General features: G+C 68.4%; 80 protein-coding genes and 4 pseudogenes (1 of these 84 running past the window's edge). 48 read left to right on the top strand and 36 right to left on the bottom strand.

Features of this window, described 5'->3' with window-relative positions:
* The 3 genes and pseudogenes from obgE to proB form a co-directional block, all read left to right on the top strand.
* A protein-coding gene (gene obgE / locus AC5Y4S_RS08885) for a GTPase ObgE (RefSeq protein ID WP_500032268.1) crosses the window boundary here: on the top strand, positions 1–475 show its final stretch. 968 nt of this gene lie to the left of the window's left edge; 475 of the gene's 1,443 nt are visible here — the last part of the coding sequence; its start codon lies beyond the left edge, outside the window; the stop codon is at positions 473–475.
* A gap of 2 nt (positions 476–477) precedes the next feature.
* A pseudogene (locus AC5Y4S_RS08880) lies at positions 478–549 on the top strand (16S rRNA (guanine(966)-N(2))-methyltransferase RsmD); the annotation flags it as partial.
* The gene (gene proB, locus AC5Y4S_RS08875; RefSeq protein ID WP_500032267.1) at positions 546–1,649 is read left to right on the top strand and encodes a glutamate 5-kinase; all 1,104 of its coding nucleotides are present in this window, start codon (positions 546–548) and stop codon (positions 1,647–1,649) included. The pseudogene AC5Y4S_RS08880 and the gene proB, both read left to right, overlap by 4 nt.
* Before the next feature lie 4 nt (positions 1,650–1,653).
* On the opposite strand, the gene AC5Y4S_RS08870 is transcribed toward proB, so the two are convergent.
* Together AC5Y4S_RS08870 and AC5Y4S_RS08865 are read right to left on the bottom strand one after the other, a co-directional pair.
* On the bottom strand, positions 1,654–2,073 hold the full coding sequence (locus AC5Y4S_RS08870; protein ID WP_500032266.1) for a DUF5313 domain-containing protein: 420 nt from the start codon (positions 2,071–2,073) through the stop codon (positions 1,654–1,656).
* Between the two features lie 14 nt (positions 2,074–2,087).
* Complete coding sequence (locus AC5Y4S_RS08865; protein WP_500032265.1) at positions 2,088–2,573, bottom strand: MarR family winged helix-turn-helix transcriptional regulator; 486 nt, start codon at positions 2,571–2,573, stop codon at positions 2,088–2,090.
* Positions 2,574–2,719: 146 nt separating this feature from the next.
* Here AC5Y4S_RS08865 and AC5Y4S_RS08860 point away from each other — a divergent pair, with 146 nt between their 5' ends.
* Positions 2,720–4,603 carry an AMP-binding protein gene (locus AC5Y4S_RS08860; RefSeq protein ID WP_500032264.1) on the top strand — a complete coding sequence of 628 codons (1,884 nt, stop codon included), beginning with the start codon at positions 2,720–2,722 and terminating at the stop codon, positions 4,601–4,603.
* A gap of 4 nt (positions 4,604–4,607) precedes the next feature.
* Here AC5Y4S_RS08860 and AC5Y4S_RS08855 read toward each other — a convergent pair whose 3' ends face one another.
* A complete protein-coding gene (locus AC5Y4S_RS08855; RefSeq protein WP_500032263.1) occupies positions 4,608–5,258 on the bottom strand; it encodes a TetR/AcrR family transcriptional regulator in 651 nt (216 codons plus the stop codon).
* A 101-nt stretch (positions 5,259–5,359) separates the two neighbouring features.
* Here AC5Y4S_RS08855 and AC5Y4S_RS08850 point away from each other — a divergent pair, with 101 nt between their 5' ends.
* Positions 5,360–6,625 (top strand): cytochrome P450, encoded by a 1,266-nt coding sequence (locus AC5Y4S_RS08850; protein ID WP_500032262.1) that lies wholly within the window; start codon positions 5,360–5,362, stop codon positions 6,623–6,625.
* On the opposite strand, the gene AC5Y4S_RS08845 is transcribed toward AC5Y4S_RS08850, so the two are convergent.
* Both AC5Y4S_RS08845 and AC5Y4S_RS08840 read right to left on the bottom strand, forming a co-directional pair.
* Complete coding sequence (locus tag AC5Y4S_RS08845; protein ID WP_500032261.1) at positions 6,622–7,470, bottom strand: SIR2 family NAD-dependent protein deacylase; 849 nt, start codon at positions 7,468–7,470, stop codon at positions 6,622–6,624. The two genes, AC5Y4S_RS08850 and AC5Y4S_RS08845, sit on opposite strands and share 4 nt — an antisense overlap.
* A 20-nt stretch (positions 7,471–7,490) precedes the next feature.
* Complete coding sequence (locus tag AC5Y4S_RS08840) at positions 7,491–8,036, bottom strand: cysteine hydrolase family protein (RefSeq protein WP_500032260.1); 546 nt, start codon at positions 8,034–8,036, stop codon at positions 7,491–7,493.
* 59 nt (positions 8,037–8,095) lie between these two features.
* Here AC5Y4S_RS08840 and AC5Y4S_RS08835 point away from each other — a divergent pair, with 59 nt between their 5' ends.
* A complete protein-coding gene (locus tag AC5Y4S_RS08835; protein WP_500032259.1) occupies positions 8,096–10,138 on the top strand; it encodes an NAD(+) synthase in 2,043 nt (680 codons plus the stop codon).
* Positions 10,139–10,579: 441 nt separating this feature from the next.
* On the opposite strand, the gene AC5Y4S_RS08830 is transcribed toward AC5Y4S_RS08835, so the two are convergent.
* Positions 10,580–11,818 carry a cytochrome P450 gene (locus tag AC5Y4S_RS08830; protein ID WP_500032258.1) on the bottom strand — a complete coding sequence of 413 codons (1,239 nt, stop codon included), beginning with the start codon at positions 11,816–11,818 and terminating at the stop codon, positions 10,580–10,582.
* A gap of 277 nt (positions 11,819–12,095) precedes the next feature.
* Here AC5Y4S_RS08830 and AC5Y4S_RS08825 point away from each other — a divergent pair, with 277 nt between their 5' ends.
* Together AC5Y4S_RS08825 and AC5Y4S_RS08820 are read left to right on the top strand one after the other, a co-directional pair.
* A complete protein-coding gene (locus tag AC5Y4S_RS08825; RefSeq protein ID WP_500033274.1) occupies positions 12,096–15,377 on the top strand; it encodes a helix-turn-helix transcriptional regulator in 3,282 nt (1,093 codons plus the stop codon).
* A gap of 166 nt (positions 15,378–15,543) precedes the next feature.
* Positions 15,544–15,726 (top strand): annotated as a pseudogene (locus AC5Y4S_RS08820) (transposase); the annotation flags it as partial.
* 118 nt (positions 15,727–15,844) lie between these two features.
* Here AC5Y4S_RS08820 and AC5Y4S_RS08815 read toward each other — a convergent pair.
* The 3 genes from AC5Y4S_RS08815 to AC5Y4S_RS08805 form a co-directional block, all read right to left on the bottom strand.
* The gene (locus AC5Y4S_RS08815; protein ID WP_500032257.1) at positions 15,845–17,617 is read right to left on the bottom strand and encodes a PE family protein; all 1,773 of its coding nucleotides are present in this window, start codon (positions 17,615–17,617) and stop codon (positions 15,845–15,847) included.
* A gap of 136 nt (positions 17,618–17,753) precedes the next feature.
* Positions 17,754–18,371, bottom strand: coding sequence for a methyltransferase family protein (locus AC5Y4S_RS08810; protein WP_500032256.1), 618 nt, complete (start codon positions 18,369–18,371; stop codon positions 17,754–17,756).
* A 40-nt stretch (positions 18,372–18,411) separates the two neighbouring features.
* On the bottom strand, positions 18,412–19,371 hold the full coding sequence (locus tag AC5Y4S_RS08805; protein ID WP_500032255.1) for a ribokinase: 960 nt from the start codon (positions 19,369–19,371) through the stop codon (positions 18,412–18,414).
* A gap of 122 nt (positions 19,372–19,493) precedes the next feature.
* On the opposite strand from AC5Y4S_RS08805, the gene AC5Y4S_RS08800 reads away from it, so the two are divergent.
* The 10 genes from AC5Y4S_RS08800 to AC5Y4S_RS08755 all read left to right on the top strand — a co-directional run bounded on the left by AC5Y4S_RS08800 (position 19,494) and on the right by AC5Y4S_RS08755 (position 30,152).
* Positions 19,494–21,692 (top strand): adenylate/guanylate cyclase domain-containing protein, encoded by a 2,199-nt coding sequence (locus tag AC5Y4S_RS08800; RefSeq protein WP_500033273.1) that lies wholly within the window; start codon positions 19,494–19,496, stop codon positions 21,690–21,692.
* Entirely contained in the window at positions 21,692–23,095 is a 1,404-nt protein-coding gene (locus tag AC5Y4S_RS08795) for a mechanosensitive ion channel domain-containing protein (RefSeq protein WP_500032254.1), read from the top strand. The genes AC5Y4S_RS08800 and AC5Y4S_RS08795 overlap by 1 nt, the downstream gene beginning before the upstream one ends.
* Before the next feature lie 46 nt (positions 23,096–23,141).
* Positions 23,142–24,389: a glutamate-5-semialdehyde dehydrogenase gene (locus AC5Y4S_RS08790; protein WP_500032253.1), complete on the top strand. Its 1,248-nt coding sequence runs from the start codon at positions 23,142–23,144 to the stop codon at positions 24,387–24,389.
* 28 nt (positions 24,390–24,417) lie between these two features.
* Positions 24,418–25,293 (top strand): AAA family ATPase, encoded by an 876-nt coding sequence (locus AC5Y4S_RS08785; RefSeq protein WP_068139761.1) that lies wholly within the window; start codon positions 24,418–24,420, stop codon positions 25,291–25,293.
* Complete coding sequence (locus AC5Y4S_RS08780; RefSeq protein WP_500032252.1) at positions 25,293–26,738, top strand: vWA domain-containing protein; 1,446 nt, start codon at positions 25,293–25,295, stop codon at positions 26,736–26,738. Before AC5Y4S_RS08785 ends, AC5Y4S_RS08780 begins: the two co-directional genes overlap by 1 nt.
* A gap of 66 nt (positions 26,739–26,804) precedes the next feature.
* The gene (nadD, locus tag AC5Y4S_RS08775) at positions 26,805–27,464 is read left to right on the top strand and encodes a nicotinate-nucleotide adenylyltransferase (RefSeq protein WP_500032251.1); all 660 of its coding nucleotides are present in this window, start codon (positions 26,805–26,807) and stop codon (positions 27,462–27,464) included.
* Positions 27,461–27,856 carry a ribosome silencing factor gene (rsfS, locus tag AC5Y4S_RS08770; protein WP_500032250.1) on the top strand — a complete coding sequence of 132 codons (396 nt, stop codon included), beginning with the start codon at positions 27,461–27,463 and terminating at the stop codon, positions 27,854–27,856. Before nadD ends, rsfS begins: the two co-directional genes overlap by 4 nt.
* A complete protein-coding gene (gpgP, locus tag AC5Y4S_RS08765; protein WP_068177196.1) occupies positions 27,853–28,527 on the top strand; it encodes a glucosyl-3-phosphoglycerate phosphatase in 675 nt (224 codons plus the stop codon). Before rsfS ends, gpgP begins: the two co-directional genes overlap by 4 nt.
* Complete coding sequence (gene octT, locus AC5Y4S_RS08760) at positions 28,517–29,260, top strand: diglucosylglycerate octanoyltransferase (protein WP_500032249.1); 744 nt, start codon at positions 28,517–28,519, stop codon at positions 29,258–29,260. Before gpgP ends, octT begins: the two co-directional genes overlap by 11 nt.
* A gap of 55 nt (positions 29,261–29,315) precedes the next feature.
* A complete protein-coding gene (locus AC5Y4S_RS08755) occupies positions 29,316–30,152 on the top strand; it encodes a DegV family protein (protein ID WP_500032248.1) in 837 nt (278 codons plus the stop codon).
* Here the strand turns inward: AC5Y4S_RS08755 and AC5Y4S_RS08750 are convergent.
* From AC5Y4S_RS08750 to AC5Y4S_RS08720, 7 genes are all read right to left on the bottom strand, one after another.
* Positions 30,135–33,056 carry an MMPL/RND family transporter gene (locus tag AC5Y4S_RS08750; protein WP_500032247.1) on the bottom strand — a complete coding sequence of 974 codons (2,922 nt, stop codon included), beginning with the start codon at positions 33,054–33,056 and terminating at the stop codon, positions 30,135–30,137. The two genes, AC5Y4S_RS08755 and AC5Y4S_RS08750, sit on opposite strands and share 18 nt — an antisense overlap.
* Positions 33,053–33,490: an MmpS family transport accessory protein gene (locus AC5Y4S_RS08745; protein WP_068107905.1), complete on the bottom strand. Its 438-nt coding sequence runs from the start codon at positions 33,488–33,490 to the stop codon at positions 33,053–33,055. Before AC5Y4S_RS08745 ends, AC5Y4S_RS08750 begins: the two co-directional genes overlap by 4 nt.
* Positions 33,491–33,634: 144 nt before the next feature.
* Entirely contained in the window at positions 33,635–34,693 is a 1,059-nt protein-coding gene (locus AC5Y4S_RS08740; RefSeq protein ID WP_500032246.1) for an NAD(P)H-dependent amine dehydrogenase family protein, read from the bottom strand.
* 114 nt (positions 34,694–34,807) lie between these two features.
* Complete coding sequence (locus tag AC5Y4S_RS08735) at positions 34,808–36,556, bottom strand: AMP-binding protein (RefSeq protein ID WP_500032245.1); 1,749 nt, start codon at positions 36,554–36,556, stop codon at positions 34,808–34,810.
* A 44-nt stretch (positions 36,557–36,600) separates the two neighbouring features.
* Positions 36,601–37,731 carry an acyltransferase PE gene (pe, locus tag AC5Y4S_RS08730; RefSeq protein WP_500032244.1) on the bottom strand — a complete coding sequence of 377 codons (1,131 nt, stop codon included), beginning with the start codon at positions 37,729–37,731 and terminating at the stop codon, positions 36,601–36,603.
* A gap of 53 nt (positions 37,732–37,784) precedes the next feature.
* Entirely contained in the window at positions 37,785–40,805 is a 3,021-nt protein-coding gene (locus AC5Y4S_RS08725; protein WP_500032243.1) for an MMPL/RND family transporter, read from the bottom strand.
* Positions 40,806–40,862: 57 nt separating this feature from the next.
* A complete protein-coding gene (locus tag AC5Y4S_RS08720) occupies positions 40,863–42,284 on the bottom strand; it encodes a condensation domain-containing protein (protein ID WP_500033272.1) in 1,422 nt (473 codons plus the stop codon).
* Between the two features lie 453 nt (positions 42,285–42,737).
* On the opposite strand from AC5Y4S_RS08720, the gene AC5Y4S_RS08715 reads away from it, so the two are divergent.
* Positions 42,738–53,912, top strand: coding sequence for a type I polyketide synthase (locus tag AC5Y4S_RS08715; protein WP_500032242.1), 11,175 nt, complete (start codon positions 42,738–42,740; stop codon positions 53,910–53,912).
* 12 nt (positions 53,913–53,924) lie between these two features.
* On the opposite strand, the pseudogene AC5Y4S_RS08710 reads toward AC5Y4S_RS08715, so the two are convergent.
* The 5 genes and pseudogenes from AC5Y4S_RS08710 to AC5Y4S_RS08690 all read right to left on the bottom strand — a co-directional run bounded on the left by AC5Y4S_RS08710 (position 53,925) and on the right by AC5Y4S_RS08690 (position 57,412).
* A pseudogene (locus AC5Y4S_RS08710) lies at positions 53,925–54,366 on the bottom strand (PPOX class F420-dependent oxidoreductase).
* Positions 54,367–54,369: 3 nt separating this feature from the next.
* Positions 54,370–55,476, bottom strand: coding sequence for an acyl-CoA dehydrogenase family protein (locus AC5Y4S_RS08705; protein WP_500032241.1), 1,107 nt, complete (start codon positions 55,474–55,476; stop codon positions 54,370–54,372).
* Positions 55,477–55,483: 7 nt separating this feature from the next.
* On the bottom strand, positions 55,484–56,644 hold the full coding sequence (locus AC5Y4S_RS08700) for an acyl-CoA dehydrogenase family protein (protein WP_500032240.1): 1,161 nt from the start codon (positions 56,642–56,644) through the stop codon (positions 55,484–55,486).
* Between the two features lie 137 nt (positions 56,645–56,781).
* Positions 56,782–57,015, bottom strand: a complete 234-nt coding sequence (locus AC5Y4S_RS08695) for a DUF3618 domain-containing protein (protein ID WP_500032239.1) — start codon at positions 57,013–57,015, stop codon at positions 56,782–56,784.
* Positions 57,002–57,412: a phage holin family protein gene (locus AC5Y4S_RS08690; protein WP_500032238.1), complete on the bottom strand. Its 411-nt coding sequence runs from the start codon at positions 57,410–57,412 to the stop codon at positions 57,002–57,004. The genes AC5Y4S_RS08695 and AC5Y4S_RS08690 overlap by 14 nt, the downstream gene beginning before the upstream one ends.
* Before the next feature lie 135 nt (positions 57,413–57,547).
* Here AC5Y4S_RS08690 and AC5Y4S_RS08685 point away from each other — a divergent pair, with 135 nt between their 5' ends.
* From AC5Y4S_RS08685 to holA, 3 genes are read left to right on the top strand one after another with little or no spacing between them, the layout of a single operon-like run.
* On the top strand, positions 57,548–58,411 hold the full coding sequence (locus AC5Y4S_RS08685; protein ID WP_500032237.1) for a ComEA family DNA-binding protein: 864 nt from the start codon (positions 57,548–57,550) through the stop codon (positions 58,409–58,411).
* 35 nt (positions 58,412–58,446) lie between these two features.
* A complete protein-coding gene (locus AC5Y4S_RS08680; RefSeq protein ID WP_500033271.1) occupies positions 58,447–59,973 on the top strand; it encodes a ComEC/Rec2 family competence protein in 1,527 nt (508 codons plus the stop codon).
* Positions 59,974–60,017: 44 nt separating this feature from the next.
* On the top strand, positions 60,018–60,968 hold the full coding sequence (gene holA / locus AC5Y4S_RS08675) for a DNA polymerase III subunit delta (RefSeq protein WP_500033270.1): 951 nt from the start codon (positions 60,018–60,020) through the stop codon (positions 60,966–60,968).
* 23 nt (positions 60,969–60,991) lie between these two features.
* Here the strand turns inward: holA and rpsT are convergent, their stop codons facing one another.
* On the bottom strand, positions 60,992–61,252 hold the full coding sequence (rpsT, locus tag AC5Y4S_RS08670; RefSeq protein ID WP_068107880.1) for a 30S ribosomal protein S20: 261 nt from the start codon (positions 61,250–61,252) through the stop codon (positions 60,992–60,994).
* Positions 61,253–61,397: 145 nt separating this feature from the next.
* On the opposite strand from rpsT, the gene AC5Y4S_RS08665 reads away from it, so the two are divergent.
* The 3 genes from AC5Y4S_RS08665 to AC5Y4S_RS08655 are packed head-to-tail and all read left to right on the top strand — an operon-like array spanning position 61,398 to position 64,920.
* A complete protein-coding gene (locus AC5Y4S_RS08665; RefSeq protein WP_500033269.1) occupies positions 61,398–63,104 on the top strand; it encodes a circularly permuted type 2 ATP-grasp protein in 1,707 nt (568 codons plus the stop codon).
* On the top strand, positions 63,104–64,081 hold the full coding sequence (locus AC5Y4S_RS08660; RefSeq protein WP_068177226.1) for an alpha-E domain-containing protein: 978 nt from the start codon (positions 63,104–63,106) through the stop codon (positions 64,079–64,081). Before AC5Y4S_RS08665 ends, AC5Y4S_RS08660 begins: the two co-directional genes overlap by 1 nt.
* Positions 64,081–64,920 carry a transglutaminase family protein gene (locus tag AC5Y4S_RS08655; protein ID WP_500032236.1) on the top strand — a complete coding sequence of 280 codons (840 nt, stop codon included), beginning with the start codon at positions 64,081–64,083 and terminating at the stop codon, positions 64,918–64,920. Before AC5Y4S_RS08660 ends, AC5Y4S_RS08655 begins: the two co-directional genes overlap by 1 nt.
* Here AC5Y4S_RS08655 and AC5Y4S_RS08650 read toward each other — a convergent pair.
* Together AC5Y4S_RS08650 and AC5Y4S_RS08645 are read right to left on the bottom strand one after the other, a co-directional pair.
* Positions 64,917–65,030 carry a PE domain-containing protein gene (locus tag AC5Y4S_RS08650; RefSeq protein ID WP_500032235.1) on the bottom strand — a complete coding sequence of 38 codons (114 nt, stop codon included), beginning with the start codon at positions 65,028–65,030 and terminating at the stop codon, positions 64,917–64,919. The genes AC5Y4S_RS08655 and AC5Y4S_RS08650 overlap by 4 nt on opposite strands.
* Positions 65,031–65,088: 58 nt before the next feature.
* Positions 65,089–65,583 (bottom strand): MarR family winged helix-turn-helix transcriptional regulator, encoded by a 495-nt coding sequence (locus tag AC5Y4S_RS08645; RefSeq protein WP_500032234.1) that lies wholly within the window; start codon positions 65,581–65,583, stop codon positions 65,089–65,091.
* Positions 65,584–65,670: 87 nt separating this feature from the next.
* Between AC5Y4S_RS08645 and AC5Y4S_RS08640 the strand changes: the two genes are divergently transcribed.
* The gene (locus AC5Y4S_RS08640) at positions 65,671–66,396 is read left to right on the top strand and encodes a hypothetical protein (protein ID WP_500032233.1); all 726 of its coding nucleotides are present in this window, start codon (positions 65,671–65,673) and stop codon (positions 66,394–66,396) included.
* On the opposite strand, the gene AC5Y4S_RS08635 is transcribed toward AC5Y4S_RS08640, so the two are convergent.
* Entirely contained in the window at positions 66,380–67,222 is an 843-nt protein-coding gene (locus AC5Y4S_RS08635) for a ribonuclease Z (protein WP_500032232.1), read from the bottom strand. The genes AC5Y4S_RS08640 and AC5Y4S_RS08635 overlap by 17 nt on opposite strands.
* A gap of 171 nt (positions 67,223–67,393) precedes the next feature.
* Between AC5Y4S_RS08635 and AC5Y4S_RS08630 the strand changes: the two genes are divergently transcribed.
* Positions 67,394–67,822, top strand: coding sequence for a CBS domain-containing protein (locus AC5Y4S_RS08630; RefSeq protein ID WP_068128117.1), 429 nt, complete (start codon positions 67,394–67,396; stop codon positions 67,820–67,822).
* Positions 67,823–67,847: 25 nt separating this feature from the next.
* Here AC5Y4S_RS08630 and AC5Y4S_RS08625 read toward each other — a convergent pair whose 3' ends face one another.
* Positions 67,848–68,426: a type II toxin-antitoxin system PemK/MazF family toxin gene (locus tag AC5Y4S_RS08625; RefSeq protein ID WP_500032231.1), complete on the bottom strand. Its 579-nt coding sequence runs from the start codon at positions 68,424–68,426 to the stop codon at positions 67,848–67,850.
* On the opposite strand from AC5Y4S_RS08625, the pseudogene lepA reads away from it, so the two are divergent.
* The 3 genes and pseudogenes from lepA to AC5Y4S_RS08610 all read left to right on the top strand — a co-directional run bounded on the left by lepA (position 68,408) and on the right by AC5Y4S_RS08610 (position 72,097).
* Positions 68,408–70,403 (top strand): annotated as a pseudogene (lepA, locus tag AC5Y4S_RS08620) (translation elongation factor 4). The gene AC5Y4S_RS08625 and the pseudogene lepA sit on opposite strands and share 19 nt — an antisense overlap.
* Before the next feature lie 2 nt (positions 70,404–70,405).
* Positions 70,406–71,173: a sensor domain-containing protein gene (locus AC5Y4S_RS08615; protein ID WP_500032230.1), complete on the top strand. Its 768-nt coding sequence runs from the start codon at positions 70,406–70,408 to the stop codon at positions 71,171–71,173.
* Between the two features lie 189 nt (positions 71,174–71,362).
* Positions 71,363–72,097 (top strand): sensor domain-containing protein, encoded by a 735-nt coding sequence (locus tag AC5Y4S_RS08610; protein ID WP_500032229.1) that lies wholly within the window; start codon positions 71,363–71,365, stop codon positions 72,095–72,097.
* Positions 72,098–72,104: 7 nt separating this feature from the next.
* Here the strand turns inward: AC5Y4S_RS08610 and AC5Y4S_RS08605 are convergent, their stop codons facing one another.
* On the bottom strand, positions 72,105–74,156 hold the full coding sequence (locus AC5Y4S_RS08605; protein WP_500032228.1) for a glycoside hydrolase family 15 protein: 2,052 nt from the start codon (positions 74,154–74,156) through the stop codon (positions 72,105–72,107).
* A gap of 93 nt (positions 74,157–74,249) precedes the next feature.
* Between AC5Y4S_RS08605 and AC5Y4S_RS08600 the strand changes: the two genes are divergently transcribed.
* The 5 genes from AC5Y4S_RS08600 to AC5Y4S_RS08580 all read left to right on the top strand — a co-directional run bounded on the left by AC5Y4S_RS08600 (position 74,250) and on the right by AC5Y4S_RS08580 (position 78,570).
* The gene (locus tag AC5Y4S_RS08600; RefSeq protein ID WP_068110359.1) at positions 74,250–74,444 is read left to right on the top strand and encodes a hypothetical protein; all 195 of its coding nucleotides are present in this window, start codon (positions 74,250–74,252) and stop codon (positions 74,442–74,444) included.
* Positions 74,445–74,756: 312 nt separating this feature from the next.
* Complete coding sequence (locus AC5Y4S_RS08595; protein WP_500032227.1) at positions 74,757–75,803, top strand: sulfate ABC transporter substrate-binding protein; 1,047 nt, start codon at positions 74,757–74,759, stop codon at positions 75,801–75,803.
* Positions 75,800–76,645 carry a sulfate ABC transporter permease subunit CysT gene (gene cysT / locus AC5Y4S_RS08590; protein ID WP_500032226.1) on the top strand — a complete coding sequence of 282 codons (846 nt, stop codon included), beginning with the start codon at positions 75,800–75,802 and terminating at the stop codon, positions 76,643–76,645. Before AC5Y4S_RS08595 ends, cysT begins: the two co-directional genes overlap by 4 nt.
* The gene (cysW, locus tag AC5Y4S_RS08585) at positions 76,645–77,460 is read left to right on the top strand and encodes a sulfate ABC transporter permease subunit CysW (protein WP_500032225.1); all 816 of its coding nucleotides are present in this window, start codon (positions 76,645–76,647) and stop codon (positions 77,458–77,460) included. The genes cysT and cysW overlap by 1 nt, the downstream gene beginning before the upstream one ends.
* 21 nt (positions 77,461–77,481) lie before the next feature.
* Positions 77,482–78,570: a sulfate/molybdate ABC transporter ATP-binding protein gene (locus AC5Y4S_RS08580; protein ID WP_500032224.1), complete on the top strand. Its 1,089-nt coding sequence runs from the start codon at positions 77,482–77,484 to the stop codon at positions 78,568–78,570.
* Positions 78,571–78,588: 18 nt separating this feature from the next.
* Here the strand turns inward: AC5Y4S_RS08580 and AC5Y4S_RS08575 are convergent, their stop codons facing one another.
* Positions 78,589–80,538 (bottom strand): gamma-glutamyltransferase family protein, encoded by a 1,950-nt coding sequence (locus tag AC5Y4S_RS08575; RefSeq protein ID WP_500032223.1) that lies wholly within the window; start codon positions 80,536–80,538, stop codon positions 78,589–78,591.
* Between the two features lie 199 nt (positions 80,539–80,737).
* On the opposite strand from AC5Y4S_RS08575, the gene AC5Y4S_RS08570 reads away from it, so the two are divergent.
* Complete coding sequence (locus tag AC5Y4S_RS08570) at positions 80,738–80,902, top strand: hypothetical protein (RefSeq protein ID WP_500032222.1); 165 nt, start codon at positions 80,738–80,740, stop codon at positions 80,900–80,902.
* A gap of 11 nt (positions 80,903–80,913) precedes the next feature.
* Here the strand turns inward: AC5Y4S_RS08570 and AC5Y4S_RS08565 are convergent, their stop codons facing one another.
* The 3 genes from AC5Y4S_RS08565 to AC5Y4S_RS08555 are packed head-to-tail and all read right to left on the bottom strand — an operon-like array spanning position 80,914 to position 84,043.
* Complete coding sequence (locus AC5Y4S_RS08565) at positions 80,914–81,645, bottom strand: sirohydrochlorin chelatase (protein ID WP_500032221.1); 732 nt, start codon at positions 81,643–81,645, stop codon at positions 80,914–80,916.
* Positions 81,624–82,367: a phosphoadenylyl-sulfate reductase gene (locus AC5Y4S_RS08560; protein WP_500032220.1), complete on the bottom strand. Its 744-nt coding sequence runs from the start codon at positions 82,365–82,367 to the stop codon at positions 81,624–81,626. Before AC5Y4S_RS08560 ends, AC5Y4S_RS08565 begins: the two co-directional genes overlap by 22 nt.
* On the bottom strand, positions 82,364–84,043 hold the full coding sequence (locus AC5Y4S_RS08555; RefSeq protein ID WP_500032219.1) for a nitrite/sulfite reductase: 1,680 nt from the start codon (positions 84,041–84,043) through the stop codon (positions 82,364–82,366). The genes AC5Y4S_RS08560 and AC5Y4S_RS08555 overlap by 4 nt, the downstream gene beginning before the upstream one ends.
* Positions 84,044–84,467: 424 nt before the next feature.
* Between AC5Y4S_RS08555 and hemW the strand changes: the two genes are divergently transcribed.
* Positions 84,468–85,640, top strand: a complete 1,173-nt coding sequence (gene hemW, locus AC5Y4S_RS08550; RefSeq protein ID WP_500032218.1) for a radical SAM family heme chaperone HemW — start codon at positions 84,468–84,470, stop codon at positions 85,638–85,640.
* A 3-nt stretch (positions 85,641–85,643) separates the two neighbouring features.
* Here the strand turns inward: hemW and AC5Y4S_RS08545 are convergent, their stop codons facing one another.
* Both AC5Y4S_RS08545 and AC5Y4S_RS08540 read right to left on the bottom strand, forming a co-directional pair.
* On the bottom strand, positions 85,644–86,891 hold the full coding sequence (locus AC5Y4S_RS08545; RefSeq protein WP_500032217.1) for a sodium-dependent bicarbonate transport family permease: 1,248 nt from the start codon (positions 86,889–86,891) through the stop codon (positions 85,644–85,646).
* Positions 86,892–87,123: 232 nt separating this feature from the next.
* Positions 87,124–88,362, bottom strand: a complete 1,239-nt coding sequence (locus AC5Y4S_RS08540; protein ID WP_500032216.1) for a sodium-dependent bicarbonate transport family permease — start codon at positions 88,360–88,362, stop codon at positions 87,124–87,126.
* A 374-nt stretch (positions 88,363–88,736) separates the two neighbouring features.
* On the opposite strand from AC5Y4S_RS08540, the gene AC5Y4S_RS08535 reads away from it, so the two are divergent.
* Positions 88,737–90,089: a salicylate synthase gene (locus AC5Y4S_RS08535; protein WP_500032215.1), complete on the top strand. Its 1,353-nt coding sequence runs from the start codon at positions 88,737–88,739 to the stop codon at positions 90,087–90,089.
* A gap of 130 nt (positions 90,090–90,219) precedes the next feature.
* Positions 90,220–91,236, top strand: coding sequence for an acyl-ACP desaturase (locus tag AC5Y4S_RS08530; RefSeq protein WP_500032214.1), 1,017 nt, complete (start codon positions 90,220–90,222; stop codon positions 91,234–91,236).
* Here AC5Y4S_RS08530 and AC5Y4S_RS08525 read toward each other — a convergent pair.
* On the bottom strand, positions 91,233–92,873 hold the full coding sequence (locus AC5Y4S_RS08525; RefSeq protein WP_500032213.1) for a (2,3-dihydroxybenzoyl)adenylate synthase: 1,641 nt from the start codon (positions 92,871–92,873) through the stop codon (positions 91,233–91,235). The two genes, AC5Y4S_RS08530 and AC5Y4S_RS08525, sit on opposite strands and share 4 nt — an antisense overlap.
* A 99-nt stretch (positions 92,874–92,972) precedes the next feature.
* On the opposite strand from AC5Y4S_RS08525, the gene AC5Y4S_RS08520 reads away from it, so the two are divergent.
* The 9 genes from AC5Y4S_RS08520 (at position 92,973) to AC5Y4S_RS08480 (ending at position 113,724) form a co-directional block, all read left to right on the top strand.
* A complete protein-coding gene (locus tag AC5Y4S_RS08520; RefSeq protein ID WP_500032212.1) occupies positions 92,973–97,208 on the top strand; it encodes a non-ribosomal peptide synthetase in 4,236 nt (1,411 codons plus the stop codon).
* Complete coding sequence (locus tag AC5Y4S_RS08515; protein ID WP_500032211.1) at positions 97,198–98,511, top strand: beta-ketoacyl [acyl carrier protein] synthase domain-containing protein; 1,314 nt, start codon at positions 97,198–97,200, stop codon at positions 98,509–98,511. The genes AC5Y4S_RS08520 and AC5Y4S_RS08515 overlap by 11 nt, the downstream gene beginning before the upstream one ends.
* The gene (gene mbtD, locus AC5Y4S_RS08510) at positions 98,501–101,500 is read left to right on the top strand and encodes a mycobactin polyketide synthase MbtD (protein WP_500032210.1); all 3,000 of its coding nucleotides are present in this window, start codon (positions 98,501–98,503) and stop codon (positions 101,498–101,500) included. Before AC5Y4S_RS08515 ends, mbtD begins: the two co-directional genes overlap by 11 nt.
* Complete coding sequence (locus tag AC5Y4S_RS08505) at positions 101,497–106,653, top strand: amino acid adenylation domain-containing protein (RefSeq protein ID WP_500032209.1); 5,157 nt, start codon at positions 101,497–101,499, stop codon at positions 106,651–106,653. Before mbtD ends, AC5Y4S_RS08505 begins: the two co-directional genes overlap by 4 nt.
* Entirely contained in the window at positions 106,650–110,993 is a 4,344-nt protein-coding gene (locus AC5Y4S_RS08500) for an amino acid adenylation domain-containing protein (RefSeq protein ID WP_500032208.1), read from the top strand. Before AC5Y4S_RS08505 ends, AC5Y4S_RS08500 begins: the two co-directional genes overlap by 4 nt.
* Positions 110,990–112,294: an NADPH-dependent L-lysine N(6)-monooxygenase MbtG gene (gene mbtG / locus AC5Y4S_RS08495; RefSeq protein ID WP_500032207.1), complete on the top strand. Its 1,305-nt coding sequence runs from the start codon at positions 110,990–110,992 to the stop codon at positions 112,292–112,294. Before AC5Y4S_RS08500 ends, mbtG begins: the two co-directional genes overlap by 4 nt.
* Complete coding sequence (locus AC5Y4S_RS08490; RefSeq protein WP_068110267.1) at positions 112,275–112,490, top strand: MbtH family protein; 216 nt, start codon at positions 112,275–112,277, stop codon at positions 112,488–112,490. The genes mbtG and AC5Y4S_RS08490 overlap by 20 nt, the downstream gene beginning before the upstream one ends.
* 100 nt (positions 112,491–112,590) lie before the next feature.
* Positions 112,591–113,070, top strand: coding sequence for an MTB12 family secreted protein (locus tag AC5Y4S_RS08485; protein WP_500032206.1), 480 nt, complete (start codon positions 112,591–112,593; stop codon positions 113,068–113,070).
* 150 nt (positions 113,071–113,220) lie between these two features.
* Entirely contained in the window at positions 113,221–113,724 is a 504-nt protein-coding gene (locus tag AC5Y4S_RS08480) for an MTB12 family secreted protein (RefSeq protein ID WP_068136668.1), read from the top strand.
* On the opposite strand, the gene AC5Y4S_RS08475 is transcribed toward AC5Y4S_RS08480, so the two are convergent.
* Positions 113,718–114,599, bottom strand: coding sequence for a sigma-70 family RNA polymerase sigma factor (locus AC5Y4S_RS08475; RefSeq protein ID WP_500032205.1), 882 nt, complete (start codon positions 114,597–114,599; stop codon positions 113,718–113,720). The two genes, AC5Y4S_RS08480 and AC5Y4S_RS08475, sit on opposite strands and share 7 nt — an antisense overlap.
* Complete coding sequence (locus AC5Y4S_RS08470; protein ID WP_500032204.1) at positions 114,596–115,192, bottom strand: carboxymuconolactone decarboxylase family protein; 597 nt, start codon at positions 115,190–115,192, stop codon at positions 114,596–114,598. The genes AC5Y4S_RS08475 and AC5Y4S_RS08470 overlap by 4 nt, the downstream gene beginning before the upstream one ends.
* Positions 115,193–115,343: the final 151 nt, after the last annotated feature.

Raw genomic sequence — 115,343 nt, 5'->3', positions numbered from 1 at the left:
CACCCGTGATGGGCTGCAGCCCTTGGTCTTCGGGCTCTGGCAGATGATTTCGGAGTACAACGCCGCGCGCCCCCAGATCGTGCCGCGCCGCCCGGTGATCCGACCGCTGCCCGTCGACGACAGCGGTTTCACCGTCGAGTCGGACGGGGAGGGCGGGTTCGTCGTCACCGGCGCACGGCCCGAGCGGTGGGTGGGCCAGACCAACTTCGACAACGACGAAGCGGTGGGTTACCTCGCGGATCGCCTGGCGCGCCTCGGTGTCGAGGAGGAACTGCTGAAACTCGGCGCCAAACCGGGCTGCGCCGTGACCATCGGCGAGATGACGTTCGACTGGGAGCCGCAAACGCCTGCGGGAGAACACGTTGCGTTGTCCGGCCGCGGCACCGACGCGCGGCTGGATCGCAGCGAACGAATCGGGGCCGCCGAGCGCAAGGCCGCCCGTCGGCAGCGCCGCCAACACGGTGACGACGAATGAGCGCCGGCGACGATGCAGTGGGGGCACCTCCCGCTTGCGGGGGACGAAGCGATGAGGAGGAGCGGCGCCATTGAGTAGGGCTCGCGAAACCATCCGAACCGCGCGCAGCCTGGTGGTCAAGGTTGGCACCAACGCGCTGACCACGCCGTTGGGGGTGTTCGACGCCGGTCGGCTGGCCGGACTGGCCGACGCCATCGAGGCGCGGATGAAGGCCGGCACCGACGTGGTCATCGTGTCGTCGGGCGCCATCGCCGCCGGCATCGAACCGCTCGGATTGTCCCGTCGTCCAAAGGATTTGGCGACCAAGCAGGCTGCCGCCAGCGTCGGCCAGGTGGCGTTGGTCAACTCGTGGAGCGCGGCGTTCGCCCGCTACGGCCGCACGGTCGGGCAGGTGCTGCTGACGGCGCACGACATTTCGGTGCGGGCCTCACACACCAACGCCCAGCGCACCCTGGACCGGCTGCGCGCCCTGCATGCGGTGGCGATCGTCAACGAAAACGACACGGTGGCCACCAACGAGATCCGGTTCGGCGACAACGACCGGCTCTCGGCGCTGGTGGCCCACCTGGTGGGCGCCGAGGCGCTGGTGCTGCTCTCCGACATCGACGGCCTCTACGACTCCGATCCGCGGAAAACCAAGGGCGCCAGGTTCATCCCCGAGGTGTCCGGCGCGGCGGACCTGGAGGGTGTGGTCGCCGGCCCGGGCAGCGCCCTGGGCACCGGCGGGATGGCGTCGAAGATGTCGTCGGCGCTGCTGGCCGCCGACGCCGGCGTCCCGGTGCTGCTGGCCGCGGCGACCGACGCCGCGACCGCGCTCAGCGACGCCTCGAGCGGGACGGTGTTCGCGCCGCGGCCGGTTCGCATGTCGGCCCGCCGGTTCTGGGTGCGTTACGCCGCCGAGGCCGCCGGTTCGCTGACGCTGGACGAGGGAGCGGTGCGCGCGGTGGTGCGGCAACGCCGCTCGCTGCTGGCCGCCGGCATCACCACGGTCACGGGCCGGTTCTATGCGGGGGACGTCGTCGAACTGCGCGGACCGGACGCGACCATGGTGGCCCGGGGCGTGGTCGCCTACGACGCGACCGAACTGGCCACCATGATGGGCCGATCGACCGCCGAGCTGCCCGGCGAGCTCCGCCGGCCGGCGGTGCACGCCGACGACCTGGTCGCGGTGTAGCCGGCTAACTGAACGGGCTGCTGTTGTCCTGCCACCTGGCCGACTCGGGACGCGGCCCGTAACGGCGGGCGTAGTCCTCGTGCATCTTCGACTCTTTCTTGCGCCTGATCACGTCGACCAGGTTCGGGTCGAGGCCATGCTGCGCCAGCCGGTGGCGCCGCCAAACCTTGTTCAGCGCAAGCGAAATCAGCACCGCCCAGATGTAGAGCGGCACCGTCATCTCCGTGTGCACGTACAGCGAAGCGGGCAGCAGCCAGAACGGTGCAAGCACGAACAGCGGCGGTATCGCCCACCGGATCATGTGCCGGCGCACGGCTCCCTTGCCCGCCAGATCGTTCGCGACCCAGCTGCGCATCGAATCCGGTAGGCGTCGACCGTACGAATAGCCGATGTACTGCCAAAGGTTGGGCTTGGTGATGGTCATGCTTACTCCCAGGGTCAGGTCTGTAATGCGCCGGCCGCCAGGGCGGCCGAGTTGATGCGCGTCAGCACCTGGTGCAGGCGCCGAAGTTCGTCCATGCCGACGCCCAGACGCGCGACAACGGCGGGCGGGATCTTGCACGCTCGCCGGCGCAAGGCGGTGCCGCTGTCGGTGAGTTTGACGTCGGTGGTGCGCTCATCGACGGCGTTTCGGGTACGGGTGATCAGGCCCGACGCCTCCAAGCGCTTCAGCATCGGCGACAACGTCGCCGAATCCAACTGCAGCGTCGCGGCAATCTCCTTGACCGACAGCGGTTTCTGGTGCCCGGCCTTCTGGCGATCCCAGAGCGTCAGCATCACCAGATACTGCGGATGCGTCAGCCCCAACGGCTCCAACAGCGGCCGGTAGACCGCCAGGACGGCGCGGTTGGTGATGCTCAGCGCGAAACAGACCTGCTGCTCGAGGGCGAGGGGGTCGATCTCCGGAGCGGTCGGCGCGGCCATATTCGCATCGTACACTAATAGTTAGGACGCTAACTATGTTGAACTGGTCACAGGAGGCTTCGGCGGTGACGCCCATTGGCCCTATCGCCCCGCGGGATCCGGCCATATCATCTGGCATCGATCACCTTCGTCCGCAGAGGAAACACATGAACGGTTATCGCGAGCTCTACCAGACCAGCCTCGATGACCCGGCGGCATTCTGGGCCGATGCCGCGTCGGCCGTGACATGGCTCCGGTCCTCGCGGCGAATCCTGGACGACGACCGCCCGCCGTTCTACCGCTGGTTTCCCGACGCCGAACTCAACACCTGCGCCAACGCGCTCGACCGGCACGTCGATGCCGGCCGCGGCGGCGCGCCCGCGCTGATCTACGACTCACCCGTGACGGCGACGAAGCGCACCTACTCGTATGCCGAATTGCTGGATCTCACAGCGCGTTTCGCCGGCGTCCTGCGTGACCTGGGGGTAGGTAAGGGCGACCGCGTGGTCATCTACATGCCGATGATTCCCGAAGCCGTCGTCGCCATGCTGGCCTGTGCCCGAATCGGGGCCGTGCATGCCGTCGTCTTCGGCGGATTTTCCGCCCACGAACTCGCCGCTCGGATCGACAACGCCCGTCCCAGCGTGATCGTCTCGGCGTCCTGTGGCATCGAACCGACCCGGCTGGTCGAGTACAAACCGATGCTGGACGCGGCGATCGACGCCAGCGCGCATCCGCCGCGGCACTGCGTCATCGTCCAGCGGGAGCAATTGCGGTGCGGCCTGGTCGACGGGCGCGACCAGGACTGGGAGACCCTTATCGGCCGGGCCGAACCGGCGCCGGCCGTCGCCGTCGCCGCGACGGACCCGCTGTACGTCCTGCACACCTCGGGCACCACGGGACGACCCAAGGGCGTGATGCGCGACAACGGCGGCCACGCCGTGGCGCTGCTGTGGAGCATGCGGCACATCTACGACATCGGCCCCGGCGACGTCTTCTGGGCGGCCTCGGACATCGGCTGGGTGGTCGGGCACTCCTACATCGTTTACGGTCCGCTCCTCGCCGGAGCCACCACCGTGCTCTACGAGGGCAAACCGGTGGGAACCCCCGACCCCGGCACCTTCTGGCGGGTGATAACCGAGCACAACGTGAAGGCCCTCTTCACCGCGCCGACTGCCATCCGCGCGATCCGGCGGGACGACCCCGATGGCGCTTGGCTGCGCCGATACGACCGTGCCGGCTTTCAGTCGCTGTTCCTGGCGGGCGAGCGGCTCGACCCTGACACGTACCTGTGGGCGTCCCGCCAACTTGGCGTCCGCGTCATCGACCACTGGTGGCAGACCGAGACGGGTTGGGCCATCGCAGCCAATCCGGTTGGCGTGGAGGAACTTCCGATCAAGATTGGTTCGCCGGGCGTGCCGATGCCGGGCTACCGGGTCGCGATCCTGCAGCCGGACGGCACCGGCTGCGCACCCGGCGAGGAGGGCGCGATCTGCCTGAGCCTGCCCCTGCCGCCGGGGACGTTTCCGACGCTGTGGGAGGACGACGCACGGTACGAGTCGTCATACCTGTGCGAGCATCCCGGCTACTACCTGACCGGCGACGGCGGATACGTCGACGAGGACGGCTACCTGTTCGTCATGGGCCGGATCGACGACGTCATCAACGTGGCCGGCCACCGGCTGTCCACCGGGGCCTTGGAAGCGGTGCTGGCGTCCCATCCCGCCGTGGCCGAGGCCGCGGTCATCGGCGTCGCCGACGACATCAAGGGTCAGGTCCCGCGCGGATTCGTCGTCCTGCAGGCCGGGTCGGCGCGGGACGGACTCGAAGACGAATTGGTTGCGCTGGTCCGTGACGAGATCGGCGCGGTCGCGTGCCTGAAGCGGGTCGACATCGTCTCGGCGTTGCCCAAGACGCGCTCCGGCAAAATCCTGCGCAAGGCGATGCACCGGATTGCACACGGTCACGACGACGAGATGCCCGCCACCATCGAGGATCCGGACGTGCTGCACGCCCTGCGCCCGGTGTTGAAGCCGGTGGGGAGCCGCTAACCGATCAGCTCGGGGATATCGGCTCGAGATATAGTGCGCCCCAGATGATTTGAGCCAGGGACTCGGCCAGCTCGGCATCGTAGGTCCCCGGGGCGGTCGGCAGGTTCTGCTGGCAGGCGCGCTCGACCATCCAGGTCAACGCGCTGGCCGTCGCGGTCGGCGGCAGCTCGGGGCGGATGGAGCCGTCGGCCTGCCCGTCCTCGATGACGCGGGTCACGCGCCCGGTGATGGCAGTCAGCAGGTTTCGGTAGGTCGCCCCGACCACCGCGTCGTAGCCGGCCATTTCGTTCAGCGCGACGAGTACCGGTTGGTGGCGCCGGTAATTTCCGATGATCCCCGCCATGGCGGCGCGGACGTCGTCGGGGTCGTGCCGCCACGCCATGCTCCACCAGCGGTCCGCGCTGTCGGCGAGGTCGGCGAAAACTTGGCCGGCCAGCCGGCGCAACAGGTGGCCCTTGTCCTCGAAGTAGATGTAGAAGCTGGCGCGCGAGATGCCGGCCTCGCTCGACAGCCGGTCCACGCTGAGCTCGGTGAAACTGGCGCCGTCGCGCATCAGCCGCTCGGTGGCGTCCAGCAACCGACGCTCCATCTGCTCGCGTCGCTGCTGACGACCCTGTTCGCGATTGGCCTGCGCCTTTCGGGTGACCGACGGCATTCGCCCAGCATAACCGGCCGCTCAACATGTTGACTAGACATAGTGTCTAGGCATATTGTCGGGGCGGAGTCTGTGATTGGGGTCATAAGGGAGGGCCGACGATGACAGTGGCGACCGGGGTGTCCAGCAGCCGTGCCTACGACCCGATCGATCTGTCGTCGCGCGCGTTCTGGTCCACGACCGCGGCGGAGCGGGAGCGCTCCTTCGCGGTGCTGCGGGCCGAGCGCCCGGTGAGCTGGCATCCTCCCGTCGAGGATGCGCTCATGCCCGATCCGGCGGACCCCGGCTACTGGGCGGTCACCCGTCGCGCGGACATCGTCACGGTGAGCCGCAACAACGAGGTGTTCCTGTCCGGGCACGGCGTCATGTTCGAGAACATTCCCGTGGAGTTGCTCGAGGCGTCGCAGTCCTTCCTGGCGATGGACCCCCCGCGGCACACCAAGCTGCGCAAGCTCGCCCACGCCGCGTTCACGCCCAGGCAGGTCCGCCGCATCGAGGAGTCGATCCAGGCCAACGCCAAGACCATCGTCGAAGAGCTGCGGGCCGCCGGCAGCGGTGCGGATTTCGTCGACCTGTGCGCCAAGGAGCTGCCCATCCGCACGCTGTCGGACATGGTCGGCATCCCGGAATCCGAGCGGCAGCGCATGGCACACGCGACCGACGCCATGGTGTCCTGGGCCGACCCCGCCTACCTCGGCGGTCGGCACCCGATGGAGGTGTTGTTCGAGAACCAGACGTATGTGCACCAGGTCGCCGGCGCGCTCGCCGCCGAGCGCCGCGAGCATCCCGGCGACGACCTGTTCAGCAGCCTGGTGAACGCCGAGGTGGACGGGGACCGGCTGACAGACGCGGACGTGGCGGCGTTCTTCGTGTTGCTCTCGGTCGCGGGCAACGACACCACCCGGCAGACCATCAGTCACGCGATGAAGGCGGTCACCGACTTTCCCGACCAGCGGGCCTGGCTGCTGGAGGATTTCGACAACCGCATCGGCACGGCCGTCGAGGAGTTCGTCCGATGGGCCACGCCCGTCATGACCTTCCGCCGCACGGCGGCAACGGATGTCGAGCTGGGCGGTCAGAGCATCCGGGCGGGCGAAAAAGTGGTGATGTTCTATTCGTCCGGCAACTGGGACGAAGAGGCATTCGACCATCCGGAGCGCTTCGATCTGAGCCGCAGCCCCAACCCCCACGTCGGCTTCGGCGGCGGCGGGTTGCACTTCTGCCTCGGCGCGCACGTGGCCCGGGCGCAGTTGCGGGCCATCTTCGGTGAGTTGCTGCGCCAGTTGCCGGACATTCAGGCGGGCGAGCCGACCTACGTGGCGGGCAACTTCGTCCACGCCGTCCGCAGCATGCCGTGCACGTTCTAACGCGCTGCCGTCGGCGACAACTCGTCAACTAGCAACGTCAGCAGCTCCGAGCAGCCGCCGTCCACCTTCACGGTGGCCAGGTCGTCACCGCGGGTGCGTCCCCGATTGACGATCGCGATGGGAAGGCCCAGCGCCGCGGCGTGCCGCACGAACCGGTAGCCGGAGAACACCGTCAGCGACGAGCCCGCGACCAACAGCGCGTCCGCCTCGTCGATCAGCGAATATGCCTTAGCCACAACGTCTTTGGGGACGCTCTCGCCGAAGTAGACGATGTCGGGCTTGAGCATGCCGCCGCAGCGCGGGCAGTCGAGGTAGCGGAACGACGCGGTGTCGGCGACGAAGGCGTCGGCGTCGGGAGCCACCGCCAGCCCGCCGACGGCCTCCGCGCGCTCGATGAATCCGGGGTTGAGCGCCTCGAGTTGTTCGGCGAGCGCGGCCCGGCTCATGCCGTATCGGCAGCTTAGGCAGACCACCCGCGCGTAGGTGCCGTGCAGGTTGACGACGTTTCGGCTGCCGGCCTTGGTGTGCAGCAGGTCGACGTTCTGGGTGATCACGCCGGTCACCACGGAGGCGCGCTCCAGCGCGGCCAGAGCCCGGTGCCCGGCGTTGGGCGCGGTGTCGTCCATGTGCCGCCACCCGACGTGGTTGCGCGCCCAGTACCGCTGCCGGAACACCGGATCCGAGGTGAACTGGCGGATGGTCATCGGGTTGCTCGGCGGCGAATCGGGGCCGCGGTAGTCGGGAATGCCCGAGTCGGTGGAGATCCCGGCACCGGTCAGGGCCGCGACGCGGCGGCCGGCGAGCAGCGCGACGAGTTCCGGCGATTCCGCGCGGCAGGAGGTCACCCGTTCGAGGGTACGGACAATCAGGACGTCTCGAGGCAGTCGGCCGCCGTGGTGAGCTCGGCGGACATGTTCTGCTGCATCATCTTCAGCGCCGCCTTGCCCAGATCGGCGTCGATGTGGGCGACGGCGTCGGTCGGGATCACGACGGGAAAGTGGCGCACGTAGGCGTCGAGCGCGGTGTAGAGGATGCACTGCTCGGTGACCTGCCCGGTGAGGATCAACCGCTTGGTTTCCAGACGCCCGAGCAGATAGGCCAGCGCCGTCGCGTAAAAGGCGCTGTGGCGGACCTTTGTCATCACTCGGCAGTCCTCGCCCGGCACGATCGGCTTGATCAGATCGGGCCGCGCGCCATCGAGGGCGGATCCGACGATGTCGGAGAACTGGGCGGCGAAATTGCCGTAGTTGTCGTTGACGTAGACCAGGTCGACGCCGTCGGTGTCCCGCGCGCGGCGGATCAGGTCGGCGAGTGGGTCCATGATTTTCTCGACATTGGGTATCAGATCCTCAGCGTCGGGATGCTGATAGGTGTTCATCATGTCGACGACTACGACGGCGGTATCGCTCATGCCGTTGGGGATACCCGGCGGCGACGAGTTGACAACCGTCGCGCGACAATGGGAGGGTCATGGACTTTTACAACGCCTACCACCAGGGTTTTGTCCGCGTCGCCGCCTGCACACACCACACCTCGATCGGCGATCCGGCGGCCAACGCCGAGTCGGTGCTGCGGTTGGCTGGCCAATGCCACGACGACGGCGTCGCGGTGGCCGTCTTCCCGGAGCTGACGCTGTCCGGGTACTCCATCGAGGACATCGTCCTGCAAGACCTGCTGCTCGACGACGTCGAAGGCGCCGTCAACGACGTCGTGGCGGTATCGGCCGACCTGCTGCCGGTGTTGGTCGTGGGCGCCCCGCTGCGCTACCGGCATCGCATCTACAACACCGCGGTGGTGATCCACCGGGGTGTGGTGCTGGGCGTCGTGCCCAAGTCCTACCTGCCCACGTATCGGGAGTTCTACGAGCACCGCCAGATCGCTCCCGGCGACGACGAGCGCGGCATCATCCGCATCGGCGACATCGAGGCCCCGTTCGGCCCGGATCTGCTGTTCGCCGCGTCCGACCTGCCGGGCCTCGTGCTGCACGTCGAGATCTGTGAGGACATGTTCGTGCCGATCCCGCCCAGCGCGGAGGCGGCGCTGGCGGGGGCGACGGTGCTGGCCAACCTGTCCGGCAGCCCGATCACGATCGGGCGCGCCGAGGACCGTTGCCTGCTGGCGCGCTCGGCCTCGTCGCGGTGCCTGGCCGCCTACGTTTACGCCGCCGCGGGGGAGGGCGAGTCGACGACCGACTTGGCTTGGGACGGCCAGACCATGGTCTGGGAGAACGGCGTGCTGCTCGCCACGTCCGAGCGCTTCCCGAAGGGGGAGCGGCGCAGCGTCGCCGACGTCGACCTCGAGCTGCTCCGCGCGGAACGGCTGCGGATGGGCACCTTCGACGACAACCGGCGCCACCACCGGACGACGGCAGAGTCGTTCCGGCGCATCGAGTTCCGGCTCGACCCGCCCGCCGGTGACATCGGGCTGCGCCGCGAGATCGAGCGCTTCCCGTTCGTGCCGGCCGATCCGCAACGGCTGGAACAGGATTGCTACGAGGCCTACAACATTCAGGTCTCCGGTCTCGAGCAGCGGCTGCGGGCGCTGGACTACCCGAAGGTGGTCATCGGGATTTCCGGCGGCCTGGATTCGACGCACGCGCTGATCGTCGCCGCCCGCGCGATGGATCGCGAGGAACGGCCGCGCAGCGACATCCTGGCGTTCACGCTGCCGGGCTTCGCGACGGGAGATCGCACCAAGCGCAACGCGATCGAGCTGTGCCGCGCGCTGGGTGTTACCTTCTCGGAGATCGACATCACCGAGACGGCGAAGCTGATGCTCCAGGAGATCGACCATCCCTTCTCGCGGGGGGAGAAGGTCTACGACGTCACGTTCGAGAACGTCCAGGCGGGCCTGCGCACCGACTACCTGTTCCGGCTGGCCAACCAGCGCGGCGGGATCGTGCTGGGCACCGGCGACCTTTCCGAGCTGGGGCTCGGCTGGTCGACGTACGGCGTCGGCGACCAGATGTCGCATTACAACGTCAACGGCGGCGTTCCCAAAACGCTCATCCAGCACCTGATCCGCTGGGTGATTTCGTCGGACCAATTCGAATCGGACGTGTGCGACGTGCTGCAGTCGGTGCTGGATACCGAGATCACGCCGGAGCTCGTCCCGAGTGGCGAGGAAGAAGAGCTGCAGAGCAGCGAGGCCAAGGTCGGACCGTTTGCCCTGCAGGACTTTTCGCTCTTCCATGTGCTGCGGTTCGGGTTCCGGCCGTCGAAGATCGCCTTTTTGGCATGGCACGCTTGGAGCGACCCCGAGCAGGGCAATTGGCCACCGGGGTTCCCCGAGGACAAGCGACCGTCGTACTCGCTCAAGGAGATCCGGCACTGGCTGGGAGTGTTCGTGCAACGCTTCTACTCGTTCAGCCAGTTCAAACGCTCCGCGCTGCCCAACGGCCCCAAGGTGTCGCACGGCGGCGCGCTTTCGCCGCGCGGCGATTGGCGTGCCCCGTCGGACATGTCGGCGCGCATCTGGCTCGACGAGATCGAGCGCGAGGTCCCCGAAGACTAGGCGCGGTTACGCCTTCGCGCGGCTCGAGTCCTGGTGAAGTTCCGCCAACGGCAGCGTGTCGGCGCCGGGATTCTTGGCTCTTCGCACATGAGAGTGCACTCGTGGTCCGCGGAGATCCGCGGTCGGGGGTCGTGTCGTTTCGATGGGGCGGCTTGGTGGGTTGAGCATTCGGGTTCCTACACTCGCCCACCAACGCGTCGGGTGACCCGTATCTGGGCGTCCGCCGTGCGGTGCAGTTGACACGTCGTGCGCCCGATGGAATTGGGGATAACTCTGATTGATGGCAGCGGGAGGAGCAAGCAGTCGGCAGCCGTCGACGTTGACATGATCGGAAGTGAAGTGGGGCAAACCGCTGCGGGCGCTAGTTGCATCCATTAGGTGCTGTCGGTGGACGCAGCTGTGGCGCGCCAGAACGACTTCAGCTGTTGGGTCAGCGTTGGCTTAGCAGGTGGAGTTGAATGCGATCGGCAGGGTGGTGGGTCCTCCCAGCGCTGAGACTGGTTTCCATGGGGCTGGACCGGTGCGACGGGCGTTGGGCATGCGCTGTGTCATGACCGCGAGGGCTTGGGTCAATTCGAGGCGCGCGAGATTGGCTCCGAGGCAGTAGTGCACGCCGCTGCCGAATGTCTGGATCGGCGGGGCGCCCCGGCGCCTGAGGTCGAGGCGGTCGGGGTCGGCGCAGACGGCGGGATCCCGGTTGGCTGCACCGGTATTGACGACAACGATCGTGCCGGCGGCGATTTTCACGCCCGCGAGTTCGACATCCTCAACGGCCGTGCGTAACGTGACGAACGTCATCGGCGAATGGCGGATGAGCTCCTCAACGGCATCGGCGGCCAGCTCTGGATGCCGGCTCAGCAACGCCCACTGGTCGGGGTGATCGCACAGGACGTGCACGGCCGCACTCAATTGGAGGCGGGTGGTGTCGGTGCCCGCTAACAACAGGCCAGCGACAAGCATGCGCAGTTCGTCGCCGCTAAGGCGGTCGCCGTCGTCTTCGGCGCGGATCAACTCGGAGATCAGGTCGTCGGTCAAGCCACGGCGACGATGCGCAACCATGTCGTCGATGTAGGCGTCCAGGGCGTCCCAAGCGGTCAGGATGTCCGGCGTGGCCTTGGCCGCATCCCAGCTGAAGGCCTTCAAGATGTCATCGGTCCAGTCGGAGAACAGTTCCCAGTCTTCCGGTGGCGCGCCGAGTAGCGAGCAGATCACCGGAATCGGGTATTGGCGGGCGATGTCGGTGACCACGTCGCAATGCCCGCGGGCGCTGACGCTGTCCACCAGGCCGGTGATGACGTCGACGATCGTCGTACGTAGCCGGGCCGTCGCCTTGGGTGTGAAGGCCCTACTTACCAGCCGGCGCAGCCGGTGGTGGTCGTCGCCGTCGAGGCTGATGATGTTGGCGGCGACGCGGTCCCATAACGGGCCCGAGGTGATGCCTTGGGCGGCAAGGAACATCCCTTGCGGTACCCGGAAGCGGGAGTCGCGCAGCACCGTGTGCACGAGCTCGTAGGTCAGCAGCTCAGGGCCGTATGGGCCGATTGCCATCGGCGCCTTCGTGCGGGCGGCGCTGATGATGGCGTGCGCGTCGTCGGGGTGCTGAGCACGTTGGTAATCGATCGTGGGCAGCCCGGCATCGAAGACACTCGGGCAGCTCGATCCATCAACGGTCACGGTCATGGGTGGTCCTCCTCGGTCGGGTGGCCTGAATTTCACTGACTCGACCGTGGCGTTTTTGCAGCGTCAGATCATCGGGGAGAACTCGTAACTGAACGGGGCGGGCGGGGTCGGCACGCGTCGCCTGGTGTTTTTGCCCAGCATTGCCGCGCTGGCGGCGGCACGCTGTGTTCACCGAATCGACTGCTCAGTGCCGTTGGGATACGGGATTTCCCTGATGTTTGCGGCTCGTTGCCCCGAGATGCTGGCTAGCATGACCGAAACTGATCCACGCGCGGCGATGCCGCCGGTGAACTGGAGTGAGTTGGGCGTGGGCGAGCTGCCAACCGGGACGGTGACGCTGCTGCTCGCCGATATCGAGGGCTCGACGGGGTTGTGGGACACCCAAGCGGAGGCGATGACGGCCGCCATCGAACGCCTGGACCGCACGCTGGCCGAGCTGCTCGCCGTGCACGGCGGGGTGCGGCCGGTCGAGCAGGGTGAGGGCGACAGCTTCGTGGTCGCGTTCGCCCGGGCGACCGAGGCCACGGCGTGCGCCTTGGAGTTGCAGCGGGCGCCGCTGGCTCCGATCCGGTTGCGCATCGGCGTGCACACCGGCGAGGTGCAATTGCGCGACGAGAGCAACTATGTCGGGCCGACCATCAATCGGACGGCGCGGCTGCGCGACCTGGCCCACGGCGGCCAGACGGTGCTCTCGGGTACCACCGAGGATTTGGTCGTCGATGCGCTTCCGCCTAACGCATGGCTGACCGATCTCGGCCGCCACGAACTGCGCGGTGTTGCCCGTCCCGAACGGGTGGCGCAGCTGTGTCACCCCGACATCCGCAACGAGTTTCCGCCGCTACGGGCGCCCAAACCCGTTGCCGCGGAACGGTTGCCGACGCAGCTCACGAGCTTCATCGGCCGCAACGCGCAGATCAACGATGTGCGTCAGATTCTCGCGGCGAATCGGTTGGTGACCTTGACCGGGGCGGGCGGCGTGGGTAAGACCCGGCTGGCCATCCAGGTAGCAGGCCAGGTAGCCACCGAGTTTGGCGACGGCGCATGGTATGTCGACCTTGCCCCGATTACCGATCCCGACCTGGTGGCGGTCGCGATGGCAAACGCCCTCGGCCAGGCGGATCAGCCGGGTCGGTCCAGCACCGACACGCTCACGCGGGCCGTGGGCGCGCGTCGCATGTTGGTGGTGCTGGACAACTGTGAGCACGTGTTGGAGGCGGTTGCGGCGCTGACCAGCTCGCTGCTGCGCGCCTGCCCGGAACTAACGCTGTTGGCGACCAGTCGTGAGCCGATCGGGGTGGCCGGCGAGGTGACCTGGCAGGTGCCGTCGCTGTCGTTGGACGACGAGGCCATCGAGCTGTTCGTTGACCGGGCGCGCCTGGTGCGACCCGCTTTCACGGTCAGCGGCGAAGAGATTGACGCGGTGCGGGAGATCTGCCGTCGCCTCGATGGCATCCCGCTGGCCATCGAACTGGCCGCGGCCCGAGTGCGGGCGTTGTCGCTACAGGAGATCGTCGGCAGCCTGCACGACCGCTTCCGCCTGTTGACCGGTGGCGGGCGCACCGCCGTGCGCCGCCAGCAAACGTTGCGGGCCTCGGTCGACTGGTCGCACGCATTGCTGGCCGAGCCCGAGCGGGTGTTGTTTCGCCGGCTCGCGGTGTTCCTGGGTGGATTCGACCTCGCGGCAGCCCGCGCCGTCGCCGCCGACACCGAGGTCGAGCGCTACCAGGTGCTCGATCAGCTCACGCTGCTGGTGGACAAATCGCTCGTGGTGGCCGAAGACCGACACGGTCGGACGCGCTACCGGCTGCTGGAGACGGTGCGCCAGTACGCTCTGGAAAAGCTCGGCGAATCCGGCGAGGCCGACGACGTGCGTAGCCGGCACCGCGACCACTACACCTCCCTGGGCGCCCTGCTCGGCACCCCAGGGCAAGCTGGCCGCGAGGCGCGTATCGAGCAGGCTGAAGCCGAGATCGACAACTTGCGTGCCGCGTTCGCGTGGAGTCGCGAAAACTCCGACATCGAGCTCGCATTGCAGCTCGTGTCGTCGCTGCAGCCGCTGTGGCTAGGGCGGGGCCGCATCCAGGAAGGGCTGGGCTGGTTCGACGCCGTCCTCAGCGACGACACCGCGCACGGCATCGAGGTCGCGGCCGGGGTACGGGCGCGGGCGCTGGCCGACAAGGCCGCGCTCGCAACCCAGGTCGTCGCCGTCGACCTCGATCAGGCCGAAGAAGCCCTGGCGATCGCGCGGGAGATTGGCGACTCGGCCCTGGTGGCCCGGGCGCTGACCGCCTGCGGAGGTATCGCCGTCTTCAACACCGAGGTGGCCGCCCGCTACCTCGCTGAGGCAAGCGAACTGGCCCGGGGCCTCGGCGACCGAGGGATGTTGAGCGAGATCCTCGGCTTTCAGGCGTACGCCGCGTGGATCGCGGGTGACCCGATCGCGGCGCGCGCGGCCGGTGAAGAGGGGCGCGACCTCGCCGACGCGATCGGTGACCGGCCGGCCGCGTTTCGCTGTCGCTGGTCCCTCGGTTTGGCACTATGGATCCAGGGCAAGCTGGCCGGCGCCCTCGCGCAGTTGCGGGAGGCGGCTGCCGACGCTGAGACCAATCACGACGTGGTCGGCAGGGCGGCCATGCTGTTCTGCCAGGGCCAGGCGTTGGCGTACCAGGGTGACACGACGGCGGCCCGAGCCGCGGCCGCCGCGGCGATCGACGCCGCCGCCGATATTGGGGGGTTCCTCGAGGGCTTTACCTACGCGGCGTTGGCTGTCGCGACTCTGGCGGCGGGGGACGTAGCAGCCGCGGCCGATGCGAGCGAGGCGGCCTCGCAGCGGATGAGTGCCGAGCTGGGGGTAGTGAATGTCAACCCGATAGCGCAGGTTGCGCTGGCGCGGGGTGATCTGGTCGCGGCGCGCCGCTGGGCCGATGATGCCGTCTCGATGATGCGGGGCTGGCATCTAGCGGTGGCGCTGACGACGCGTGCGCGCGTTGCGATCGCACGAGGTGAGCCGGAACTGGCCGAACGTGACGCCCACGACGCACTCTCCTGCGCAGCCGGCGTCGAGGCACACCTGGGCATTCCGGATGCCCTGGAGTGCCTGGGTGCGCTGGCCGGCGCTGCCGAGAGCCACCGCGAAGCGGCACGGCTGTTCGGCGCAGCGGACGCCCTCCGGCAACGCATCGGCGCCGTCCGGTTCAAGATCTATGACGCCGAGCACGACGCCGCGGTCGCCACGCTTCGTAATGCATTGGGCGAAGCCGACTTCGAGTCCGCATGGGCCGAGGGTGCAGAACTGTCCGCCGACGAAGCGATCGCCTACGCCCAGCGCGGCCGTGGCGAGCGCAGACGACCCACCAGCGGCTGGGCATCGCTGACCCCCACCGAGCTCGACGTCGTCAAGCTCATCAGTGAGGGCTTGGGAAACAAAGATATCGCCACAAGGCTTTTCATCTCACCACGCACCGTCGAAACCCACCTCACCCACGTCTACACCAAGCTCGGCCTGGCCTCGCGCCTCCAACTTGCCCAAGAGGCAGCGCGTCAAATCGGCTATTCATGAAGGTAGTTCAGTTACCGGCAGATTTCCGCGTGACCGTATCGTGTCGTCGGGCTGAGGCGGGGTGTCGGTGGGTGACGACGCAGGCTCCTACGCGCTGTTTCACGAACACCTGCGAGGTGACCCTTGCCTGAGGCTACTTCCATCACGGTCACCGCGTCCGGGATGGCGCCGCCGCGATGACATCCTGGCGTTCTTCGACCACCACGCCTCCAACGGACCGACCGAAGCCATCAACGGACGCCTGGAAGCACTACGCCGCAACGCCTTAGGGTTCCGCAACCTTGCCCACTACCGATGGCGCTCACTACTGCACAGCGGTGCACTCCACTCACTCGTGAATGCACTCTGAATTACGAAGAGCCGTATTCTTTACGTGCCGATCGTCTGGCATCGGGCCAAGTCGCCTGTCTGGGACTGTTCTCTGGGGCCGTCATCGTGGTAGCTCAAGCCCTGACGTCGGGCTCCGGCTAGGGGTTGAGCGGGTCTGTCGTGCCGGTGAAGTCGGCGACGATCGAGGTGGCGGCGTGCTCGATAACTCGGAATTCGAACCCGGTCGCCAGCGTCACCAGCGCCGTGTCGGCGGCGACGGGAGCGCCCAGCGCATAGACGAGCCCGCCGACAGGATCACCATCGAACGCTTGCTTGACGCCGCTTAAGAAGAGGTTGATGTCGTAGGACGGCATGGAGATCGTAAGCGCATTCGCGATGTCGGCCGTCGGAAGCAAAGTCGCGTAGGCGTCGGAGGCTGCGCCCGAGACCGCGGTGGCCAGATAGCTGTTCGTGCCCTGAAGGGCACCGATAACGCTGTCTGGTGAGGTGAGGACGGACATGACCCCGGCGAGCGCGCCGGTTCCGCCGGTTCCGCCAGCTCCCACTGTGGACGCGAGGCTGGGCAGTGACAAGGTTGAGAACGACGCACCTGCCGAGGCGGCCTCTGCGCTGATGTCACTAATGAACGAGTTCAATCCTTGCTGGGTTCCGGTGCCAAGGGCCTGGAGCACCGTGACGGGGCTGACTGGTGGAATGACCCCGAAGCCGGTTGGGACGTTGGGCGGGTCGGGCGACCAGCCCTGGGTGGTGCTGCCGTAGCCCAAGTCGACGATGACTCTCAAATCGGGTTGGATCAGGTCGGCGACAGGATTTCCTATGACCGGAATTGCCCGCACGGGGTCCAACAGCGGCAGGTTCGCCGTGGGATAGATGTAATAGTCGGTCAGCGTGGGTCCCGCCGTGTTCGTCAACTGAAGTGCGGTGGTCGGGTCCATGTAGGGATATTGGCCGTGCAACTCGATGATGCCGAAGAAAGCGTTGACATCTGACACGACGTCGAGCGGGTATCGCGGGAAGTCGGCGAAACCGTCGTACTCGATCGTGAAGATCTTGGTAGGGAACGAATTGTCCGGAGTCGCCAGGCCGAACGTCAAGCCCAGACTAGGCAGGCTCAATCCCGGGAAACGAGTAAGCAATCCGCCGTTGGGATTGCTCACATCACCGACGAGTGTGAAGTTCAGCGTCACCCCCGGCGGCAGATTGCTACCGCCCGGGGTGTTCGTGGGGTTGAGCGCGATCATTTCCTGGGATACGACGTTCGCGCTCTGCGAGTAGCCGAAGACGTTGATCTGGGTGGCCCCGGAGGCGATTGTCGACTGGATCGCGTTGTTGAGGATCAGGACGCCGCGCGCAGCCGACACGTCGAAGGTCAAATCCTTGATGCCGGTGAGCGGATACAGCCCCTCGGGCGTGGCGATGCCGACATTGGTGCCGCTCATGCCCGGATTCCACAATTGGTCGAGATATATCTGCGGAAGCAACGTTACGTATTCCGGGATCTGCCACGGTATCGGGTAGCCGCTGGCACCCAAGATCAAGTTGGTGATGCCGGCGGCGGGGGTGGCCGTACCCCCGCCGAGAAGCGACGGGAACGGCGCGGTGATCTCGTTGAGCGTGGCCGACACGGCGTTCGCCACCTCTGCCTCGGCGTAGGCAAGTCCGGAACCGCGCAGTAGCTGGACAAATTGACCTTGGAATGACGACGCCTGCGCGACTGCCGCGTGATACTGCGTGGCGTACGTGTTGAACGCTGTCGCAGTGGCCGCTGACACTTCGTCGCCAGCCGCTGCGATCAGCGAGCTCGTTGGACCAGCCGCCGCCGAACTGGCGTCTCCGACCACCGAGCGAATCCGCGAAACCTCTATCGCCGCCGCGGCCATTGCATCCGGTTGTGTGACCAAATACGTCATCGATCGATCCTTGCCTCGGTGTGGTTGTGATTTTCACTGAAGATCTTCCGACACGCCATTCCCGCGCGCTTGCGGGCGCGGCTTTGTCCCCGAACGCGTCAAGACATCGGGGCGATCGCTGAACAGCCACGCCACGCTAACGAATGAGGCCGACCCCGGGGACGAATCGCCCGACACTGCCGGCGTAGGCGCGGTAGGCGTCGCCATGCGCCCGCAGCAGGTACGGTTCCTCGACTTGGCGGACCTGCAACTCGATCGTGGCGACGAGCAGGAAAAGACCCGCGAACGCAACGACATTCGGCGTCACCAGCGCGATGCCGAGGCCGAAGGTGAACATGGCGGAGTAGATCGGGTTGCGAATGCGGCCGAACACGCCGGTGTGCACCAGCGTCGTGGTCTCCGTCGTGTCCACCCCGATCCGCCAGGAATCACCCATTTCGAGTTGCGCATATACCGTCGCCGCGATCCCGGCCGTTGCCACCACGATGCCGATGGCCTGAACCCAGGCCTCGTCCAGCATGCCGACGGGTTCAACGACCCTGGCCTCCTGCAGGATTGGGGCGCTGACCGCCACCGCCAGCGCGGCGACGAAGCCGACGCCGGCCAGCCGTTCCAACGCCCCTCCGGTGCGGATACCGCGAAAGCCGGTCGAGCCGGTCCGCCGGTATTGCAGCCAACTGCGCCAGCCGAATCCGAGCAGTCCGAATATCGCGAAGAGCACCAAGGCCATGTCGGCGGCGGCTGTCGCCGGCATGCAGGCTCCCATGACCGCAGGCATCGCAGGCGAGGGTACATCAACGGCTTTGGTCGGGAAAAGCGTCCCGCGCCGCGGCGTCGATCGCGTCGGCGCCAGGCGCGCAGTCGCCGGCGCCGGGCACCAGGGTCGCCAGCGCGCCCGCCGCGCATGCCCGCCGCAGCGCGGCCAGGCGCTCGGCCTTCGGGGCTGGGTTCGCGCCCTTGCCGAGCGGCCAACTCGCCGCCAGCACCCCGGCGAACACGTCGCCCGCGCCGGTGGTGTCCACGGCGTCGACCGGCGGTGCCGGCACGACGAAGTCACCGTCCTCGCCCACGTAGCGCGCGCCGTGCGCACCCAGGGTGATCACCAAGTGGCTTGGCCGCCACGGCCAGTGTTCGGCCTCGGCTTCGTTGGCGATCACCACGTCCGCGGCGGCCGCCAGCTCGGCCAGTCCATCTCGGTCGTGGCCGGCCGGTGAGGCGTTGACGACGACCGTCGCACCCGCCGAGCGGGCGTGGAGCGCAGCCGCCACCGCCGTCGGCACCGGAATCTCCAACTGCGTCAACAGCACAAAGCAGCCGGCGATCGCTTCGCGGGCTTGGGCGCCTCCCAGCGTCAGCCGACCATTGGCGCCCGGCGCGACGACGATGGTGTTCTCGGCGCCGGCATCGACCACGATGACGGCGGTACCGCTGGGCCCCGAAACCTCGATCGTCCCGTCGAGCCCAACGCGGTTGGCCCGCAGGTGGGCCCGCAACCGTGCGGCGGCGCCGTCGTCGCCGAGCGCGCCGACGAACTGCACGTGCGCGCCCGCGCGCGCCGCCGCCACGGCCTGGTTGGCGCCCTTGCCGCCGGGCGCGGAGGTCAGCGACGAGGCCAGCACCGTCTCGCCCGGCCGCGGCAGGGCGTCGACGTCGAACGTCAGGTCCATGTTCACGCTGCCGACCACGCAGACCCGCGCCATGTTGCCGACGTTAGTCGGGCCGAATTGGGCACCCAATGGCCGTGGCCGGCGCATTGACGCTGATCCTTTTTCGGCAATCCCCAATATCGTGATGTCCGCGCGTTAGTCTGCAGCGTGATCGGTGCTCAACCCGGTCGGAAGGAGGGGAAAGGCAAATGACGTTGACCGAGCCGAAAATGGCCGAACCGGCGTCTGAAAACCCGCCGGAAACCGCTCCCGAATCCGTATCGCCCGAAAAGCCGCGCCACGGTCCGCGCCGGCCTTTGGTGTGGCACCGCTTCCGCTTCGGCATCCAGTCCAAGATCCTCATCGCGATGCTCCTCTCGGGCATCCTCGGAGTGTCGGTGATTGGACTCATCGGCGCGATATCCGGCCGCAACGCGCTGCGGCAGGTCGAGTCCGAGCGGTTGATCGAGTTGCGGGAGTCGCAGAAGAGGCAGGTGCAGGCGCTGTTCCGGGAGGTGACGAACTCCCTGATCGTCTACAGCGGCGGATTCAGCATCAACGAGGCCACGACGTCGCTCACCGCGGGCTTCGAGCAGTTGGCCAACGCGACGATCAGCCCGGCCCAGCAGCAGGCGCTGGTCAACTACTACGAGAACCAGATGATTGCGCCGATCAAAAAGTTGACCGGCGACTCGATCGATCTCAATGCGGTCCTGCCGACTTCCCCGGCGCAGAAGTACGTGCAGGCGTACTACACCGCGCCGCCGAGACCGACCGCCGACTCGCTTCCGGTCGAGGACGCCGGCGACGGGAGCGCATGGACGGCGGCCAATGCGCGCTTCGATTTCTACATGCGCGGTATCGTCACCCGCTTCGATTATCGCGACGCCCTGCTGCTGGACATGCAGGGCAACGTCATCTATTCGGTCCGCAAGGGCCCCGACCTCGGAACGAATATCCTGACCGGTCCCTATCGGGAATCGAATTTGAAGGACGCCTACCAGAAGGCGCTGCGCTCCAACGATGTGGATTTCGTCTGGATCACCGACTTTCAGCCGTATCAGCCGGCGCTCGATGCACCCAACGCGTGGGTGGTCTCGCCGGTTGGGATGAACGGCAAGATGGTTGGTGTCATGGCCTTCCCGGTGCCGATCGCGAAGATCAACAACATCATGACCGCGGGCAGACACTGGGAAGCCGCCGGCATGGGCGCGGCGACCGAGACCTATCTGGCTGGCCCTGACGGCCTGATGCGTTCGGATTCGCGCGAATTCCTGCAGGACCCGCAGCAATACAAGCGGGACGCGATCGACGCCGGTACCGCGCCCGAAGTCGTGGAAAAGGCGATCCGGTTGGGCGGCACGACGCTGGTGCAGCCGGTTGTGACCGCGGGCTTTCGCGCTGCGCAGCGCGGGGAGTCGGGCACCATGAGCGCCACCGATTACCTGGGTAACAAGGAACTGGAAGCCTATGCGCCACTGGATATTCCCGATTCCAACCTGCACTGGTCGATCCTGGCCACGCGCGACGACTCGGACGCTTTCGCGCGGCTGGGCAGGTTCAGCAAGACGCTCGTGATCGCGGTGACCACGCTGGTGTTCGTCATCAGCGTCGCCTCGATGCTGATCGCCGGGACGGCGATGCGGCCGGTCCGGCGTCTGGAGGAGGGCACTCGCAAGATCAGCTCCGGCGACTACGACGTCAACATTCCGGTGATGGCGCGCGACGAAATCGGCGACCTCACTGCGGCTTTCAACGAGATGAGCCGGAATCTCGCGATCAAGGAAGAGCTCCTCAACGAGCAGCGCAACGAAAACAACCGCCTGCTGCTGGCGCTGATGCCGGAGTCGCTCGTCCAGCGGTATCGCGAGGGTGAGGCGACCATCGCCCAGAAGCACCAGGACGTCGCGATCATCTTCGCCGACATCGCCGGGCTGGACGAGCTGTCCAACGAGCTGTCCGGCGACGAACTGGTCGGGATCGTCGACGAGCTGTTCCGGCAGTTCGATTCGGCCGCGGAAACCCTTGGCGTCGAACGGATCCGCACCTTCCACAACGGTTACCTCGCCACCTGCGGCGTGATCACGCCACGGTTGGACAGCATTCACCGAACCGTTGACTTCGCCGTCGAGATGCGCCGCATCATCGAGCGGTTCAACAGCCAGAGCGGCCACGACTTGGGCCTTCGGGTCGGCATCAACACCGGAAACGTCATCAGCGGGCTGGTGGGCCGATCGAGCCTCGTCTACGACATGTGGGGCGCCGCGGTGAGCCTGGCCTCCCAGATGCACAGGGGCGCACCGCAGCCCGGCATCTATGTCAGCACCCCGGTGTACGAGGCGATGCGCGACGTGCGGCAGTTCACGCCCGCGGGCACGATTTCGGTGGGGGGAACCGAGCAGGCCATGTATCGGTTGTCGGAGCGATGATGAACGCCTGGAACTCCTCGTGGTTCTACTGGGCGATCGGCATCTCGATCGGGTTTCCGGTCGGTCTGATTTTTCTTACCGAGCTGCACCACACGCTGGTCCGCCGGAACAGCCGCGTCGCCAGGCAGGTTGGCCTGCTGCGCAATTACCTGCTGCCCCTCGTCGCGCTCTTGCTGCTGCTCGTCAAGGCGTCGCAGATTCCCGCCGGGGAGGTCCCGGTGCGGCTCCTCACCACGGTTTTCGGCTTCCTGGTGCTGGTGCTGATGCTGTCCGGGCTCAACGCCACCGTGTTCGAGGGCGCGCCCGAAGAGAGCTGGCGGGCGCGGATGCCCGCCATCTTCCTCGACGTCGCGCGTTTCGCGATGATCGGTGTCGGGCTGGTTCTGATCCTGTCGTATATCTGGGGGGTCCGGGTCGGCGGCCTGTTCACCGCGCTGGGCGTCACGTCGGTCGTCATCGGCCTGATGCTGCAGAACTCCGTCGGCCAGATCGTGTCCGGCTTGTTCATGCTCTTCGAGCAGCCGTTCCGGATCAACGATTGGCTGGACACCGGCACCGCGAAGGGGCGCGTCGTCGAGGTGAACTGGCGGGCCGTGCACATCGATACCGGCAGCGGAATGCGGGTCACGCCCAACTCGGTGCTGGCTACCACGGCGTTCACCAACCTGAGCCGGCCGGCGGGCACCCACAAGCTGGCCATGACGACCACGTTTTCGTCCGCCGACCCGCCCGACCGGGTATGCGCCATGCTGACGCGCGTGGCCCTCGGTCTGCCGCAGCTGAAGGCCGACACGGTGCCCCGCTCGGTACCCGTCGGCGGCGGCGAATACCGCACCTCCATCGGGCTGACCTCGCCTGCGGACGACGGCGCGGCGAAAGCGACCTTCCTGCGCTGGGTCTGGTACGCGGCACGGCGCGAAGACCTGCACCTGGACAACAGCGACGATGACTACTCAACACCCGAACGCGTGGAGAAGGCGCTGCGCACGGTGGTGGCGCCGGCGTTGCGGCTGAACGCCGACGAACAACGCTCGCTGCATTCGTGCGCGAAACTCGTCCGCTACGGTGCGGACGAAACCGTGGAGTACGCCGGGCAGATTCCGGGCGGGATGACGTTCCTGGTCGAGGGCCGCGTGCAGCTGACCGCGATGGCCGACGACGGATCGATCGTCCCGATCAGCACGCTGCTCGAGGGCTCGTTCCTCGGGCTGACCGCGCTGACCCGGCAGCCGAACATGGCGAGCGCGTACGCGCTCGACGAGGTGACCGCGCTGGAGATCGACCGCGAACACATCGAGCACCTCGTGATGCGTGAACCGTTGCTGCTACAGAACTTCGGCCACATCCTCGAAGAGCGGCAAAGCAAAGTGCGGCAGGCGCGGCGCGGCGAGCGGGTCGCGTGAGCCGCCCGCTCTGACCTGGCCCGCTAAGGACCGTTACCCTGGATAAATGAGTCTGCAAGCTCCGACGCGCCCCGACTTGCGCCGGGAGGTCCACGACGCCGCGCGCCGCGCCCGGGTCGCCGCCCGCGCGCTGGCGTTGTTGCCGACCGTCGCCAAGGACGCGGCGCTGCAGTCGGCCGCCGACGCCATAGGCGCCCACACCGAGCGGATCCTGGCGGCCAACGCCGAAGACCTCGACGCCGCCCGGGCCGCAGGCACGCCGGCCGCGATGCTCGACCGGTTGGCCCTGGACCGCAAGCGCGTCGAGGGAATCGCCGCCGGCCTGCGCCAGGTCGCCGGGTTGCCCGACCCCGTCGGCGAGGTGCTGCGCGGCTACACCCTGCCCAACGGGCTGCACCTGCGCCAGCAGCGGGTCCCGCTCGGCGTGGTCGGCATGATCTACGAGGGTCGGCCGAACGTGACGGTGGACGCGTTCGGGCTGGCGCTCAAGTCGGGCAACGCGGTGCTGCTGCGCGGCAGCTCGTCGGCGGCGAAGTCCAATCAGGCCCTCGTCGACGTGCTGCGCGGGTCGCTGGTCAGCGAGGACCTGCCCGCCGACGCGGTTCAGCTGCTGTCGGCCGCCGATCGATCCACGGTGACCCACCTGATCCAGGCGCGCGGACTGGTCGACGTGGTGATCCCGCGCGGCGGAGCGAGCCTGATCGACGCGGTGGTGCGCGACGCCCGGGTGCCCACCATCGAGACCGGTGTCGGCAACTGCCACGTGTACGTGCACGAGTCCGCCGACCTCGACGTGGCGGAACGGATCCTGCTGAACTCCAAGACCCGTCGGCCCAGCGTCTGCAACGCCGCCGAGACGCTGCTGGTTGACGCCGCGATCGCGGGGACGGCCATGCCCAGGCTGGTCGGCGCCCTGCAGGACGCGGGCGTGACGGTTCACCTCGACGCGGGTGAGGACGACCTGCGCCGCGAATACCTGTCGATGGACATCGCGGTGGCCGTCGTCGACGGCGTCGACGCGGCGATCGCCCACATCAACGAGTACGGCACCGGGCACACCGAGGCCATCGTGACGACGAATATGGCTGCGGCTCAACGGTTTAGCGACGGAGTGGACGCGGCCGCGGTGATGGTCAACGCTTCGACGGCCTTCACCGACGGCGAGCAGTTCGGGTTTGGCGCCGAGATCGGCATCTCCACGCAGAAGCTGCATGCGCGCGGCCCGATGGGGTTGCCGGAACTGACCTCGACCAAGTGGATCGCGTGGGGAGACGGGCAGACCCGCCCGGCCTGACGTCCAAAGCCTTAGGAGAACTGACATCGTGAGTGTGCCCGCCCGGCCGGCGCCGCTGTTCGCCGACATCGACGACGTCTCGCGGCGGTTGGCCGAGACCGGCTACCTACCCGACACCGCCACCGCGACGGCCGTATTCCTGGCCGACCGGCTCGGTAAGCCGCTGTTGGTGGAGGGTCCCGCCGGCGTCGGCAAGACCGAGCTGGCCCGCGCCGTCGCCCAGGCCACCGGCTCGGGCCTGGTGCGCCTGCAGTGCTACGAGGGCGTCGACGAGGCCCGCGCGCTCTACGAGTGGAACCACGCCAAGCAGATCCTGCGGATCCAGGCCGGCTCCGGGGACTGGGATCAAACCAAGGACGACGTGTTCAGCGAGGAGTTCTTGCTTTCGCGGCCGCTGCTGACCGCCATCCGGCGCAGCGAGCCGACCGTGCTGCTGATCGACGAGACGGACAAGGCCGACATCGAGATCGAGGGTCTGCTGCTCGAGGTGCTGTCCGACTTCGCCGTGACCGTGCCCGAACTGGGCACGATCGTCGCCGAGCGGGCGCCGTTCGTCCTGTTGACGTCCAACGCCACCCGGGAACTGTCCGAGGCGCTCAAGCGGCGCTGCCTGTTCCTGCACATCGACTTCCCGAGCCCCGACCTGGAGCGGCGCATCCTGTTGTCCCGGGTTCCCGACCTGCCGGCGCACCTGGCCGAGGAATTGGTGCGCATCATCGGGGTGCTGCGCGGAATGCAGCTGAAGAAGGTGCCGTCCATCGCCGAGACCATCGACTGGGGCCGCACGCTGCTTGCGTTGGGCCTGGACACCATCGACGACGCGGTGGTCGCCGCCACGCTCGGCGTGGTACTCAAGCATCAATCCGACCAGCAACGCGCCGCGGGAGAACTGAGGCTCAACTGATGGCCGCCCGCCGCATCCGCCCCAGCCGCCCGCTCGCCCCGCACGGGCTGCCGGGCCACCTGGTCGGTTTCGTGGAAGCGCTTCGCGCGCAAGGCATTTCGGTGGGTCCGTCGGAGACGGTGGACGCCGGGCGGGTGATGGCCACCCTCGGCCTGGCCGATCGTGAGGTGTTGCGGGAGGGGATCGCCTGCGCCGTGTTGCGCCGCCCCGACCACCGCGAAACCTACGACGCCATGTTCGACCTGTGGTTCCCCGCCGCGCTGGGCGCCCGCGCGGTGGTCACCGAGGAGGAGGCCGGCGAGGCGCAGGACGGCGCCCTGCCGCCCGACGACGTCGAGGCGATGCGCCAGATGCTGCTGGACCTGCTCACCGAAAACCCCGAACTGGCCGACATGGACGAGCGTCTCGTCGCGATGATCGCCCGGATCGTGGAGGCCTACGGCAAATACAGTTCCAGCCGCGGACCGTCGTTCTCGTCGTATCAGGCGCTCAAGGCGATGGCGCTGGACGAATTGGAGGGCAAGCTGCTGGCGGGACTGCTCGCGCCGTACGGCGACGAGCCCACGCCCACCCAGGAGCAGATCGCCAAAGCGCTAGCGGCCCAGCGGATCACGCAGCTGCGCAAGATGGTCGACGCCGAGACCAAGCGGCGCACCGCCGAGCAGTTAGGCCGCGACCACGTCCAGATGTACGGCATCCCACAGCTTTCGGAGAACGTCGAGTTCCTGCGCGCATCCGGCGAGCAGCTGCGCCAGATGCAACGGGTGGTGGCGCCGCTGGCCCGCACCCTGGCGACCCGGTTGGCCGCGCGCCGGCGGCGCTCCCGCGCCGGGACCATCGACCTGCGCAAGACGCTGCGCAAGTCCATGTCCACCGGCGGGGTGCCGATCGACGTGGTGCTGGCCAAGCCCCGCCCGGCCCGGCCGGAACTGGTTGTGCTGTGCGATGTCTCGGGCTCGGTCGCCGGGTTCAGCCACTTCACCCTGCTGCTGGTGCACGCCCTGCGGCAGCAGTTTTCCCGGGTTCGGGTCTTCGCGTTCATCGACACGACCGACGAGGTGACCCACATGTTCGGCCCGGAAGCCGACCTGGCCGTGGCGATCCAGCGGATCACCCGCGAGGCCGGCGTGTACAGCCGCGACGGGCACTCCGACTACGGCAACGCGTTCGTCTCGTTCCTGCAGGCCCACCCCAACGCGCTGTCGCCGCGCAGCTCGCTGCTGGTGCTCGGCGACGGGCGCACCAACTACCGCGACCCGGCCATCGACGTGCTCGTCGACATGGTGACCGCCAGCCGCCACGCGCACTGGCTCAACCCCGAACCGAAGCACCTGTGGGGCAGCGGCGACTCGGCGGTGCCGCGCTACCAAGAGGTCATCACGATGCACGAATGCCGGTCCGCCAAGCAGTTGGCGGCGGTGATCGACCAGCTGCTGCCGGTGTAGACGGCCCGCCGGGGCCGCTAGCTGGGGAATCGGTGCCGCCGTTGAGCTCAAGTAAGCTGGCAAATCGTGCAAAAGCAGCTTCGCCGGCTCGGGGTGATGGGTGGGACGTTCGACCCCATCCATTACGGCCACCTGGTGGCCGCCAGCGAGGTCGCCGACCTGTTCGACCTGGACCAGGTGGTCTTCGTGCCCAGCGGCCAGCCCTGGCAGAAGAGCCGGCAGGTTTCCGCCGCCGAGGACCGTTATCTGATGACCGTGATCGCGACCGCGTCCAACCCGCGGTTCTCGGTGAGCCGGGTCGACATCGACCGCGGCGGGCCCACCTACACCCGCGACACGCTGGCCGACCTGCACGCCCTCAACCCCGAATCGCAGCTCTACTTCATCACCGGCGCGGACGCGCTCGAGTCGATCCTGTCGTGGCAGGGCTGGGAGGAGCTCTTCGGGTTGGCGCGCTTCATCGGCGTCAGCCGTCCCGGATATGAGCTGCGCCGCGAACACGTCACCGGCGTCCTGGGCGAGCTCACCGAGGACGCGCTGACCCTGGTGGAGATTCCGGCGCTTGCGATCTCGTCGACCGACTGCCGCCAGCGCGCCAAGGAGGGCCGCCCGCTGTGGTACCTGATGCCCGACGGTGTGGTGCAATACGTGTCGAAGCGTCGCCTGTACCGCACGGCCGAAGCCACTACGCGCCCAACGACATTCGCGGCGGGAAATAACACATGAGCGCCACCCAGGAAGCCATCGACATGGCCACCGTGGCGGCTGGCGCGGCCGCCTCGAAACTGGCCGACGACGTACTCATCATCGACGTCTCGGGTCAGCTGGTGATCACGGATTGCTTCGTCATCGCCTCGGCGTCCAACGAGCGCCAGGTCAACGCCATCGTCGACGAGGTCGAAGAGAAAATGCGCAAGGCGGGCTACCGCCCGGCGCGGCGCGAGGGCGCCCGGGAAGGCCGCTGGACGCTGCTCGACTACCGCGACATCGTCGTGCACATCCAGCACCAGGACGACCGGAACTTCTACGCGCTGGACCGGCTGTGGGGCGACTGCCCGGTGATCTCGGTGGATCTCGACGACCCGGAAGGTCCTGCAGACTCGGCGAGCGCGCGATGAGGATCCGCCGCCTGGTGATGCTCCGGCACGGCCAAACCGACTTCAACGCCGGCAGCCGGATGCAGGGACAGCTGGACTCCGCGCTCACCGAACTCGGTCGCGCCCAGGCGGTCGCCGCCGCCGAAGTGCTGGGCAAGCTGCCGCCGTTGCTGATCGTTTCGTCCGACCTGCATCGCGCCTACGACACCGCGGTCACGCTCGGGGAGCGGACCGGGTTGACGGTCCGGGTGGACCCCCGGTTGCGCGAGACTCATTTGGGCGACTGGCAGGGGCTGACGCACACCGAGGTCGACGCGCAGGCCCCCGGCGCGCGGCTGGCCTGGCGCGACGACGCCAGGTGGGCGCCGCACGGCGGGGAAAGCAGGGTCGACGTGGCCGCGCGAAGCGTGCCGGTGGTCGCCGAGCTGGTGGCCGGCGAGCCGGAATGGGGTGACCCCGACGGGCCGGACCGACCCGTGGTGCTGGTGGCGCACGGGGGTCTTATCGCCGCCCTGTCCGCCGCTTTGCTCAAGCTGCCGGTCGACAACTGGCCGATGCTGGGCGGCATGGGCAACGCCAGTTGGGCTCAACTGAGCGGGCATGCCGGTGACTCGGATGTCGATTTCGGCAGCATCCGGTGGCGCCTGGATGTGTGGAACGCTTCTGCTCAGGTCGCCAACGATGTCCTCTGACGCGCGGGCGAGGCCCACCCTGTTGGTGTTCGCCGACTCCCTGTCCTATTACGGGCCCACCGGCGGCTTGCCCGCCGACGACCCGCGCATCTGGCCCAATATCGTTGCCACCCAACTGGGTTGGGACGTGGAACTGATCGGGCGCATCGGCTGGACTTGCCGCGATGTCTGGTGGGCGGCGACGCAGGACCCGCGGGCCTGGGCGGCGCTGCCCCGGGCGGGTGCGGTGATCTTCGCGACCGGCGGGATGGATTCGCTGCCCTCGGTGCTGCCGACCGCGGTGCGCGAGCTGATCCGCTACGTGCGGCCGCCGTGGCTGCGGCGCTGGGTCCGCGACGGCTACGCGTGGCTGCAGCCCCGGCTCTCGCCGGTGGCCCGGTCGGCGCTGCCGCCGCACCTGAGCGCCGAATACCTCGAACAGACCCGCGGTGCAATCGATTTCAACCGTCCGGGCATTCCAATCGTGGCGTCGCTGCCGTCGGTGCACGTCGCCGAAACGTACGGCAAGGCCCACCACGGCCGCGCGGGGACGGTGGCTGCGATCACGGAATGGGCGCAGCAGCACGACATTCCTCTGGTGGATCTCAAAGCCGCTGTGGCCGACGAGGTTATGAGTGGACGCGGCAATCCCGACGGCATCCATTGGAATTTCGAAGCCCATCAGGCGGTCGCCGAGTTGATGCTCAAGGCACTGGCGGAAGCCGGCATTGCCAACGAGAAGCCGCGCGGCTAGCTATGGCCCGCGCCGGCGACGATGCAGAGCGTAGCGATGAGGAGGAGTGGCGCGCATGGCAGTTGTGGTGGTGACCGATGCGTCGTCGCGCCTGCCCGCCGATCTGCTCGAAAAGTGGGCCATCCGGGTGGTTCCGTTGCACATCCTGCTCGATGGCCGCGACCTACGCGACGGCGTGGACGACATCCCCGACGACATCTACAAGCAGCACGCGACCACCGCGGCGGCCACCCCGGCCGAACTGGCCAACGCCTATCAGCAGGCGCTGGCCGACAGCGACGGTGACGGCGTGGTCGCGGTGCACCTTTCCTCGGCGCTGTCCGGAACCTACGGCGCCGCCCAACGGACCGCGGCCGACCTCGACGCGAACGTGCGCGTCGTCGACTCGCGCTCGGCCGCAATGGGAACCGGGTTCGTGGCGCTGGCCGCCGCCCGCGCCGCGGCCGATGGCGGCGATCTGGGCGCCGTCGCGGGCGCAGCCACTTCGGCGGTGTCGCGCGGCCACGCGTTCGTGGTGGTGCACCGGCTGGACAACCTGCGTCGCAGCGGGCGCATCGGCGGGGCCACGGCGTGGCTGGGGACCGCGCTGGCGCTCAAGCCGCTGTTGCGCATCGATGACGGCAAACTCGTTCTCGCCCAACGGGTGCGGACCGTGACCGCCGCGACCGCGGCGATGATCGACCGGGTGTGCGAGGTCGTCGGCGAGAACTCCGCGGCCCTGGCGGTGCAACACGTGGCCAACCCGGAGGGGGCGGACGAGGTGGCGGCGGAGCTGGCGCGGCGGCTGCCCGCCTGCGAGCCGGCGATCGTCAGCCCGTTGGGGCCGGTGCTCGGGCTGCACGTCGGCCCGGGGGCCGTCGCGGTGTGCCTGGACTTAGCTCCTGGCGCCTGAGGCCACCGGTGCCGCCACGGCGGGGGGACGACCGTAGTCACCGCGCGGATGCACGACGAGCGGCCACCAGAACCAGCGACCGAGCAGGGTGGCGATCGACGGCATCAGCAGCGTGCGCACGATCAGGGTGTCGAGCAGCAGGCCGATGCATACCGTGGACCCGAACTGCCCGAGCACGCGTAGCTCGCTGCCGAGCATCGCCGCCATGGTGAAGGCGAACACCAGGCCTGCGGCCGTCACCACCCCACCGGTGCCGGCCATCGAGCGGATGATCCCCGTCTTGAGCCCGTGATGGATTTCCTCTTTGAACCGCGACACCAGCAGCAGGTTGTAGTCAGATCCGACGGCCAGCAGGATGATGACCGACAGCGCCATCACGATCCAGTGGATTCTGATGCCGAACAGGTCCTGCCAAATCAGCACCGACAGCCCGAATGATGCGGCGATCGAACTGGCCGCGGTGCCGACGATCACCAGCGCGGCAACCACGCTCCGGGTGAGCAGCAGCATGATCATGAAGATCAGCGTCAGGGCCGACACGACGGCGATCATCAGGTCGTATTTCTCGCCGTCGGCCATGTCCCGGAACGTCGCGGCGGTTCCGCCGAGATACACCCGGGCATCCGACAGCGACGACTGTTTCAATGCCTCCTGCGCGGCGGTGCGTTCGGCGTCGACCCGTGCGATGCCCTCGGGACTCATCGGATCGCCCTGGTGGGTGATGAAGAACCGGGCCGACTTGCCGTCCGGCGACAGGAACATGCGAAGGCCCGTCTGGAAATCGGGGTTGTCGAAGGCCTCCGGCGGCAGGTAGAAGAAATCGTCGTTCTTGGACTGATCGAAGCTTTGCCCCATCACGATGGCGGTGTTGCTCATCGCCTCCATCTGATCGATCATCGCCTTGAACGTTTGGTAGAGCGTCAGCGTGATGCCCCTGGTGTTCTTCAGCGTCGAGATCAGCACGGGGAACAGCGCATTCAGGTCGTGGGTGGCCTTGGCGGTGTGCGCGATATCGGCGGTGAGGTAGTGGAACTGCTCGGCGAGCTGGTCGAAGCCGTCGAACGTGTCGAAGAGGGACCGTATGCCGATGCACAACGGGATGTCGTAGCAGTGCCTCTCCCAGTAGAAGTAGCTACGTACCGGCCGGAAGGTGTCGTCGAAATCCGCGATGTGGTCGCGCAACTTGTCGGTGATCTGCGACGTCACCTCGGTGGTCTTCGCGCTGTCGTCGGCGGCGTTGGCCAAATCCAGCGACACCTCGTACTGGCGTTGCGTGGTGTCGATCTGGGTCTGTAGATCGTCGGCCATCCTCAGGATGTCGGCAATGCGGTCCTTGAGGAAGCTCATGTTCTGCATCGTCGTCTGGCTCTGGATGCTGTTCTGGAACGGAATCGAGCTGTGCTGGATCGGGATTCCCAGCGGCCGGGTGATGTCCTGGACCATGGCGATGCCCGGCGTGCGCATCTCGTTCTTCGCCACCCGGTCCAACACCAGCATGTCGGCCGGGTTTCGCATGTCGTGGTCGGACTCGACCATCAGCAGGTCGGGGTTCATTCGCGCCTCGGAGAAATGCCGGTTCGCGGCCTCTTGCCCTTGATTGGACGGGGCCGACAACGGCAGGTAATGGCGGTCGTTGTAGCTCGTGTGGTAGCTCGGCAGGGCGATCATGCCGACCAGCACGACCGCGCCGCTGACGGCCAAAATTGGTGCGGGCCAACGCACTACCGCGGTGCCGACCCGCCGCCACAGCCGGCCGCGCTTGGCCTGCCTTTCGAAGAAGTGGAAGCGGCTGCCGACGAACACCACGGCGGGCCCCAGGCTCAGTCCGGCCGCGACCACGACCAGCATGCCGATCGCCACGGGTGCGCCCATGGTGTTGAACCAGGGCAACCGCGAAAAGCTCAGGCAATAGGTCGCGCCGGCGATCGTCAGGCCCGAACCCAGGACGACGGGAGCAACACCCTTGAATGTGGTGTAGTACGCGCTTTCTCGATCCTCACCGGCGGCGAGCGCTTCTTGGTAGCGGCCGACGAGGAAGATGCCGTAGTCGGTCCCGGCGGCGATCGCCAGCATGGTGAGGATGTTCGCGGCGAAGGTGGTGAGCCCGAATGCGTTGTGATACGCCAGAACCGCGACGACCCCCCGCGCACACGCCAGGGCGACAAAGGTCATGAACAGCTGGAGCAGCGTGGTGACGATGGACCGGTAGACCAGCAGCAACATGATCGCGATGGCGCCCAGCGTGAACAGGGTGATCTTGGCCAGGCTGGCGTTGCCGATGATGTGCATGTCGTCGGACAGCGCGGCGGGACCGGTGACGTAGGCCTTCACGCCGGGTGGCGCCTTGTTCTCCTCGATCACCTTGCGGACCGCGTCCACGGACTCGTTGGCCTGCGTGGTGCCCTGATTACCGGCGAGGTTTATCTGCACATAGGCGGCCTTGGCGTCGGCGCTTTGTGCCCCGGCCGCGGTCAGCCGGTCCCCCCAGAAGTCCTGGATGTGCTGGATGTGCTTGGAATCCTGCCGCAGTTGGCGAATGACGTTGTCGTAGTAGTGGTGCGCGTCGGGGCCGAGGGGTTGTTGGCCCTCCAGCACGATCATGACGGTGCTGTTGGAGTCGAATTCGCGGAAGTTGTGGCCCATCCGCATCATGGCCTTCATCGACGGCGCGTCCAGCGGGGCCATCGGCGCCGAATGCGCCTCGCCGACTTTTTCCAGCGTGGGGACGATGACGTTCACCAACACGGTGATGGCCACCCAGCCCAGAATGATCGGTATCGCGAAGATTCGGATCGCGTGGGGCAAATAGGGACGGTGGCCGCGATCCGCCATGCTGGGCTTGGTCGTGATCGGACCCGTATCCGCCGTGCTCGCGTCGCGCTCTGCCTTATGGATGTCGGTCATGCGGACTTCACCAGGCAGAAGGTCTGGGCGTTATGGCCGTCGGAATTCTGGCTGTCGCGGACGACGCCGTCCACGCTGATCTTGCAGCTGATTCGGCTGCCGTCGCTTTGCGCCATGATGTTGGCGCTCACCGAGGGAAGCGTGGTGGAGATGGTGGTCGACCAGGGCAGCGGCGCGTTGTTGATCTGGTGGGTGTTGGCGTTCTCGTCCCAGTAGTTGATGTTCGCGGTGGATCCGGGCGGCCCGGAGATGTCGTAGACGACGACCTTCGGATTGAACTGCACGATCTCGATCCCCTTGCCGGCATTCGCGTTGAGGTCCTGGGACCCGAAAATCTTGTGTAGCCGCGAGACCACCAAGGCCGAGACGGCGAGCACGACCACCAATACCAGAGGAATCCACGCTCGCCTGAGCGCCCGGGTAAGGGCCTTCACCTTGACCGCCTTCCGCTCGCCCCTTGCGGATCACCGCCGTCGCCGACAACACCCGTTGCCGATACATTGCTCAGCTAAGCATCGTAGACCTAGTGCACGGAACCGTTCCTCTGGGTCCGGGCTTAGGGGCGGCCCGACGCTGGGTTAGTGCGTCACCCGGCCCGTGACCGGCGGCAGATCGGCAAGCGTGACAATCCCGGGCCTGGCTGCGACGACAGCCGGAACGGCATTGGTAACCGGCATCGCGGTGTAGATCATCCCCAGTCCCATGAAGCCGGGCTCCGTCCAATCCTTCGGCGGCAGGCAGTGCAGCACGGTGCGCATGTTGGGCAGGCCGAACACCTGGATGACGTGGCCGTGCTCGAGCGGTTTGGGCGGGACCACATGGCTGCCCATGGTCCAGTTGAATCCGACGCTGACCACGTTGCGGTCGCCCTCCCAGCCGCGGTGATAGCCGTAGACGCTGCCGACGGTTCCCTCGGGGATCTTCATGAAGCCCAGATCGGAGTCGGCGGTGGCCGCGGTGAACGTGACGTCGAACGTCATCTTGTCCAGTTTGGCGCCGATCGCGTCGGCCATCATCGCGGCCGATTCCGCGAAGACCTCGCTTTCCCGGCGGACGCTCTCCGCCAGTCCCGGCGTGTCGGGGTCTTGCGAGAACCCCATCGCCGTTTGCGTTTCCGCCGACTCATACGTCGAGCAGTCCACCGACTCGGTGATGCGGATCTCGTCGACGCGCTCGCACGATGCGGACAGCACCATCCCGACCATGTTCGTCATCCCGGGGTGCGCTCCGCTGCCGAAGATCGTCGCACCGCCCCGTTCGCACGCGTCGTGGATGCGCTTGCGGTCCTGGGGTGTCTGTTTGCCGCCGGTGATCCAGGCGGCGCTGGTGCACACGTTGACGCCCGACTCCAGCAGCCGCACCAGTTCGTCGACGTTCGGCCACAAGGGGTTGTAGCAGCACGCGTCGGGTCGCAGCGCCAGCAGCGCATCGATGTCGTTGGTGGCCTTGATCCCGGTCGGCTCCGGCCACCCGGACAGCTCGGCAGCGTCCACGCCGACCTTTTCCGCGCCGTGGGCGTACACCCCGACCAGTTCCATGTCCGGCCGGCCGATGATGGCATGCAGCGACCGCCGCCCGATGTTGCCGGTCGTCCACTGGATCACGCGATAGGGACGGTCTGCGCTGGTCGGGCTCATAGGGGCTCCTTTGCCGGTGCGATTGGACTCATTATGTTCAACCAGGCCCGCGAGAGTGCGGGCCGGTCGTCCCAACCGACGGGAGGGCCAGCCGAGTTCCTCCGCGGGTTCGGCTTAGCTGTCCAACCGGGTGAATTGGTCGCGGCGGTACTGCTCGACGCACGCGGCGCGGCGGATCTTGCCGCTCGTGGTGGTGGGAATCGACCCCGGCGGCACCAGAACGAGGTCCCCGACATTCACGCCGTGCACGTTGGATATCGCAGAGGTGACGTCGCGCTTGATGCAGGTGAGCCAGTGCCCGATGTCCTGGGCGCCCTCGTGGGAATGGCCTCGCTTCTTGAGCTCGACGACGGCGACCAGCTCCTCCGTGCTTCTGACCGGAACCGATATCGCCGCGACCCGGCCGCCCGTGATCTGTTGAACGGTCGCCTCGATGTCCTCGGGATAGTGATTGCGTCCACGGATGATCAGCAGGTCCTTGATTCGGCCGACGATGAACAGGTCATCCTCGAAGATGAAACCCAGGTCCCCGGTCCTCAGCCAGGGGCCTTCGGGTGTGCCGGGCGACGGGTCGGCGAGCGTCGCGCCGAAACAGCGCTGCTCCTCCTGCGGTTTGCCCCAGTAGCCGTCGGCGACATTGGGCCCGTGCACCCAGATCTCGCCCACCAAGCCCTGCGCGCACTCGCGGTTGGTGTTCGAGTCGACGATCCGCAGTGTGGGTGATTGCGGCACTTTGTATTTGACCAGCGCGGTGCCGGTCCCTTCCGCACATCGCCGCGCGCGGCCCGCGGACAGCTCGTCGATGTCGAAGGCGACCTCGCTCGACGACTCATGCCAGGTGCCCGCCGTGACAAAGACGGTCGCCTCCGCCAACCCATACGAGGGACGCATCATGTGGTCGCGAAAGTTGAAGTGGGCGAACCGGTCAACGAAACGGTGCAGCGTTGCCGGCTCGACGCGCTCGGCACCGCTGATGATGCCGAGCACCTCGCCGAGGTCGAGCCCGGCCAGATCGGCGTCGGTTGTCTTGCGGGCGGCAAGATCGAAGGCGAAGTTGGGCGCCGCCGACCAGGCATGAGGATGCTGGGCCAATGACCGCATCCATCTGGCCGGCCTCTCCAGGAACGAAACCGGACTGGTCAGCTCGCCGCGATAGCCACCCAGGATCGGCGCGCAGATTCCCAGCACCAAGCCCATGTCGTGGTAGAAGGGCAACCACGACACGATCGTGGTATCCGCGGGGGCTTTGACGTGGGAGTCCGCGAAGAAGCTGCGCATCAGCTGCTCGAAATTCACCTGGAGATTGCGATGCGAGACGATGACTCCCGTCGGCGCCCGGGTCGAACCCGAGCTGTATTGCAGATAGGCGATGCTCGGCATGTCGGCTGCCCGAACGCTCGTTCCGCCCTCCGCGTCGAGATTGATCGAATCCATCTCGATGATCTTGGGGACGGAGTCCAGGCGCGCCTCGTCGACGTATTTGACGATGTCTTCGGCGACCGCCGACGTCGTGAGAACCACCGAGGGCGCCGTATCGGAAAGGACCGCACTCACCCGCTCATGGCTCGAGCCCTTGTGTGGCAACAGCAGCGGAACCGCGATCAGCCCGGCTTGCATGGCTCCGAGAAACGCCTCGATGTAGTCGAGGGATTGGGGGGCCAGGATCACCGCCCTGTCGCCGACCGACCCGTGCAGACTGAGCTCGCGTGCCGCGTTCAGCGTTCGGCGGGACACCTGTGACCACGTGAGGCTGTGGGGAACTCCGGCCCAATCGTCGGCGTAATCGGTGAACGTGTACGCCACATCGTGGGGCCGCAGGCTGGCGCGTCCGTGCAGCATCGACAGAATCGTTGACTGAGACATCGGGCTTACATCACGTCCGTACTAGTTCGTCGACTCCGATGGAGTCAGTGGTCGGTTTGCAGTGCGCTGTGCGACAACACGGACATGGCGCCGGCGAGGATCTGGGAGAACGGGTCGGCGCCGCCGCCGAAGGTCGCCTGGTTGGCCGGCGCGGTGACCTCCGCTGGATCGAAGCCATGCACCGGGTCCACCTGAACCGGGGCGGTCGACGGGTCGTCGTTTCGCGAGTAGCCCGCGTTCACCCTGGGGATCAAGATGGCGTCGAGTTTGTTCAGCGTGTCCTCCGGGATCCCGATGTATTTCAGCGGCATCACCAGCGGAAGGTGCTTCTCCGGCACCATGATCGTCGTGTCTTTCGCGCCCCGGGAGTTGATCGTGGTTCGGATGTTCTGCGGCGGCACCATGCTCCGGTTCGTGAAGGCGACCGCGGTGTGACCGGTGGCCAGACCCATCAGCGTGTTGGCGAAGGCGAACAAGTTGTCGGGCCGGTCGGGAAAGTCCGCGATGGAGTCGTACGCGGCCACGAACCTGTCGGTGTCGTACTGGCTCTCGTAGGTCGGCGGCATGGTGTAGTCGAGCGCGGGAACGGTGCTGCCGACCGGGAACACGGCGGTCAGGAAACTCTGACCGAAGGCGTGATGCCCGATCGGGTCGCCGAATGTGGCGAAGTTCAGCGTGTTTGGCGGCGGGGCGGTCGGGTCAGTTGCCAGCCGCGCCTGCGCGCCGTCGACCACGAACCCGCCCTCGGACAGGCCGATCGCCGTACCCGGGCGACCGTTTTTGATCGCGGCCACAAGGTTGTCCACTCCCGCGTCGACCGACTCGCCGACGCTGGGGCCGTCCAGACCCAGACCGGGGATGATCTCGTCACCGGCCTTGCCGATTCCGGGGAATAGCCGCCCCAGCACGTGGCCCTGGACCTGCCCCGCCGGGTAGTCGATGATTTTGCGCTGCTGGCCGGGAAACCATTGGGCGCCCTCCTGGCGGATGTACTCGTCGTAGGGGATGCCAAGAACGTGAGCGCCGCCGAGGGCGTACGCCGTCTGGTCGCCCGGGGCCCCCGGTGTTGGTGGTCCGCCGATGGGCGTGTCGTCGGCCGATGCCGCCCCGACGCCGAAATACACTGTGGCGCCGACAGTTACCAGCGCGGTAGCCCTTGCGAGTGTTTTGTTCATCCCTGCCCCCGACCGCTCTGCTTGTCTAGTTTCACATACATGAGGTGTGCCTGCTAACCGGCTTGCGGCTCGGCGCGTCCGAGTTGCGAGCGCCGCGCGTTCGGCCGCGACGGCCACCAGTTCGCCCGCCCGAACAGCGCCGCGATGGCCGGCACCGTGATGGTGCGTACCAGGAAGGTGTCCAGCAAAATTCCGACGCCGATCACAAAACCACCCTGAACCACGGTGCCGATGCTGGAGAACAGCAGGCCGGCCATGGAGGCCGCGAAGATCAGGCCCGCGGCGGTGATCACACCGCCCGTCGAGCTGAGGGTGCGAATGATGCCGTAACGCACGCTGTTCGGGGACTCGTCACGCATTCGCGAGACGAGCAGCATGTTGTAGTCGGCGCCGACCGCGACGAGGACCACGAATGCCAGCGGGGGCACGCTCCAATGCAAGTGCTGGCCCAGGATGAACTGGAAGAACACCACGCCGATTCCCACCGCCGACAAGTACGAAACGACCACGGACGCAACCAGATAGAGCGGCGCGACAATCGCACGCAGCAACGCGATCAGGGTCAGGAGCACGACGATGAGGGTCACCGCGATGATGAACCGGATGTCGTGCTGGTAGTAGTCGCGCGTGTCCTTCAGGCCGACGGTGTATCCCGCCATCGAAATCTTGGCGTCCGCCAAGGTGGTGTTCGGTTGGGCACCCCGAGCGGTCGCGGTGATCGCGTTGACCTGATCCATGGCTTCGGTGCTGAACGGGTTGAGCTTGGTCTGAACCAAATACCGCACCGAGCGGCCGTCCGGCGAGATGAAGACCTTGGCGGCCTCCTGAAACTCTTTGAGATGCAAAAGCTGGGACGGGATATTGAACCCGGCCATCGCCGGTTGCGCCGCATCGTGTTTCAGCGACAGCAAGAACGTCGCCGACTCACTCAGCGCGGCACCCAGCTTCTTGACCTGCTCGACGAGTTGGGCCACCGCGTCGGCCACCTGCCGGCTCCCACCCGCGAACCGGTCGGCGCCGTTTTGCAGGGTGTTCAGGCTGGACTGCAGGCCACCGGGCTGGTCCATCCCCATGGTGCGCAGCACGTTGGTGAGCTTGCCGACCGCGGTGCGCAGGCGGTCCGTCGACGCCTTCAGGGTCTGTCTGTCCGGATAAGCCTGCAGCTGGTGGGACAGGTCGTTGATGGCGTCGAGGTCCGCTTGGTCGCGGGAGCCGACCAACTGCTCGAACGTCCCGCGGGTTGCGCTGCACGACGGATCGGCGTCGCAGACGGGGTTGCCCTGCAGCGCCGCCAGCACCGGGCCGATCCAGGCGAACATGTTCTTGGCGGCCGAGAAGTTCCACCCCATGGTGTTGGTCAGCGAGTTGACGTGGTCGACGAGCTGGGCCGCGATGTCGACCTCTTTGACCAGCGTGTCGCCGCTGTACTGGTTCTTCGTCGAGGAAAGCGCGTTTTCCAGTTCCTGCACGCTGCCGGCCAGCTGGCTGACCTGGCCGCGCACGTCGCCGAGGCTGTCGGCCAGCGTGCCGGCGCCTTCGACCAGCCGATTGAGGTCGTTTGTGTGCTCGTTGATCAGGGTGGACCCGCCGGCCAGAAAGGAGCCGATGGCGCCCGCCTGATAGGTGGCTCGGAATTGTTCCGGCACATTTCCGGTGGGACGAGTGATGCCGCTGATCGCGGCGATGTTCGGCAGCTGGCTGACGCGGTCGGCCATCTGTTCCAAGTCCGCAAGGGCCTGCGGCGTGCGGAGGTCATGCGGCGATTGGATGAGGATGTATTCCGGAATCGACTGATTCACCGGGAAGTGGCGATCCAGCGCGGCGTACCCGATGGAGCTCGGGGCCGAAGGCCGCAGGGCTTTGCGGTCGTCGTAGTTGTAGCGCACCAGGCCGGCGCAACTCGCCAGGATGATCAACACCAACACGCTGGCAACCAGGTGCGCCTTCGGCCGGCGCACGATGCGGATGCCCGAACGTCGCCAGAACCGGGCGGTCAGCTCGCGCCGGGGCTTGACCCAGCCACGGGGGCCGGCGAGCACCAGGATCGCCGGCAGCAAGGTCATCGCGGCGAGGAATGCCACGCCGATTCCGATGGCCGAGGACACCCCGACCGTTTCGAAGATTCCCATCCGGGCGAAGCTGATGAGGAGAAAGGTGAGGCCCACGGTGGTGGCGGACGCGGTGATCACTTTCCCGATCGAGATCATCGCCCTCTTGACCGCCTGGTCGTAATCCGCGCCGGTCCGCAGGTAGTCGTGATATCGGCTGGTCAGAAATACGGCGTAATCCGTTCCGGCGCCGGCCATGATCGCGCTCAGGAACACGATGGACTGGTTCGAGACGCCCGAGCCGGTCAGCTGGGAGTAGCCCGCCACCAGCGCCTGGGCGATCACCAGCGACAACCCGATGGTGATCAGCGGCAGCAGCATGGTGACCGCGCTCCGGTACACCACCAGCAGGACGATCAGCACCAGGACGGAGATAGCCAGCTCGATCGGCAGCCGGTCCCGATTACCCGCGACGGTGAGGTCGGCGACGGTCGCCGCGGGGCCGGTGACGTTTACGGTGAGATGCGTCCCGGGTGGGGCCTGCTCCATGGTGCGTTTGACGATGTCGCCGATGCGGTTGAAGGCGGCGTAGGACTGGGGAGTGCCCAACTCGCCCGCCACGCCGACCGGCAGCACCCAAGCCTTGTGGTCCTGGCTGGTCACGACCGAACGCAGCGGTGGTGTGCTGATGAAATCCTGCAGCATCACGACGTCTCGGGTGTCCGCGCGCAGGGCGTCCACCAGTTTGCGGTACCCGGACTCGTCGGCGGGGCCCAGCGCCTTGGCGCCATTGTCGCTGGTTAGGACCACCAACAGGAGATCTTCCGACGCGGATTCGTGAAACGCCTCGGTCATCTTTCGCGCGGTGACGTTCGACGGTGCATCGCTGGGCAGGATCGCGAGCGGATGCTTCTGGGCCATCTTGTTCAGGGAGGGGAGGGTTAGTGGCAGGGCGACCGCAATCGCGACCCAGAGCCCGATCACCGCCCAGGGCCACCGCACCACAAAATCGGCTAGCCGTCGCATATTGGCCTCACCTCAAACCACACTATTTCCGATTCCGAGCCATCGAATTACTTCACGCTAGGCAACGCGTCCCCAATGGCCGCTGTCGGCGACCCGCGCACACACGGACTTCATTGCTTCCATGTAGCGGGTGGCCGATTTCAGGGCGACGGGATTGTCGGGATACATGATCGCCATTGCCGTGCCCTCGCCGTACCGAAACACGTAAATGGTCAATTGATACGAATAGCGACCGTCGGAATAAATTCCCAAATTGTTCGCATAACCCAGGTCGGCCGCGGCAAGGACGGCGTTGAGCGGCGCGGCTCCGCCATGCAGGAAGTTCGACACCGGAAAATTCGGCTCCGGCCACTTCAACCATGGCGCCAATTCCAACACGCGGTAATACGGCACCTTCGCCAAGTCCAGACCCGAATCGAAGGAAGCCTGCGCCGCCCAGGCGGCCTCGGCGAACGACGCCGCGGCTATTGGCACCGTGATCGGAACCAAGCCGGTAAACCAACCCTGCGTCATGAAATTGTCCGTGGTCCTGCGGGTGTCCCTGGGGGTGAGGCCGTAATACGTGAGGGCCCCCGTGAATTCGTGCTCTACCAGGGCGAAGCAGGCGAACAGGCCGCCGATGAAGCGCGCGCCGACGGCCGTGCACGCCGACTCGAACCGCTCCGTCTGTTCCGGGTCCATCAGGAATTCGGACAGCAACTCACTGCCGCTCGGCTCCGACGGATCACCCAGCGGGAGCGGAAATTCGGGAAAGCCGCCGTTGTTGTTCTCGGCGAAGTCGACCCAGGCGCGCACCTGCGGCGACTCCAGGGTCAACGCCGACACGTACTGGCGCTCGCGCTCGCAGAAATCGTTAAAGCTGCCGGCCTCGGGGAGGGCAAGGGGTTCACCGCCGCCGCTCAGCGCCGCATACATCCCGCTGGCCTCCAGCATCGTCGTGCCGACCAACGTCGCGTCCCCGTGCACATGATCCATGGCGACAAAGAAAGTGAAATGATCCTCGTTTCGGACGATTCCGAAGGTGAAACAGCCCCACTCCAACGGATTCGGAATGGCCACCAAATGCGCCCGAATCTCCTCAACCGTCATTGTGCCGTGGTCGATCGGTGTGAATTCAATATCGGCGGGATCGCTGAGGGTGTGCCTGATGAACTCCCCATTTGCAGTAGGTTCGAACCAGCTCCGGAAGGTGTCATGCCGGCGCAGGTACGCGTTGACGGCGTGATCCATGGCGGCGATGTCGCACTGGCCGGGTACATCGCAAGTGGCGATGATCTGCCGGGAGAAGTCAAGCCCGGCGGCCGTGCGCTCGTGGTAGTTGCGAAGGTGCTGGCCTTGCATGTAGCTGACCGGCACCGAACTCACCGGCGCTTGGCGGGCCTTCTCCCGGGACGCGGCGGTCGGATGCCACGAGATGACCGATCCCACGGTTGGCGTCCAGTCACCGAGTGAGCCGATCCTGATTTTCCCGATGCGCAATATGTTCTCCCCGAGTTTCACGGCGGCACTTCGGCCCCGCCGGTAGCGAGACCCAAGATAGCCCCTCCCGCAGCTACCGTCCCCGACATGCACATATCCGCGCCCAACTGCTCATCGGGACGGCGGGCGCCGGTCATCGAACGTACCGTGTAAAGGGCCCCGCCGAGCCTTGCCGACAGCCGCAGATCATGGCATCTGCGCGTCGCGGCGCCGGGAACCGGCCGGCGCTTGTAATACTGGTCGGCGTAGGCGATTCGGCTGCGGCAACCAAGGCTAAATGTGTAGATTCGCTGTGACGGTCGCTGTAAGGCAGTACCCGGGGGGGTTCTGCCAGCTCTGGTCCTGGGTGTGTGCAGTGAGCGGCCTAGGACGTGGTTCGAAGAAGCCACGGCTCCGGCGCCGCAAGGGCCCGCGGGCATCAATTTTTCCGGTCGAAACGGGGAGGACAACCGCATGACATCCGTCGAGGACCCGATGGGGCGGGGGTCGGCTTCTGGGGGCTTCGCGATAGTCGGGTACGCGGCGCGTTTTCCGGGTGCGGCGGATGCGGACGAATTCTGGCGGGTGCTGGCCGAAGGCCGGGATGCGATATCGGAGGTGCCCGAGGACCGGTGGGATGTCGACGAGTTCTTCGATCCGGATCCCGATGTGCCTGGCAAGGTTGTCACCCGTCGGGCGGGCTTCGTCGATGACGTAACGGGGTTCGACGCGCCATTCTTCGGGATGTCGGCGCGCGAGGTCAGGTTGCTGGACCCGCAGCATCGGCTCCTGCTGGAGACGGCGTGGCGGGCGGTGGAGCATTCCGGCACCGCGCCAACGGCTTTGGCGAACACCCAGACCGGGGTGTTCATGGGTCTGTCCACCCACGACTATCTCGGAATGATGTCCCACGACTTGACTTCCACCGAGATTGAGGCATATCTGGCGATCGGGACGTCGTCTGCTGCGGGAGCGGGCCGGATCAGTTATCGGTTGGGGCTGCAGGGTCCGTCGTTCACAGTCGACACGGCGTGCAGTTCGTCGCTGGTGGCCATCCATCAGGCATGCCAAGCGCTCCGCTTACGGGAGTGTGACCTCGCGCTGGCCGGCGGCGTTAACGTCCTACTCAGTCCGGCGACCATGATCACGTTCTCCAGCGCGCACATGCTGGCGCCTGACGGCAGGTGCAAGACCTTCGACGCGGCCGCGGACGGCTACGTGCGCGGCGAGGGTTGCGGTGTCATCGTCGTCAAGCGGCTCGAGGACGCGATCCGCGACGGCGACCGCATCAGGGCCGTGATCCGGGGTAGCGCGATCAACCAGGACGGCGCGTCGGGTGGCTTGACCGTGCCGAATGGCATTGCGCAGCAAAAGGTTATCGCCGAGGCGTGCAAGCGCGCCGGCATCGCACCCGGCGACGTCGGCTACCTGGAGGCACACGGGACCGGGACATCGCTGGGCGATCCGATCGAGGCGCAGGCCGCGGGCGCGGTGTTCGGCGAGGGGCGCGACCCCGGCCGTCCGCTGTTGATCGGTTCGGTTAAAACGAATATCGGCCATCTGGAGGCCGCCGCGGGGATCGCGGGCGTGATCAAGGTAATCCTGTCGCTCGAGCACGAGTTGCTGCCGCAGCACCTGCACTTCCGCACTCCGTCGCCGCACATTCCGTGGGAACGGCTTGCGGTGCGGGTCGTGCAGGAGGCCACCGCCTGGGAGCGCGACGACCGGCCACGCATTGCGGGAGTCAGCTCGTTCGGCTTCGCCGGGACCAACGCCCACGTGATCATCGAAGAAGCGCCCGTTGAGGCGGGGCAGGTCGCGGTGGCGCCCGGCCTGGGCGACCAGCGGTTCAGCGTGCTTCCGCTCTCTGCGCGCACGCCGGCCGCGCTGGTGCAGATCGCCGATCAATACCGCGGCTGGTTGAGCGCGCACCCGGAAGCCTCGTTGACCGACGTGTGCTTCACCGCCGGGGTAGGGCGAGCGCACTTCGAGCACCGCGCCGCGTTGGTGATCAACTCGAAGGAATCCGCCGCCGAGCTGCTCGGTGCGCTCGCGGACGACCGCCCGGCACCCGGCCTGCTGCGCGGGATATCCGACGACACGCCGAAGACCGCATGGCTGTTCACCGGTCAAGGCAGCCAGTACCCGGGCATGGCCCGAGAGCTGTTCGACACAGAGCCGGTGTTCGCCGAGACGGTGACCCGCTGCGCAGCAGTGGTCGCGGACGTTCTCGAAAAGCCGCTGCTGGACGTGATTTTCGACGTGGACGGCCCCGGCAGCGAAGAGGCGTTGCGGCAGACCTCCTACGCCCAGCCGGCCCTGTTCGCGGTGGAGATGGGCCTGGCCCGGCTGTGGCAGTCGTGGGGCTTCGAACCCGACGTGGTGCTGGGCCACAGCGTGGGTCAATACGCGGCGGCCTGCGTCGCGGGCGTGTTCAGCCTGGAGGACGGCGCGTTGCTGATGGCCGAGCGCGGCCGCCTGTTCGGCGGTTTGCCCGAGGGCGGTCGCATGGTCGCCGTGTTCGCCGCCGCCGAGCGGGTCGAGGCCCTCACCGACGAATTCCCGAGCCTGTCGGTTGCCGCCTACAACGGTGCCAACACCGTGCTTTCGGGGCCCGCGCAGGATCTGGACCAGGCGGTGGCCCGGCTGGCGGCCGATGGTGTCCGGTGCGACTGGTTGGACACCAGCCACGCCTTCCACTCGTCGCTGCTGGATCCGATCCTCGACGAGTTCGAGTCGTACGCGAACCGGTTCGATTTCGGCCCGCCGCAACGGATTCTGGTGTGCAACCGCACCGGCGCTGCGCTCGGCAGGAGCGTGAAACTCGACGGCGCCTATTGGCGTCGCCACGCCCGCCAACCGGTGGAATTCGCCAAGAGCGTACGCACCCTGGCCGAGCTGAACTGCAAGGTGTTGCTCGAGATCGGCCCGCAACCGGTGCTGACCGCCGCGGCCTTGCGGGCCTGGCCCGACCCGGGCACCGCGCCGCGGGCGATCGCCTCGCTGCGTCGCGGCGCCGCCGACCACCGCCAGATCGGCGAAGCCCTCGCGGGCGCGTATGTCACCGGCCACCTGCCCGACTTCGCCGCCGTGACGGGACCGGCGCGCAAGGTCGACCTGCCGCCGTACCCGTTCCAGCATCGCGAGTACTGGTATCGCGACAATCGGGAGCGTCGGCAACAGAACACCACCGTCAGCACCGAAACCGTCCGGCTGCTCGAGGACGGCCGGATCGAGGAACTCGCGGCGCTGCTCGACGGCACGAGCGGCGACCAGCAGACCGTGCATGTGCTGACAAAGCTTGCCGCACAACACAACCAACAGCGTGACACCCGTTCCATCGCGGATGATCGCTACGAGGTTCGCTGGGAGACGTCCACCGCCGAGCTCCCAAAGGTCCCGGACCCCGACGCCGGGCGATCGGCGTGGCTGCTCATCGGCAACGATGCCGAGGCGGTTCGGCCATTGGTCGACGTGCTGACCGCGCGTGGGCACCAGCACCGGACTCTCGGGTTGCCGGTGTCCGACGCCGACGAGGAGCACCTCGCGGCCGCCTTGCGTGCCGCGGAGGCGGACGAATCGGCGTTGCGTGTCCTGCATATCGCGGCCCTCGATTCCGACACCGCACCGTCAGCGCGGTCGCTGTTGCGGATGCAACACCGAATCCTGGGCGGAACGCGGCGGCTCTTCCGCGCCGCGGTGTCCGCCGAACTGCGCGCGCCCATCTGGGTGGTAACCCGTGGCGCGCAACGGGTCACCGAGGCGGACACCGTATCGCCGGATCAAAGCTGCCTCTGGGGATTCGGTCGCGCCGCCGCGTTGGAGCATCCGCAGGTGTGGGGCGGACTGGCCGACTTGCCATCCGGCGGGGAAGGCGACGCCGACGAATGGTCGCGGCTGATCGACCGGCTGACGGCCGCACCGCGCGACTCGGCCGTCAGGGAAGACCAAATCGCGCTGCGTGATCACGCCGTCTACGTTCCCCGGCTGATTCGACGGGCCGGCACGCCGGCCGCCGCACCGCTGGCGCTGCGCGGCGACGCAACTTATCTGGTGACCGGTGGGTTGGGTTCGATCGGACTGGAAATCGCCGGCTACTTGGCGGCGCACGGCGCCCGGCACCTGGTGTTGACCGGCCGGCGCGCGCCCGGTGCCGCCGCGCAACAGCGCATCGACGCCATCCACGAACAGCACGGTTGCGAAGTTCGGGTCATCGCTGCCGACGTCGCCGATGCGCACGACGTCGCGCGCCTGTTGGCCACCGTGCAGGCCGAACTGCCGCCGGTGGCGGGTATCGTCCACGCCGCGGGCGAGATCGGCACCACCCCGCTGCGCGCCCTGGACGACGACGAGGTCGACCGGGTGTTCGCCGGGAAGGTTTGGGGCGCTTGGAACTTGAGCGAAGCCGCCCTCGACACGTTCGGCCTGCAGCTGGACTTCTTCGTGAGCACCTCCTCGATCGCGGCGGTGTGGGGCGGATTCGGCCAGACCGCCTATGGCGCGGCCAACGCCTTCCTGGACGGACAGGCCTGGCGGCTGCGCGAGCACGGCGTTCCCGCCGTCAGCGTCAATTTCGGCCCCTGGTCTGCGGGCATGGCCGACGCGGAGGCCCGGGCCCGACTGGATCGGCGCGGGGTCCGGACCTTGGCTCCTTCCGACGCGCTGGCGGGGATGGCCGAGCTGATGGCGGCAGCTGCCGCGCAGGGCGTGGCCAACGGCGTGGTGGCCCGGATCGACTGGGCCCGCTTCCTGCCGCTCTACCAGCAAGCGGGACGGCGGTCATTGCTCGCTGAGCTGGAGCGCGAGGTGCCGGATTCCGTTGCCGCGCTGCCCTTGTCGCGGCCGTCCGGGCCGACTCGACTGGTCGAGCGGCTCACCAACGCACCGGTGCAGCAGCGCAAGAAACTTCTCGTCGATTACCTGCGCGAGGCGGTGGCGGAGGTCACACGAGTCGACGCGTCGGAGATCCGCGAGGACGCCGGATTCTTCGATCTCGGCATGGATTCGCTGATGGCCATCGAATTGCGGCAGCGCCTCGAGCACGGAGTGGGCAGGGAGATACCGGCGACGCTGGCGATGGACCACCCGCGCCTGGTGGACGTGGCGGACTATCTGCTCGCCGACGTGCTCGGGATCGGCGAGCAGACGGAGAGCAAGCCCCGGCAGGCGGCGGCGGTGGCGACGCGCACGGACGAGCCGATCGCGATCGTCGCGGTGGCCTGCCGTTTCCCCGGCGCGCCGAATCCCGAAGCATTCTGGGAGGTGTTGGCGGGCGGTGTCGATGCGATCCGGGAGATTCCGGAGGACCGTTTCGACATCGACGAGTTCTACGACCCGGACCCGGAGACCCCGGGCAAGATCTACAGCCGCTTCGGCGGATTCATCGACGAAATCGACGGGTTCGACCCGGAATTCTTCGGCATTTCCCCGCGCGAGGCTGTGTGGATCGATCCGCAGCAGCGGCTGATGCTGGAAACAGTGTGGGAAGGCCTGGAGCGGGCGGGCTACTCGCCGGGGGCCTTGCGCGGCAGCCGAAGCGGCATCTTCGTCGGGGTGGGTGCCAACGAGTACTCGCATCTGCTGTCGGCCGGCTCGGTCGAGAAGCTCGAGCCCCACTTCATCACCGGCAATGCGCTCAATGCCATTTCGGGCCGGGTCGCATTCGCACTCGGACTCGAGGGACCGGCCGTCGCGGTCGACACCGCGTGCAGCTCGTCGCTGGTGGCCGTCCATCAGGCCTGCCAGGCATTGCACTCCGGTGACTGCGATTTGGCGTTGGCCGGTGGGGTGAACGTGTTGCTGAGCCCGGTAACCATCATCGCCGCGTCACGCGCCAGGATGTTGTCACCCGTCGGGCGGTGCAAGACCTTCGACGCCTCGGCCGACGGCTATGTGCGCAGTGAAGGCTGCGGGATCCTGGTGCTCAAGAGGCTGAGCGACGCAGTGCGCGACGGTGACCGGGTTTGCGCGGTCATTCCCAGCAGCGCGGTCAATCAGGATGGCGCATCGAGCGGTTTGACGGTGCCCAATGGTGGTGCGCAGCAACGGCTTATCAGCTCGGCGCTGGCTCGCGCCGGTCTCACCGGTGGGGATGTCGACTACCTGGAGGCGCATGGCACGGGTACCGCGCTGGGTGACCCGATCGAGGTGCAGGCGGCAGGGGCCGTCTTCGGCGCCGCCCGGGACGCCGACCGGCCCCTGCTGATCGGGTCGGTGAAGACCAACATCGGCCACCTCGAGTCGGCATCAGGGGTCGCCGGCCTGATCAAGGTCGTGCTGTCGCTGCAGCACGAAATGCTGCCGCAGAGCCTGCACTTCGAGACACCGTCGCCACACATCCCGTGGGATTCGCTGCCGGTGCGCGTTGTTGACAAGGCGATTCCGTGGCAGGCCGACGGAAAACCGCGACGGGCGGGCGTCAGCTCCTTCGGCTTCACCGGCACCAACGCGCACGTGCTGATCGAGGAGGCGCCGCCGCTCTCGACCGCCGACGAATACTCGACCAGCGACGTCTTTCGCGACGACACAGCGGCAGCGGAGTCGGACGCTCAGGACGAACCGGTCGAGGTGCTGCCGCTGTCCGCGCGGTCACCGGAGGCGCTGGTGGCGTTGGTGCAGCGGTACGGGGACTGGCTGAATGCCCACCCGAAGGTCGACATCGCCGACGTGTGCTTCACGGCCGGCGCCGGGCGTTCGCATTTCGAGCACCGGGCCGCGCTGGTCGTGGATTCGGTTCAAAGCGCCCGGGAGGCGCTGGCCGAGTTGGCCGAGAACCGGATGCGGCCGGGAGTGGTGCGCGGCGAGTGCACGGACCGGCCGACGACGGCGTGGTTGTTCACCGGGCAGGGCAGCCAATACCCGGGGATGGCGCGCGAGTTATTCGACGCGGAGCCGGTTTTCGCGGACACGGTGACCCGCTGCGCCGAAGCGGTCGACGGAATGCTGCCGCGCCCGTTGCTGGAGGTGCTGTTCGCGACGGACCGCGAAACCGCCGGCGAGGCCGGGAAGATGCTGCGGCACACCTCATTTGCGCAGCCAGCGCTTTTCGCTGTCGAGATGGGTCTGGCCCGGCTGTGGCAGTCGTGGGGCATCGAGCCCGACGTGGTGCTGGGACACAGCGTGGGCCAGTACGCGGCGGCGTGCGTGGCCGGGGTTTTCAGCCTCGAGGACGGGGCCCGGCTGATCGCCGAGCGCGGCCGGCTGTTCGGCAGCCTGCCCGACGGCGGGCGAATGGTGGCGGTGTTCGCCGACGCCAAGTACGTCGAGGAGATCGCCAACGACTTCCCCCTGGTGTCGGTTGCCGCCTACAACGGCCCCAATACGGTGCTCTCGGGACCCGGCGACGACCTGGAACAGATCTTCACCCGGTGCGGTGGCGACGGGATCCGGTGCAGCTGGCTGGAAACCAGCCACGCGTTCCACTCGGAGCTGCTGGAACCGGTCCTCGATGAATTCGAGACGTACGCGGCACAGTTGGAGTTCGCCGTGCCGACGTTGCCGCTGGTGTGCAACCGCACCGGCGCCGTGCTGACGGCGGAAACCCCGCTGGACGCACAGTATTGGCGGCGTCATTCGCGCCAGCCCGTGCAGTTCGCCGAAAGCGTGCGCACCGTGGCCGCGCTGGGCTGCTCGGTGTTGATGGAGATCGGTCCGCAACCGGTGCTGACCGGCGCCGCGGTGCAGGTCTGGCCGGAACACCTCGCTGCGCCGCGCGCGATCGTCTCGCTGCGCAAGGGCATCGGCGACCGGCGCCAGATCGCCGAAGCGGTGGCCGCGGCCTACGTCAGCGGCCACCGGCCCACGTTCGCCGCGCTACACGGTCAACCTCGCCGCAGGCTCGAACTGCCCACTTATCCGTTCCAGCGCCGTCACTTCTGGCCCAAGACCGCCGGGATCGCCGGCATCGACGGACCGGGCGCCGGAGTTTCCGGAATCCTCGGCAGCGCAAAGGAGCTCGCCTCCGGCGACTCCGTCTACACGAGCCGGCTCTCCGTCAAGTCGCAGCCGTGGCTTTCCGATCACGTCATCTACGGCACTGTCGTCGTTCCGGGCGCGACATACGCGGCCATGGCGCTGGCCGCCGTCGGGCCGCCGGCGCGGGTACAGGACGTGTTCTTCTACGAGCCAATCATCCTGCCCGAGAGGGCTTCTCGCGAGGTGCAGCTGACCCTGCACCCCCAGGAGGACGGAGGCGGCTGGAGCTTCCGCGTGCACAGCCGCCCCTACGGCGTCAGCGATGCCGAATGGTCGCTGAACGCCGACGGGACCCTGAACACGGGACTCAGCCCTGCCGCTGATGTGGCTGATGTCGGCGCGGGACCCGCGGAGTCCGTCGATTCGATCGACGCGGCGATCGAGCGGATGAACCGCATGCGCCCGCAGCAGCTGTTCGAAACCTTCGCCGACATGGAGCTGGCGTGGGGGCCCAACTGGTCCGGTACGCTGAAATCGCTGTGGCTCGGTGAGGGCGAGGCGATCGGCGACATCACCGTCGGCGAGGAACTGAGCGAACACCTCGGAACCGAGCCTATGCATCCGGTACTGATGGACCTCTGCACCGGCGTCGCGTTCCCGGCGTTCCCGGCGCTGCTGGCGGCCGAACAGGGAGTCTCCGACCTGTTCCTGCCGCTGCGGTATGGCGCGGTGGAGCTGCGGGAAAAGATGCCGCGGCGGTTTTACTGCCGCGCGAAGTGGCACACCAGCGGCCTCGACAGCGAAACCCAGGTCTTCGATCTCGACTTCGTCGATCGCGATGGCCGCCGCCTCGGCGGGATTCGCGAGTTCACCGTCAAGCGGGCGCCCCGGGAGGCGTTGCTGCGCGGACTCGGCGGCGACGCCACCCGGCTGCTGTACACCCTCGGCTGGCACGAGGTGCCGGCCCCGCCGTCGAGCGGTGACACCCAGAGCGCCGGAAACCCGAACGGCACCTGGCTGGTTGCCGGGTTCGACCGACTCGCGGCCGAGCTGCCGGGCTGCATCGCCTTTGATCCGGCCGCCGATCCGGAGCCCGTCGGGCAGCTGCTGGCGCAGGCCAAGGAGCGCGGCATGCCGTTCTCCGGGATCGTCTGGCGCAGCGCCGGACCGAGCGCGGGGGAGTCGGACGCGCAAGCCGCCGCGCGCCTCGAGGCCGGGATCGCCCAGTTACTCAGTGTCGTGCACACGGTGCAGGCCGACGCGCAGCTCAAACTTCCGAACGGGCTGTGGATCATCACCGAGCGCGCCGTCGCGACCGAGTCCGGCGAGCCGGTCGACCCGGTGCAGGCGGCGCTGTGGGGACTCGGGCGCACCATCGTCAACGAGGAACCGGCGCTGCGCTGCAGGCTGGTCGATTGCGACGGGTCGGAGCAGGCCGTGCACCTGCTGACTGGTTTGCTCGGCACACCGATCGAGGAGCCCGAACTCGCTGTGCGGCAAGGCAAGTTCCTGGCGTCCCGGTTGCTGCAGTGGTCGCGCAGCGGTCACCTCGCGTTGCCGCGGTCAACCGATTACGTCCTGGCACCCACCGAGCGCGGCGCGATCGACAACCTGCGCCTGACCGAGGCGGAAGTGCCGCCGCCGAGCGACGGCTACGTCCAGGTCCGCGTGGAGGCCGCGGGGTTGAATTTCCGGGACGTGCTCAATGTGCTGGGCCTCTACCCCGGCGATCCGGGTCCGATCGGCGGCGACTTCGCCGGCGTGGTCACCCAAGTGGGCGGCGGCGTCACCGGACTCGAGGTCGGTCAGCGCGTTTTCGGCTTCATGCAGGGCGCGTTCGCCAGCCGGTTCAACGTGCCGGCCCAGCTGCTGGCGCCGATTCCCTCTTGCCTCAGCGCGGTGGACGCGGCGACGATTCCCGCGGCGGCGCTCACGGCCCGGCTGGCGTTCGACTGGGCGCAGCTTCAGCCCGGTGACCGTGTCCTCATCCACGCCGCCAGCGGCGGCGTCGGACTGGCCGCCATCCAGATGGCGCAGCAGCACGGTGCGATCGTGTTCGCCACCGCCAGCGCCTACAAGCGCGCGACGCTGCGCAAGCTGGGCGTGGAACACGTCTACGACTCGCGCAGCACGGATTTCGCCGACCAGATCCTGGCCGACACCGACGGCGCCGGCGTCGACGTGGTGCTCAACAGCCTGACCAACGAGGGGTTTGTCGAGGCGACCGTGCGGGCCACCGCACGGAATGGCCGGTTCGCCGAGATCGCCAAGCGCGACATCTGGACGCCCGAGCAGATGGCGGCGGCCCGTCCCGACATCGCCTACGAGATCGTCGCGCTGGACACGGTGACATTGCAGGACCCCGAACGCATCCGTGGCCTGCTGGCGGAGGTGTCGGAGGGGCTGGGCGGCGGCGAGTGGGCGCCACTGCCCGCGGAGATCTACCCGCTGACCGAGGCGAGGACGGCGTTCCGCCGCATGCAGCAGGCCCGGCACATCGGCAAGATCGTGCTGCAAATGCCGAAACCGCTTCAGCCGCGCGGCGATCGGACCTACCTGATCACCGGTGGACTCGGTGCGATCGGCCTGCACCTGGCGGCCTATCTGGCCCAGCTCGGCGCCGGTGACATCGTGTTGACCAGCCGGCGCGCACCCGACGCGGACGCGCAACGGGCGATCGAGGACATCGTCGAGCGCTACCACTGCCGCGTCCACACCTTCGCGGCCGACGTCGGGGACGAGGCGCAAGTCGAAAAGCTGCTCGAGCGGATCCGTGCGGAGTTGCCGTCGCTTGCGGGGGTGGCCCATCTGGCGGGCGTGCTCGACGACGCGCTGCTGTCCCAGCAGAGCCTCGAGCGTTTCCGGACAGCGTTGGCGCCCAAGGCTTTCGGCGCCAGCTACTTGGACAGGTTGACGAGAGAAGACGATCTGGACTTCTTCATCGTGTCCTCCTCGGTGGCCAGCCTGCTCGGCTCACCCGGCCAGGCCAACTACTCGACCGCCAACGCGCTGCTCGACGGGCTGGTGGCGGAGCGAAGGGCGCACGGCTTGCCGGCGACCGGCGTCAACCTTGGTCCCTGGGGTAAGGGCGGCATGGCGTCTTCGGAGGCCGCGCGCGCCAATCTCGGTGCGCAGGGCCTGATTCCGCTGGAACCCACGGCCGCCCTCAACGCGCTGGCCGAGGCCGTCGCCAGCGGGACCGCGCAGGCGACCGTGATCAAGGCCAACTGGCAGCGCGCCGCCAAGCTGCTGGGCAGTTCCCGCCCACCGATTCTCGACCTGGTGTTGCCGAGTGCCGTCACGGAGCCGACCGGCGACAGCGAGTTGCTCCGGCAACTGCAGGAGATACCGGTGGCCCAGCGCGCCGGCTTCATCACCGAATTCCTGCAGCGCGAAGTGCAGGGCTTCCTGAGGCTCGCGCAACCGCCCGCCGCAACCAGCCGGTTCCTCGACCTGGGTACGGATTCGTTGATGGCGGTCGAACTGCGCAACCGGCTCTACAGCCAGTTCGGTGGGGCGTTCACGATCAACGCCACCGCGGTATTCGACTATCCGACGATCGGCGGGCTCGCCGAGTACCTGGCAAGCCAGCTACCGGATGCGGAATCGGAGCCGGCCCCGGCCCGGGAGGGGGCGGAAGCGCCCGCGGAGGAGGCCGAATCGCCTGCGGCGGAGCCGAGCCCGGAATCCGCTGCGACGGGCCAGGAATCCGCTGCGGGGCCAGAGCCGAGTTGATGCCCCGGCGCGTCAGTCGGCGATATTGAATCCGGTGATGACCTTGGTGGGCCGCACCCGCACCACCAGTTCGCCGGGGACGGCGTTGCGGCGGCCGAACTCGTCGGCGCGGTCGGCGCCCATGTAGCGCGCACCGGTCCGCGTCGCGACGTCGAGTACGTCCGGCTGATCCTCGCTCACCGAGGCCAGGCCCTGCACCTGGACGAACGAATATGGCGGATGCGGATCGTCGACACAGATCACGACCCGCGAATCCCTGGCCAGCGCACGGCCTTTCGAGGTGTCCCGGCCGGTGGTGAAGGCCAGTTGGCCGTCATCGACAACAAACCAAACCGGCGCGACCAGAGGCCGCCCGTCGGCGGCAAGGTACCCGAACATTCCGGTGCGGGCAGCCTCCGAAAAACACTGACAGGAACTCAACGACCCGGGCGGAAAGTTCGGCGGGTTCGGCCATGCGCTACAGCCGGGCCAGGTCGTAGTCGCCCAGATGGTCGATCAGGTTGTGCAGATGGTCGTTCGAGGTGCCCAGCGTGTGTTCGATCGCGGTGAGCCGGGCCGCGTAGTGGCTGACGGGATATTCGGCGGTGACGCCGATTCCGCCGTGCATCTGGATCGATTCCTGCGCGATGTGGCGCCCCGACCGGCCGATCTGCACCTTGGCGCGCGACGCGATCAGCGGATCCAGGTTGCCGTCGGCGATCGACATCGCGGCGTAGAAGCTCATGCTGCGCGCCACTTCCAGCGACACATACATGTCGGCGGCCCGCTGGGTGAGCGCCTGAAACTTGTTGAGCGTGACGCCGAACTGCTTGCGAGTCTTGAGGTAGTCGGTGGTTAGGCGAAGCGCTTCCTCCATGGCCCCGACAGCTTCGGAGCACAACGCCGACTGGATCCGGATGACGGCGTTGCGGATGGCGAGCGAGGCGTCCCCGCCTTCGCCAAGCGGTTCGGCGGCGGCGCCGTCGAGATCGACTTGAGCGCCGCGCTGTCCGTCGAACGTCCGGTAAGGCTGCCGGGTGGCCGAAGCCGCGTCGACCAGGAACAGGCCGGTGCCGCCGTCGGGCAACGCTGCGCTGACCACCAACGCGTCGGCGCAGTCGCCGGCCAGCACGGGGTTCTTGCGTCCGGTCAACGTCCACGAATCACCTTGCTGCGCAGCCGCAGTGGTGACCGTGGCCGACGGGGTGCGATGCCCCGGTTCCACGTGGGCGAAGGCCAGCAGGCGTTGTCCGGCCGCGACCTCGTCGAGCTGTTGCTTCTGGGCGTCGCTGCCCAGCTCGGCGATCAGCGCACCCGGTGCGAGCGCGGCGTGCAGGATGGGTTCGGGGGCCAACCGGCGCCCGACCTCGGTGAGCACCACCATGATCTCGATCTGGCCGGCCTCGTCCGGCTCGAACCCGAGGCCGAGGATCCCGGTGTCGGCGAGCTGACTCCACACCTCGCGGCTCCAGCCGAGGTCGGACCCGATGACCTTGTTGCGGCTTTCCGGGTCGTACGTGCGCGACAGCAGGTCGCGGGTGGTGTCGCGCAGCAGGGACTGCTCGTCGGTCAATTGAAAGTCCATGGCTGCCTCACAATCCGAGAATGGTGGACGCGATGATGTTGCGCTGTACCTCGCTGCTGCCGCCGTAGATCGTCGTCTTGCGGTAGTTGAGGTAGTGCGGCGCGCTGTGTTGCGCCCACGAGGGCGATGAAATGTCTTCCCCGTCGGCCGGCAGCGCGTCCGGGCCGGCGACCTCGACCAGCAGCTCGGTCGCGATCTGCTGCAGTTGACTGCCGCGCAGCTTGAGCACCGACGACGCCGGGTTGGGCTGGCCGTCCGCGGAGTCCGACACCACCCGAGATTGCGTGAGTTCCAGTGCGAGGACCTCGTTTTCGGCCTCGGCGAGTCGCGCCGCGAACAGGGGATCGTTGAGCACCCCGGTTTCGGCGGCGTGTTTTTTCACCTCGGCGAGGCGCACCTTGGTGCGTCCCACGCCGGCGATGCCGGTGCGTTCGTTCCCGAGCAGGAACTTCGCGTAAGTCCAGCCCTGATTCTCTTGTCCGACAAGCTGATCGGCGGGCACCCGGACGTCGGAGAAGAACAACTCGTTGATCTCCTGGCCGCCGTCGATCGTCTTGATCGGCCGCAGGGTGATGCCCGGCGTCTTCATGTCGAAGAGCAGAAACGAGATTCCGGCCTGCCGCTTGGGCGCCTGCGGGTCGGTGCGCACCAGGCAGAAGATCCAGTCCGCGTACTGGCCGAGCGTTGTCCAGGTCTTCTGGCCGTTGACGATGTAATGGTCGCCGTCCCGGACCGCGGTGGTGCGCAGCGACGCCAGGTCGGAGCCGGCTTCGGGCTCGGAGAAGCCCTGGCACCACCAGATGTCGAGGCTGGCCGTCGGCGGCAGGAAGCGTTGTTTGATCTCCTCGGAACCGAACTCGGCGATCACCGGGCCGACCATCTTGGTGTTGAAGTTCAGCGGCTCGGGCACGCACGCCAGTTGCATTTCGTCGGCCCAGATCTGGTGCTGGGTGGGCGTCCAGTCCTTGCCGCCCCATTCGACGGGCCAACTCGGGACCGCCAGACCGTGCTCGTGCAGGATCTTGTGGCTGGTGACGATGTCTTCGCGGCGCACCGACGCCGCGCCCTGGCGTACCCGCTCGCGCAGCTCTTCGGGTATCTGCGTGGTGTAGAAGGTGCGAAGCTCGTCGCGGAACGCGGCTTCCTCCGGTGTGAGCGCCAGTTGCATGGCAGCCTCCTTTGTCGCGCGACCACCGGATGGTGAACCCTCAGCGTCACACCGGCAGTCTCGTCCTGCACGTTAGGCGCACAACGCCGTTCAACGTTAATCGGGGGCACGGGCGCCGCCCCGTCACCGCCGGGCGTTCATCGCCGGCGTCGCCACCAGGCCAAGCCGACGATCGTGGCCACGCCGAGGACGGCCGCTATCGCCAGGCGTGGCGCAGCGGACCGGATCCTATCGGCCTTGCCGGCGATCGCTTCGACGGTGGCGCCGAGTTGCTCGCGTGTCTGCTCGATGTCGGCCTGCAGTTCGTGGATGCTGGCGTCGGGCTCAACCGGTGGAGTTCCGGGACCCCGCGGCCGTTCAGCTCCGCTCATGGCGGGCGTCTTTCACTTTCTGGACGTCTTTCTTGATGTTGGCGACGGTGAAGGGTGCCGCCGGTGTGACGTCTTCGGCTTGGTGCTTACTGAGCAGCGCCGCGACCCCGGCCGCGGCGAACAGTGCCGCGCCGACAATCAGGGCGGCTGCCCACACCGGCACTGCCAGCGCCACCGCGGCAATGCCCGCCGCGATCAGGCTGGCCAGGCCCGCTAATGCAAGTATTCCGGCCGCGCCGAACAGTCCCGCGCCAATGCCCGCACGTTTCGCCGATTGTTCGATTTCCTTCTGTGCCAACTGCATTTCGTCGCGAACCAGCCGTGACAGCTGCGACGAAAGCTGACTCATCAGCTCGCCGATCGAGGCGTCCGACGTCGGCTTTGCCTCCGGGTTCATACGCGGCTGGCTACCCCCGCATGCGCAGGCCAAACCCGGCATCCTCTTTTGCACAGCCTCGGATTCGTCCACACTCCGGCGTCGCGACGCCGTCGCGCAGGGCGTCGTGGCGCTCGGCGCACCTACGGTCGGCCCATGCCAACAGAACTGCCCGCCGAGCGGCTACAGCGACGCCTCGGCGCCGACCCCGACACCGATGCGGCCGACGAGTCGGACTCCGAGGAACAGTCCCCGGACTCGGGCGAATCAGAGGACCCGAACTCGCTGTTGCCGCGCTGGCTTCCCGACGCCGCCGATCACCGGGGTTGGGTGGCGAAGATGCGCGCCGACCCGGGCCGCGCCGGCGCCATCGCCTTGGCGGTGGTGACCGCCCTCGCGGTGCTGGTGACGGTGTTCACCCTGGTGCGCGACCGGCCTGCGCCGGTGATGTCGGCCAAGCTGCCGCCGGTGGAGAAGGCCGCGACCGCAAGCCCCAGGTCGTCGGCGAGCCCGGGTGCCGGGCCGCCTGCATCCGACCGGCCGGTGGTGGTCAGCGTGGTCGGGCTGGTGCACACCCCCGGGCTGGTCACCCTGGCGCCCGGCGCCCGCATCGCCGACGCCCTGCAGGCCGCCGGGGGGCCGGTGAACGGCGCCGACACCATCGGGTTGAACATGGCTCGGCCGGTCGGCGACGGCGAGCAGATCGTGGTCGGGCTCGCTCCCGTCGCGGGTCAGCGCACGGCGCTTGGCAGCTCGGTGTCCGCCGGGACGTCGGCGGCATCCGGGACGCCGGGACCGGTCTCGGGGACGGTCAAGCCGAAGCCCGGTGAGGCGCTCGACCTGAATACCGCGACCCAGGAGCAGCTGGACGCGCTGCCCGGGGTCGGGCCGGTCACCGCCGCGGCCATCGTCGCGTGGCGGCAGGCGAACGGGAAATTCACCAGCGTCGACCAGCTCGCCGACGTCGACGGCATCGGCCCGGCGCGGCTGGAGAAACTGCGCCCACTGGTCCGTGTCTGACCGCAGTGCGCGACCCGGCGTCCGCACACGTCGATGTGCGGCTGGTCCCGGCCGCGCTGACCGGCTGGCTGGTCACCGCGGCCGGTATCTGCTGGCCGGTCGGACGGGTGGTCGCTTCGTGTTGTGTCGTGCTGCTCGGCGTGGGTGCGGCGCTGGCTTGCCACGCGGCGCTCGGGCCGGCCCGGGCCCCCCTGTTGCGGACGGTCGGCGCCGGCCTGGGGGCGGTCGGCGTGGTGGGCGCGGGGTTCGGGCTGGCGATCGCGCTGCGCAGCGACGCGGTCGCTCACCACCCGATCACCGCGGCGTTCGGCACGGCCGTCCCGGTGACGGTCAGCCCGACCGAGAGCCCGTTGCCCCTCGGCCCGGGCCGACTGATGTTTCGCGCCACCCTGCAGCGCCTGCGCGACGACAGGATGTCCGGTCGAGTGGTGGTCTTCGCCCGGGCGTCGGACTTCGGTGACCTCACCGTGGGCCGGCCAGTGCGGTTCACCGCGCGGATCAGCCGTCCGGGCCGCCATGACCTGACCGTCGCGGTGCTCAACGCGTCGGGCCGTCCGACCATGGGCACCGCCGGGGTGGTGCAGCGCGCCGCCCACGCCGTGCGCGGCCGGTTCGCCGCCGCCGCCCGCGAGACCCTGACAGTGGACCAGGCCGCGATGCTGCCCGCCCTGGTTCTCGGCGATACCTCGGCCGTCACCGGCCAGACCAGCCGCGACTTTCGGGCGGCCGGCATGACGCACCTGACCGCGGTGTCGGGGGCCAACGTCACGATCGTGTGCGGGGCGGTGCTGTTCTCGGCCCGGTTGATCGGGCCGCGCGCCGCCGTCGCCCTCGCCGCGATGGCGCTGGTGGCGTTCGTCATCGTGGTGCAGCCGACGGCAAGCGTGCTGCGGGCCGCCGTGATGGCCGCCATCGCGCTGACGGGGGTGCTGTCGTCGCGTCGGCGGCAGGCGATTCCGGCCCTGTCCGCCGCGGTGCTGATCCTGCTGGCGGTCGCCCCGCACCTCGCCGTCGACGTGGGCTTTGCGCTGTCGGTGCTGGCGACGGCCGCGCTGATTCTGATCGCGCCGGTGTGGTCGCGGCGCCTGGTCGGCAGGGGCTGGCCCAAGCCGCTGGCGGATGCGCTCGCCGTCGCCTGCGCCGCACACGTGGTGACCGCCCCGCTGGTCGCCGGCATCTCGGGCCGCGTCAGCCTGGTCGCCGTGGCCGCCAACCTCGCGGTCGCGCCGGTGATCGCGCCGATCACCGTGCTGGGCAGCGCGGCGGCCCTGCTGTGTGTCGCGTGGCCTGCCGGCGCGCAGCTGTTGATCCGTTTCACCGGCCCCGAACTGTGGTGGGTCGTGAACGTGGCGAGGTGGTCGGCCGGCGTGCCCGCGGCGACGCTGCCGGTTCCGGCCGGTGCGCCCGGTGTGGTGCTGGTCGCCTCGGCCACGGTAGCGGTGGTTCTGGTGGGCAGGCTGGTGTGGCGCTGGCGCTGGTGTCGCCGGGCGCTCGGATGGGCCGGGGGAGCGGCGGCCGTGTGCGCGCTGGCCTGGTCGCTGTCGGGAGCGCTCGCCGGTTAGTCGGTGGCCCGTGACACCATCGGGGGGTGAGCGAGGTTGCGCACCTGCACCTGGTGCTGGGGGACGAGGAGCTGCTGGTCGAGCGGGCCGTGGCCGACGTGCTGCGGTCGGCGCGCGAGCGCGCCGGCACCGACGACGTCCCGGTGAGCCGGATGCGGGCCGGCGACGTCGGCACGTACGAGCTCGCCGAGCTGCTCAGCCCGTCGCTGTTCGCCGACGAGCGCATCGTGGTGCTGGAGGCGGCCGCCGAAGCCGGCAAGGACGCGGCCACGGTCATCGCCGCGGCGGCCGCCGACGTGCCGGCCGGCACGGTGCTGGTGGTGGTGCACTCGGGCGGCGGGCGCGCCAAGGCGCTCGCCACCGAGCTGCAGTCGCTGGGCGCCGAGGTGCATCCCTGCGCGCGGATCGCCAAGCTCAGCGAACGCGTCGACTTCATCCGCAAGGAATTCCGCGCGCTGCGGGTCAAGGTCGACGAGGAGACGGTGACGGCGCTGCTCGACGCCGTCGGGTCCGACGTGCGCGAGCTGGCCGCCGCGTGCTCGCAACTGGTCGCCGACACCGCCGGTCACGTCGATGCCGCCGCGGTGCGCCGCTATCACAGCGGGAAGGCGGAGGTGAAGGGCTTCGACATCGCCGACAAGGCGGTGGCGGGCGACGTCGCCGGGGCCACCGAGGCGCTGCGGTGGGCGATGATGCGCGGCGAGCCGCTGGTGGTGCTGGCCGACGCGCTGGCAGAGGCCGTGCACACCATCGGCCGGGTGGGACCGCTATCCGGCGACCCGTACCGCCTGGCGTCGCAGCTGGGCATGCCGCCCTGGCGTGTGCAGAAGGCCCAGAAGCAGGCCCGGCGCTGGACGCGCGAAACGGTTGCGGTCGCGATGAAAGTCGTGGCGGAGCTCAACGCCAACGTGAAGGGGGCCGTCGCCGACGCGGACTACGCGCTGGAATCGGCGGTGCGGCAGGTTGCCGAATTGGTGGCCGACCGGGGCCGCTGACAGGCCCTGAGAAGCTGGGGTGCTCAGATCTTGTTGAGCGCCCGCGCCAGAGCCGACTTCTTGTTCGCGGCCTGGTTCTTGTGGATCACGCCCTTGCTGGCCGCTTTGTCCAGCTTGCGGTTGGTCGAGACCAGCAACTCCGCGGCCTTCTCTTTGTCGCCGCCCTCGGCGGCCTCCCGGAACGCGCGGACGGCGGTACGCAGCGAGGACTTCACCGACTTGTTGCGCAGCCGGGCGCGCTCGTTGGTCTTGATGCGCTTCTGCTGCGACTTGATGTTGGCCACGCGTGAGTTCCTTCTTCGAATCGGTGATTGCGGTGCTTCTCGGGGGGCGCCCCACACCCAATAGCGACTGCCCAGGTTAGCAGTCGGTTACGTTTTTTCCCAAAAGGGGAACCCGTGGCCTGCCACAACGCCGATGTGAGGCACCATCTCTAAAGTGAGTCTTCCGAGCCAGCTTGAGGACACCAGGCGGGGATCGCGCGGCGCCGCAGCGCGGCCGGATGCGCGCTCCGAACGCATCTTCCGCGGCTACACCGAGTCGGACTCGTACGCCAGCGTTTACTCCAAGGCCTTCGACGAGATGTTCGACGCCCAGGGCACGGTCCGCGGCCCGTACAAGGGCATCTACGCCGAGCTGGCGCCGTCCGACGCGTCCGAGCTGAAGGCCCGCGCCGAGGCGCTGGGCCGCGCGTTCATCGACCAGGGCATCACGTTCTCGTTGTCGGGCCAGGAGCGGCCGTTCCCGCTCGACCTGGTGCCGCGCGTCATCTCGGCGGCCGAGTGGAGCCGGTTGGAGCGCGGCATCACCCAGCGGGTCAAGGCGCTCGAGATGTACCTCGATGACATCTATGGCGACCAGGAAATCCTGAACGACGACATCATTCCGCGCCGCCTGATCACCTCCTGCGAGCACTTTCACCGGGAGGCCTTCGGCATCGTCCCGCCCAACGGGGTGCGGATCCACGTCGCCGGCATCGACCTGATCCGCGACGAGAAGGGCAACTTCCGCGTCCTGGAGGACAACCTGCGCTCACCCTCGGGGGTGTCGTACGTGATGGAGAACCGGCGCACCATGGCGCGGGTCTTCCCCAACCTATTCGCCACCCACCGCGTGCGCGCGGTCGACGACTACGCCTCTCACCTGCTGCGCGCGCTGCGCAATTCCGCGGCCACCAACGAGGCCGATCCCACCGTCGTCGTCCTGACCCCCGGCGTGGCGAACTCGGCCTACTTCGAGCATTCGCTGCTGGCCCGCCAGATGGGCGTCGAGCTCGTCGAAGGCCGCGACCTGTTCTGCCGCGACAACCAGGTGTACATGCGCACCACCGAGGGCGAGCGCCAGGTCGACGTCATCTACCGGCGCATCGACGACACGTTCCTGGACCCGCTGCAGTTCCGCGCCGACTCGGTGCTCGGGGTGGCCGGCCTGGTCAACGCCGCCCGCGCCGGCAACGTCGTCATCTCCAGCGCGATCGGCAACGGCGTGGGCGACGACAAGCTCGTCTACACCTACGTGCCGACCATGATCGAGTACTACCTCGGCGAGAAGCCCCTACTGGCGAACGTCGAGACGTACCGATGCTGGCTGGACGACGAGCGCGAAGAGGTCCTCGACCGCATCGACGAATTGGTGCTCAAGCCGGTCGAAGGGTCCGGCGGTTACGGGATCGTGTTCGGCCCGGAAGCGTCCGACAAAGAGTTGGCCGCCGTCGCCAAGAAGATCCGCGACGACCCGCGCAGCTGGATCGCCCAGCCGATGATGGAGCTGTCGACCGTGCCGACGCAGGTCGGCAGCGCGCTGGCGCCCCGCTACGTCGACCTGCGGCCGTTCGCAGTCAACGACGGCGACGACGTGTGGGTGCTGCCGGGCGGATTGACCCGGGTGGCCCTGGTCGAGGGCTCGCGGGTGGTCAACTCCAGCCAGGGCGGCGGCTCCAAGGACACCTGGGTGTTGGCGCCGCGCGCCGCGGCCGGCGCCCGGGAGCTGGGCGCCGCGGAGGTGGTGCGGTCACTGCCGAGGTCCATCCCGGACCCGGTGCTCGACGGTTCACCACGGCTGTCGCAGCACCAAGCGCAGCCCAGCGGGGCGCCGGACGAGCAGCCCCAGCAGCAGCAACAGCAGAGGATGCGCTGATGCTGGCCCGCAACGCCGAGGCGCTCTACTGGATCGGTCGCTACGTCGAGCGCGCCGACGACACCGCACGAATCCTGGACGTCGCGCTGCACCAGCTGCTCGAGGACTCCAGCGTCGACCCGGACCAGGCATCCCGGCTGCTGCTGCGGGTCCTCGGCATCGACCCACCGGATCACGACCTGGACGTGTGGTCGCTTACCGACCTGGTGGCCTTCAGCACCAACGCGTCGGGCGGCTGTTCGATCGTCGACGCCATCACCGCGGCGCGGGAGAACGCGAAGTCGGCCCGCGAGGTGACGTCCAGCGAGATCTGGGAGTGCCTCAACACCACCTACCACGCCCTGGCCGAACGCGAGCGCGCCGCGAAACGCCTTGGGCCACATGAATTCCTGGCGTTCATCGAGGGCCGCGCGGCGATGTTCGCCGGGCTGGCCGACTCGACGCTGTCGCGCGACGACGGATACCGGTTCATGTTGCTGGGCCGCGCGATCGAGCGGGTCGACATGACGGTGCGGCTGCTGCTGTCGCGGGTCGGCGACAGCGCATCGTCGCCGGCGTGGGTGACCCTGCTGCGTTCTGCGGGCGCACACGACACCTACCTGCGGACCTACCGGGGGGTGTTGGACGCGGGCCGGGTGGTCCAATTCATGTTGCTGGACCGTCTCTTTCCGCGCTCGGTGTTCTACTCCTTGAGGCTGGCCGAGGACAACCTTGACGAGCTGGTGCACAGCCCGCAGAGCCGGATCGGGGCCACCGCCGAAGCGCAGCGGTTGCTCGGGAAGGCCCGCAGCGAACTGGAATTCGTCCAACCGGGCGTGTTGCTCGAGTCGCTGGACAGCCGCTTGGCGGGCCTGCAGCGAACCTGTCGGGATGTCGGAGAAGCGTTGTCGCTGCAGTACTTCCACGTGACTCCCTGGGTTGCGTGGTCGGACGCGGGCCAGGGCGCCCGACTGGTCGGCAGGCAGGGCGAAAACTGATGTGGCGGCTGCGCGTCGTGCACACCACCGGCTACGCCTACCAGTCGCCGGTGACGGCCTCCTATAACGAAGCTCGCCTGACCCCGCGATCGGACACCAGGCAAAACGTCATCCTCAATCGCGTCGAAACCATCCCGGCGACAAGGTCGCACCGCTACATCGACTATTGGGGCACCGCCGTCACCGCGTTCGACCTGCACGCGCCGCACACCGATCTCACGGTGACCTCGTCGTCGGTCGTCGAGACCGAACGGGGGGAGCCGGCGGTGGCCGAGGTCAGCTGGAACGACCTGCGGTCCGAGGCCGTGATCGATCGTTTCGACGAATTGCTGCGGCCCACCGCGCACACCCCGACCGGCAAGCGCGTCGCGTCGGTGGCCAAGAAGATCGCCAAGTCCTATGACCCCGCCGAGGCCGTCGTCGTGGCGGGCAAGTGGGTGCGCGGCGAGCTGGATTATCTGCCGGGGACCACCGGGGTGCACTCCTCCGGGCTGGACGCGCTGAACGAGGGCAAGGGCGTCTGCCAGGACTTCGTGCACCTGTCGCTGATGTTGTTGCGCGCCATGGGAATTCCGGGACGCTACGTGTCCGGGTATCTGCACCCGAAGCGGAACGCCGTCGTGGGCGACACCGTCGACGGGCGAAGCCACGCGTGGATTCAGGCCTGGACCGGCGGCTGGTGGAGCTTCGACCCCACCAACGACAGCGAGATCACCGAGCAGTACGTCAGCGTCGGCGCCGGGCGCGACTACACCGACGTCGCTCCGCTTAAGGGCATCTATTCCGGGGAAGGCGCGACCGATCTCGACGTGATCGTCGAGGTCACCCGGCTGGCCTAGCCCGACGCGGCCGCCGCGAGCGCGTTGGCTTGCCTGATCGCCGAACCGACGCCGGCCATATCGGCCGCGCCCTCCAGCATTGCTTGCGGCCCTGCGACTACAAACGACATCCGGCACCTCGCGCCTTGGTGGATGTACTGCCGAAGCGGATCCTATCGCTATCCGGGGTTAACCGGCTGGGTTTGCCGGTCGACCGATCGACTTGTAGCCGGGGTGGACATGGGGCGCCAGCCCTTGCTGCCGTGCCACCGCCGCGAGCAGCTCCCGCAGGGTGCCGTATTGCTCCGCGTCAAGCGTGGCGGCGAACCGGAGCTCGTGCTGGCGTGCGAGCTCGGAGAGCTTGCGCATCAACCTTTTTCCCGCGGCGGTGAGGTAAAGGGCGTGCAACCGGCGATCGTCGGGGTTGCGCCGCCGCTCGACGTAGCCGCGTTCCTCCAGTTCGTCGACGTAGACGACCACCCGGCTGGGCAGCATGCCCAACTGGGCGCTGAGGGCCTGCTGGCTGCGACCGGGTTCTGTGGCGATTGCGCGCAGGATTCCCGCGTGCGGCGGCGTCAACTCGAGGGTGGCCACCTGTTCGGCGAACAGTGTCGCGGCGTGATGGCCGAGCTGAGCCAACAGGAAGGCCACGCCGTCGGGACGGTCGCCGGGAACTGATGCCACCGGGCCATCATAGCGTTCACGAATGATTCGTTCTGTGAATCATTCACGGGCTTGTGGAGTAGCTGAACCCGACATATCGTTCATCGCATGAACGATTCACGAGCAGATGGAAATCGGCCGGTCGCCGGCCCCCGGCGGCAGGGCGGACCGCCGCTGGTGTTGCTTGCCGTCGTGAGTGTCGGATTGCTGTTCGGCGGCCTCGCGATCGGGGTCGCGCTGGGCGGCGTGATGCCGTTGCCCTACGGCCCGGCGGCCGCGGTCATCGCGTACGTCCGCGGCCAGCCGCTCGCGGTGCAAGTGATCGCCACCGCGGTGTTCGCGTCGTCGGTGCCGTTGGCGATCTACGCGGCGACGGCCAGCGCCCGGTTGCGGCAACTCGGCGTCACCGCCCCCGGCGCGACGATCGCCCTCGTCGGCGGGACGCTGGCCGCGGGTGCCCTGGGCCTGGCCGGGTTGCTGGGCTGGACGCTGTCGCGGCCGGACGTCAGCGCCGACGCCGCGCTGGTTCGCGCCGCCTACTTCCTGGTGTTCCTGGTCGGCGGCCCGGGCCACATCGTGGCGCTGGGGCTGCTGGTGGCGGGCATGGCGGTGCCCAGCCTCGTCTTGGGGTTGACGCCGCGCCCGGTGGCGTGGACCGGCCTGGCGATCGCCGCCCTGGCCGAAGCGGCGACGTTGGTCCTGGTGTGGCCTGAACTCGGGGTGATCCTGCCGATCGCGCGGGTCTCGGCGCTGGCCTGGCTGATAGTGGAGGGCGTCCTGCTTCCTTTGCGCCGCAACGATATTCGCCGGACGGCGGCTACGAGCGCGGGTTGACCTCGACTCGATGCAGGTCGTCGCCGAGTTCGATGCGGCCGCCGAATTTGGTGGCGGCCAGCGCGCGCCACTGTTCCTCTTGCCCGGGCACCAGCGCCGGCACGTAGTGCGTCATCACCAGGGTGCCCACGCCCGTGCGGTCGGCGGTCGTCGCCGCCTCCTCCACCGACGAGTGGTAATCGCAGATGTCCTGAAGCCGCTGCTGTGGGATGTTGGCGACGATGTCCTTGCGGATCACGGTGTGCACCAATGCGTTTGCGCCGCTTGCCAGTTCGTCCAGGCCCGCGCATGGGACCGTGTCTCCCGCCAGCACCACCGAGGTCGCGCCGGATTCGATGCGGAACCCGATGGTCGGTGCCACCGGTCGGTGGTCGGTGGGCGCGACCCGGATCGACACCCCGTCGCGGTCCCACACCGGTCCTTCGGTGCATTCGTGAACCTCGACCGCCGGTGGCGCGTTCAGGTCGGCGTGATGGGCGATGCGGTAACCGATGTCGTGGCCGAATGCCTTCAGCGTCGCCTCCACGGTCTCGGCGGTGCCGGGCGGCCCGATGATCGGCAGCGGCGTGGGCTCGGGCGCGAAGGTGGAGACCCACCGGGTGATTAGGAGGTCGCCGAGATCGCCGATGTGGTCGCTGTGCAGGTGGGTCAGCAGCAGCGCCGACAACCCGGCGGCGCCCACGCCGACCGCCGCCGCGCGCTGCAGCACCCCACGCCCGCAGTCGACCAGAAACACCTGCCCGCCGGCTCGCACCAGGGTCGACGGACCGGCGCGGTTGGGATCGGGGATGGGGCTTCCGGTGCCCAGCAGGGTGATCTCGATCATGCGTTCATCCTTGCAAGCCCGACGCATCCACAGCGGTATTTCGCCGTCGGGTTTGGGCCGGGAATCCGCGGGTATGGGAGCCCGCGGTTGCCGCTTTTCGTGTTGGCTTTCCCGCCGGGCGAGTTAGCCGTAGCCTGATGTGAAGCGGATCACAACCGGCTGGAGGCCCTGATGCGGATTGCTGACGTCTTGCGGAACAAGGGCGCGGCGGTGGTGACGATCAACCCCGACGCGACCGTCAAGGAGCTGCTCGCCGGCCTCGCCGAGCAAAACATCGGCGCCATGGTGGTGGTCGGCGACGAGGGCGTCGTCGGCATCGTCTCGGAGCGCGACGTCGTGCGCCAACTGCACACCCATGGCGCGAGCGTGCTGTCGCGGCCGGTCTCCAAGATCATGACCTCCACGGTTGCCACGTGCACGAAGTCCGACACCGTGGACTCGCTGAGTGTGCTGATGACCAAGAACCGGGTGCGCCACGTGCCGGTGCTGGACGGCAAGAAGCTGATCGGCATCGTCAGCATCGGTGACGTGGTGAAGACCCGGATGGAGGAGCTCGAGGCCGAGCACGAGCAGCTGCAGTCGTACATCACCCAGGGCTGATTGCCCGGCCGGCGAACTGCGGGCACTAACTCCAGGCGAAGTCCGCCCGCAGCCGGGCCGCGATGACGTCGAAGATTTCGCGGTCCAGGATCGCGCCCTCGCGGCGAATGCCCTCCTCGGGCACGTCGAGCACCCGGTCCAGGCGAACCCAGCTCTCCCGGCCCTCGTAATCCCAGGCGCCGGCCCCGATCCCGACCCAGTCGCGATCGCCGGCGTGGCGCTGCTGGCTGGAGACCATCAGCCCCAGCAGGACGCGGCGGTCACGGCCCACGACCAGGACCGGTCGATCCTTCCCCCGGGTGGGATCGTCCTCGTAGGCCACCCAGGTCCACACGATTTCGCCGGGATCGGCCCGGCCGTCGAGGTTCGGGGCGTAGACCAGCTTTCGCGCCCGTTGGGCGGTGGGGAAGCTGGTGCTCGTCACCGGCCGCCCCGTCGCGATCTCGGCCGGCGACTGTGGCGCGGCCGCGGCGATGACGTTCGCGGTGATCTTCACGGCGCGCTCGAGTTCGCGCGCAACGACCTGGGCGGTCTGCGCGTAGATCACCACATTTCGGGCGAAGCGCTGCAACGTCTTCCATTGGGATTTGCGGGGAGACGCCATATTCGCAGCATAACCACGGGCGGCCGGATGCGAATGTGTCCAAGTAGGTCCCGGCGACCCCGCACAGATACCCTGGACATACCGCTCAGGCGGCCTCGAGCAGGCCCAGACCAGGAGATTCCCATCAGCAGTTTCGCCGACAAAACCTTCACCCCGCCGGCGCAGATCAGGAATTTCTGCATCATCGCTCACATCGACCACGGCAAGTCGACGCTGGCGGACCGGATGCTTCAGCTCACCGGCGTCGTCGACGAGCGGTCGATGCGCGCCCAGTACCTCGACCGGATGGACATCGAGCGGGAGCGCGGGATCACCATCAAGGCGCAGAACGTGCGGCTGCCTTGGAAAATCGACGACACCGACTATGTCCTGCACCTGATCGACACCCCGGGCCACGTCGACTTCACCTACGAGGTGTCGCGCGCGCTGGAGGCCTGCGAGGGCGCGGTACTGCTGGTGGACGCCGCCCAGGGCATCGAGGCGCAGACGCTGGCCAACCTGTACCTGGCGCTGGACCGTGACCTGCACATCATCCCGGTGCTCAACAAGATCGACCTGCCGGCCGCCGACCCCGACCGCTACGCCGGCGAGATCGCCCACATCATCGGCTGCGAGCCCGAGGACGTGTTGCGGGTGTCCGGCAAGACCGGGGAGGGCGTCGCCGACCTGCTCGATCACGTCGTGCGTGAGGTCCCGCCGCCCGAGGGTGACGCCGACGCGCCCACCCGCGCGATGATCTTCGACTCCGTCTACGACATCTACCGCGGCGTGGTCACCTACGTGCGCGTGGTGGACGGCAAGATCACCCCGCGCGAACGCATCGCGATGATGTCCACCGGCGCCACCCACGAACTGCTCGAGGTCGGCATCGTCTCGCCCGAACCCAAGCCCAGCGGCGGCCTGGGGGTGGGGGAGGTGGGTTACCTGATCACGGGAGTGAAGGACGTCCGGCAGTCCAAGGTCGGCGACACGGTGACGACAGCCCGCCACGGCGCCACCGAGGCGCTGACGGGCTATCGCGAACCCAAGCCGATGGTCTATTCGGGGCTGTATCCCGTCGACGGCTCGGACTACCCGGATCTGCGCGACGCGCTGGACCGCCTGCAGCTCAACGACGCCGCCCTGACCTATGAGCCGGAGACGTCGGTCGCGCTGGGCTTCGGTTTCCGCTGCGGCTTCCTCGGTCTGCTGCACATGGAGATCACCCGCGAGCGCCTGGAGCGCGAGTTCGACCTGGACCTGATCTCGACGTCGCCGAACGTCGTCTACCGGGTCGTCAAAGAGGCCAAGGGCGACGAGGTCGCTGAAATCCGGGTGACCAACCCGTCGGACTGGCCGGAGGGAAAGATCCGCATCGTCTACGAACCCGTCGTGAAGACCACCATCATCGCCCCCAGCGAGTTCATCGGCACCATCATGGAGCTGTGCCAGTCCCGGCGCGGTGAACTGGGCGGCATGGATTACCTGTCGCCCGAGCGGGTGGAATTGCGCTACACCATGCCGCTCGGCGAGATCATCTTCGACTTCTTCGATTCCCTGAAGTCACGCACCCGCGGCTATGCCAGCCTCGACTACGAGGAGGCGGGCGAGCAGGAGGCCGAGTTGGTCAAGGTCGACATCCTGCTGCAGGGCGAGGCCGTCGACGCGTTCAGCGCGATCGTGCACAAGGATTCGGCGTACGCCTACGGCAACAAGATGACCACCAAGCTCAAGGAGCTGATCCCGCGCCAGCAGTTCGAGGTGCCGGTGCAGGCGGCGATCGGATCGAAAATCATTGCCCGCGAGAACATTCGGGCGATCCGCAAGGACGTGCTGTCCAAATGCTACGGCGGCGACATCACCCGCAAACGCAAACTTCTGGAAAAGCAGAAGGAAGGCAAGAAGCGGATGAAGACGATCGGCCGGGTCGAGGTGCCGCAGGAGGCGTTCGTCGCCGCGCTGTCCACCGACGCCGCCGGGGACAAGGGTAAGAAGTAGCCGTGCGAATCCTCGGGCCGGCGACGGCGTTGATGTTGGTCGCCGCGGTGGCGGCCGGATGCGGCGGCGTTGTGGATGGCACGGCGAAACCGGCGCCCAACCTGAAGCCACGCCCGCTCACCGGCGACACCGTCCGCCGGGTGTTGCTCGACGGCGACGTTTTGTCGCGGATGCTCAACCAGCCCTTCGCCACCCGCAAGCCGGCCGAGTTCGGCGGACCCGACGTGCTGAGCCAAAAGGACGAAACCGTCTCGCCGGCCAATTGCCTGGGCGTGACGGCGATGCTGCAGAAAAGCGTCTACCAGTCCGCGGACGTCAAAGACGTTGCGGCGCAGTCGTGGTGGAACAACGGCGATCCGGCGCAGGTGATCAGCGTCATCGAGGGCGTCGTCGCCCTGCCGTCGGCCGCGCAGGCCCAGGCGCTGTTCGCGCAGTTCTCGCAGCAGTGGCAGCAGTGCAACGGCACCACGACGACGGAGCAGAACGGCCCGATCAGCACGACGATCGTCATCGGCGACGTCCGCGTACCGGACGCCTCCAAAAACATTGTCGCGGCGACGAATACCGCGACGTCGGTGCTGCCCAACATGCCGCCCCTGCGGCCCACGCCACAGGCACGGGCCATCGGGGTCCAGTTGAACTGCCTCGTCGAGGTGGAGGTCGTTTTCTTCGGCGACCGGCGCCCGTCCGACCCGGGATCGGGCAACCTGGACACCAGCGGCATCGACGTCGCGCGCGCGATGATGGACAAGGTCAGCGCCCTGAGCTGACACTGCGCCTTACCGCGGCCTGAGACATTGCTGCCTTGCCGCTGAGGCTTCGGTGTGTCTTACTGCGCCCCAGACTTCCCAAAAGTAAACTTTCAGTGAACTAACAGGAGCCGAAAGATGAATGAAATGCGTATGAGAGGTAAATCACAGACACGATGTCTCACGCGTTTGCCACGGCGTTGGTGCAGCGTGGCCGCGCTGCTGCTCGTGATGTCGACCGCCGGCTGCACCGCGGTTGTCGACGGCACGGCGCGACCGGCGCCGGGCATCGCGCCGCGATCGCTGCACGGGCAAACCATCAAGCAGGTCCTGCTGGGTCATCGGGCTTTGGCGGGAATTCTCAACCAGTCCTTCAAGATTGATCCGCGCTTTCGGCCCCGGTTCGGTGGCCCCGACGCGTTATTGGACGACGGGTGGCTCTCACCCGGCGACTGCCTGGGCGTGGCGTCGATGCTGCAGCGAGTCGTCTATCAATCCAGCCAGGTGCGTCACGTCGCGGTTCAGACCTGGCGGCACGCCCCGAAGTCCGTGGAGGTGACCAGCGTCAAGGAGGGCGTGGTCAGCTTGCCCAGCCCCGCCGAGGCCCGGGCGCTGTTCGAGAAATTCTCCCAACAGTGGCAAAAATGCGATGGCACGACGATGCCCTTGTCGGGCACGGTGTTCAAGCTCAAGGCCGCGGTTACCAACGTCGAGGCCACGAATCCCGTTGTTTCGGCGACCATTTCGATGGGGTTCGCATCGCGCGGCTTGGATTCGGCGTCCCTGCAGTCCGGGCGGGCCCTCGGCGTCCGCGGCAACTGCCTGGTCGAGGTCGAGGTCGCCTTCTTCGGTGATACGCAGCCGTCGGATCCCGGCGCCGATCCTCAGGCCAGTGCCGCCGACGTCGCGCAGGCCATCTTGGACAAGGTCGGCGCGCTAAGCTGACACGCTCCTACACCGGCGCGTTGGCCGGCTGGAACGTGCCCGATCCGTCGGCCTCCTCTTCGGCCCGGATGACGTGCACGACGGCGTTGATCAGGGCCAGGTGGGTGAACGCCTGCGGGAAGTTGCCCAGGTGCCGTCCGGTGCGCGGCTCGATCTCCTCGGCGTAGAGGTGCAGCGGGCTGGCGTAGGCCAGCAGCCGCTCGCAGAGCCGCTTGGCGCGGCTCACCTCGCCGATCTCGACCAGCGCCGAGACCAACCAGAACGAGCAGATCGTGAACGTGCCCTCCTCGCCGGACAGCCCGTCGTCGGTCTCCTCGACCCGGTAGCGCAGCACCAGGCCCTCCTCGGTCAGCTCGTTGGCGATGGCCAGCACGGTGTTGCGCACCCGCGGGTCGTCCGGCGGCAGGAACCGGGTCAGCACGACCAGCAGCAGCGAGGCGTCCAGCGCGTCGCTGCCGTAGCGCTGGGTGAACACGCCGCGCGAGTCGACCCCGTGCTCGAGGATGTCGTTCTTGATCTCCTCGGCGATCGCCCGCCACTGCTGGGCGTAGCTCTTCTCGCCCTGCCGCTCGGCAAGCTTGGACCCGCGGTCGAGCGCCACCCAGCACATCACCTTCGACGACGTGAAATGCTGCGGCTCCCCGCGCACCTCCCAGATGCCGCGGTCGGGCTCGCGCCAATGCTTGATCGCCTCTTCCACCTGCTTCTTGAGCACCGGCCACAGGGTCTCCGGGATTTGCTCTCGAGACTTGGCGTGCAGGTAGAACGAGTCCAGGATCGAGCCCCAGATGTCGTGCTGAACCTGGTCGTAGGCGCCGTTGCCGATCCGCACCGGACGGGCGTGGTCGTAACCGGAGAGGTGGTGCAGCTCCTCTTCGACCAGGCTGCGCTCGCCGCCGACGCCGTACATCACCTGCAGCGGGTGCCGCTCGTTGCTGTTGGCGCCGGAGACGTCGGCGATGAACGCGAAGAAGTCGTCGGCCTCGCGGTCGAGTCCCAGCGTGTAGAGGCCCCACAGCGCGAACGTCGAGTCGCGGACCCAGGCGTAGCGGTAATCCCAGTTGCGCTCGCCGTGCGGCGTCTCGGGAAGCGACGTGGTGCTGGCCGCCAGCAGCGCGCCCGTGGGCGAATACGTCAGACCCTTCAACGTCAGCGCGCTGCGCTGCAGGTAGGCGCGCCACGGGTGGTCGGGGAAGTTGCCGATGTTGATCCACTGCCGCCAGCACTCGGTGGTCTGCCACATCTTGTCGGCGGCCTCTTCGTAGGTCTGCGGCGCCGGGTGCTTGGTCCAGCTCAGGGCGACGAACACGTCATCGCCCTCTTTCATCCGGGTGCGCGCCCGCGCTTCCCGGCCTTCCAGCCCGATGCGCAGGTTGGTGGTCAGCCGCAGCGTTGGGTGCGCATCGGGCTGCTTGCTGGCGCGCGCGATGGCCTCGCCGTAGGCGTTGGCCGAGTACTCCCAGGTGACGCCGACGCGGTGGTAGTCGAACGCCGGCTCGCAGCTCATCATCAGCTCGACGGTGCCGCTGACGCAGCGCACCGTGCGCAGCAGGATGTGCTCGGCGTCCCAGTCCATCGGGGTGCGGCGATGCGTCCGCGAGCGGCGCTCGATGTCATGCCACGGGCCCATCACCAGCGCGTCACGCACGATCAGCCACCCGGTGTGGGTCTGCCAGGTGGTCTCCATGATCAGGCTGCCCGGAAGGTAGCGGCGCGCCGAGGGCACCGAGACGCCGTACGGGCCGAGCCGGAAGTGGCCGGCGCTACGGTCCAGGATGGCGCCGAACACGCTCGGGGAGTCGGGTCGGGGCACGCACAGCCATTCGACCGACCCGGCGGGCGAGATCAGGCACGTCGTCTCCCAGTCGGACAGGAACGCGTAGTCGGCGATCGGCGGAAATGGGTTCCGCAACGACGCGCTGGCCGCGAGTGGGGCGGGCGCGCTGAAATCGATCGGCGCCGCCAGCGCCGTCTCGGGAGGCGCGTCGAACGCTTGCAGGGGCGCCTCCGCGGGAGCACCGTCGGCCGGCTGGTCGGCGGGTTGGGCGTGCAGAACCATGCCGACATCATCGACTGTCAACCTGCCCGGCGTCCAATGTTTCCATTAGGTGTCGGTTGGGTGCGGGCGCCGGGGGCGAATAGGGTGAGCCGGGTGGGCGGGTTCCTGAATTGGTGGGACGGCAACGAGCTGTGGCTCTCGGGGCTCGCGTTCGTGCTGCAAGCCATGATCGTGATGCCCGTTGTTTTGGCGGTGGCTTACGTCACGGCGGGCCTGCTGGACCGCCTGCTCGGAAAGGGCATCAAGTTGATGCGCCGTGTTCGGCACGCCGATGGGGCGCCCGGATAACGCCCATGCCGCGCTCGCACGTGACGTTGATTCTGGTCACCCTCGTGGTGCTGGTGATCGTCACATGGCTAGCGACGCACTGACGCTCGATCGGGTGCGCGGTGGCGGCCCAGCGAATTCCTGTTAGGCTTCGCGACATGCACATGGCAACCGGCGTGGTGGAATGCGCTGTCTTTGTGCACTGTTGTCGTTGACTCCAACCCGTGCGCGGTTTGGTTAGGGGTCGTCGACTCTCCTGAAGGCTCATCGCCTTTCCGCTGCAACGGGATCCAGACCAGTTGTCCCGCCCGAAACAGCAACGAAAGGCCACCAATGCTCACCGACATCGGCAGTGCCCGACGTTGGCGGACTGCTGTGGGCGCCGCCATACTCGCCCTGATCGTCGGTGTCGTCGCCGCTTGTCAGGGTGGCCCCAGCGACGTGGTGGGCGGGAGCGGCCCCAGCAATGCGCGCACGAGTCTCACCCTTGTCGCCTATTCGGCCCCGGAACCCGGGTGGAGCAACGTGATCCCCGCCTTCAACGCCTCCGACGAGGGCAAGGGCATTCAGGTGATCACCTCCTACGGCGCCTCCGGCGACCAGTCCCGCGGCGTAGCCGAGGGTAAGCCGGCCGATCTCGTCAACTTCTCGGTCGAACCCGACGTCACCCGGTTGGTCAAGGCGGGCAAGGTATCCAAGGACTGGAACACCGACGCCACCAAGGGAATCCCGTTCGGGTCGGTCGTCACGCTGGTGGTGCGCAAGGGAAATCCGAAGAACATCAAGGACTGGGATGACCTGCTGCGGAACGGCATTGAGGTCATCACGCCCAGCCCGCTGAGTTCGGGATCGGCCAAGTGGAATCTGCTTGCCCCGTATGCCGTCAAGAGCGAAGGCGGCACCAACGGTCAGGCCGGCATCGACTTCATCCATAAATTGGTGAGCGAACACGTCAAGCTGCGCCCCGGTTCGGGACGGGAAGCCACCGACGTCTTCGTCCAGGGCAGCGGTGACGTCTTGATCAGCTACGAGAACGAGGCGATCGCGACCGAACGTGCGGGCAAGCCGGTCGAGCACGTCAATCCGCCGCAGACGTTCAAGATCGAGAACCCGTTGGCGGTGGTGACCACCAGCCCCCACCTGGATGCCGCCGTGGCTTTCAAGAACTTTCAGTACACCGCCGCGGCGCAGAAGGTCTGGGCGCAGGCCGGCTTCCGGCCGGTCGATCCCGCCGTGGCGGCGGATTTCCGCAGCCAGTTCCCCGCGCCGGCGAAGCTGTGGACGATCGCCCAACTCGGCGGCTGGGCCACGGTGGACCCGCAGCTGTTCGACAAGAGCACGGGCAGCATCACCAAGATCTACACGAAGGCGACGGGATGACCGCCACCATGACGCCCGTCCCCCGCGCGGCCCGAGTCGCCCGGCGACCCCGCGGATCGGGCACCACATCGTTACGCGTCGGCGTCGCGACGCTGTGGCTGTCGGTGATCGTGCTGCTGCCGCTGGGGGCCATCGCGTGGCAGGCCGCCGGCGGCGGCTGGCACGCCTTCTGGCTCGCCGTTACGTCGAACGCCGCGCTGGAGTCGTTCCGCGTGACGCTCACCATCTCCGCCGGCGTGACGGTCGTCAACCTGGTGTTCGGGCTGGTGATCGCCTGGATGCTGGTGCGCGACGACTTCTTCGGCAAACGGCTGGTCGACGCCATCATCGACCTGCCGTTCGCGCTGCCGACCATCGTCGCCAGCCTGGTGATGCTGGCGTTGTACGGGAACAACAGCCCGGTGGGGCTGCACCTGCAGCACACCGCTTGGGGCGTGGCGGTGGCGCTGGCCTTCGTCACCCTGCCGTTCGTGGTGCGGGCCGTTCAGCCGGTGCTTCTGGAGATCGACCGGGAGACCGAAGAGGCGGCGGCCTCGCTGGGCGCGAACGGTCCGAAGATCTTCACGTCGGTCGTGTTGCCGTCGCTGACCCCGGCCCTGTTATCCGGTGCGGGCCTGGCGTTCTCGCGAGCGATAGGCGAGTTCGGTTCGGTGGTGCTGATCGGCGGCGCGGTGCCGGGCAAGACCGAAGTGTCCTCCCAGTGGATACGGACGCTGATCGAGAACGACGACCGCACCGGAGCCGCCGCGATATCCATCGTGCTGCTTGCGATTTCGTTTACCGTGCTGTTCATCCTGCGCATCGTGGGCGGGCGCGCGGCCAAACGTGAGGAGTTGGCATAATGACGGCGTCGTCGACGAGGTCTCGCTACCTCATCCGATTCCTCGGGCTGACATACCTTTTCGTGTTGCTCGTCGTTCCGGTGTCGCTGATCCTGTGGCGGACCTTCCGCCCGGGGATCGGCCAGTTCTTCGACTGGGTGAGCACACCGGCCGCGGTATCGGCGCTGAATTTGACGCTGCTGGTGGTGGCCATCGTGGTGCCGCTCAACGTCGTTTTCGGGATTCCGACCGCGTTGGTGCTGGCGCGCAACCGGTTTCGGGGCAAGGGCGTGCTGCAGGCGGTCATCGACCTGCCGTTCGCGGTCTCGCCCGTCATCGTGGGCGTGGCATTGATCCTGCTGTGGGGGGCGGGCGGTGCCTTCGGGTTCGTCGAAAACAACCTCGGCTTGAAGATCATTTTCGGGCTGCCGGGGATCGTGCTGGCCAGCATCTTCGTCACGCTGCCGTTCGTGGTGCGCGAAGTGGAGCCGGTGCTGCATGAGTTGGGCACCGATCAGGAGGAGGCGGCCGCCACCCTGGGTTCGAGTTGGTGGCAGACGTTCTGGCGGATCACGCTGCCGTCCATCCGGTGGGGTTTGACCTACGGCATCGTGCTGACCGTCGCGCGCACGCTCGGCGAGTTCGGCGCGGTGATCATCGTGTCGTCTAACCTGCCGGGCAAGTCGCAAACCCTGACATTGCTTGTCGCGGACCGGTACAACCGCGGGGCCGAGTACGGCGCCTACGCGCTGTCGACGCTGCTGATGGGTGTGGCCGTGCTGGTCCTGATCTTCCAGCTGGTTCTCGACGTCCGCCGGGCACGAGCGACCAAGTAAGCCGGACAAGGAGACTCGCAGATGACCGACAATCCGACCGAGCCCCGCGACCCTGCGATCACGGTGCGTGACGCCTACAAGCGCTACGGCGATTTCGTGGCGTTGGATCATGTGGACTTCGTGGTGCCGAAGGGGTCGTTGACGGCGTTGTTGGGGCCCAGTGGTTCGGGTAAGTCGACGCTGTTGCGGGCCATTGCGGGGCTGGATCAGCCCGACAGTGGCACGGTGACGATCGACGGCCGGGATGTCACGCGGGTGCCGCCGCAGCGGCGCGGCATTGGGTTTGTGTTTCAGCATTATGCGGCGTTCAAGCACCTGACGGTGCGCGACAACGTGGCCTATGGGCTCAAGATCCGCAAGCGGCCCAAGGCCGAGATCAAGCAGAAGGTCGACAACCTGCTGGAGGTGGTGGGGCTGAGCGGTTTTCAGACCCGCTATCCCAATCAGCTGTCCGGGGGTCAGCGCCAGCGCATGGCGCTGGCCCGCGCGCTGGCGGTCGACCCGCAGGTGTTGTTGCTCGACGAGCCCTTCGGGGCGCTGGATGCCAAGGTGCGCGAGGATCTGCGGGCGTGGTTGCGCCGCCTGCATGACGAGGTGCACGTGACCACCGTGCTGGTCACCCACGATCAGCAGGAGGCCTTGGATGTGGCCGATCGCATCGCGGTGCTCAACAAGGGCCGCATCGAGCAGGTCGGCTCGCCCACCGACGTCTATGACTCCCCGGCGAGTTCGTTCGTCATGTCGTTTTTGGGCGCGGTGTCCGAGCTGAACGGCGCGCTGGTGCGCCCGCACGACATCCGGGTGGGCCGCAAGCCCGATATGGCGGTGGCCACCGCCGACGCCACCGCCGAATCCATCGGGGTGGTGCGCGCGACCGTCGACCGCGTCGTGGCGCTGGGTTTCGAGGTGCGCGTGGAGTTGACCAGCGCGGCCACCGGCGGCCCGTTCACCGCCCAGATCACCCGCGGCGACGCCGAGGCCCTCGCCCTGCGCGACGGCGACACCGTGTACGTGCGGGCCACCCGTGTCCCGCCCCTGCCGAGCGATGTGATTCCGCGCGGCCGGGCCGGCGACGCGGACGAGGATCAGAGCACGCTGACGTCGGCCTGAGTTGCGGGGGAACCCGCGTTATCCGTTGTCGCCCATCACCGCACCCTCGCGGCGCGGGTCGGCGCCCCCGGCCCACTGCCCGGTGCTGCGGGTGATCGCCGAAAGCCCGCTGGACTGGTCGGCCAGGTTGACCTGATGTCCGAGCACGCGCAGGCCAGTCACCAGCGGGTCGTGGTCGCCGTTGTCGGACCTGTCGATCTCGGGATCCTCGCCGCCGACGTTCGTTTGCGGTGAGTTCTGCGCACCGAAGTCGACCAGTGACACCGCCTGCTGCGGGTTTAGGCCCCAATCAAGCATCGCCACAAGCGTTTTCACGACGAACTGGATGATCGTCGAACCGCCCGGCGACCCCGCCACCGCGTACAACGCACCCCGTGCGCCTTGCCCAATGGGCGAGGCGGCGAAGACCAGCGTCGGCGCCATCGAGCTTCGCGGCCGCTTGCCGGGCTGCACGCGGTTGGCCACCGGCGAACCGTCGGCCGCGCGGGGGTCGGCGGCGAAATCGGTGAGCTGGTTGTTCAGGACGAACCCGTCGACCATGTGGAACGAACCGAACGTCGACTCGACGGTCGTCGTGAACGCGGCTGCGTTGCCGTACGAATCGATGATGCTGACGTGGCTGGTGCCGTGCTCCGTCCCCGGCGGTGCGACGCCGGTGGGCGCGCCGAAGTCTCCGGGCCTGGCGCTGCCCATGCTGCGCTGCGTTGAGATCAGCGCGGCGCGTCCGGCCAGATAGCCCGGGTCGATCAGCGCGCTGAGGGCACCGCCGGGCAACCCGACGAAATCGGGGTCCGCGACGTATTTGTCACGGTCGGCGTAGGCCAGCCGCTCGGCTTCGGAGACGAGGTGGACGCCCATCACGCTCGGGCGACCGCCGTTGAGGTCGACGTGGGCGGGCGGGTAGTCGCCCATCGGGAAGTGCTCGAGGATGCCCAGCGTGGCGGCCACCGCGACGCCGCCCGACGACGGCGCGGGCATGCCGCAGATCTGCCGGCCCCGATACGTCATGCACAGCGGGTCGCGCCGCTTGGCGACGTAGCCCGCCAGGTCCTCGTCGGTCATCAGGCTCGGCGTGCGGCCCAACGGGGCGTCCGCAGCCGCGACGATGTCGTGGGCGATGTCGCCGGTGTAGAAGGCGTTGGCACCCGCGGAGGCGATGGCGGACAACGTTTTTGAGTATGCGGGGTTCGTGAGCCGCGTGCCCGCCGCCTTGGGGCTGCCGTCCGGGTTGAGGAAATATGCGCGGGCCTGCGGGTCGACGCGCAGTGCTGCCGCCGAGTCGGGGATGGCGGCGGCCAGCCGGGGGCTGATGTCGAATCCGTTGTCCGCCAATGCCGTCGCGGGGGCGAAGAGATCGCGCCAGGGCAGGTGGCCGTGGTCGTTGTGCACGAGCTCGAGCAATCGCGGGATGCCCGGGACCCCGATCGACCGCCCGGAGGCTCGCGCGTCGGGGACGGGCGCGGCGTGATCGGCGTCGCTGACCCAGCGCAGGTAGTTCTCGCCGGCCGCCGCCGGCGCGACCTCGCGGCCGTCGTAGGCCTGAACTGAACCGGCGCGGGCGTCGTAATAGAGCGCGAACCCACCGCCGCCGAGGCCCGACGACTGCGGTTCGACCAAACCCAGGACCGCCTGGGCGGCCACCATCGCGTCGGCGGCGGTGCCGCCGTCGCGCAGCACCCGGCATGCCGCCTGGGTGGACAGCGGGTTGGCGGTGGCCACGGCGTAGTGAGCCGTTCGCACGACGGTCATGTCCGTGCGGTAGCCGGTCGCGTTCTCGGGATTTGCCGCGGTGCCCGCCGAAGCCGAAGGCGCCGAAGGCTTTTGCGGAACGGGCGTGCCGTTGGGCACGATCTCGCACGGACCCGCCGCGGTGGGCGTGGCCGCGTGCCTGTCGCCGCACCCGGCCAGCACCACCAAAAGCGTGGCCAGCAAAGCTCCGATCGAGCGGGTGTTCAAGGCACGAAGCATACGGGACCCGAGCGGGCGGCTTAAGTCACGTTTCGGGGGCTCCCGCCCGCCAGCAAAACACGATTTGCTGTGCGGCCCGGCCGACGGGTGTAGCGTCATCGTGGTTCAGACGATTCGGCGGGACGTGGGCGTCCGGAATCGAGTGGATGGGTCTGTCCAGGCCGTTTGGGGCCGGGGCTCGCTACACGAGGAGGTCGTCGTGACACCTGACGACACGCACCACAGGTTGCTCGACCGCGAAAAGCAAGAGCGGATGGAGCAAATCGAAGCAATACTCCGCCGACTCAACCCAGAGCTGACCGACCAGCAGCTTGCAGAGCTAATGACTCGGCTTCGTGAGGGGTCCGGTTTGACCGACGTTTAGGTCCCTGCGGCTCAGGCGGCGACGTGGCGCGTCCGAGCCGTGCGGGCCTGGTCAAAGCGATCCAACACCGTCTCGGCCACCGCCGGGTGCGCGCCCAGCGGGGCCGCCAACTCGACGCCGGCGTAGTCGGCGAACCTGCCCACCCGGTCCGGCAGCCGACCCGGCGCCAGGAACCACGGCGCGATGACCACCCGTCGGGCGCCCTGCCGACGCAATCGGCCTGCGGCCTCGGCCAGCGACGGTTCCGGATGGGTCACGAAGGCAGTCGTCGCCCCCGCCCAGCTCGTGCCCGCCAGCAGACGGGGTGCCACCCCGCGAGTCCGCGCGTTGGCCATGGGGTCGGACGACCCGATCGCCGCCACGAGCACGCCGACCCGCTCGTCGTCCCGGGAGACGCCCAACTCCGTCACCCGCTGCCGCAGCACCGAGATCAGCCGCGGATCCTCGCCCAGCACGCCGGCCTGGCCGGCATCGACACCGGACCGGGCGATCTGGCGGGGAATGTCGACCCGGGCGTGGTAGGCGTTCGCCAACAACAGCGGGGTAACGACGGGGTCGTCGCAGTCGCCCAGCACGTCGACCAGGCTGGGTGCGTTCAGCTCGCAGAAGGCAAGCCGCACGTCCAGGCCGGGCCGTGTGCGCGCCACCCGACGGGCGACGGCCCGCGCGTTGGCCGCCGACCGTGGATCCTCGCTCCCGTGCGCGACGAGCAGGAGGGTGCTCACGACGCGTGCAGCCCGCATTCCGTCTTGGCATGGCCCTGCCAGCGGCCGCTGCGCGGGTCGGCCCCGTCGATCGGCTTGGCCGTGCACGGGGCGCAACCGATCGACGGATAGCCTTCGTAGACAAGGGGATTGACCAGCACGTCGTTCTCGGCGATGTAGTTCTGCATGTCGTCGTCGGTCCACGTGGCCAGCGGGTTGATCTTCACCAGCTTGTATCCCTCGTCGAAGCTGATCACCGGGGCGTTGGCGCGCGTCGGTGCGTCGCTGCGGCGCAGGCCGGTCACCCACGCCGAGTAGCCGCGCAACGCCTTGCCCAACGGGGCGACCTTCCGCAGCCGGCAGCACTCGCCCGGGTCGCGCGCAAACAGGTCCTTGCCCATCAGCCTGTCCTGCTCGGCCACGGTGTGCTCGGGCGTGACGTTGACCACCCGGATGTCGTAGACGGATTCGATGGCGTCCCGGGTACCGATGGTCTCCACGAAGTGGTAGCCGGTGTCCAGGAACATCACCGGCACGCCCGGACGCACCTTGGCGGCCAGATCGATCAGCACGGCCTCCTGCATGCTGGACGCCACGACGTAGTTGCACGTCGCCCAGCCGCGCGGCCCGTTGATTCCGCCGAAGTTCTCATCGGTCCAACGCAGCAGCTCGGTGGCGCTGGCGCCCTCGAGTTCGGCGGCGCCGCGGGCAGCCAACTCGCGCAGTTGAGCTTCCGTCGGCCTGGTCGTTTCTGAGATCATCGCAAGTCGCCTTCCTCGGCGCGAACGACCCACTGCGCGAATCGTTCACCGTCGCTTCGGTGCTTGATGAAGTTGCGTACCACTCGCTCGATGTAGTCGCCCAGCTCGTCGCTGGTGACCTTGTGCTGCCGCAGTTTTCGGCCGAAGCCGCTGTCCAGGCCGAGGCTGCCGCCCAGGTGCACCTGGAACCCCTCGACCGAGCCGCCGTGGCCGTCGTCGACCATCTGGCCCTTGAACCCGATGTCGGCGACTTGAATCCGCGCGCACGAGTTCGGGCAACCGTTGATGTTGACCGTGATCGGCACGTCCAGCGCGGCGTTGAGGTCCTCCAGCCGACGCTCCAGCTCGGGCACCAAACCCTGTGCGCGCCCACGGGTTTCGGCGAACGACAGCTTGCAGAACTCGATCCCGGTGCACGCCATGAGATTTCGGCGCCAACGCGACGGGCGCGATTGAAGCCCCAGCGCCTCCGCGCCGGCGATCAGGTCATCGAGCTTCTCGTCGGGCACGTCGAGGACGATCAGCTTCTGGTACGGGGTGAACCGGATGCGGTCCGAACCGGCCCGCTCGGCCAGGTCGGCCACCGCCGAGAGGATGGTGCCCGACACGCGCCCGGCGATCGGGGCGAGCCCGACGGCGTTGAGCCCGTTCTTGAGCCGCTGCACTCCGACGTGATCGATCGGATGCGGGACCGGCTCGGGGGCGGGGCCGTCGATCAGCGGGCGCTTGAGGTATTCGGTCTCGAGAACTTCCCTGAACTTTTCGATGCCCCAGTCTTTGATCAGGAACTTCAGCCGGGCCTTGGCCCGCAGCCGCCGATAGCCGTAGTCCCGGAAGATCGAGGTCACCGCGGCCCACACCTCGGGCACCTCGTCCAGCGGAACCCAGGCGCCGACCCGCTGGGCCAGCATCGGGTTCGTCGACAGGCCGCCGCCCACCCATAGATCCAGGCCGGGACCGTGCTCGGGATGGTTGACACCGACGAACGCGATGTCGTTGATCTCGTGCACGACGTCCTGCAGACCGGAGATGGCGGTCTTGTACTTGCGGGGCAGGTCGGCGAAGTCGGGCTTGCCGATGTAGCGGCGCACGATCTCGTCGATCGCCCAGCTCGGGTCGAGCACCTCGTCCAGGGACTCGCCGGCCAGGGGCGACCCCAGGATCACGCGCGGGCAGTCCCCGCACGCCTCGGCGGTCTGCAGGCCGACCTCGGCCAGACGCCGCCAGATCTCAGGGACGTTTTCCACCTCGATCCAGTGCATCTGCACGTTCTGCCGGTCGGAGATGTCGGCAGTGTCCCGGCCGAATTCGGTCGAGATCTGGCCCACCGTGCGCAGGGCGGCGGTGGACAGCGCGCCGCCGTCGCAGCGGACCCGCATCATGAAGTACTTGGCCTCGAGCAAATCGGCGTTCTCGTCGCCGGTGAATGACCCGTCATACCCCTGCTCGCGCTGGGTGTAGAGGCCCCACCAGCGGAAGCGGCCCCGCAGATCGGACTTCTCGATGCTGTCGAATCCGTCCTTGGCGTACACGTTTTCGATGCGTTCGCGCACGTCGAGCGGGGCGCCGGCCTGCTTCATCTCTTCGTTGGGATTTAGCGGCTCGCGATCGCCCAGCGCCCACTGACCCTCACTCCGGGCCTTGTTTTGGGCCCTGGCCGGACGGGCTGTGGTCATCGGGTCTCCTTCGCGAACATCGCAGGCTTGGACGCGCAGCACACCGCTTTTATTTCGGCTGCGCAGATCCGGCAGCCAGCTGAGTACAGGTGGGGCGGGTCTACGGCATCAAGGCAGACAGCAACAACAACAGCTGCATACGCGCTTGAGATCGATGTGTCGCCGAGCCACGAGGGCGATTCGCAGGCTCCGATTGGCGACAGTCACGGCAGCCATTGTGCCACGGACCGCGACAAGCTTTGCTATCAGGTCATATTTTTCCTCACGCTGACCCAAAGTAGGGCGCGACTCTGGGCGCTTGGGCAGACGCAGCCGCGAATCGCCTGAGAATCAGCTCCTGCTGATCGAGCCGGCCTTACCCGGCCTGACCTGCGTCGATCCGTCTCGCTCGACGGCGGGAGCTCTCGTCGTGGGAAAATTCGGCATGCCCATTGCCGAGGCCCCGGTTGACCTGCCCGCCCTGCGGCCGAACCCCGGGCAGCCGTTCGGGTTGTACATCCACGTCCCGTTCTGCATAACCCGCTGCGGATACTGCGACTTCAACACCTACACCCCGGCCGAGCTGGGCGGCGTCAACCCGGACGCCTGGCTGCAGGCACTGGGAACGGAGCTTCAGCTGGCGGCCGCCCGGCTGGACGGACCGACCGTCAGCACGGTGTTCGTCGGCGGGGGCACCCCTTCGCTGCTGGGCGGCGCGCGCGTGGCCAAGCTGCTGGACATGGTGCGTGAGCACTTCGCCGTCGCGCCGGACGCCGAGATCACCACCGAGGCCAACCCGGAGTCGGCGTGGCCGGACTTTTTCGCGGCCATTCGCGCCGCCGGGTTCACCCGGGTGTCGCTCGGCATGCAGTCGGTGTCACCGCGGGTGCTCGGCGTCCTCGACCGGATCCACACCCCGAACCGCTCGGCGGCCGCGGCCCGCGAGGCGTTAGCCGAGGGCTTCGAACACGTCAGCCTCGACCTGATCTACGGGACGCCGGGAGAGTCCGACGACGACCTGCTGCGCTCCGTCGACACCGCGATCGACACCGGCGTCGACCACGTCTCCGCCTATGCCCTGGTGGTGGAGGAGGGCACCGCGCTGGCGCGGCGGGTGCGGCGCGGGGAGCTCGCCGCCCCCGACGACGACGTGCTCGCGCACCGCTACGAATTGGTCGATGCCCGGCTTTCCGCGGCGGGGATGTCCTGGTACGAGGTGTCCAACTGGTGCCGACCGGGCGGTGAGTGCCGGCACAACCTCGGTTACTGGGACGGCGGCCAGTGGTGGGGCGCAGGACCGGGTGCCCACGGGTATGTCGGTGCGACGCGGTGGTGGAATGTCAAGCACCCCAACGCCTACGCGGAGAAGCTGGCCGGCGGCGCACTTCCGGTGGCCGGCTTCGAGCAGTTGGACGGCGACGCGTTGCACACCGAGGAGGTGCTGCTGAAAACTCGTTTGCGCCAAGGACTTCCGCTGGATCGGTTGGGCGCAGCCGAACGCGAACGCGCCGAAACCTCCGTCGCGGACGGGTTGCTGGTATCCGAGGGCGACAACCTGGTGCTCACCCCGCGCGGCCGGCTGCTCGCCGACGCGGTGGTGCGCACGCTGCTGGGGTAGCCGTCAAGCGGCGCCCGGGAACCAATGTGCCACTAGGCGATTGAACTCGATGTAGAGCGGGATCCCGATGGTGACGTTGTAGGAGAACGTCAATCCCAGTGAGGCGGCGAGCGGCAGCGTCGGGCTGGCCTCGGGGATCGCCAGCCGTTGCACCGCCGGGACCGTGATGTAAGACGCCGCGCCGCACAGTACCGCGAACAGTACGTAGGTGCCCGGCTGGAAGTGGGTGTCGGTGAGGTCGGCGTAGCTGTAGGCGGCCAGGATCCCCAGCCCCGCAAACAGGTTGGGCGCCAGCAGGCCAAAGGCGATGAAGCCACGGCCGGCGAGCTTGAGGTCGTGCAACTTGCGGGACGCCGTCATGCCCATCTCGAGCAGGAACAGACAGAGCACGCCCTGGAACGCCGCGACGAAGAGTTCGTTCTGGTCGTGAACGACCTTCTGCCCCTGCAGCGCGCTGACGAAGCCGATGATGATGCCGCCGATCAGGAGAATGAGCCCCGGGTTGAGGAAGACCTCCTGCATCAGCTCACGGGAGAAGATCGGCATTCGCTTGGCCTTCCCGCGGACCGGGCTGTCGTCGGGCTCCCAGTTCGGATGCTCCAGCTTTTCCAGCGAGAGTTCCAGTTCCTGCTCGACGCCTCGTTGGCCCTCGTCGTCGAGGCTCTCGCCGGGCAGGGGCCGTGCGGCGGTTCCGGGACCGACCCCGACGGCGACCGGCGCGACGTAGCCGGGCTCGTCGGGCATGTAGCCCGATTCGTTGAGACCCCGGTGGCGCAGCCGCATCACCAGATACAGCGCCACCAGGCAGCCCGGAATCTCCATGATGGCCAACAGGACTGGCATGTAGGCGTTGAAAGCGATGCCCACGCCGGACAGCACGGCGACGCAGGTGGCGAAGGTTCCGGCCGAATCCGATCCGTAATAGCCGGCGACCGTCGCGCGGTCGACTTGGCGAAGGCGGGTCGTATATTTCAGCACCACGTACGCCAGAACTCCGATGACGAAGTTCAATGCGAAGCCCATCAACGCGAAGCCGGCGATGTTGTCGATGTCGGCCGGCTGGATCTTGGCGAGCTCTTCGCCACCCTGCCAGCCGATCGACACCAACAGGTACATGGTCAGACCCTGATAGATCACATACGGAAACTCGAACCGCACCTTCATGATCGGGATCAGGAAGCCGAAATAGAAGAACAGCAGTAGCGGCTTGAAGAGATTATGGGTGAAGTTATCCCAGAACTCATGCAGCATTAGCGCCTCCGACGGTCAATACGGCGGTGCCGCAAGCAGCATCCAACGCCGGGGAGTCCACGAACATCATTAGTACCTTGGGGACTCACGGGACTTGAGTCAACGGAGTGAAGGTGTCTTTACGAATCGTTAACAACGCGTAACCGGGGGACACAAAAGTCCCGCCCGTCGCAGCGGGTTGGACGCGACGGCGGCCAATGGCATTGTGGGCCATTGGCCTTCGTCCAGGCTTTTACGTGAACCAGTGCCCGACCAGGCGGTTGATCTCGATGTAGAGCGGGATTCCGATGGTGACGTTGTAGGAGAACGTCAAACCCAGCGATGCGGCCAGCGGCAGGGTGGGGCTGGCCTCGGGGATTGCCAGGCGCTGCACCGCCGGAACGGCGATGTACGAGGCCGCGCCACACAGGACGGCGAACAGCACGTAGGTTCCGGGCTTGAACTCGGTGTGGGTGAGGTAGGCGTAGCTGTGCGCGACCAAAATCCCAAGCGGGGCAAAGATGTTCGGGGCAAGCAGCCCGAAGAAGATGAAACCGAGGCCTGCCGATCGCAGGTCCTTCAGCTTGCGTGACGCCGTCATGCCCATCTCGAGCAGGAAAAGGCACAGCACGCCTTGGAATGCCAGCACGAAGAACTTGTCGTCGTCCGCAACGACTTTCTGGCCCTGCAGCCCACTGATGAGGCCGATGAGGATGCCGCCCATCAGAAGCACGAGCCCAGGGTTGAGGAACACCTCCTGCAACAACTCGCGCGAGAAGATCGGCATCCGCTTGGGCTTGCCCAGCGCCGGGGTTTGATCGGGCTCCCAGTTCGGGTGCTCCAGCTTTTCCATCGAGAGCTCGAGCTCCTGCTCGACTCCCCGCTCGTTTTCGGCCGCGAGGCTCTGGCCGTGCGGGGGTCGTGCCGCGGTGCCGGGCCCGATCCCGACCTTCACCGGTGCGACGTAGCCGGGCTCGTCGGGCATGTAACCGGCTTCGCTCAGGCCGCGGTGGCGCAGCCGCGCCACCAGGTACAGGGCGACCAGGCAGCCCGGAATCTCCATGACGGCCAACATGACCGGCATGTAGGCGTTGAACGCCATGCCGATGGCCGTCAGCACGGCCACGCAGGTGGCGAACGTTCCCGCGGAGTCCGACCCGTAATAGCCGGCGACCGTGGCCTTGTCGATTCGTCGCATCGAACTCATGCGCCCCAGGAGCAGGTAGGCCAACCCCCCGATCACGAAGTTCAACACGAAGCCCAGGACCAAGAAGCCCGTAATGGTGCCGATCTCGTCGGGCTTGATCTTGGCGAGCTCCTCACCGCCGTGCCATCCGATGGCCAGCAGCAGGTACATCGTCAGGCCCTGATAGATCACGTACGGGAACTCGAACCGCACCTTGAGGATCGGGATCAGGAAGCCGAAGTAGAAGAACAGCAGCAGCGGCTTGAACAGGTTGTGGGTGAAGTTGTGCCAGAACTCCTGCAGCATTTGGTGCCTCTCTTCAGTGATCCGATGATCAGGGAAAGCACCGTCCGCACGCGGGCCATCACGAACATCCCGATGATCGTGCAAGAATTTAGCCCCGCCGTGGGGGGCCCGCCACTCGGAAATCGCCCGGGAAACCCGCGTTTAACATCGCCGTGACGCAATATCGGATTTCGCCAAAGCCGGAGGTCACAGCGGTGCTGGTAGGGATAGGTAAAGCGCGCTGGACGTGAATCCTCTGTGACTTTTCTGGGGATTGACTGTGTGCATGGGCGTGGCGGTGTCTCGCCGGGCGTGCAGGACCGTTCCGACGGGTCCGCGCCGGCCAAAGGGAGGGGTTGCGCGGCCTTACATAGGTTAGGCTACATTTACTAACCGTGACCGAGCTCAGCGTCGAGACGAATCCCGCCGGCTCCGCGTCACCGCTGATTCCCTTAGTTCCCGGCATCGATCCGGCTGACCTCGCCGCCCAGCTGGCCGCCGCGCTGCCCGAGCGCTCGGGCGAGGAGTACCTCCTCTACGAGCGCAACGGGCAATGGGTCCTGGCCACCGGTGTGCGGGCCATGGTCGAGCTGGACAGCGACGAGCTGCGGGTCATCCGCGACGGCACCACCCGGCGGCAACAATGGACCGGACGGCCCGGGCCCGTGCTGGGCGAAGCCATCGACCGGCTGCTGCTCGAAACCGACCAGCTGTTCGGCTGGGTCGCCTTCGAATTCGGCGTCTACCGCTACGGGCTGCAGCAACGGCTGGCACCGCAAACGCCGCTGGCGCGGCTGTTTTGGCCCCGCACCCGCATCGTGGTGAGCGAGCAGGGCGTTGGCCTGCACGGTGCCGACGTCGCGCACGCCGAGGCGGTGCGCCGCTTGCTGAGCGACGGCGTCGCCGGCGTGCCGGACGCCCGCACCGTTGACTTGAGCGACGACCCGTCGGGCTACCGCACCCGAGTGGCGGCGGCCGTCCGCGAGATCGCCAACGGCGAGTACCACAAGGTGATCCTGTCGCGCTGCGTCGAAGTGCCTTTCCCGCTTGACTTTCCGGCCACCTACCGGCTGGGCCGCCGGCACAACACACCGGTGCGGTCCTTCTTGTTGCGGCTCGGCGGCATGCGTGCCGTGGGTTACAGCCCCGAACTCGTCGCAGCCGTTCAGCACGACGGGACGGTGGTGACCGAGCCGCTGGCCGGGACGCGCGCGCTCGGTCGTGGTGCGGCGCATGATCGCCAGGCCCGCGACGAATTGGAGTCGAACTCCAAAGAGATTGTCGAGCATGCCATTTCGGTACGCAGCTCGCTACAGGAGATGGCCGAGATCGCCGAGCCGGGGACCTCGGTCGTCAGCGACTTCATGACCGTGCGGGAGCGGGGGAGCGTGCAGCACCTCGGCTCGACGGTCAGCGCCCGCCTGGACGCATCGAGGGACCGCATGGACGCGCTGGAGGCGCTCTTTCCGGCCGTCACGGCCTCCGGCATCCCGAAGGCGGCCGGCGTCGAGGCCATCCTGCGCCTCGACGAAGTTCCGCGCGGCCTCTACTCCGGTGCCGTGGTGATGGTTTCGGCGGACGGCGGCCTGGACGCGGCGCTGACACTGCGCGCTGCCTACGAATGCGACGGCAAGACGTGGTTGCGCGCCGGCGCGGGCATCATCGAAGAATCGGAGCCCGAGCGCGAGTTCGAGGAGACCTGCGAAAAGCTGTCCACGCTCGCGCCGTACCTGATCCCCCGGCGATAGCGCCTGGCCTTCCGTCGCCGATCCCGTCGCCCGGGGACTTTGGTCCCTAGTCGGCCGGTCCTCCCGCGTGTCATCTTTGTGTAACCACACGACACAGATACTGATTGACACACATAACTGGGAGGGCTCCGTGTCCGACGGCTTGACCAACTTGCAGCTACTTCGTGAGCTGGAACCCGTGGTCGAAAAATTGCTCGACCGCCACCTCTCGCTGTTCAAGGAGTGGAACCCGCACGACTACGTTCCGTGGTCGGACGGCAAGAACTTTTACGCGCTGGACGGCCAAGACTGGGAGCCGGGGCAGAGCCGGTTGTCCGACGTGGCGCAGGTCGCGATGGTGCAAAACCTGCTGACTGAGGACAATTTGCCGTCATATCACCGGGAGATCGCGATGAACTTCACCATGGACGGCCCGTGGGGACAGTGGGTGAACCGCTGGACCGCCGAGGAGAACAGGCACAGCACGGCGCTGCGCGACTACCTGGTGGTCACCCGCGCGGTCGACCCGGTCGAGCTGGAGAAGCTCCGCTTGGAGCAAATGACTCGAGGGTTCAGCCCCGGCCAGAACCACCAGGGTTACATGTTCGCTGACAGCCTCTTCGACTCGGTGATGTATGTGTCGTTTCAGGAGTTGGCCACCCGCGTCGCCCACCGCAACACGGGCAAAGTCGCCAACGACACCATCGCGGAACAGCTGATGGCCCAGGTGTCGCACGACGAGAACCTGCACATGATCTTCTACCGGGACGTCAGCGCCGCCGGTCTGGACATCGCGCCCAACCAGGCGATGCGCTCGGTGCATCGGATCCTGCGCAACTTCAAGATGCCCGGGTTTACCGTGCCGGAGTTTCGGCGCAAGGCCGTGATCATCGCGGTCGGCGGCGTCTACGACCCGCGCATCCATCTCGACGAGGTGGTCATGCCGGTCTTGAAGAAATGGCGCATCTTCGAGCGTGACGACTTCACCGGCGAGGCGGCCCGGATGCGCGACGATCTCGGGGTGCTGATCAAGGAACTCGAGATGGCCGGCGACAAATTCGACGAATCCAAGCAGCGCTACCTGGAGCGGGAGGCCCGCAAGACCGAGCGGATCACCGCCAACAAGGTCCTCAAAACCGAAGGGACGCTGACACTTAGCGGACGCTAGCCGTTGTCGATTGACCGTACGATCGCCTTCTTGTCGATCTTGCCGATCGGCGTCGTGGGCAGCGCCGCCAGCGCGACCAGCACGTCGGGCCGGGCGTGGGTGGCGACGCCGCGCCCGTCGAGGTGGGCGTTGAGCTCGGCGAGGGTCAACTGGACCCGGTCGAAAACAACCGCCGCGCAGATCTTTTCGCCCAGGTACGGGTCGGGCAGCGCAACCGCCGCGGCCGAACGGATCGCGGGATGGCTCAGCATGTGTTCTTCGAGTTCGGCCGCCGCAATTGTCTCTCCGGCGCGGCAGATGACGTCCTTGATCCGGCCGGTGACCACCAGGTTGCCGTCGTCCCTGCGGCGGACGAGATCACCGCTGCGGTAGAAGCCGTCGGGATCGAAGCAGCGCTCGTTGTCGCGTTCGGCGCGGAAGTAGCCGTTGAGCGTGTACGGCCCGCGGACCAGCAGTTCGCCCTCCTCGCCGGGCGCCACCGGCCGGCCGGCCGCGTCGACGATGCGCAACTCGTCGGCCGCACACAGCGGACGGCCCTGGGTGTTCTCGACGACTTCCGGGGGATCGTCCGGCCGGGTGTAGCAGAGCAGCCCCTCGGCCATCCCGAACACCTGCTGCACGCCCGGCGTCAGCGTGGCGCGCACCAGGCGGGCATCCGTCGGCTCCAGCCTCGCTCCGCCAATCTGCAAGAGCCGCAACGACTTCGGAGTTACCGGCTCCCACTCACAGGCCTGGGCCCACAGCTTGGCCAGCGCCGGCACCAGGGCCGTCACGGTCACGCGGTGGCGCGCGATGGCGGCAAAGGCGGCCTCCGGGCTGGGATCGGCGTCGAACACCGTCGTGGCGCCGACGGACATCGCGCCCAGCAGGCCGGGACAGGCCAGCGGGAAGTTGTGGCCCGCGGGCAGCACCGAAAGATAGACGTCGTCCGCCGTCAGCCGGCAGACCTCGGCGCTGGCCGTCGCGTTGAACACGTAGTCGTCGTGGGTGCGGGGGATCAGCTTGGGGGTGCCGGTGGTGCCGCCTGAAACCAGCAGCAGCGCAGGCATTGCCGGGTCGGAAGGCGGCGGCGAGTGGGCGCTGCCTTGCTCGCACAGTTGCGTCCACCCCGTGAACTTTCCGGGGTCGCCGTCGACGATCACATGCTTGAGCGCCGGGTGCGCATCGACGAGCCCGCCCGCCATCGCCGGGTAGTCGAAACCGCTTGCGGCATCGGGTATCACGAGGGCTGTCGCCTCGCTGACGGCGGCGAAGTGGCCCAATTCGGCGGCCCGGTGAGCGGGAAGGCACATCACCGGGATCGCGCCGGACCGCAGCAGTCCGAACAGCGCCGCGGCGAATTCGCGGCCGTTCGGCAGCTGGAGCAGGACCCGGTCGCCGGGCGCCACGCCCAGCGCGCGCAGCCCGGTTGCCGCGCGGTTGACCCGCTCGTCGAGCTCCGCGTAGCTGTATCCGGCGTCGGCCCCCGCGTCGACGACCGCGGTCCGGTTCGGCCAGCGGCGCGCCGCGTCGGTGAGGATCGTGTCCAGGGCGCGTCCCGTCCAGTAGCCCGCCGCGCGATACGACGCGGCCCGGTCGGCCGGGAAAGGCACGAACCCGTCCAGGTCCGCCGAGCGCCGCGTCGTGTTCGGGACCATCTGTCTCCTTGGGCTCGGGGGGTGGTAGCGGCGGCGCCAGGGATGAGGATAGGGTAACCAAACAACTTAGGGCAGCCTTTGCTAATTCAGGGAGGATTCGTGGTGCGTGCCCCGGCGTGCTCGGAGGACATCCGCGCGGAGGTCGCCGAGCTGCTCGGCGTCCGCGCCGACGCGATTCACCCAGGGAGCAACCTCATCGGCCAGGGCCTGGACTCCATCCGGATGATGACGCTCGCCGGTCGGTGGCGCCGCCAGGGCATCGCCGTCGATTTCGCCGCCCTGGCCGCGGCGCCGACGATCGAGGCCTGGTCCGAGCTGGTGACGGCGAGCCCGGCCGCCCCGGCGGCCGAAGCACCGGCCCCGCCCGCCGACGCCGAACCGTCGGGGGAGGGCGAGCCCTTCCCGCTGGCGCCGATGCAACACGCGATGTGGGTCGGCCGCCAGGACAACCAGCAATTGGGTGGCGTCGCCGGGCACCTGTACGTCGAGTTCGACGGCGGCCCGATCGACCCGGACCGGCTGCGGGCGGCGGCCAACCGGCTGGCCCGTCGCCATCCGATGCTGCGGGTGCGATTCTCGGCCGATGGCACGCAGCGCATCGCGGCGGCCGACGAGTGCGGGGACTTCCCCGTCTCGGTGCTGGACCTGCGCGACCAGCGCGACCTGGTCGAGCCGCGCCTGGCGGCCCTGCGCGAGGCCAAATCGCACCAGCAGCTCGACGGCGCGGTGTTCGAACTCGCGGTGACGCTGCTGCCCGATGGGCGGTCCCGGCTGCACGTCGACCTGGACATGCAGGCCGCCGATGCGATGAGCTACCGCACGCTGATGGCCGACCTGGCCGCCCTCTACCTCGGCCGGGAACTGCCCGAATTGGGTTACACCTACCGTGAATACCGCCGGGCCGTCGCGCGCCAGGAGGCGCAACCCCAACCGCAGCGCGACGCCGACCGGGACTGGTGGGCCCAGCGCATTCCCGACCTGCCGGATCCGCCCGCGCCACCGTCGACGGGCGGGCGGGGCGCACGCACCAGCACCCGTCGCTGGCATTGGCTGGACCCGGCGACCCGCGACGCGCTGTTTGCCCGCGCCCGGGCCCGCGGCATCACCCCGGCGATGACGCTGGCCGCGGCGTTCGCCGACGTGCTGGCCCGCTGGTCCTCGCCGCGGTTCCTGCTGAATGTGCCGCTGTTCGGGCGCCAGGCGCTGCACCCCGACGTCGAGAAGCTGGTCGGCGACTTCACCTCGTCGCTGCTGCTCGATGTCGACCTGACAGACGCCGACACCCCGGCCGCGCGGGCGCGCGCGGTGCAGGACGCGATGCGGACGGCCGCCGCCCATTCCTCCTATCCCGGGCTGTCCGTGCTGCGCGACCTCAGCCGCCGCCGCGGCACCCAGGTCCTGGCGCCGGTCGTCTTCACCAGCGCGCTGGGCCTCGGGGAACTGTTCAGCGCCGATGTCACAAGGCAATTCGGCGCACCCGCCTGGATCATTTCGCAGGGCCCGCAGGTGCTGCTCGACGCGCAGGTCACCGAGTTCGACGGCGGCGTTCTGGTGAACTGGGACGTGCGCGACGGTGTCTTCGGGCCGGGCATCATCGACGCGATGTTCGCCCACCACATCGACGAACTGCTACGGCTGGCGTCCAGCGACGACGCCTGGGACGCCGCCGCTTTGCCGGCGCTGCCGGACGCGCAACGCGCGGTGCGCGAGGCGGTCAACGGCCGCAGCGCCGCGCCGAGCGGGGAGGCCCTGCACGACGGGTTCTTCCGGCGCGCCGAGCAACAACCCGACGCGCCCGCCGTGTTCGCGAGCTCCGGCGACCTCACCTACGCGCAGCTGCGCGGCCAGGCGCTGGCGCTGGCCGCGGCGTTGCGGGCGGCGGGAATCGGCGACGGCGACACCGTCGCGGTGATGGGCCCGAAGACCGCCGAACAGCTGCCGGCGCTGCTGGGCATTCTGGCCGCCGGCGGCGTGTACCTGCCGATCGGCGTCGACCAACCACGCGACCGCGCGGAGCGCATCCTGCACACGGGCGGGGTGCGGCTGGCCCTGGTGTGCGGCGGGCAGCCGCTGTCGCTGCCCGTCCCCGCAGTGGTGATCGCCGACGTGCTCCGCGAGCCGCCCGCCATCGCCGACTTTCCCTTCGCCAGAACGGATCCCGCCGAGCTCGCCTACGTGTTGTTCACGTCGGGCTCCACGGGCGAGCCCAAGGGCGTTGAGCTGACGCACGACGGCGCGATGAACACCGTCGAATTTCTCAGCCGCCGCTTCGAGATCGGCGCGGCGGACCGCTGCCTTGCCCTCTCGACGCTGGAATGCGACCTTTCGGTGCTCGACGTCTTCGCAACGCTGCGGGCCGGCGGGGCGATCGTCGTGGTCGACGAGGCGCAGCGACGCGATCCGGACGCGTGGGCGCGGCTCATCGACACCCATCAGGTCACGGTGCTGAACTTCCTGCCGGGCTGGCTGGAGATGTTGGTCGAGGTGCAGGCGGGCAGCCTGTCGTCGCTGCGGGTGGTGGCCACCGGCGGCGACTGGGTGCGTCCCGGCCTGGCCCGCCGGCTGCAGGCGCGGGCGCCGCACATGCGCTTCGCGGGGTTGGGGGGTGCCACCGAAACGGCGGTCCACGCAACCATTTTCGAGGTCGACGCCGACATGCCCGCGGACTGGACCGCGGTGCCGTACGGCAAGCCGTTCCCCAATATCGCCTGCCGCGTCGTCGGCGACACCGGTGCCGATTGTCCCGACTGGGTGGCCGGTGAGCTGTGGGTGTCCGGCCGCGGCATCGCCCGGGGCTATCGCGGGCGCCCCGAGCTGACCGCCGAGCGCTTCGTCGTCCACGATGGCCGAACCTGGTACCGCACCGGCGATCTGGCGCGCTACTGGCCGGACGGCACCCTCGAGTTCGTCGGCCGCGCCGATCACCGGATCAAGGTCAGCGGGTACCGCGTCGAGCTCGGCGAGATCGAGGCGGCGCTGCGCCGGGTGCCCGGGGTGCGAGCGGCCGTGGCCGCCCTGGTGCCCGGCTCCGGCGGCAGCGAAGTGCTGGCCGCCGCCGTCCGTCTTGACGACGACGCGTTGACCGCACCGCGAATACGCCAGCTTCTCGCCGATCTCGTTCCCGCGCACATGGTTCCGCAGCACATATCGCTGACCGACCGCATCCCGTTCACCGACGGCGGCAAGATCGACCGGCGCGCCGTCGGTCGTCAGCTGGCCGAGGCGGTCGACTCCGGCGAAGCGTCCGCGCCCCATCAGGGCCCGCGCACGCAACTGGAACGGGCGCTGTGCCACATCATCGCGGACCTTCTCGACCGGGACACCGCTGCGGTGGGTGTGCACGACGACTTCTTCTCGCTCGGCGGCGATTCCGTCCTTGCGACGCAGGCCGTCGTCGGCATCCGCCAGTGGCTCGACTCGCCAAGCCTGATGGTCGCCGACGTCTTTGCCGCCCGGACCGTCGCCACGCTGGCCGACTTGCTGACCGGCCGCGAGGCGAACGGCGACCGGCTCGAGCGGGTGGCCGACGTGTATCTGGAGATCGCGGACATGTCGAGCGCCGACGTGTTGTCCGCGCTCGACACCGCCCCCACGCCGGCACGGCGCGAGTTCAAGCCGTGGGTGAAGCGGTTTACCGCCGCCACGGCGCGCGGCTCGGTGGTCGTGTTCCCACACGCCGGCGGTGCCGCCGCGGCGTATCGGTCACTGGCGAAAGCGTTGTCGTCCAATGACGTCGACGCCTTCGTGGTGCAGTACCCGCAGCGGGCCGACCGGCGGAACCACCCCCCGGCCGAGAGCATCGACGCGCTCGCCCTCGAGTTGTTCGAGGCGGGCGACTGGAGCTCGGTGGCTCCGCTGAGCCTGTTCGGGCATTGCATGGGGGCCGTTGTGGCGTTCGAGTTCGCCCGGGTCGCCGAACGCAATGGCGTGCCGGTGCGCGTGCTGTGGGCCTCGGCCGGGCAGGCCCCCTCCACCGTCGAAGCCTACGGACCGCTGCCGACCAGCGGCAGCGGGGTGCTGGCGGACATGATCGATCTCGGCGGCACCGACCCCGAGCTGCTGGACGACGAGGAATTCGTCGAACTACTAGTCCAGGCGGTGCAGGCCGATTACCGCGCCCTGAACGCCTACTCATGCCGCCCCGACGTGCGCATCGCCGCCGACATTCACGCGGTCGGCGGCGATCGCGATCACCGGATCAGCCGGGAAACCCTGGCGCGCTGGGAAACCCACACCTCCGGCCGATTCACGGTGTCGGAATTCGAGGGTGGCCACTTCTACCTCGACGACCACCTCGACGCGGTGGCCCGGATGGTGAGCGCCGATGTCCGATAACGACCCGGTCGTTATTGTCGGGTTCGCCCTGGAGGCGCCCGGCGGCGTGGAAACCGCCGACGACTTCTGGGCGTTGCTGTCCGAACAGCGGGAGGCGCTCGGCCCGTTCCCCACCGACCGGGGCTGGGCGCTTCGCGAGGTGTTCGACGGATCCCGCCGGGACGGCTTCAAGCCGATCCATGATCTTGGCGGATTCCTTTCCAGTGCAACGACATTCGACCCGGAATTCTTCGGCATCTCACGACGGGAAGCGACGGCCATGGACCCCCAGCAGCGGGTCGGGCTGCGGGTGGCGTGGCGGAGCGTGGAGAACAGCGGCATCAACCCCGATGACCTCGCCGGTCACGATGTGGGCTGCTATGTCGGCGCCTCCGCACTGGAGTATGGCCCGGCGCTTTCCGAGTTCTCTGACCACAGCGGACATTTGATGACCGGGACGTCGCTGGGCGTCATCTCGGGGCGCATCGCCTACACGCTGGACCTGGCGGGGCCGGCGCTGACGATAGACACCGCCTGCTCGTCGGCGCTCGCGGCGTTTCATACCGCGGTCCAGGCGATCCGGGCCGGCGACTGCGACCTCGCGCTCGCCGGCGGGGTGTGCGTGATGGGCAGCCCGGGCTATTTCGTCGAATTTTCTTCGAAGCACGCGCTGTCCGACGACGGCCATTGCCGGCCGTACAGCGCGCTCGCCAGCGGAACCGTCTGGGCGGAGGGCGCGGCCATGTTCGTGCTGCAGCGCCGGTCCCGGGCGGTGGCCGACGGGCGCCGCGTCCTCGCCGAGGTGCGCGCCAGCTGCCTGAACTCCGATGGGCGCAGCGACGGGCTGATGGCCCCCAGCGGCGACGCGCAGCTGCGACTGTTTCGGCGCGCCATCGCGCAGGCCGGCGTCGAGCCCGTCGACGTCGGGATGGTCGAGGGGCACGCCACCGGCACCCGGCTCGGTGACCGGACGGAACTGTGCTCACTCGCGGCCAGTTACGGGACCGCGCCGCCCGGGCGCGGGCCGCTCTTGGGCTCGGTCAAGTCGAACATCGGCCATGCGCAAGCCGCCGCCGGCGCGCTGGGCCTCGCCAAGGTCATCCTGTCCGCCGAGCACGCCGCCGTTCCCCCGACCCTGCACGTCGACGAGCCCAGCCGCGAAATCGACTGGGAGAAACAGGGTTTGCGGCTGGCCGACAAGCTGACACCGTGGCCGGCCGTCGACGGATGGCGAACCGCGGCGGTATCCGCGTTCGGGATGAGCGGCACCAACACCCATCTGATCGTCTCGATGCCGGATTACGGGTCGCCCGATGCCCCTTAACCGACTGCCCGACGGGCGCGACCCGGTGCTCCTCAGCGCGCACGCCGACGATCTCGTGCGCGAGGACGCCGGCGCGATCGCCGACTACCTCGAGCGCTGCCCGGAAACGACCGTGGGCCAGGTGGGCCGTCAGCTGCTGCGGACCCGACGGGTGCGCCGACACCGCGCGGTGCTGCGCGCCGCCGACCGGGCGGAGCTCATCGGTGGGCTGCGGGCGCTGGCCACGGCGCGAGAGCATCCGCTGGTCGCGCGTTCCGCGGCGGATTCCGCGCCGCGGCAGGCCTTTGTGGTCCCCGGTCAGGGCGTGCACTGGCCGGGCATGGGCGCCGTCGCGTACCGGGCGCTGCCGACCTACCGGGCGGCGGCCGATGACTGCGTCGCGGCGTTCGAGGCCGCCGGCCACGTGTCACCGCTGCGCTACCTGACGGTCGGGGACGAGCCGGCGGCCTTCTCCGAAATCGAGGTACAGGGAGCACAATTCGTCCATGCTGTCGCGCTGGCGGAGGTTTGGCGGTCGTGCGGCGTGCTTGCCGACCTCACCATCGGCCAGAGCCTCGGTGAGGTCGCCGCGGCCTTCGTCGCCGGCGCCATGACTTTGCCGGACGCCGTCGCCGTCGTCGCCGCACGGGCCGCCGTGGTGGACCGCCTGCCGGGTCGCTACGCGATGGCCACGCTGGGCGTCAGCGCCGAGTCGGCCGGCGCGCTCATCGCGGCGGCGGACGGCTGGGCGGAGCTGGCGGTGGTGCACTCGGCGTCCACCGTGGCGGTGTCCGGCGAACGCGACGCGGTGCTGGCGATCGCCGACGCGGTGCGCAAGCGCGGTCAGTTCGCCCGCGAGATCACCGCGGGCTTCCCGGGGCACACCAGCGTGCTCGAGCCGCTGCGCGACGAGTTCGTCGCGCGGCTGCCCGCCTCCGAATTCCTCGAGTCCCCGGTGCAATTCATCGGCGGCGCGACCGGCGACGTGGTGGCACCCGACGAGCCATTCGGTGACTACTGGTATGCCAACCTGCGCAACACGGTGCGATTGGACCGCGCGTTCGCCTCGGCGATCCGTCGCGGCGCGGGGTCCTTCATCGAAATGTCGGCCCATCCGGCGCTGCTGTTCACGATCGGCCAGACCTTCGAGGCGGATGCACCGGACGGCCCCGCGGTGCTGGTCGGTTCAGGCCACCGCGACGAGCCGGTGCTCGAGGCGCTGTCGGCGAACATCCTCACCGCCGCCGTCGCCGACCCCGGATACACCTGGGGCGACTACCTGGGCGTCCCGCCGGCCGGCGACGTTGGCCTACAAGGGTTTCCGAACGCCCCGATGCGCGCGATCCCGATGTGGGCGCACCCGGCGCCGCTGCCACCCGTGTCGGCAGCCAGAGCGCCCGACATCGTGATGGAGCACTGGCAACGGGCGGTAGTGCCCACACCGGGGCCGCTCACGCGAATCGCGGTGATCAGCATTGGCGCCGAAAGCCCGTTGGCCCGCCCGCTGTGCGCGGCGATCGAGTCCCATCCCGCTGCCGAACTCGGCGAACCGCGCGACGCCGAAATCGTCGCGGTGATCGCGCCGGTTTTCGGCGGTGCCGGCGCGCAGCGGGCCGCCGAGGCGCTCACAGGCCTGGCCGCGGCCGGCCTGCTCGACTACCCGAACGCGCCGGGCCCCCGCTGCCACACCGTCTGCCTGCTCACCGTCGCCGCCGACCGCGTCGGCCCGTGCGACGCGCCGTCGTCGGCCGGCCACGCGGCGCTGGCCGCGATGCACCGCAGCGCCGGATTCGACCACCCCGAACGGACTTTCAACCAGCTGGACCTGCCGTCGTGGAAGCTGACGCCCGCCGCCGGCGCCACCGTCGTCGACGCGTTGCTGTCCGGGGCCGGCGAACTCGCGCTGCGCGGGCAGGCGCTGTTCGAGCGCTCGTTCCGCGACGCGCCCCCCGCCGCGCAGTGGCCACTGGACTCCGGGGTGCTCGACGACGTCCTCATCACCGGCGGTGCCGGCGCCATCGGTCTGCACTACGCCCGCTACCTCGCCGAGCGCGGCGCGCGGCGCATCGTCCTGCTGAGCCGTCGCAGCGCGGACCCGGGGGTGGTGAAGGCCTTGGCGGCCGAGCACGGCACCGAGCTGGTGCCCGCGCCGTGCGACCTCACCGATCGAGCCCAATTGGCGCTCACCGCAGCACGATACGGAGCCGGCGGTGCGTCGCTGATCGTGCACGCGGCGGGCAGCGTCGGGTTCCGCGCGGGCGCCGTTCCGACGGAGGCCACCCTCGACGAGGCCTTCGCCGCCAAGGTCACCGGACTGATCCACCTCGCCGAACTGTGGCCGGTGCGCGCCGGCGCGCGAATGCTGTTGTGCTCGTCGGTATCCGGGCTGTGGGGCGGACGCGGACACGCCGCCTACTCCGCGGCCAACCGCCTGCTGGACCACATGGCCGCCGAACTGCGCGCCGCGGGCCGGCACTGTGTATCGGTGCGGTGGGGCCTGTGGCAACCGTCGTCCGGCGGTGAGTCGGGCCGGGGCATCCTGGATGCGGCCGAGGTGGAAAACATCGAGCGTTCGGGCCTGCGGCAGATGACGCCGCGGGACGCGATCGAGGCGAGCCTGCGTGAGTGGCCCGACGACCCGCTGGTGTTCTCGGCCGACGCGGCCCGGCTGCGAATATTCCTGGACGGCAGGCGGTCCGAACCGGCCGAACATCGCAACGCCGCAAAGCTTCCGGTCGTCGAGGTGGTGCGCAGCCAGTTGGCGGCCGTCCTCGGGATGGAACGGGCTGGCGAACTGAACCTCGGCGAATCGCTTTTCGACCTTGGCGTCGACTCGATGCTGGCGCTGGACCTGCGCAAGCGCCTCAAATCGACGATCGGCCGAACGGTGTCGCTGGCGACACTGATGGGCGACATCACCGGCGCCGAACTCGTCGAACAACTCGAGGGCGCCCACGGGCGCTCCGGCAGAGCACAGAAGGTGGACCCAAAAGATGGACACAGTGCGTGACTGACATCGCCGACACCGGCGCCCGCCTGGAACTGCTTCGGCGCCGGCTCGCCGACCGCGGCCTCTCGGCCGACACCGGGGAGACCAACGCTCACGCCGACGACCAGCTTTCCGACGGCCAGGCCCGGATGTGGTTCGTCCACCTGGCCGACCCCAGCGGCGCGCTGCTCAATGTGTGCGTCTCCTACCGGATCACCGGCGACATCGACCTCGCGCGGCTGCACGATGCCGTCGACGCGGTCGCCCGCCGGCACCCGATCCTGCGCACCACCTACACCGTCGGCGACGACGGCACCCCCCGACCGAGCGTGCATGACGATCTCCGCCCGGGCTGGGCGCAACACGACCTGGCCGACCTGTCGGAACACGCGCGCCGGCTTCGGCTCGAGGTGCTTGCCCAGCGCGAATTCTCCGCCCCCGTCGACCTTTCCAAAGACGCACCGCTGCGGATCACCGCGGTGCGCGTCGCGGCCGACGAGCACGTGCTGCTGTTGGTGGCCCACCACATCGCCTGGGACGACGGCTCGTGGCGGATCTTCTTCCGCGACCTCACCAATGCCTACGCGGGTGTCGAGCTGGCGCCCTACCGCCACACGTCGGCGCCGTCAGCGCCCGACACCACGAAGGCCGATCTCGACTACTGGCGCGCCGTCATGGCCGACCCGCCCGAGCCGCTGGAGCTGCCCGGCCCGGCCGGGACGACGATGCCGACCAACTGGCGGGCCGCCCGCAGCGAACTGCGGTTGTCCGGCGACACCGCCCAGCGGGTGATCGCGATGGCGCGCGACGCCGGCTGCACCCCATACATGGTGCTGCTTGCCGCCTTCGGCGCCCTCATGCATCGCTACACCCATAGCGACGACTTCCTGGTGGCCGCACCGGTGCTCAACCGTGGCGCCGGAACCGACGACGCCATCGGTTATTTCGGCAACACGGTGGCGCTGCGGCTGCGACCCCGGCCGGGGATGAGCTTTCGCGAGTTGCTCAAGTCGACGCGCGACGTGGCGACCGGAGCGTTTGCGCACCAACGGGTCGGCCTCGATCGTGCCGTGCGCGAACTGAACCCCGATCGCCGCCACGGCGCGGAACGGATGACCCGGGTCAGCTTCGGATTCCGCGAGCCGGACGGCGGCGGGTTCCGCCCGCCCGGCGTCGAGTGCGAGCGCTACGGCCTGCGCAGCAACCTCACTCAGCTGCCGCTGGGCTTCATGGTCGAATTCGACGGCACCGGTGCGCTGGTGGAGGCCGAACACCTGCTGGAGATCCTCGACCCAGCGCTGGTGCGCCAGATGCTGCATCACTTCGCCGTGCTGCTGGATGACGCACTGGCCGCACCGGACCGGCCGCTGGCCGGACTGGCGCTCCTGGACGAGGCCGACGCCGGCTGGCTGCGTGAGGTGTCGCACGGCGAGGAGTTCCAGACCGCCCCCAAAACCCTGGCCGACCTGGTCTCCGAGCAGGCCGCGCGGACCCCCGACGCCGTCGCCGTCGCCTACGAAGGCCGCCGGTTCACCTACCGCGACATCAATGAGGCGGCAAACCGGTTGGCGCACTGGCTGATCGAGAAGGGGATCGGCAGCGAGGACCGCGTGGCCGTGCTGCTCGACAAGTCGCCGGACCTGGTCGTCACCGCGGTCGGCATCGCCAAGTCCGGCGCGGTGTACGTACCGGTGGACCCCAGCTATCCGCGGGACCGACTCGATTTCATCCTCGAGGACTGCGACGCCAAGCTGGTGCTGCGCGAGCCGGTGGCCGACCTCGCCGCCTACCGCGCCGACGACCCCACCGACGCGGACCGGGTGCGGCCGCTGCGGCCGGAAAACACCGCGTACCTGATCTACACGTCGGGCACCACCGGGTTGCCCAAAGGCGTTGCGGTGCCGCACCGTCCCGTCGCCGAATACTTCGTCTGGTTCAAGGGCGAGTACGGGGTGGACCACACCGACCGGCTGCTGCAGGTCGCGTCGCCAAGCTTCGACGTGTCGATCGCCGAGATCTTCGGCACGCTGGCCTGCGGGTCGCGAATGGTGATCCCGCGCCCCGGCGGGCTCAACGACATCGGCTACCTGACCGCCCTGTTGCGCGACGAGGGAATCACGGCAATGCATTTCGTGCCCTCGCTGCTCGGCCTGTTCCTGTCGCTGCCCGGCGTCAACCAGTGGCGGACGTTGCAGCGGGTGCCCATCGGCGGCGAACCGCTGCCCGGCGAGGTGGCCGACAAGTTCCACGCGACGTTCGACGCGCTGCTGCACAACTTCTACGGTCCGACCGAGACCGTGATCAACGCCAGCCGGTTCAAGGTCGAAGGCCCGCAAGGCACCCGGATCGTGCCCATCGGCCGGCCCAAGATCAACACGACGATGCACCTGCTCGACGATTCGCTGCGACCCGTGCCCGTCGGCGTGATCGGCGAGATCTACCTCGGCGGAACGCATCTGGCGCACGGATACCATCGCCGCGGCCGGCTGACCGCCGAGCGGTTCGTCGCCGACCCGTTCAATCCCGGCGCCCGGATGTACCGAACCGGTGACCTGGCGCGCCGCAACGCGGACGGCGACGTCGAGTTCGTGGGCCGCGCCGACGAACAGGTAAAGATCCGCGGCTTCCGGATCGAACTGGGTGACGTCGCCGCGGCCATCTCGGTCGACCCGACGGTCGGGCAGGCGGTCGTGGTGGTCAGCGACCTGCCGGGACTCGGCAAGAGTCTGGTTGGCTATGTGACGCCCGCCGCGGGAACCTCCGAGGTCGACCTCGACCGCATCCGGGCCCGCGTCGCCGCGGCGCTGCCCGAATACATGGTCCCGGCGGCATACGTTGTGCTCGACGAGATCCCGATCACCGCGCACGGCAAGATCGACCGTGCCGCGCTGCCAACCCCGGAGGTGAGTTCCGGCGCGGAGTTCCGTGAACCGGGATCGGTCACGGAGCGGCGCGTGGCCGAACTGTTCGCCGAGTTGCTCGACCGCGACCGGGTTGGCGCCGACGACTCGTTCTTCGACCTGGGCGGCCACTCGCTGCTCGCGACGAAGTTGGTCGCGTCGGTCCGTAACGCGTTCGGCGTCGACATAGGCGTGCGCGAGGTTTTCGAACTCGCGACGGTGGCGCGGCTCGCCGCGCACATCGACGCCGCCGATCAGGCGGCGGCGCGGCCACGGCTGACCGCCCTGGACCGGGGCGGGCCGGTTCCGCTCTCGTCGTCACAGCTGCGAAGCTGGTTCACCTATCGGTTCGACGGGGCCAACGCCGTCAACAACATTCCGTTCGTCGCAGCGTTGCGGGGCCCCTGCGACACCGACGCGCTGGCGGCGGCCGTCACCGACGTCGTGACCCGGCACGAGATCCTGCGCACCACCTACCGCGAGATCGACGGCGTCCCCCATCAGATCGTCCACCCGCCCGCCGAGGTTCCGGTGCGCCGTGCCGACGGGCCCGACGCGGAATGGCTTGGGGCCCAACTGGATGCGGAGCGCCGTCACGTCTTCGACCTGGAGACCGACCTGCCGATCCGGGCGGCGGTGCTCGGCACGCCGGACCGCAAGGTCCTGTCGGTGGTGACGCACCACATCGCCGGCGATCACTGGTCCGCCGGTGTGCTGTTCACCGACCTGCTCACCGCGTACCGGGCCCGCCGCGCCGGCCGACCTCCCGCGTGGGAACCGCTGCCCGTGCAATACGCCGACTACGCCGCGTGGCAGGCGGCGCTGCTGGACGACAGCGCCGGCATCGCCGGACCGCAGCGCGATTACTGGACCCGTCAACTCGATGGGCTGGCCGAGGACAACGGTTTGCGTCCCGACTTCCCACGGCCGGCCGCGCTCACCGGCGCCGGTAATGCCGTCGAGTTCGGCTTCGGCGCCGCAACCCGCGCCAAGCTGGCCGCCCTGACCCGCGAGCTCGGCATCACCGAGTTCATGCTCCTGCAGGCCGCCGTCGCGGTGGTGCTGCACAAGGCCGGCGGCGGCACGGACGTCCCGCTCGGCACCCCGGTCGCCGGCCGCAACGAATCCGACCTGGACCGCCTCGTCGGGTTTTTCATCAACATCGTGGTGTTGCGGAATGACGTGCGCGGCAACCCCACACTGCGCGAGCTGCTGCAGCGGACCAGGGACGTGGCGCTGGCCGCCTACTCACATCAAGACCTGCCGTTCGACCAAGTGGTGGACGCCGTCAAGCCCGCCCGGTCCCTGTCGCGCAACCCGCTGTTCGACGTGGTGGTGCACGTTCGCGAACAGTTGCCGCAAGACCAGGTGATCGACAGCGGGCCCGACGGCGACACCACGCTCACCGCGCTGGAGCCGGACTTCGACGTGGCGCACGCCGACATGTCCGTCAACTTCTTCGCGTCCGAAGACGGCTACCGCGGCCACGTCATCTATCGCCCCGAGCTATACCGGCGCGCCACCGCGGAACGGTTCGCAGAGTGGCTGATCCGCGTCATCGAGGCGTTCGCCGACGACCCCGATCAACGGTTGCGCGACGTCGAGATCACCGGCGCGCAAGAAAGAGCGCGGATTCTGGCCCGGGCCACCGCGGGCGACGGGGCCGCTCGGGTGTACCTGCTGGACGCCTGGCTGAACCCCGTCCCGACCGGGGTGGTGGGCGACGTCTACTACGGTGGCGGCCCGGCGGTCATCGGCCGGCTGGCGCGGGCTTCGCTCACCGCGACCCGCTTCGTCGCCGATCCGTTTGCCGCCCAACCGGGTTCGAGGCTGTACCGCAACGGCGAACGCGGCATGTGGACCGACGACGGCCAACTCCAGTTGGTCGCCGACATCGAGCGACCCGCACCGACGCCGGCACCCGGGGGCCCGGCCGAACCGCCCAACACCGCCACCGAGCGGGCGCTCGCCGAAATCCTCGCCGACGTGCTCGACACCGGCGAAATCGGGCGGCACGACGAATTTTTCAATCTCGGCGGGGACAGCATCCTCGCCGTGCGGGTGGCCGCGCGGGCCCGCGACGCCGGAATGCCGCTGACCCCGCGGATGATCTTCGAACATCCCGTGCTCCGCGAGCTCGCTGCCGCCCTGGATGCCAAGTCGACGGCCGAAACCGAACCCGAGAACGGCGGCTCCCATGCGCCGATGAGCACTTCGGGGCTTTCCGCCGACGAGCTGGCGGCCCTGACCTCGTCCTGGGGTGATCGGCCGTGACCCGAGCCGACCCGCGGCCGGCCATCGAGGATGTGATGGCGCTCAGCCCCCTGCAGCAGGGGCTGTTCTCGATGGCGACGCTGGCCTCCGAAGACGGCTCGGGCGCCGACCCGTACGTCATCGCGATGGCCGCCGACGTGGTGGGCCCGCTCGACGTCGCGTTGTTGCGCGAGTGCGCCGCGACGCTGCTGATGCGGCATCCCAACCTGCGGGCAAGCTTCATCCACGGCGACCTGAGCCGGCCCGTCCAGGTGATACCGAGCAGCGCCGAGCTGCCGTGGCGGTGCGTGCCCGCCGAGCCTGACGAGGTCGGGGCGCTGGAAGCCGAAGAGCGCCAACGCCGTTTCGACGTGGGTCGCGGACCGCTGATCCGGTTCCTGCTCATCGAATTGCCGGAGCAGCGGTGGCATCTGGTCATCGTCGCGCACCACATCGTCATCGACGGGTGGTCGCTGCCGCTGCTGGTGTCCGAACTCCTGGCCCTGTATCGGGCCGGCGGAGACGCCGCCGCGCTGCCGCCACCGCCGCGGCCGTACCGCGACTACATCGGCTGGCTGGCGAACCGGGACCAGGCCGCCAGCCGCGCCTTGTGGGCCGAGCACCTCGGCGGCACGGACGGGCCCACCCTGCTTTCGCCGGCGCTGACCGCCACCCCGCCGGCGGCGGGCGTACCGCGACGCACCACGCTGCGCCTCGACCCCGGGGCCACCGCCGCGCTGGCCGACGCCGCCCGCACCCGCGGTGTCACCCTCAACACGCTCGTCCAGATGGCCTGGGCGACAATACTATCGGTCTTCACCGACCGCCATGACGTGACGTTCGGGGTGACCGTGTCGGGCAGGCCGGGCGAACTGCCGGGCGTCGAATCGATGGTCGGCATGTTCATCAATACCGTCCCGTTGCGGGTTCGCCTGGACCCGCGCAAGCCCGCCGGAACGCAATGCCTTGCGTTGCAACGTGAATCCGCCGCGCTGCGGGACCACAGCTACCTGGGTCACGCCGAGCTGCGGGCCATCGCCGGTGTCGGTGAGATGTTCGACACGCTGCTGGTGTACGAAAACTTCCCGCCCGGTGAGGTCGTCGGGGCCTCCGAATTCGTCGCAAACGGCGCGACCTTCCGTCCGGTGGCGCTGGAGAGCGTGTCGCATTTCCCGGTGACCATCGCCGCCCACCCGAGCGCCGACGGGCTCACGGTGCTGGTCGAGGTGCTCGACGGTGCGCTGGGCGCGACCGCGCCCGAAGACCTCGGCAATCGGCTGCTGGCCGTGGTGCAGCGGTTGGTGGACAAGTGGGACCGGCCGCTGCGCGAGGTCGACATCCTGCTCGACGGCGAGCGCGACCCGGCCCCCGTGGAACTACCGGAGGCGCCGGCGGCCGCGGTGCACGCCCGCTTCGCCCAAATCGCCACCGCGCAACCCGATTCGACGGCGGTCAGCTGGGAAGACGGGCGGCTGACCTACGGTGAGCTCGACGCGCTTGCCGATCGGCTGGCGGCCGCGCTGCGGCGGGCGGGCGCGGCCAGCGAGGCCCCGGTGGCGATCATGCTGCGCCGCGGCCCGCTCTATGTGGCCGCCATGCTGGCCGTCCTCAAAGCCGGCGGCATGATCGTGCCGCTGGACGCGGGCATGCCGGGCGAGCGGATCGCCGAGATCCTGCGCCAGACGTCGGCTCCGATCGTCGTCGACGAGGACTTCGTCGCCAATGGCGCCGCCGGAAGCGCCGATTACCGGGCCGTCACGGTGCCGCCGGACCACGCGGCCTACGCCGTCTTCACCTCGGGCACGACCGGCGCACCGAAGGGCGTCATCGGTACGCACCGCGCGCTCGCGGCGTACATCGACGACCACATCGAGCGCGTCCTTCGGCCCGCCGCCGCGCGCATCGGGCGACCGCTGCGCATCGCGCACGCCTGGTCGTTCACCTTCGACGCGGCGTGGCAGCCGTTGGCGGCCTTGCTCGATGGGCACTCGGTGCACGTCGTCGACGACGAGCATCAACGTGACGCCGAGACGCTGGTCGACGTGATCGACCGCTTCGGCCTGGACATGATCGACACCACGCCGTCGATGTTCGGCCAGCTGCACAACGCGGGGCTGCTAGCTCGGGTGCCGCTGGCGGTGCTCGCGCTCGGCGGCGAAGCCCTCGGTGTCACCGCGTGGCGGGCGATCCAAACCGAATGCGCCCGAACGGCGATGACGGCCTTCAACTGCTACGGGCCCACCGAGACCACGGTCGAGGCCGTCGTCGCGGCCATCGGCGAACACGCTCGGCCCACGATCGGGCGTCCGACCCGCAGCACCCGCGCCTACGTCCTGGACGCCTGGCTGCGGCCGGTCCCCGACGGCGCTGCGGGTGAGCTGTACCTGGCGGGCGATCAGCTGACCCGCGGCTACCTCGGGCGCGCGGCCGAAACCGCAACGCGTTTCGTCGCCGAACCGAACGGCCGGGGCACCCGGATGTACCGCACCGGAGATGTGGTGCGCCGCATGCCCGACGGCGGCCTCGAGTTCCTCGGTCGCAGCGACGACCAGCTCAAGATCCGCGGTTTCCGCGTCGAGCCCGGCGAGATCGCGGCCGTGCTCTGCGGCCACGACCGGGTGCGCGGCGCCCACGTGCTGGTCCGCCACCACACCCATGGGCCCCGGCTGACCGCCTATGTGGCGGGCGGGCCCGACCGGCCGGCGGTGGCCGAACTGCGCGCGATGCTGCTCGACCGGCTGCCGCGCTACCTGGTGCCTCATCACATCGTGGTCGTGGACGAGTTGCCGCTGACCCCGCACGGCAAGATCGACGAAAAGGCTTTGGCGGCAATTGATGTCGTCGATGGCCCCGCCGTCCCGCCCGATACGCCGACCGAGGCGGCGCTGGCCCAGGCGTTCACCGACGTCTTGGGCGGCGCCGACGTCGACGTCACGGCGAGCTTTCTGGAGCTGGGCGTCGACAGCATCTCGGCTTTGTCGGTCGTGCAGGCCGCCCGCCGTCGCGGTCTGGCGCTGCGGGCGCGGTCGATGGTGGAGTGCGACAGCATCCGCGAACTCGCCGCGGCGATCGACTCCGACGCCGCCCGGCACGCGGATCCGGGCGGCGTCGAAGAGTCCGGCGAACCGATCCCGGTGTTGCCCAGCGTTCATTGGCTCTACGAGTACGGCGATGCCCGACGGCTCGCGCAGACCGAAGTCATCAGGCTGCCCGACACGATCACCCGAGACGGCCTGGAGGCGCTGCTGCGCGCGGTCCTCGACGGGCACGAGGTGTTGCGATGCCGGCTGGACCGCGACGCGACGACGCTTGTCGCACAACCGAACGTCGACATCCTCAATGAGGCGTGGGTGGGCGGCGAGCCGACCAACGACGTCGCCAAGCATGTCCTCGAGGCGGTGGAGAGCCTCGACCCGCTGGCCGGTCGGCTGCTGTCCGCGGTGTGGCTACGCCGAGCGGACGAGCCCGGGCTGCTGGTGTTGACGGCCCACGTGCTGGCGATGGACCCGGCCTCCTGGCGGATCGTGCTTGGCGAGCTCGATGCCGGCCTGCACGCCCTGGCCGCGGGGCGCGCGCCGGCACCGGTCCGCGAGCACACCACCTACCGCCAGTGGTCGCGCTTGCTCGCCGAGCGGGCGAAAACGCTGAGTACGGAAGCCTTTTGGGCCGCCGAATTGCGGGGCGCCGATCCGCCGCTGGGCGCCCGGCGGCTGCGGCCGCAGACCGACCGCGCCGTCGACTTGGCGGTCAGCGTCTCGGCCTGCGGGCCCGAGCTCACCGGGCGGCTGCTCGCGGCGGCGCAGCCGATGGGCGAATTGCTGATCACCGCGGCCGCCCGCACGGTGACCGCGTGGCGGCGGCGGCGCGGTCAGGACACCCCGGCCCCGCTGTTGGCGCTGGAGACGCACGGCCGCACGGATTTGGGAATCGACACCGATACCGGCGACACCGTCGGGTTGCTCAGCGCGATCTACCCGTTGCGGGTGCACTCCGACGGGCCCACCGATTTGGCCCGAATCCCCGGCAGCGGTGTCGATTACGGCCTACTGCGTTACCTGCGGCCCGATACCCGGCTGCGCGAACTTCCCGAACCCCAACTGCTGCTCAACTACCTCGGCAACCTCCACGTCGGCGTCGGGGATCTCGAGCTGGACCGCGAGCTGATGGCCGAGGTCGACTGGGTGCCCGAGCCCGACCAGGCGGTGCGCCACGAACTGACCGTGGTTGCCGGCGTCCTCGGGACCGGTGCCGCCCGCGTGCTGGCCACCCAGTGGCGGGCGCTGCCCGACATTCTGAGTGAGGCGGAAATCGCAGAGCTGCAAGGACTTTGGACCGAGACACTGCGGGAGATGGCGGAATGAGCACACTTGCGATCCTCGGCGCCGGAGCCAAGGCCGTGGCCGTCGCCGCCAAGGCAGCGGCGCTGCGCGACATGGGCGTCACAGGAGTTGACGTCCCGGACATCGTCGCGGTCGAACGCATCGGCGTGGCGGCCAACTGGCAGGCCAGCGGCGGATGGACCGACGGTGCGCACCGGCTGGGCACCAGCCCGGAAAAAGATGTCGGCTTCCCCTACCGCTCCTCGCTGGTACCGCGGCGCAACGCCGAGCTCGACGAGCGGATGACCCGCTACAGCTGGCAGTCGTACCTGATCGCCACCGCGTCGTTCGCCGAGTGGATCGACCGGGGCCGGCCCGCGCCGACCCATCGCCGGTGGAGCCAGTACCTCGGCTGGGTGGCCGGCCAGGTCGGCCTGAATGTGGTGCACGGCGAGGTCGAACGGCTTGCGGTCGACGGCGACCGCTGGGTGCTGCAGACCCACGAAACGACCGTGCCCGCCGACGCCCTGATGATCACCGGCCCCGGGCAGGCCGAAAAGTCCTTGCTGCCGGGCAATCCGCGCGTGCTGTCGATCGCCCAATTCTGGGACCGGGCCGCGGCGGACGACCGGATCAGCGCCGAGCGGGTGGCGGTGATCGGTGGCGGTGAGACCGCCGCGTCGATGCTCAACGAGCTGTTCCGGCACCGGGTTTCCAGCATCACCGTCATCTCCCCGCAGGTGACGTTGTTCACCCGCGGCGAGGGGTTCTTCGAGAACTCGCTGTTCTCCGACCCCACCGACTGGACCGACCTGACGCTGGACGAGCGCCGCGATGCGCTGGCGCGCACCGACCGCGGGGTGTTCTCGGCGAACGTGCAGGAGGCGCTGCTGGCCGACGACCGCATCCACCACCTGCGCGGCCGGGTCGCCCACGCCGTGGGCCGCGACGGGCAGATCCGGCTGACGCTGTCCACCAACCGGGGCAGCGAGAACCTCGAGACGGTGCACGGTTTCGATCTGGTCATCGACGGCTCCGGCGCCGACCCGCTGTGGTTCACCTCGCTGTTTGGTCAGGACGCCCTCGACTTGCTCGAACTCGGGTTGGGTGGCCCGCTGACCGCCGACGGCCTGCAGGAGGCGATCGGCTACGACCTGGCCGTCACCGACGTGACGCCCAAGCTGTTCCTGCCCAACCTTTCCGGACTCACCCAGGGTCCCGGTTTTCCCAACCTGAGCTGCCTCGGGTTGCTGTCCGACCGGGTGCTGGGCGCCGCTGGGCTGTCAGCGGGTTCTGGGACCCAACGAACGACGAGGAGAAGCGATGAGCACCAACCCCTTTGATGACGACGACGGCGCCTTCTACGTGCTGATCAACGGCGAGGAGCAGCACAGCCTCTGGCCCGCGTTCGCCGAAATCCCGGACGGCTGGCGCGCGGTCTTCGGCGAAGCGAGCCGGTCGGCGTGCCTGGACTACGTCGACGAGAACTGGGCCGACCTGCGGCCCAAGACGCTGCGCGAGGCCATGGCGGGCGACTGAGCGCCGGCAGCGTGCCCGTACCGTGACCCGCCCGAGACCAAGAACAGCGGGCGCCGCGGGCAGAATCACAACTCTTACTCACCAGGGGGAGGACCCGACCATGAGAACGAAACCCTTGAAGTCCTTGGCCATCAGCGCGATAGCGATGGGCGCGGCGGCCGTCGGCGTGACGTCCGTCGCTCCCGCCGCCGCCGCACCGCTGCCACAGGATCCGCCGCCGGCGCCTGGACTGCCGAGCCCGGACCAGCTGTCCAACCTGTGCGTTCAGGCCACCGATCCCGGCGTGTCGTACACGACCAAGACCAACCTGGTCCAAAACGGTATCGCTCCGGACGAGGGCCATGTGGCCGACCATGACCTGCGGAAGGCGTACCGGAACGGAAACTTCCCGGAGACGTTCGCCGTCACGAACATTGCGCCGGCCGGCCCGAACGCGGCCCAGGCCGACGTGGCCATCTCGGGTCCGAGGTTCGCCGGGCCGGTCGAAAAGCACCTCGCGTTCGTCAACGAGGGCGGCAATTGGATCCTGCAGCACGACGCCGCGATCGCCCTGATACAGGCCGCTACCGCGACGAACTAGCAAAGCCGAGTGGCCTGTGCACCCACATAGCGGGCGCACAGGTTGTTCACATGGCGTGCCCGTAACGTCTCGGTGCGCAAACACGAAACAACAATCGAAAAGACGCACATTGGCACGGTCCGTCGACGCGTGCCCGCCCAAGGGGGGACCATGAAAACCGTTAAGTTCTTCGCCGGCGGTGCGGCAGCGCTGGCCGTCATCGGGGGAGCGGCCGCGGGCATCACGTCCATTGCGGCGCCGGGTGAGCAGGCCTCGGTGCGGCTGATCGCGGTCGGCGCGCCGTTGCCGATGGACCCGCCCCAGGCGGTAAACGTGCCCACGGCCAATCAGTTGACCGGCCTGCTGAACAGCCTTGCCGACCCCAGCGTTTCGTTCTCCAACAAGAGCAACCTGGTCGAAGGCGGCATCAGCGGGATCGAAGCGCACGTCGCCGACAAGAAGCTGCAGAAGGCGGCCAAGAACGGCGACCTGCCGCTGACGTTCGGCGTCTCCAACATCCAACCGACCGCGGCGGGGTCCGCGACGGCCGACGTGGCGGTCTCGGGTCCCAAGCTGACGTCGCCGGTGACGCAGAACGTCACGTTCGTCAACCAGGGCGGCTGGGTGCTGTCGCGCTCCTCGGCGATGGAGTTGCTGCAGGCCGCCGGTCAGTGATCGGCGCGCACGGCGCGCAGGTCTAGTTTGACGATCCGGTCCGGGTCGGCCAGCACATCGATGCTGGCCACCAGCCCGTCGCGCACCACGAATCCCATGATGGCCGTGGGCCGCCCGGCAACGAATATGACCGCGCCGGCGGCGCCGTTGACGATCGCTGGGCGCACCTCGCGCTCCGGTCCCGCGTAGCCGCGGGCCAGTTTGGCCACGGCTGCCGCACCCTCGGCCCGGAATACGTTGGCGCCCTTGCCGAAATCACCGCGCAAGATGACACCGGGATCGAGCACCGACACCAACCGGTCGAAATCGCCGGCGCGGCCCGCGGCGAAGAACGCGTCGACGGCCTCCCGTTGCGCGGCGACGCCGCCGTCGGGGGCCGGGTCGGCCTCCTGGATGCGCCGACGCGCCCGGCTGGCCAGCTTGCGCGTCGCCTCCGGCGTCCGTTCCACGATCGGCGCGATCTCGTCGAACGGGACCGCGAACACGTCGTGCAGCACGAAGGCCAGCCGCTCGGCCGGCGGCAGCGTGTCCAGCACGACAAACAACGCCAGCCCCACCGCGTCGGCCAGCATCGCCCGGTGTTCGGGATCGAATTCGCCCTCGGCATCGACGATCGGATCCGGCAGCTGCCCGACCGGCTCCTCCCGGCCGCGCCCGTGCCGGTCTCGCAACGCGTTCAGGCAGATGCGGGCGACCACGGTGGTCAGCCAGGCGTCGAGGTTCGCGATGTCCCCAGCGCCGCTGAGCCGCAGCCACGCCTCCTGCACGGCATCCTGGGCGTCGTCGACCGAGCCCAGCATGCGGTAGGCGAGGGCGCCCAGCCTCGGGCGCGCGGCCTCGAAGCGTGCGGACAGCGAAGGGTCCGCCGCGGTCACGCGCGACCGGTCTCGGGCAGCGCGCAGACCCGGCTGCCGGAAAAGCCGGATGACCCGATGCCGAGTGCGATGTTGAACCGGGCGCGCAGGTTACCCAGCGTGATGACGTGGGTCAGCCCGACGAGCTGCGGCGTGTCGAAGTGGGCGCGCAGCGCCTCGAAGAGCCCGTCGCTCACCTCGACCGGGGTGCGGCTGATCGCGGTGGCGTACTCCAGGATCAGCTTGTCGAGCTCCGAGAAGCACGAGGCGTTGCGGTAGTCGGCCATCCCGAGCAGCTCCTCGTCGGTGATTCCCCATTGGCGCGCGATCTGTGAGCCCAAGTCGATGCAATATTCGCAGCCCACGGTGGTCGCCGACTTCAACTCGGCCAGCGCGCGCTGGCGGGGGCTGAGGATATCCAGCTTCGACTCGGCCTGCTCCAGCTTGCCGTAGGCGTTGAGCAAGCGCGGGATGTGCGCGTACATGCGCAGCGGTTCCAGCATCCCCGCCGTCTCCAGGCCGGCCATCTGCGACAGCTTGCGCTTGGTGAAGAAGAAGGCGATCTTGGCGCTCAGCGTGGCGTCGCGGTCCGAGACTCCTTGCAGCCGAGGCATGGCGGTCCTCCTTGAATGTCGTCCTACTAGCTCGACACCGGGCGACGCCCAAACGTGACGGCTAGGCCGATGGTGGCGACCCGCTGGGCCCGGCTACGCCGCGCTTGCGATCGCCACGGAATCCGATGGTGGCGACCCGCTGCGCCCGGCT

This window comes from Mycobacterium sp. NGS64 (genome assembly GCF_059812245.1).
Note: the sequence above shows the minus strand (reverse complement) of the source record. Positions and strands in the feature narration are given on the sequence as shown.

Coding starts and splice junctions, on each gene's coding strand:
- AC5Y4S_RS08725 (WP_500032243.1), bottom strand. CDS start 40,805: ATGCGACGGCTAGCCGATTTTGTGGTGCGGTGGCCCTGGGCGGTGATC.
- AC5Y4S_RS08715 (WP_500032242.1), top strand. CDS start 42,738: ATGACATCCGTCGAGGACCCGATGGGGCGGGGGTCGGCTTCTGGGGGC.
- AC5Y4S_RS08545 (WP_500032217.1), bottom strand. CDS start 86,891: ATGCTGCATGAGTTCTGGGATAACTTCACCCATAATCTCTTCAAGCCG.
- AC5Y4S_RS08630 (WP_068128117.1), top strand. CDS start 67,394: ATGCGGATTGCTGACGTCTTGCGGAACAAGGGCGCGGCGGTGGTGACG.
- rsfS (WP_500032250.1), top strand. CDS start 27,461: ATGAGCGCCACCCAGGAAGCCATCGACATGGCCACCGTGGCGGCTGGC.
- AC5Y4S_RS08755 (WP_500032248.1), top strand. CDS start 29,316: ATGGCAGTTGTGGTGGTGACCGATGCGTCGTCGCGCCTGCCCGCCGAT.
- AC5Y4S_RS08855 (WP_500032263.1), bottom strand. CDS start 5,258: ATGCCGTCGGTCACCCGAAAGGCGCAGGCCAATCGCGAACAGGGTCGT.
- AC5Y4S_RS08470 (WP_500032204.1), bottom strand. CDS start 115,192: ATGCCTCGGCTGCAAGGAGTCTCGGACCGCGACGCCACGCTGAGCGCC.
- cysW (WP_500032225.1), top strand. CDS start 76,645: ATGACGGCGTCGTCGACGAGGTCTCGCTACCTCATCCGATTCCTCGGG.
- AC5Y4S_RS08780 (WP_500032252.1), top strand. CDS start 25,293: ATGGCCGCCCGCCGCATCCGCCCCAGCCGCCCGCTCGCCCCGCACGGG.
- AC5Y4S_RS08810 (WP_500032256.1), bottom strand. CDS start 18,371: ATGCCGGCGACAGCCGCCGCCGACATGGCCTTGGTGCTCTTCGCGATA.
- AC5Y4S_RS08700 (WP_500032240.1), bottom strand. CDS start 56,644: ATGCAACTGGCGCTCACACCGGAGGAAGCCGCGTTCCGCGACGAGCTT.
- AC5Y4S_RS08840 (WP_500032260.1), bottom strand. CDS start 8,036: ATGAGCGATACCGCCGTCGTAGTCGTCGACATGATGAACACCTATCAG.
- AC5Y4S_RS08870 (WP_500032266.1), bottom strand. CDS start 2,073: ATGACCATCACCAAGCCCAACCTTTGGCAGTACATCGGCTATTCGTAC.
- AC5Y4S_RS08860 (WP_500032264.1), top strand. CDS start 2,720: ATGAACGGTTATCGCGAGCTCTACCAGACCAGCCTCGATGACCCGGCG.
- AC5Y4S_RS08540 (WP_500032216.1), bottom strand. CDS start 88,362: ATGCTGCAGGAGTTCTGGCACAACTTCACCCACAACCTGTTCAAGCCG.
- AC5Y4S_RS08660 (WP_068177226.1), top strand. CDS start 63,104: ATGCTGGCCCGCAACGCCGAGGCGCTCTACTGGATCGGTCGCTACGTC.
- AC5Y4S_RS08490 (WP_068110267.1), top strand. CDS start 112,275: ATGAGCACCAACCCCTTTGATGACGACGACGGCGCCTTCTACGTGCTG.
- AC5Y4S_RS08800 (WP_500033273.1), top strand. CDS start 19,494: ATGGCCGAACCGGCGTCTGAAAACCCGCCGGAAACCGCTCCCGAATCC.
- AC5Y4S_RS08740 (WP_500032246.1), bottom strand. CDS start 34,693: ATGAGCCCGACCAGCGCAGACCGTCCCTATCGCGTGATCCAGTGGACG.
- cysT (WP_500032226.1), top strand. CDS start 75,800: ATGACCGCCACCATGACGCCCGTCCCCCGCGCGGCCCGAGTCGCCCGG.
- AC5Y4S_RS08685 (WP_500032237.1), top strand. CDS start 57,548: ATGCCAACAGAACTGCCCGCCGAGCGGCTACAGCGACGCCTCGGCGCC.
- AC5Y4S_RS08515 (WP_500032211.1), top strand. CDS start 97,198: ATGTCCGATAACGACCCGGTCGTTATTGTCGGGTTCGCCCTGGAGGCG.
- AC5Y4S_RS08625 (WP_500032231.1), bottom strand. CDS start 68,426: ATGGCGTCTCCCCGCAAATCCCAATGGAAGACGTTGCAGCGCTTCGCC.
- pe (WP_500032244.1), bottom strand. CDS start 37,731: ATGAACAAAACACTCGCAAGGGCTACCGCGCTGGTAACTGTCGGCGCC.
- AC5Y4S_RS08575 (WP_500032223.1), bottom strand. CDS start 80,538: ATGCTTCGTGCCTTGAACACCCGCTCGATCGGAGCTTTGCTGGCCACG.
- AC5Y4S_RS08605 (WP_500032228.1), bottom strand. CDS start 74,156: ATGGTTCTGCACGCCCAACCCGCCGACCAGCCGGCCGACGGTGCTCCC.
- octT (WP_500032249.1), top strand. CDS start 28,517: ATGTCCTCTGACGCGCGGGCGAGGCCCACCCTGTTGGTGTTCGCCGAC.
- AC5Y4S_RS08850 (WP_500032262.1), top strand. CDS start 5,360: ATGACAGTGGCGACCGGGGTGTCCAGCAGCCGTGCCTACGACCCGATC.
- AC5Y4S_RS08815 (WP_500032257.1), bottom strand. CDS start 17,617: ATGACGTATTTGGTCACACAACCGGATGCAATGGCCGCGGCGGCGATA.
- AC5Y4S_RS08865 (WP_500032265.1), bottom strand. CDS start 2,573: ATGGCCGCGCCGACCGCTCCGGAGATCGACCCCCTCGCCCTCGAGCAG.
- AC5Y4S_RS08830 (WP_500032258.1), bottom strand. CDS start 11,818: ATGACCGTGACCGTTGATGGATCGAGCTGCCCGAGTGTCTTCGATGCC.
- gpgP (WP_068177196.1), top strand. CDS start 27,853: ATGAGGATCCGCCGCCTGGTGATGCTCCGGCACGGCCAAACCGACTTC.
- AC5Y4S_RS08560 (WP_500032220.1), bottom strand. CDS start 82,367: ATGATCTCAGAAACGACCAGGCCGACGGAAGCTCAACTGCGCGAGTTG.
- mbtG (WP_500032207.1), top strand. CDS start 110,990: ATGAGCACACTTGCGATCCTCGGCGCCGGAGCCAAGGCCGTGGCCGTC.
- AC5Y4S_RS08835 (WP_500032259.1), top strand. CDS start 8,096: ATGGACTTTTACAACGCCTACCACCAGGGTTTTGTCCGCGTCGCCGCC.
- AC5Y4S_RS08565 (WP_500032221.1), bottom strand. CDS start 81,645: ATGCGGGCTGCACGCGTCGTGAGCACCCTCCTGCTCGTCGCGCACGGG.
- AC5Y4S_RS08705 (WP_500032241.1), bottom strand. CDS start 55,476: ATGGACTTTCAATTGACCGACGAGCAGTCCCTGCTGCGCGACACCACC.
- AC5Y4S_RS08735 (WP_500032245.1), bottom strand. CDS start 36,556: ATGTCTCAGTCAACGATTCTGTCGATGCTGCACGGACGCGCCAGCCTG.
- AC5Y4S_RS08525 (WP_500032213.1), bottom strand. CDS start 92,873: ATGGTCCCGAACACGACGCGGCGCTCGGCGGACCTGGACGGGTTCGTG.
- AC5Y4S_RS08580 (WP_500032224.1), top strand. CDS start 77,482: ATGACCGACAATCCGACCGAGCCCCGCGACCCTGCGATCACGGTGCGT.
- AC5Y4S_RS08555 (WP_500032219.1), bottom strand. CDS start 84,043: ATGACCACAGCCCGTCCGGCCAGGGCCCAAAACAAGGCCCGGAGTGAG.
- AC5Y4S_RS08655 (WP_500032236.1), top strand. CDS start 64,081: ATGTGGCGGCTGCGCGTCGTGCACACCACCGGCTACGCCTACCAGTCG.
- AC5Y4S_RS08480 (WP_068136668.1), top strand. CDS start 113,221: ATGAAAACCGTTAAGTTCTTCGCCGGCGGTGCGGCAGCGCTGGCCGTC.
- AC5Y4S_RS08595 (WP_500032227.1), top strand. CDS start 74,757: ATGCTCACCGACATCGGCAGTGCCCGACGTTGGCGGACTGCTGTGGGC.
- AC5Y4S_RS08750 (WP_500032247.1), bottom strand. CDS start 33,056: ATGACCGACATCCATAAGGCAGAGCGCGACGCGAGCACGGCGGATACG.
- hemW (WP_500032218.1), top strand. CDS start 84,468: ATGCCCATTGCCGAGGCCCCGGTTGACCTGCCCGCCCTGCGGCCGAAC.
- AC5Y4S_RS08795 (WP_500032254.1), top strand. CDS start 21,692: ATGAACGCCTGGAACTCCTCGTGGTTCTACTGGGCGATCGGCATCTCG.
- AC5Y4S_RS08790 (WP_500032253.1), top strand. CDS start 23,142: ATGAGTCTGCAAGCTCCGACGCGCCCCGACTTGCGCCGGGAGGTCCAC.
- AC5Y4S_RS08635 (WP_500032232.1), bottom strand. CDS start 67,222: ATGATCGAGATCACCCTGCTGGGCACCGGAAGCCCCATCCCCGATCCC.
- mbtD (WP_500032210.1), top strand. CDS start 98,501: ATGCCCCTTAACCGACTGCCCGACGGGCGCGACCCGGTGCTCCTCAGC.
- AC5Y4S_RS08640 (WP_500032233.1), top strand. CDS start 65,671: ATGAACGATTCACGAGCAGATGGAAATCGGCCGGTCGCCGGCCCCCGG.
- AC5Y4S_RS08695 (WP_500032239.1), bottom strand. CDS start 57,015: ATGAGCGGAGCTGAACGGCCGCGGGGTCCCGGAACTCCACCGGTTGAG.
- AC5Y4S_RS08650 (WP_500032235.1), bottom strand. CDS start 65,030: ATGTCGTTTGTAGTCGCAGGGCCGCAAGCAATGCTGGAGGGCGCGGCC.
- AC5Y4S_RS08485 (WP_500032206.1), top strand. CDS start 112,591: ATGAGAACGAAACCCTTGAAGTCCTTGGCCATCAGCGCGATAGCGATG.
- AC5Y4S_RS08825 (WP_500033274.1), top strand. CDS start 12,096: ATGCCGCCGGTGAACTGGAGTGAGTTGGGCGTGGGCGAGCTGCCAACC.
- AC5Y4S_RS08690 (WP_500032238.1), bottom strand. CDS start 57,412: ATGAACCCGGAGGCAAAGCCGACGTCGGACGCCTCGATCGGCGAGCTG.
- AC5Y4S_RS08805 (WP_500032255.1), bottom strand. CDS start 19,371: ATGCGCCGGCCACGGCCATTGGGTGCCCAATTCGGCCCGACTAACGTC.